The 115,343-nt window shown below is 62.0% G+C and carries 96 protein-coding genes, 1 tRNA gene and 2 pseudogenes (2 of these 99 running past the window's edge); 55 read left to right on the top strand and 44 right to left on the bottom strand.

Features of this window, described 5'->3' with window-relative positions; all coding sequences use genetic code 11:
* Window positions 1–1,673 carry the 3' portion of a MexW/MexI family multidrug efflux RND transporter permease subunit gene (locus tag QQL85_RS20500; protein ID WP_284356553.1) on the top strand. The gene continues 1,411 nt to the left of window position 1, outside the view, so the window shows 1,673 of its 3,084 coding nt (coding positions 1,412–3,084); its start codon lies off the left edge, out of view; the stop codon is at window positions 1,671–1,673.
* A gap of 16 nt (window positions 1,674–1,689) precedes the next feature.
* Here QQL85_RS20500 and QQL85_RS20495 read toward each other — a convergent pair whose 3' ends face one another.
* On the bottom strand, window positions 1,690–2,427 hold the full coding sequence (locus QQL85_RS20495) for a GntR family transcriptional regulator (RefSeq protein WP_284356552.1): 738 nt from the start codon (window positions 2,425–2,427) through the stop codon (window positions 1,690–1,692).
* Window positions 2,428–2,752: 325 nt separating this feature from the next.
* Here QQL85_RS20495 and QQL85_RS20490 point away from each other — a divergent pair, with 325 nt between their 5' ends.
* The 8 genes from QQL85_RS20490 to QQL85_RS20455 all read left to right on the top strand — a co-directional run bounded on the left by QQL85_RS20490 (window position 2,753) and on the right by QQL85_RS20455 (window position 10,222).
* Window positions 2,753–3,679 carry a LysR substrate-binding domain-containing protein gene (locus QQL85_RS20490; RefSeq protein WP_434482163.1) on the top strand — a complete coding sequence of 309 codons (927 nt, stop codon included), beginning with the start codon at window positions 2,753–2,755 and terminating at the stop codon, window positions 3,677–3,679.
* A gap of 105 nt (window positions 3,680–3,784) precedes the next feature.
* Window positions 3,785–4,852 (top strand): NAD(P)-dependent alcohol dehydrogenase, encoded by a 1,068-nt coding sequence (locus tag QQL85_RS20485; protein WP_284356550.1) that lies wholly within the window; start codon window positions 3,785–3,787, stop codon window positions 4,850–4,852.
* Window positions 4,849–5,343, top strand: a complete 495-nt coding sequence (locus tag QQL85_RS20480; RefSeq protein WP_284356549.1) for a (R)-mandelonitrile lyase — start codon at window positions 4,849–4,851, stop codon at window positions 5,341–5,343. The genes QQL85_RS20485 and QQL85_RS20480 overlap by 4 nt, the downstream gene beginning before the upstream one ends.
* On the top strand, window positions 5,312–6,094 hold the full coding sequence (locus QQL85_RS20475) for a carboxymuconolactone decarboxylase family protein (protein WP_349816509.1): 783 nt from the start codon (window positions 5,312–5,314) through the stop codon (window positions 6,092–6,094). The genes QQL85_RS20480 and QQL85_RS20475 overlap by 32 nt, the downstream gene beginning before the upstream one ends.
* A gap of 86 nt (window positions 6,095–6,180) precedes the next feature.
* A complete protein-coding gene (locus tag QQL85_RS20470) occupies window positions 6,181–6,303 on the top strand; it encodes a hypothetical protein (protein ID WP_284356548.1) in 123 nt (40 codons plus the stop codon).
* Between the two features lie 6 nt (window positions 6,304–6,309).
* Window positions 6,310–6,681, top strand: a complete 372-nt coding sequence (locus QQL85_RS20465) for an RNA polymerase sigma factor (RefSeq protein ID WP_284356547.1) — start codon at window positions 6,310–6,312, stop codon at window positions 6,679–6,681.
* A 52-nt stretch (window positions 6,682–6,733) separates the two neighbouring features.
* Complete coding sequence (locus QQL85_RS20460; RefSeq protein WP_284356546.1) at window positions 6,734–7,672, top strand: FecR family protein; 939 nt, start codon at window positions 6,734–6,736, stop codon at window positions 7,670–7,672.
* Window positions 7,673–7,786: 114 nt separating this feature from the next.
* Window positions 7,787–10,222, top strand: coding sequence for a TonB-dependent siderophore receptor (locus tag QQL85_RS20455; protein WP_284356545.1), 2,436 nt, complete (start codon window positions 7,787–7,789; stop codon window positions 10,220–10,222).
* A gap of 4 nt (window positions 10,223–10,226) precedes the next feature.
* Here QQL85_RS20455 and QQL85_RS20450 read toward each other — a convergent pair whose 3' ends face one another.
* From QQL85_RS20450 to lysA, 6 genes are all read right to left on the bottom strand, one after another.
* The gene (locus QQL85_RS20450) at window positions 10,227–10,652 is read right to left on the bottom strand and encodes an NUDIX hydrolase (protein ID WP_284356572.1); all 426 of its coding nucleotides are present in this window, start codon (window positions 10,650–10,652) and stop codon (window positions 10,227–10,229) included.
* Between the two features lie 17 nt (window positions 10,653–10,669).
* On the bottom strand, window positions 10,670–11,182 hold the full coding sequence (locus QQL85_RS20445; RefSeq protein WP_284356544.1) for an HIT family protein: 513 nt from the start codon (window positions 11,180–11,182) through the stop codon (window positions 10,670–10,672).
* Window positions 11,183–11,393: 211 nt separating this feature from the next.
* Entirely contained in the window at window positions 11,394–11,966 is a 573-nt protein-coding gene (locus tag QQL85_RS20440) for an N-acetylmuramoyl-L-alanine amidase (RefSeq protein WP_284356543.1), read from the bottom strand.
* 37 nt (window positions 11,967–12,003) lie between these two features.
* Window positions 12,004–15,195, bottom strand: coding sequence for a patatin-like phospholipase family protein (locus tag QQL85_RS20435; protein WP_284356542.1), 3,192 nt, complete (start codon window positions 15,193–15,195; stop codon window positions 12,004–12,006).
* 41 nt (window positions 15,196–15,236) lie between these two features.
* Complete coding sequence (locus QQL85_RS20430; protein WP_284356541.1) at window positions 15,237–15,728, bottom strand: hypothetical protein; 492 nt, start codon at window positions 15,726–15,728, stop codon at window positions 15,237–15,239.
* A 346-nt stretch (window positions 15,729–16,074) separates the two neighbouring features.
* Window positions 16,075–17,307: a diaminopimelate decarboxylase gene (lysA, locus tag QQL85_RS20425; RefSeq protein WP_284356540.1), complete on the bottom strand. Its 1,233-nt coding sequence runs from the start codon at window positions 17,305–17,307 to the stop codon at window positions 16,075–16,077.
* Between the two features lie 123 nt (window positions 17,308–17,430).
* Here lysA and QQL85_RS20420 point away from each other — a divergent pair, with 123 nt between their 5' ends.
* Window positions 17,431–18,336, top strand: a complete 906-nt coding sequence (locus tag QQL85_RS20420) for a LysR family transcriptional regulator (RefSeq protein ID WP_284356539.1) — start codon at window positions 17,431–17,433, stop codon at window positions 18,334–18,336.
* 8 nt (window positions 18,337–18,344) lie between these two features.
* Here QQL85_RS20420 and QQL85_RS20415 read toward each other — a convergent pair whose 3' ends face one another.
* On the bottom strand, window positions 18,345–18,698 hold the full coding sequence (locus QQL85_RS20415; protein ID WP_284356538.1) for a hypothetical protein: 354 nt from the start codon (window positions 18,696–18,698) through the stop codon (window positions 18,345–18,347).
* Between the two features lie 273 nt (window positions 18,699–18,971).
* Here QQL85_RS20415 and QQL85_RS20410 point away from each other — a divergent pair, with 273 nt between their 5' ends.
* A complete protein-coding gene (locus QQL85_RS20410; protein WP_284356537.1) occupies window positions 18,972–23,837 on the top strand; it encodes an NAD-glutamate dehydrogenase in 4,866 nt (1,621 codons plus the stop codon).
* 75 nt (window positions 23,838–23,912) lie between these two features.
* Here the strand turns inward: QQL85_RS20410 and ppsR are convergent, their stop codons facing one another.
* Window positions 23,913–24,731, bottom strand: coding sequence for a posphoenolpyruvate synthetase regulatory kinase/phosphorylase PpsR (ppsR, locus tag QQL85_RS20405; protein WP_012271263.1), 819 nt, complete (start codon window positions 24,729–24,731; stop codon window positions 23,913–23,915).
* Between the two features lie 179 nt (window positions 24,732–24,910).
* On the opposite strand from ppsR, the gene ppsA reads away from it, so the two are divergent.
* From ppsA to QQL85_RS20365, 8 genes are all read left to right on the top strand, one after another.
* A complete protein-coding gene (gene ppsA / locus QQL85_RS20400) occupies window positions 24,911–27,286 on the top strand; it encodes a phosphoenolpyruvate synthase (RefSeq protein ID WP_284356536.1) in 2,376 nt (791 codons plus the stop codon).
* Between the two features lie 66 nt (window positions 27,287–27,352).
* A complete protein-coding gene (locus tag QQL85_RS20395; RefSeq protein ID WP_284356535.1) occupies window positions 27,353–28,381 on the top strand; it encodes an alpha/beta fold hydrolase in 1,029 nt (342 codons plus the stop codon).
* A gap of 215 nt (window positions 28,382–28,596) precedes the next feature.
* Window positions 28,597–29,088, top strand: a complete 492-nt coding sequence (gene rraA, locus QQL85_RS20390; protein WP_284356534.1) for a ribonuclease E activity regulator RraA — start codon at window positions 28,597–28,599, stop codon at window positions 29,086–29,088.
* Between the two features lie 27 nt (window positions 29,089–29,115).
* Entirely contained in the window at window positions 29,116–30,111 is a 996-nt protein-coding gene (locus tag QQL85_RS20385) for a zinc transporter ZntB (RefSeq protein ID WP_284356533.1), read from the top strand.
* Between the two features lie 87 nt (window positions 30,112–30,198).
* The gene (locus QQL85_RS20380; RefSeq protein ID WP_014591816.1) at window positions 30,199–30,471 is read left to right on the top strand and encodes a hypothetical protein; all 273 of its coding nucleotides are present in this window, start codon (window positions 30,199–30,201) and stop codon (window positions 30,469–30,471) included.
* Between the two features lie 2 nt (window positions 30,472–30,473).
* Window positions 30,474–31,298 carry a mechanosensitive ion channel family protein gene (locus QQL85_RS20375; protein ID WP_284356532.1) on the top strand — a complete coding sequence of 275 codons (825 nt, stop codon included), beginning with the start codon at window positions 30,474–30,476 and terminating at the stop codon, window positions 31,296–31,298.
* A gap of 113 nt (window positions 31,299–31,411) precedes the next feature.
* A complete protein-coding gene (gene sigX / locus QQL85_RS20370; protein ID WP_003248665.1) occupies window positions 31,412–31,978 on the top strand; it encodes an RNA polymerase sigma factor SigX in 567 nt (188 codons plus the stop codon).
* 111 nt (window positions 31,979–32,089) lie between these two features.
* Entirely contained in the window at window positions 32,090–33,124 is a 1,035-nt protein-coding gene (locus tag QQL85_RS20365; protein ID WP_264362370.1) for an OmpA family protein, read from the top strand.
* A 110-nt stretch (window positions 33,125–33,234) separates the two neighbouring features.
* Here the strand turns inward: QQL85_RS20365 and cobA are convergent, their stop codons facing one another.
* The 5 genes from cobA to QQL85_RS20340 all read right to left on the bottom strand — a co-directional run bounded on the left by cobA (window position 33,235) and on the right by QQL85_RS20340 (window position 38,867).
* Window positions 33,235–33,975 carry a uroporphyrinogen-III C-methyltransferase gene (cobA, locus tag QQL85_RS20360; protein ID WP_284356531.1) on the bottom strand — a complete coding sequence of 247 codons (741 nt, stop codon included), beginning with the start codon at window positions 33,973–33,975 and terminating at the stop codon, window positions 33,235–33,237.
* 26 nt (window positions 33,976–34,001) lie between these two features.
* On the bottom strand, window positions 34,002–35,672 hold the full coding sequence (locus QQL85_RS20355; RefSeq protein ID WP_284356530.1) for a bifunctional protein-serine/threonine kinase/phosphatase: 1,671 nt from the start codon (window positions 35,670–35,672) through the stop codon (window positions 34,002–34,004).
* A 9-nt stretch (window positions 35,673–35,681) separates the two neighbouring features.
* A complete protein-coding gene (locus tag QQL85_RS20350; protein ID WP_284356529.1) occupies window positions 35,682–36,893 on the bottom strand; it encodes a nitrate/nitrite transporter in 1,212 nt (403 codons plus the stop codon).
* A 172-nt stretch (window positions 36,894–37,065) separates the two neighbouring features.
* Window positions 37,066–37,641, bottom strand: a complete 576-nt coding sequence (locus tag QQL85_RS20345) for an ANTAR domain-containing response regulator (protein ID WP_284356528.1) — start codon at window positions 37,639–37,641, stop codon at window positions 37,066–37,068.
* An 11-nt stretch (window positions 37,642–37,652) separates the two neighbouring features.
* A complete protein-coding gene (locus QQL85_RS20340) occupies window positions 37,653–38,867 on the bottom strand; it encodes a CmpA/NrtA family ABC transporter substrate-binding protein (RefSeq protein WP_284356527.1) in 1,215 nt (404 codons plus the stop codon).
* Between the two features lie 157 nt (window positions 38,868–39,024).
* Here QQL85_RS20340 and QQL85_RS20335 point away from each other — a divergent pair, with 157 nt between their 5' ends.
* Entirely contained in the window at window positions 39,025–40,050 is a 1,026-nt protein-coding gene (locus QQL85_RS20335) for a quinone-dependent dihydroorotate dehydrogenase (protein WP_284356526.1), read from the top strand.
* A gap of 97 nt (window positions 40,051–40,147) precedes the next feature.
* Here the strand turns inward: QQL85_RS20335 and rmf are convergent, their stop codons facing one another.
* Complete coding sequence (gene rmf / locus QQL85_RS20330) at window positions 40,148–40,363, bottom strand: ribosome modulation factor (RefSeq protein WP_003248687.1); 216 nt, start codon at window positions 40,361–40,363, stop codon at window positions 40,148–40,150.
* Window positions 40,364–40,924: 561 nt separating this feature from the next.
* Between rmf and rlmKL the strand changes: the two genes are divergently transcribed.
* Window positions 40,925–43,117, top strand: a complete 2,193-nt coding sequence (rlmKL, locus tag QQL85_RS20325) for a bifunctional 23S rRNA (guanine(2069)-N(7))-methyltransferase RlmK/23S rRNA (guanine(2445)-N(2))-methyltransferase RlmL (RefSeq protein ID WP_284356525.1) — start codon at window positions 40,925–40,927, stop codon at window positions 43,115–43,117.
* A 94-nt stretch (window positions 43,118–43,211) separates the two neighbouring features.
* A complete protein-coding gene (locus QQL85_RS20320) occupies window positions 43,212–45,602 on the top strand; it encodes a sensor domain-containing diguanylate cyclase (protein WP_284356524.1) in 2,391 nt (796 codons plus the stop codon).
* Window positions 45,603–45,671: 69 nt separating this feature from the next.
* Here the strand turns inward: QQL85_RS20320 and dacB are convergent, their stop codons facing one another.
* From dacB to QQL85_RS20280, 8 genes and pseudogenes are all read right to left on the bottom strand, one after another.
* Window positions 45,672–47,129 (bottom strand): D-alanyl-D-alanine carboxypeptidase/D-alanyl-D-alanine endopeptidase, encoded by a 1,458-nt coding sequence (dacB, locus tag QQL85_RS20315; protein WP_284356523.1) that lies wholly within the window; start codon window positions 47,127–47,129, stop codon window positions 45,672–45,674.
* A gap of 201 nt (window positions 47,130–47,330) precedes the next feature.
* Window positions 47,331–47,675: a YggL family protein gene (locus QQL85_RS20310; RefSeq protein WP_003248695.1), complete on the bottom strand. Its 345-nt coding sequence runs from the start codon at window positions 47,673–47,675 to the stop codon at window positions 47,331–47,333.
* A gap of 34 nt (window positions 47,676–47,709) precedes the next feature.
* Window positions 47,710–50,154 (bottom strand): TonB-dependent siderophore receptor, encoded by a 2,445-nt coding sequence (locus QQL85_RS20305; RefSeq protein ID WP_284356522.1) that lies wholly within the window; start codon window positions 50,152–50,154, stop codon window positions 47,710–47,712.
* 107 nt (window positions 50,155–50,261) lie between these two features.
* The gene (locus QQL85_RS20300; RefSeq protein ID WP_284356521.1) at window positions 50,262–51,242 is read right to left on the bottom strand and encodes a DUF4880 domain-containing protein; all 981 of its coding nucleotides are present in this window, start codon (window positions 51,240–51,242) and stop codon (window positions 50,262–50,264) included.
* A complete protein-coding gene (locus QQL85_RS20295) occupies window positions 51,239–51,736 on the bottom strand; it encodes a sigma-70 family RNA polymerase sigma factor (protein WP_284356520.1) in 498 nt (165 codons plus the stop codon). The genes QQL85_RS20300 and QQL85_RS20295 overlap by 4 nt, the downstream gene beginning before the upstream one ends.
* Window positions 51,737–51,833: 97 nt before the next feature.
* Window positions 51,834–55,448, bottom strand: a complete 3,615-nt coding sequence (locus QQL85_RS20290) for an ATP-binding protein (protein WP_284356519.1) — start codon at window positions 55,446–55,448, stop codon at window positions 51,834–51,836.
* A gap of 8 nt (window positions 55,449–55,456) precedes the next feature.
* Entirely contained in the window at window positions 55,457–56,074 is a 618-nt protein-coding gene (locus tag QQL85_RS20285) for a response regulator transcription factor (protein ID WP_284356518.1), read from the bottom strand.
* 285 nt (window positions 56,075–56,359) lie between these two features.
* Window positions 56,360–56,560 (bottom strand): annotated as a pseudogene (locus QQL85_RS20280) (deoxyguanosinetriphosphate triphosphohydrolase); the annotation flags it as partial.
* 784 nt (window positions 56,561–57,344) lie between these two features.
* Here QQL85_RS20280 and QQL85_RS20275 point away from each other — a divergent pair.
* Both QQL85_RS20275 and QQL85_RS20270 read left to right on the top strand, forming a co-directional pair.
* Window positions 57,345–58,706: a deoxyguanosinetriphosphate triphosphohydrolase gene (locus QQL85_RS20275; RefSeq protein WP_284356517.1), complete on the top strand. Its 1,362-nt coding sequence runs from the start codon at window positions 57,345–57,347 to the stop codon at window positions 58,704–58,706.
* A gap of 42 nt (window positions 58,707–58,748) precedes the next feature.
* Window positions 58,749–59,363: a hypothetical protein gene (locus QQL85_RS20270; RefSeq protein ID WP_284356516.1), complete on the top strand. Its 615-nt coding sequence runs from the start codon at window positions 58,749–58,751 to the stop codon at window positions 59,361–59,363.
* A gap of 97 nt (window positions 59,364–59,460) precedes the next feature.
* Here QQL85_RS20270 and QQL85_RS20265 read toward each other — a convergent pair whose 3' ends face one another.
* The 3 genes from QQL85_RS20265 to QQL85_RS20255 are packed head-to-tail and all read right to left on the bottom strand — an operon-like array spanning window position 59,461 to window position 60,485.
* Window positions 59,461–59,790 carry a hypothetical protein gene (locus QQL85_RS20265; protein WP_284356515.1) on the bottom strand — a complete coding sequence of 110 codons (330 nt, stop codon included), beginning with the start codon at window positions 59,788–59,790 and terminating at the stop codon, window positions 59,461–59,463.
* Complete coding sequence (locus tag QQL85_RS20260) at window positions 59,787–60,161, bottom strand: phage holin family protein (RefSeq protein ID WP_284356514.1); 375 nt, start codon at window positions 60,159–60,161, stop codon at window positions 59,787–59,789. The genes QQL85_RS20265 and QQL85_RS20260 overlap by 4 nt, the downstream gene beginning before the upstream one ends.
* 9 nt (window positions 60,162–60,170) lie before the next feature.
* A complete protein-coding gene (locus QQL85_RS20255; RefSeq protein ID WP_198750075.1) occupies window positions 60,171–60,485 on the bottom strand; it encodes a DUF883 family protein in 315 nt (104 codons plus the stop codon).
* Between the two features lie 313 nt (window positions 60,486–60,798).
* Here QQL85_RS20255 and QQL85_RS20250 point away from each other — a divergent pair, with 313 nt between their 5' ends.
* From QQL85_RS20250 to QQL85_RS20230, 5 genes are all read left to right on the top strand, one after another.
* Window positions 60,799–62,007 carry an ammonium transporter gene (locus tag QQL85_RS20250; protein WP_284356513.1) on the top strand — a complete coding sequence of 403 codons (1,209 nt, stop codon included), beginning with the start codon at window positions 60,799–60,801 and terminating at the stop codon, window positions 62,005–62,007.
* 71 nt (window positions 62,008–62,078) lie between these two features.
* Window positions 62,079–62,318: a glutaredoxin family protein gene (locus QQL85_RS20245; RefSeq protein WP_019096182.1), complete on the top strand. Its 240-nt coding sequence runs from the start codon at window positions 62,079–62,081 to the stop codon at window positions 62,316–62,318.
* Between the two features lie 88 nt (window positions 62,319–62,406).
* Complete coding sequence (locus tag QQL85_RS20240) at window positions 62,407–62,838, top strand: D-Ala-D-Ala carboxypeptidase family metallohydrolase (RefSeq protein WP_284356512.1); 432 nt, start codon at window positions 62,407–62,409, stop codon at window positions 62,836–62,838.
* A gap of 65 nt (window positions 62,839–62,903) precedes the next feature.
* Entirely contained in the window at window positions 62,904–63,212 is a 309-nt protein-coding gene (locus QQL85_RS20235) for a transcriptional regulator (RefSeq protein ID WP_284356511.1), read from the top strand.
* Between the two features lie 51 nt (window positions 63,213–63,263).
* A complete protein-coding gene (locus QQL85_RS20230) occupies window positions 63,264–64,148 on the top strand; it encodes a pseudouridine synthase (RefSeq protein ID WP_284356510.1) in 885 nt (294 codons plus the stop codon).
* A gap of 75 nt (window positions 64,149–64,223) precedes the next feature.
* Here the strand turns inward: QQL85_RS20230 and QQL85_RS20225 are convergent, their stop codons facing one another.
* Together QQL85_RS20225 and acnA are read right to left on the bottom strand one after the other, a co-directional pair.
* A complete protein-coding gene (locus QQL85_RS20225) occupies window positions 64,224–65,789 on the bottom strand; it encodes a methyl-accepting chemotaxis protein (RefSeq protein ID WP_284356509.1) in 1,566 nt (521 codons plus the stop codon).
* Between the two features lie 135 nt (window positions 65,790–65,924).
* Entirely contained in the window at window positions 65,925–68,666 is a 2,742-nt protein-coding gene (gene acnA / locus QQL85_RS20220) for an aconitate hydratase AcnA (protein ID WP_284356508.1), read from the bottom strand.
* Window positions 68,667–68,890: 224 nt separating this feature from the next.
* Here acnA and rlmM point away from each other — a divergent pair, with 224 nt between their 5' ends.
* The 3 genes from rlmM to pdxB all read left to right on the top strand — a co-directional run bounded on the left by rlmM (window position 68,891) and on the right by pdxB (window position 71,478).
* Window positions 68,891–69,955: a 23S rRNA (cytidine(2498)-2'-O)-methyltransferase RlmM gene (gene rlmM, locus QQL85_RS20215; RefSeq protein WP_284356507.1), complete on the top strand. Its 1,065-nt coding sequence runs from the start codon at window positions 68,891–68,893 to the stop codon at window positions 69,953–69,955.
* 77 nt (window positions 69,956–70,032) lie between these two features.
* Window positions 70,033–70,275 carry a sulfurtransferase TusA gene (gene tusA / locus QQL85_RS20210; protein ID WP_016500764.1) on the top strand — a complete coding sequence of 81 codons (243 nt, stop codon included), beginning with the start codon at window positions 70,033–70,035 and terminating at the stop codon, window positions 70,273–70,275.
* Window positions 70,276–70,335: 60 nt separating this feature from the next.
* On the top strand, window positions 70,336–71,478 hold the full coding sequence (gene pdxB / locus QQL85_RS20205) for a 4-phosphoerythronate dehydrogenase PdxB (protein ID WP_284356506.1): 1,143 nt from the start codon (window positions 70,336–70,338) through the stop codon (window positions 71,476–71,478).
* A 52-nt stretch (window positions 71,479–71,530) separates the two neighbouring features.
* Here the strand turns inward: pdxB and QQL85_RS20200 are convergent, their stop codons facing one another.
* Window positions 71,531–71,704 carry a PA1571 family protein gene (locus QQL85_RS20200; RefSeq protein WP_284356505.1) on the bottom strand — a complete coding sequence of 58 codons (174 nt, stop codon included), beginning with the start codon at window positions 71,702–71,704 and terminating at the stop codon, window positions 71,531–71,533.
* Window positions 71,705–71,913: 209 nt separating this feature from the next.
* Here QQL85_RS20200 and QQL85_RS20195 point away from each other — a divergent pair, with 209 nt between their 5' ends.
* From QQL85_RS20195 to QQL85_RS26825, 3 genes and pseudogenes are all read left to right on the top strand, one after another.
* Window positions 71,914–73,677: an ABC transporter transmembrane domain-containing protein gene (locus QQL85_RS20195; protein ID WP_284356571.1), complete on the top strand. Its 1,764-nt coding sequence runs from the start codon at window positions 71,914–71,916 to the stop codon at window positions 73,675–73,677.
* A gap of 174 nt (window positions 73,678–73,851) precedes the next feature.
* A pseudogene (locus tag QQL85_RS26830) lies at window positions 73,852–74,535 on the top strand (methyl-accepting chemotaxis protein); the annotation flags it as partial.
* Between the two features lie 165 nt (window positions 74,536–74,700).
* Window positions 74,701–75,468: a methyl-accepting chemotaxis protein gene (locus tag QQL85_RS26825; RefSeq protein ID WP_391132624.1), complete on the top strand. Its 768-nt coding sequence runs from the start codon at window positions 74,701–74,703 to the stop codon at window positions 75,466–75,468.
* 54 nt (window positions 75,469–75,522) lie between these two features.
* On the opposite strand, the gene QQL85_RS20185 is transcribed toward QQL85_RS26825, so the two are convergent.
* Window positions 75,523–75,599: transfer RNA gene (locus QQL85_RS20185), tRNA-Pro, on the bottom strand.
* Between the two features lie 82 nt (window positions 75,600–75,681).
* Window positions 75,682–75,903, bottom strand: a complete 222-nt coding sequence (locus QQL85_RS20180) for a YgdI/YgdR family lipoprotein (protein WP_013971697.1) — start codon at window positions 75,901–75,903, stop codon at window positions 75,682–75,684.
* Window positions 75,904–76,091: 188 nt separating this feature from the next.
* Here QQL85_RS20180 and moaB point away from each other — a divergent pair, with 188 nt between their 5' ends.
* Both moaB and QQL85_RS20170 read left to right on the top strand, forming a co-directional pair.
* Complete coding sequence (gene moaB / locus QQL85_RS20175; protein ID WP_284356503.1) at window positions 76,092–76,631, top strand: molybdenum cofactor biosynthesis protein B; 540 nt, start codon at window positions 76,092–76,094, stop codon at window positions 76,629–76,631.
* A complete protein-coding gene (locus tag QQL85_RS20170; protein ID WP_284356502.1) occupies window positions 76,615–77,841 on the top strand; it encodes a molybdopterin molybdotransferase MoeA in 1,227 nt (408 codons plus the stop codon). Before moaB ends, QQL85_RS20170 begins: the two co-directional genes overlap by 17 nt.
* On the opposite strand, the gene QQL85_RS20165 is transcribed toward QQL85_RS20170, so the two are convergent.
* Entirely contained in the window at window positions 77,830–79,077 is a 1,248-nt protein-coding gene (locus QQL85_RS20165) for a glycosyltransferase family 4 protein (protein ID WP_284356501.1), read from the bottom strand. The two genes, QQL85_RS20170 and QQL85_RS20165, sit on opposite strands and share 12 nt — an antisense overlap.
* Window positions 79,078–79,391: 314 nt before the next feature.
* On the opposite strand from QQL85_RS20165, the gene yegS reads away from it, so the two are divergent.
* Window positions 79,392–80,279, top strand: a complete 888-nt coding sequence (yegS, locus tag QQL85_RS20160) for a lipid kinase YegS (RefSeq protein ID WP_284356500.1) — start codon at window positions 79,392–79,394, stop codon at window positions 80,277–80,279.
* Here the strand turns inward: yegS and QQL85_RS20155 are convergent.
* The 3 genes from QQL85_RS20155 to QQL85_RS20145 form a co-directional block, all read right to left on the bottom strand.
* Window positions 80,263–80,922: a response regulator gene (locus tag QQL85_RS20155; protein WP_284356499.1), complete on the bottom strand. Its 660-nt coding sequence runs from the start codon at window positions 80,920–80,922 to the stop codon at window positions 80,263–80,265. The two genes, yegS and QQL85_RS20155, sit on opposite strands and share 17 nt — an antisense overlap.
* On the bottom strand, window positions 80,912–81,808 hold the full coding sequence (locus tag QQL85_RS20150; protein ID WP_284356498.1) for a sensor histidine kinase: 897 nt from the start codon (window positions 81,806–81,808) through the stop codon (window positions 80,912–80,914). Before QQL85_RS20150 ends, QQL85_RS20155 begins: the two co-directional genes overlap by 11 nt.
* Window positions 81,809–82,173: 365 nt before the next feature.
* Window positions 82,174–82,683, bottom strand: a complete 510-nt coding sequence (locus QQL85_RS20145; protein ID WP_284356497.1) for a histidine kinase — start codon at window positions 82,681–82,683, stop codon at window positions 82,174–82,176.
* Between the two features lie 351 nt (window positions 82,684–83,034).
* Here QQL85_RS20145 and QQL85_RS20140 point away from each other — a divergent pair, with 351 nt between their 5' ends.
* Both QQL85_RS20140 and QQL85_RS20135 read left to right on the top strand, forming a co-directional pair.
* Window positions 83,035–83,970, top strand: coding sequence for a chemotaxis protein CheV (locus tag QQL85_RS20140; protein WP_284356496.1), 936 nt, complete (start codon window positions 83,035–83,037; stop codon window positions 83,968–83,970).
* 56 nt (window positions 83,971–84,026) lie between these two features.
* Window positions 84,027–84,830, top strand: a complete 804-nt coding sequence (locus tag QQL85_RS20135; protein WP_284356495.1) for an MOSC domain-containing protein — start codon at window positions 84,027–84,029, stop codon at window positions 84,828–84,830.
* A gap of 67 nt (window positions 84,831–84,897) precedes the next feature.
* Here the strand turns inward: QQL85_RS20135 and QQL85_RS20130 are convergent, their stop codons facing one another.
* Window positions 84,898–86,823 carry a transglycosylase SLT domain-containing protein gene (locus QQL85_RS20130; protein WP_284356494.1) on the bottom strand — a complete coding sequence of 642 codons (1,926 nt, stop codon included), beginning with the start codon at window positions 86,821–86,823 and terminating at the stop codon, window positions 84,898–84,900.
* A gap of 221 nt (window positions 86,824–87,044) precedes the next feature.
* Between QQL85_RS20130 and QQL85_RS20125 the strand changes: the two genes are divergently transcribed.
* Entirely contained in the window at window positions 87,045–88,973 is a 1,929-nt protein-coding gene (locus tag QQL85_RS20125; protein WP_284356493.1) for an ATP-binding cassette domain-containing protein, read from the top strand.
* Window positions 88,974–89,036: 63 nt separating this feature from the next.
* On the opposite strand, the gene QQL85_RS20120 is transcribed toward QQL85_RS20125, so the two are convergent.
* Window positions 89,037–89,480 (bottom strand): universal stress protein, encoded by a 444-nt coding sequence (locus QQL85_RS20120; protein ID WP_284356492.1) that lies wholly within the window; start codon window positions 89,478–89,480, stop codon window positions 89,037–89,039.
* A 110-nt stretch (window positions 89,481–89,590) separates the two neighbouring features.
* Between QQL85_RS20120 and QQL85_RS20115 the strand changes: the two genes are divergently transcribed.
* From QQL85_RS20115 to QQL85_RS20085, 7 genes are all read left to right on the top strand, one after another.
* A complete protein-coding gene (locus QQL85_RS20115; RefSeq protein WP_284356491.1) occupies window positions 89,591–90,028 on the top strand; it encodes a hypothetical protein in 438 nt (145 codons plus the stop codon).
* 530 nt (window positions 90,029–90,558) lie between these two features.
* A complete protein-coding gene (gene fadB, locus QQL85_RS20110) occupies window positions 90,559–92,706 on the top strand; it encodes a fatty acid oxidation complex subunit alpha FadB (RefSeq protein WP_284356490.1) in 2,148 nt (715 codons plus the stop codon).
* A 31-nt stretch (window positions 92,707–92,737) separates the two neighbouring features.
* Window positions 92,738–93,913, top strand: a complete 1,176-nt coding sequence (gene fadA, locus QQL85_RS20105) for an acetyl-CoA C-acyltransferase FadA (protein WP_284356489.1) — start codon at window positions 92,738–92,740, stop codon at window positions 93,911–93,913.
* Window positions 93,914–93,989: 76 nt separating this feature from the next.
* Window positions 93,990–94,241 carry a DUF1653 domain-containing protein gene (locus tag QQL85_RS20100; protein WP_284356488.1) on the top strand — a complete coding sequence of 84 codons (252 nt, stop codon included), beginning with the start codon at window positions 93,990–93,992 and terminating at the stop codon, window positions 94,239–94,241.
* Window positions 94,242–94,341: 100 nt separating this feature from the next.
* Window positions 94,342–96,951 (top strand): type I DNA topoisomerase, encoded by a 2,610-nt coding sequence (topA, locus tag QQL85_RS20095; protein ID WP_284356487.1) that lies wholly within the window; start codon window positions 94,342–94,344, stop codon window positions 96,949–96,951.
* An 88-nt stretch (window positions 96,952–97,039) separates the two neighbouring features.
* Window positions 97,040–97,555: a DUF6586 family protein gene (locus QQL85_RS20090; RefSeq protein WP_284356486.1), complete on the top strand. Its 516-nt coding sequence runs from the start codon at window positions 97,040–97,042 to the stop codon at window positions 97,553–97,555.
* Window positions 97,556–97,605: 50 nt separating this feature from the next.
* Window positions 97,606–97,839 carry a hypothetical protein gene (locus QQL85_RS20085; protein ID WP_003248777.1) on the top strand — a complete coding sequence of 78 codons (234 nt, stop codon included), beginning with the start codon at window positions 97,606–97,608 and terminating at the stop codon, window positions 97,837–97,839.
* Between the two features lie 50 nt (window positions 97,840–97,889).
* Here QQL85_RS20085 and sulA read toward each other — a convergent pair whose 3' ends face one another.
* Together sulA and lexA are read right to left on the bottom strand one after the other, a co-directional pair.
* On the bottom strand, window positions 97,890–98,366 hold the full coding sequence (gene sulA / locus QQL85_RS20080; protein ID WP_284356485.1) for an SOS-induced cell division inhibitor SulA: 477 nt from the start codon (window positions 98,364–98,366) through the stop codon (window positions 97,890–97,892).
* A 13-nt stretch (window positions 98,367–98,379) separates the two neighbouring features.
* Entirely contained in the window at window positions 98,380–98,988 is a 609-nt protein-coding gene (gene lexA / locus QQL85_RS20075) for a transcriptional repressor LexA (RefSeq protein ID WP_284356484.1), read from the bottom strand.
* A gap of 215 nt (window positions 98,989–99,203) precedes the next feature.
* On the opposite strand from lexA, the gene QQL85_RS20070 reads away from it, so the two are divergent.
* The 3 genes from QQL85_RS20070 to nagZ are packed head-to-tail and all read left to right on the top strand — an operon-like array spanning window position 99,204 to window position 101,504.
* A complete protein-coding gene (locus QQL85_RS20070; RefSeq protein WP_284356483.1) occupies window positions 99,204–99,917 on the top strand; it encodes a TetR/AcrR family transcriptional regulator in 714 nt (237 codons plus the stop codon).
* A 40-nt stretch (window positions 99,918–99,957) separates the two neighbouring features.
* Window positions 99,958–100,497, top strand: coding sequence for a L,D-transpeptidase (locus QQL85_RS20065; RefSeq protein WP_284356482.1), 540 nt, complete (start codon window positions 99,958–99,960; stop codon window positions 100,495–100,497).
* A gap of 8 nt (window positions 100,498–100,505) precedes the next feature.
* On the top strand, window positions 100,506–101,504 hold the full coding sequence (gene nagZ, locus QQL85_RS20060) for a beta-N-acetylhexosaminidase (protein WP_284356570.1): 999 nt from the start codon (window positions 100,506–100,508) through the stop codon (window positions 101,502–101,504).
* Between the two features lie 113 nt (window positions 101,505–101,617).
* On the opposite strand, the gene QQL85_RS20055 is transcribed toward nagZ, so the two are convergent.
* Genes QQL85_RS20055 through mfd form a run of 3 tightly spaced genes read right to left on the bottom strand, consistent with a single transcriptional unit; the run spans window position 101,618 to window position 108,995 of the window.
* The gene (locus QQL85_RS20055) at window positions 101,618–104,962 is read right to left on the bottom strand and encodes a DEAD/DEAH box helicase (RefSeq protein WP_284356481.1); all 3,345 of its coding nucleotides are present in this window, start codon (window positions 104,960–104,962) and stop codon (window positions 101,618–101,620) included.
* A gap of 1 nt (window position 104,963) precedes the next feature.
* On the bottom strand, window positions 104,964–105,536 hold the full coding sequence (locus QQL85_RS20050) for a CsiV family protein (protein ID WP_284356480.1): 573 nt from the start codon (window positions 105,534–105,536) through the stop codon (window positions 104,964–104,966).
* A 9-nt stretch (window positions 105,537–105,545) separates the two neighbouring features.
* Complete coding sequence (mfd, locus tag QQL85_RS20045; protein ID WP_284356479.1) at window positions 105,546–108,995, bottom strand: transcription-repair coupling factor; 3,450 nt, start codon at window positions 108,993–108,995, stop codon at window positions 105,546–105,548.
* 167 nt (window positions 108,996–109,162) lie between these two features.
* On the opposite strand from mfd, the gene QQL85_RS20040 reads away from it, so the two are divergent.
* The 3 genes from QQL85_RS20040 (at window position 109,163) to sthA (ending at window position 113,360) form a co-directional block, all read left to right on the top strand.
* The gene (locus QQL85_RS20040; protein ID WP_284356478.1) at window positions 109,163–110,626 is read left to right on the top strand and encodes a glyceraldehyde-3-phosphate dehydrogenase; all 1,464 of its coding nucleotides are present in this window, start codon (window positions 109,163–109,165) and stop codon (window positions 110,624–110,626) included.
* Between the two features lie 136 nt (window positions 110,627–110,762).
* On the top strand, window positions 110,763–111,761 hold the full coding sequence (locus QQL85_RS20035) for an FAD:protein FMN transferase (RefSeq protein ID WP_284356477.1): 999 nt from the start codon (window positions 110,763–110,765) through the stop codon (window positions 111,759–111,761).
* A gap of 204 nt (window positions 111,762–111,965) precedes the next feature.
* Window positions 111,966–113,360: a Si-specific NAD(P)(+) transhydrogenase gene (gene sthA / locus QQL85_RS20030; protein WP_284356476.1), complete on the top strand. Its 1,395-nt coding sequence runs from the start codon at window positions 111,966–111,968 to the stop codon at window positions 113,358–113,360.
* A 48-nt stretch (window positions 113,361–113,408) separates the two neighbouring features.
* Here sthA and QQL85_RS20025 read toward each other — a convergent pair whose 3' ends face one another.
* Window positions 113,409–114,125 carry a glycerophosphodiester phosphodiesterase gene (locus tag QQL85_RS20025; protein WP_284356475.1) on the bottom strand — a complete coding sequence of 239 codons (717 nt, stop codon included), beginning with the start codon at window positions 114,123–114,125 and terminating at the stop codon, window positions 113,409–113,411.
* A 31-nt stretch (window positions 114,126–114,156) separates the two neighbouring features.
* Window positions 114,157–114,741, bottom strand: a complete 585-nt coding sequence (locus QQL85_RS20020) for a PilZ domain-containing protein (protein ID WP_284356474.1) — start codon at window positions 114,739–114,741, stop codon at window positions 114,157–114,159.
* A gap of 93 nt (window positions 114,742–114,834) precedes the next feature.
* Between QQL85_RS20020 and QQL85_RS20015 the strand changes: the two genes are divergently transcribed.
* Window positions 114,835–115,343: the beginning of a lipoprotein-releasing ABC transporter permease subunit gene (locus QQL85_RS20015; protein WP_284356473.1), read on the top strand. Its footprint extends 742 nt past the window's final position; only the first 509 of its 1,251 coding nucleotides appear in the window; the start codon lies at window positions 114,835–114,837; its stop codon lies beyond the right edge, outside the window.

The following is a 115,343-nucleotide window of genomic DNA, read 5'->3' as shown; positions in this document are numbered from 1 at the left end:
TCGTGTCTGGCATTGTCGCGCTGACCTTGTCGCCGGTGATGAGCTCGCTGCTGTTGCAGCCGGGCCAGCAGCATGGCGCGATGGCCAATTGGGCCGATCGGTTGTTTGGTGCGCTGACCGGCGTTTATGGTCGGATGCTGGCTTATACGCTTTCACATCGCTGGATCAGTGGCGGCGTGGCGCTGCTGGTATGCCTGAGCCTGCCCTGGCTGTACCTGTTGCCCCAGCGCGAGCTGGCCCCACCCGAAGACCAGGCGGCGGTGCTGACTGCCATCAAGTCGCCGCAGCATGCCAGCCTGGATTATGTGGAGCGCTTTGCCCTGAAGCTGGACCAGGTGATGAAGTCGATCGGCGAGACCACCGACACCTGGATCATCAACGGCACCGACGGCCCGGCCGCGAGTTTCGGTGGTATCAACCTCAGCGCCTGGCAAGCGCGCGAGCGTTCCGCAGCACAGGTGCAGGCGCAGTTGCAGCAGGCCGTGGCGGACATCGAAGGCAGCAGTATCTTCGCCTTCCAGGTCGCTTCGCTGCCGGGTTCCAGTGGCGGCCTGCCGGTGCAGATGGTGCTGCGCAGCGCCCAGGATTACCCCGAGCTGTACCAGACCATGGAAGCGCTCAAGCAACGCGCCCGTGACAGCGGCCTGTTCGCCGTGGTGGACAGCGACCTCGACTACAACAACCCGGTGGTCAAGGTGCGCGTCGACCGGGCCAAGGCGGCCAGCCTGGGCATCAGCATGCAGGCCATAGGCGAGTCGCTGGGTGTACTGGTGGGCGAGCAGTACCTCAACCGCTTTGCCCTGTTCGGGCGCTCTTACGACGTGATTCCACAGAGCCTGCAGGATCAACGCCTGACGCCTGCGGCGCTGAACCGCCAGTATGTGCGCGCCGAGGACGGCAGCCTGGTGCCGCTGGCCACGGTGGTGCACCTGGACATCGAGGTGGCCCCCAACCGCTTGCTGCAGTTCGATCAGCAGAACGCCAGTACCTTGCAGGCGATTCCGGCGCCGGGTGTTTCGATGGGCAACGCCGTGGCGTTCCTGGAGCAACTGGCTGGTGACTTGCCGCCTGGTTTCAGCCACGACTGGCAATCGGAATCACGCCAGTATGTGCAGGAAGGCTTTGCGTTGATGTGGGCGTTTCTTGCCGCCCTGGTGGTGATCTATCTGGTGCTGGCTGCGCAGTACGAAAGCCTTGTTGACCCGCTGATCATCCTGGTGACCGTGCCGCTGTCGATTTGCGGTGCGCTGCTGCCACTGGCGCTGGGCTGGGCCACCCTGAACATCTACACGCAGATCGGCCTGGTGACGTTGATCGGCCTGATCAGCAAGCACGGCATCCTGATGGTGGAGTTCGCCAACGAGATCCAGGTGCGCGACAACCTGGACCGCGCGGCGGCTATCGTCCGTGCTGCGCAGATACGTTTGCGGCCAGTGCTGATGACCACCGCGGCGATGACGTTCGGCGTATTGCCGCTGCTGTTCGCCAGCGGTGCCGGAGCCAATAGCCGCTTTGGGCTGGGGGTGGTGATTGTGTGCGGGATGCTGGTGGGGACGTTGTTCACATTGTTCGTGCTGCCGACGATCTACGCGTGGCTGGCGCGGGATCATCGGGTGACCACGGCGCGCATGCGGCAATTGATCGATGCCGAAAGGCAACTCGAGGCCCTGTAGGAGCGGCCTGGACGGATCAGGCAGGCGAGCGGTCCCGGCGCATCTGGGTCACCAGGGTAAAGCGGTCATCCGGGTGCACGGTCTCGCAAACTGCCATCAAATCGCCGTTTTCCTCGCGGTAATGGCGAATGATCTTCAGCCCAGGTGAACCCGCCTCGGCCTTCAGCGCACGGGCCATTTCTGCGGTCAGCAGCACTGCTCGCACCTGCTGGTCGATCACCGCGATCGACCGGCCATAGTGCTGCTCGATCAACCCTGCAATCAGTTGCTCGGGGTGCTTGCGGGCCAGTTCGATGACCTCGGCATAGTCACGCTGCGCATACACGTCGCTCCAGCACAGCGGCGCCGCATTGTGCAGGCGGTCGACGCGGATGCTGGATACGCAGAAGTAGTGCTCCCCAGGTACCAACCCCAGTCGCGCCGCCTCGTCAAGGTCGGCGACGAAGTGGTGCACGGCCTGGATGTCGCGCTGCTGGGTTTCGGTCTGCTGTGCAAGGTCGGCCACGCTGGCCAGCGACTGTGAATAGCCACCGAGCGGGCTGCTGGCCTCCACCCGAGTGCCCACGCGCTTGCGCCGCGAAACCAGCCCCTGTCCGAGCAGTTGGTCGATGGCCGCACGCACCGTGTGCCGGCTTACACCGTACAGGTCGCACAGCTCGAACTCGGTCGGCAGCAGGCTGCCCACCGGGTAGCGGCCGCTGGCGATGCCTTGCATCAAGTCCTTTGCCACGGTGGCATAGCGCGTCGGGTTCATGCTGTTGGTCTGTCGGGCCAGTGGGTGGACAGGCAGTGTACCAGCCCCCTCACGCGGCCCGCTTGGCGCGCAGCAGCAACGCCGCCACCGCACAACCCGCCAGTGCCAGGCACGCAAGGTAGAACGCATCACTGTAGGCCATCAGGTACGCCTCGCGGCGAATGGTCCCTGCCAGCCCCTCAAGCACCGGCTGTTGATGCGGCTGAGCCCGGGCTTTGATCGATATGCCGCCAGTGCATGTTCAGGTTTAGCGGTTTTGACTCGATCGGAGTTACTGTCAATGCTGGAGTTGAACCCGCACAACAAGCATGGCCCAGGAGTGCCAATGAACCGTAACGAACTGCGCAAAGCCGATATCAACCTGATGGTGGTGTTCGAAGCCCTGATGCAGGAGCGCAACCTCACCCGTGCGGCGGAAAAACTGTTCATCGCCCAACCCACGGTCAGCGCCGCGTTGGCCAGGTTGCGGGCGATGTTCAACGACCCGTTGCTGATCCGCGTGGGCAACCGGATGGAGCCGTCGGCCAGGGCCGAGGAGGTGATCAAGTACCTCACCCCGGCGCTGGATGCGATGTCCATCGCCCTCAGCCTGTCCCATGACTTTGACCCAGCGACCAGCAACATGACGTTCCGCATCGGTTTGTCCGATGACGTGGAGTCGGGGCTGCTGCCGCCACTGCTGCGGGCCCTGCGGGTGGAGGCGCCGAATGTGGTGGTGGTTGTGCAGCATGTGGATTACTGGCGCATTCCAGACTTGCTGGCAGCGGGCGATGTGACGGTTGGCATCAGCCAGACCAAAGGGCTGCCAGCCAACGCCAAGCGCAAGGTGCTGCGCACGATGCAGGGCAGGGTGGTGCGGGCCGACAAGTCAGCCACGCCACTGACGCTGGATGAGTTTTGCGCCCGCCCGCACGTTCAGGTCTCGCCCACCGCCAATACGCAGGGCGTGGTCGACGACTGGCTGAAAGAGATCGGCCGTGAACGCAAGGTGGTGTTGTCGGTGCCGCAGTTCAGTTCATTGCCGGCGATTCTGGCCGGCACCGACCTGCTGGCCTGCTGCCCGGACTTCGCCGCACAAGGCATGGAGCGTTGGGGCAACCTTCAGGCCGAAACGTTGCCATTCGAGACAGCTGCATTGGAACTGGCCATGGTCTGGTTGAGCACCACCGACAGCGACCCTGCCGAACGCTGGCTGCGCAGTCGCCTGGAGCAGTACATGGGCGGTGAGCGTGAAGTGGCTCTCGGGCGCTAGCCGCGATCATTTGCAGAATCAGGCAAGCATCGCACGGGATCACACTACTGCTCGGCGCATGTCGACCGCGAGAATGGCCCTCACCACATGCAGGAGGGTCGAATCATGCTCGTCAATGCTTACGGTGCACACGCTGGCAACCAGCCTTTGCAACCACTGCGCATTACTCGCCGCGCGCCAGGCGCTCACGATGTCCAGATTGATATCGCGTTCTGCGGCATCTGCCATTCCGACTTGCACCAGGTGCGCTCGGAGTGGGAAGGCACGCAGTACCCCTGTGTACCCGGCCATGAAATCGTCGGCCGTGTGACTGCGGTAGGGGCGCACGTTGCCACCTTCAAACCGGGTGATCTGGTCGGTATCGGTTGTATCGTCGACAGCTGCAAGCACTGCGCCGACTGCGACGAAGGCCTGGAAAACTACTGCGACGGCATGATCGGCACCTACAATTTCCCGACCGCCGATGCCCCAGGCTGGACGCAGGGTGGCTATTCGCAGGCGATCGTCGTGCATGAGCGCTATGTGCTGCGTATCCGCCACCCGGAGGCGCAACTGGCCGCTGTCGCCCCGTTGCTGTGTGCGGGCATTACCACCTATTCACCGCTGCGCCATTGGCAGGCCGGCCCGGGCAAGAAAGTGGGCGTGGTCGGCATTGGTGGCCTGGGCCACATGGGCATCAAGCTGGCCCATGCGATGGGCGCCCATGTGGTGGCGTTCACAACGTCGCCGAGCAAGCGCGAAGCGGCGTTGCAACTGGGGGCCGATGAAGTGGTGGTATCGCGCAACCCGGAGGAAATGGCTGCTCACCTTAAGGGCTTCGATTTCATCTTGAACACCGTCGCCGCACCTCACGACCTGGATGCCTTCATGGTGCTGCTCAAGCGTGATGGTGCCATGACGCTCGTCGGCGCACCGGCCACTCCGCATACAGCCCCCAACGTGTTCAACCTGATCATGAAGCGCCGCACGTTGGCCGGCTCGATGATTGGCGGCATCCCGCAAACCCAGGAGATGCTCGACTTCTGTGCCGAGCACGGCATCGTTGCCGATATCGAGCTGATACAGGCCGGGGACATCAACGAGGCCTACGAGCGCATGTTGCGGGGGGAGGTGAAGTACCGTTTCGTGATCGACAACGCCAGCCTGACGGATAGCAATGAGGTAACGGTATGAGTAAACGGGTAATCGAGACAGTGCTTTGTGTTGCAGCGCTACAGGCTGCCGGCGCTGATGCCGATCAGTCGCGTACTGCCGGGCAGCAGATTGTCCGTGCGGGCGAGCAGCATTCGGTGGCTGGCCCCGAGGCGTTCTTCACCGGCAAGGTGCGGGTCGACCCGGTGTGGCCTGCCGACGAGCACATCAATGCATCGGGTGCGCTGGTAACGTTCGAACCTGGCGCCCGCTCTGCCTGGCATACCCACCCGGCCGGGCAACGATTGGTCGTTCAGGTCGGGGTGGGACTGACCCAGGAGTGGGGCAAGCCTGCACAGGTGATCCGCCCTGGCGACGTGGTGTGGTGCCCGGCAGGTGTCAAACACTGGCACGGCGCTGCGCCGGGTACTGCGATGACGCACCTCGCAGTCACGGGCACCCTGGACGGCAAGAATGTCGACTGGCTGGAGAAAGTAACGGATGAACAGTACAGCGCCTCGCTTGTTGACTGACTCACATATTGCCATTGGAACCTTCACACTGGTGCTCGCGTTGGGCACCTTGCTGTCATCGGCCATTGCACCGGAGGCCCATGCTATGAGCCAAGCATCAGACGCGAGCAACACCAGTGAAACACTCACTGTTTGGCAGCAAGCGATCATCCCCATTGCGGCCTTCGCCGCCGCTGGCGATATCGCAGGTTTGAATCGTGCGCTCAACGATGGCCTTGATGCCGGGTTGTCCATCAGCGACGCCCGGGAGGTACTGGTGCAACTGTATGCCTACGCCGGCTTCCCTCGCAGCCTCAATGCGCTGGGCGAGTTGCTCAAGGTTGTGCAGGCACGCAAGCAGCAAGGCATCGAGGATGCCCCCGGCACAAACCCCAGCCGTGCTATCCCGCGGGGCGATGCCTTGCTGGCGGCCGGCACTGCCAACCAGACCAGGCTGGCCGGAGCAGTGGTAGAAGGGCCTCTGTTCGATTTCGCACCTGCCGCCAATGAGTACCTGCGTGCCCACCTGTTTGGGGCGATCTTCGAGCGCGACAACCTCGACTGGCAAAGTCGCGAGTTGGCGACAGTAGCGATGCTTGCTGCGCTTACAGGTGTCGAGCCACAACTGCAGGCTCATATGCGAATTGGTATGAACACTGGGCTGACTGCCGGGCAACTGCGCCAGGCTGGCCGGGTCTTGGCTGAACGGGTTGGTCCTGAAGCGGCGCAGCGTGCAGAACATGCGCTTGCCAGGCATCTCGCATCGCTCTAGCAGGGCCAGCAATGTAGTTGAGAATTGTTAGCAACAAATGCTAACGTGCCGCCAATTCCACCGCCGCTGCGCAGGATGCTTGGCGAATGCCGCAAGATCGCGACCCTCTGACATCGACATTCCTGGACAACCGCGAAGCGCTAAAGGCCTACCTGGTGCGCCACTTCGGCAGCGCCACCATCGCTGATGACCTCACACAGGAAACCTAGCTCCGCGTGGCCAGCCGCAAGGTCGGCGCGCGTATCGGCAACCCGCGAGCATACATCTTCCGCATTGCCCGCAACCTCGGCATGGACATCCGTCGCCGCGAGGCGTTGGGCATCGAGGTGCAGGCGGACCCGGTGGTGGTCGAGATGATTCCTGATGCCAAACTGGACCCAGCGCGCAAGACCGAATTGAACCGCGAGCTGCAGCAGGCGATGCAGGTGATCGCCGAACTGCCCCCACGCTGCCGCGAAGTGTTTATCCTGTGCCGTATCGATGGCCTGGACCACCAGCAGGTCGCCGAGCGCCTGGGCATTTCCAAAAGCACCGTGGTTTCGCAGATGGTCAAGGCCATGCAGCGCATCGAGAAGGCAATGTCATGAAAGGCTGGTTACACTGCGCGCGTTTTAACTGCCACCTGCCTGCACTTGCATGATGAACGAAAACGACTCGCATACCCCCCTGGACCAGGCGCTGGCATGGTGCGTGCGCCTGCAGGACGCGGGTGTGACAGCGGCCGAGCGCGAAGCATTCGCACGCTGGCTTGCTGCCGACCCCAGCCACCCGGCTGCCTGGCAGCGTGCCCGGCAGGTATGGGGGGTAGCCGGCGTGGCGGGCCATGCCCATGTTGCCGCCAGCCGCACCCCGGTTAGGCGCATACCCCGGCGCAGGTCCGTAGGCCTGGCAACCGCAGCGGCGTTACTGTTGGCCTTCACGGTGTTTGCCCTTTCGCCAGCGCGCCGGGCAGATTATCGCACCGACGTGGCCCAGGTACGCAGCTGGACCCTGGACGACGGCTCGACCGTGCAACTGGCGCCGCAGACTGCGCTGGACGTGAGCTTCAGCGCCGGTGAGCGGCGGCTGCGCCTGTACCAGGGCGAAGCCTGGTTCAAGGTAGCCCCCAACCCTGAGCGGCCCTTCATCGTTGAAGCTGCAGGTGGTGACGTGCGCGCATTGGGCACAGCGTTTGACGTGCAGGTACTGGAGGAAGGCGCGAATGTGACGGTGACCGAGCACAGTGTGCGGGTTAGCCGTGAGGGGCAGCAGACCGAAGCCGGGGAAGGCCAGGCTTTGCACTATGGTGCGAAGGGGATCGGCGCTTTGCGACGTGTCGACCCAGGCCAGCAACTGGCTTGGCGCGAGCAACGCCTGGTGTTCCGCGACGAGCCGCTGACGCAGGTGCTGCAGCGTCTGCAACCCTACTCCCGCGCGCATTTGCTACTGACCGACAGCAGCCTCGCCCAGCTTCGGGTCACGGCAGCGGTGCAGGCCCGTGAGGCCGAGGCTGCGTTGCAGAGCCTGCAAGTCATCCTGCCGATTCGCGTCACCACGGTGGGCCCGTGGCTGACCTTGGTACGCCCCGCACGACACTGATTGAAAAAAACTGAAAAACCGCGTCGTTGTGTTTGGCCGGTGGTCCGTCATTAGTCTTGATCGCAAACGAGAATGAGTTGCGAGTACTGCCATCAGGACGGACTGGAATTTCGAATGCCCACCCCTAGCACCCCCATCAAACCCTTGCTGCTGGTCAGCGCCCTGAGCTGCGTTTTCACGCTCGCCGCCTTGCCGCAAGCACAAGCGGCCAGCGCTACGCAGGCGCAAAGCCGCTCTTACAGCATTGTCGCCCAGCCGCTGGAAAGCGCGATTGCGCAATGGTCGGCCAGCAGCGGTATCCAGCTTTTTGCCGACGGTGCGCTGACCCGCGGCAAGACCAGCAGTGCCGTGAGCGGCCAATACACGGCCAGTGCCGCGCTGCAGCAACTGCTGGCCGGCACCGGCCTGGGCTTTGTCATGGCCGATGGCAACCGCGCCTACCTGCAGCAACGCAATGACAACGAAACGGCGCTGCAGTTGGGTGCAACCACCATCCAGGGGCAGGGCCTGGGCATGACCAGCGAGCACACCGGCTCGTACACCACCGGTGCCATGCAGACAGCGACCAAACTGCCGATCTCGGTGCGCGAAACCCCCCAGTCGGTTTCGGTCATTACTCGCCAGCGCATTGAAGACCAGGGCATGACGACGCTCAATGATGTGGTGAGGAACGCGCCGGGGCTGACCCTGACCCAGTGGGGTGCCGAGCGGCCACGTTTCAATTCGCGTGGCTTTGGTATCGAGAACATCATGTTCGACGGCCTGCCCGTCGCGTATGAAGAGGCTTCGTTGTCCACCGGGGCGCTGGCCATGTACGACCGTGTCGAAATCGTCCGTGGCGCGGCTGGCCTGATGGAGGGGGCCGGGTTGCCCTCTGGCTCGATCAACCTGATCCGTAAGCGCCCTACGGTTGAGCCACAGGTCATGGTTACGGGTAGCCTTGGCAGTTGGGACAATCGCCGTTTCGAGCTCGATGCAGGTTCCGCACTCAATGGCGACGGTACGCTGCGAGGCCGCACGGTGTTGAGCTACCAGAACAAGAACTCATTCACCGACGATTCGGGCAATGAACGTACCTTGCTGTATGGCATTGTTGAAGCCGACCTGAATGACGACACTACGGTCAGCCTTGGCTTGTCCTACAGCGATGAAAACAACCCCGGTGCCGACTGGAATGGCTTGGGTACATACCCTGACGGCAGCTTCCTGCCCATTTCCCGTTCCGACCGCATGAGCCCGTCCTGGTCCTACTGGAACAAGGAAAGCAAAACGGTGTTCGCCGATATCGAGCACCGTTTCGACAACGGCTGGAAGGCCAAAGGCGCGGCCACCTACATCACCAGCGACATGAACATGATGGGTACCTTCCTGGCCAACCCTACGGTTGATGCCAGCGGTAACCCGAGCATGTCGCTGCGCGGCGGCAAGTACGATTACGAGCGCAACCAGTCCAGCGTCGATGGTTACCTGACCGGCCCGTTCGAGTTTGCCGGGCGGACCCATACGCTGGTGGTCGGGGCCAGCCATCGTGAAAGCGACTGGGATGACCGTGGCGGGCCGTTCGTGACCAATGGCAATTACGAGCTGGTGCAGTTCAACCCCATCACCTGGGACCCGGGTTCGGTGGCCAAACCGGTCGGTGTCGACATGTCGCTGTACAACCGCCAGACCGAAGTTGAACAGAGTGGGGTCTACAGCACAGCACGCTTCAGCCTTGCTGAGCCATTGACACTGATCGTCGGAGGGCGTGTCGACTGGTACGAGCAAGAGATCAAGAACACCTCGCACTTCAAGGCAAACCGTGAAGTCACGCCCTATGCCGGGCTGGTGTACGACCTGAATGATACCTACTCGGTGTATGCCAGCTGGACCCGGATCTTCCAGCCGCAGAACCTGGAGACCGCAAGCGGCACCCTGCTGGAACCGATTCAAGGCACCAACTACGAGATCGGCCTGAAGGGCGAGCATCTTGGCGGCCGCCTCAATACCAGCGTGGCACTGTTCCAGATCGACCTGGAGAACCTGCCCGACCAGCTTCAGGCCAGCCAGTGCCAAGGCGGTACCACCCTGTGTTACGAGTCTGCTGGGGAGATCCGCAGCCGAGGCGTCGAGTTCGAAGTAACGGGGGCGCTGACCGAGAACTGGCAGATGTCGGCCAGTTACACATACAACACGGCCGAGCGCATCAAGGACACGACCTACAGCCCGATTGGCTCGTTCACCAAAGGCAAGCGCTACGGCACCAACCTGCCCGCCAACCTGTTCAAGCTGACCACCAGCTATCGCCTGCCGGGCGAGCTGGACCAGTGGCGAGTGGGCGGTGCGGTGCGATCCCAGAGCCAGACTTACACTCAGTACGGTGTGGAGCAAGGCGGCTACACGCTGTATGACGTGTTCACCCGCTATGACGTGACCCCCAACCTGCAGGTCAATTTCAACCTGAACAACGTGTTCGACAAGCGCTACTACACGTCGATCAGTTCCACGACCGGCAGCAACTTCTTTGGTGAGCCACGTAACTTCCTGGCGACTGCCCGCTACAGGTTCTGACGTTTCAGGTGAGTGGCGTACGCGTTTTCAAGGCTTCGCACACGAACGCCAGCGCCCGCTGAAAGACCGGATGGCAATCGCCGTAGGGCAGGTCGTCGAGGGCGGCCCAGAAGAATGTGAACAGGTGGCCGTGGTCATCCTGTGTCTGGTGGGACCAGTGCTCGGGCAGAGCACCCTCCACCTGGCACAGGTGAAACGACCACACCTGCCCGAGATGGCCGGCATCCCAGCAGCCCAGGTCTTGCGTGACCTTGGCATTGGCGATGCCAGACTCCTCGCCCAGTTCGCGCAAGGCTGCAGTGGCAGGGGTTTCGCCTTTTTCAAGAGTGCCTTTAACCAGCTGGACGCCGGCTTGAGGGTGGCGGAACAGCAGAATCCTTGGATACACCGAGGATGAAAGGACTACGGGGCAAGCCTTGTTGGGGCGCAGGGTGGCTTCCATTTCAGTCAATTCGACGCGCAGTGGTTCGAGAATGCCCTACGCAACAAGGTAATGGTTTCATCAACCGAATAACCCTGTATTGCTGGCGGTTCAGGGCGCTCACAAAACTCCCGCCAGACGTACAACGTCAGCTCGGCACCATCGGTTTGCGGATGCACGCTATCGGTCCAGCCAAATGCCTGTAGCGCCCTGTATCGCTCGTCCGCCCAGAACAGCGCTTCGACCCAAGGGTAAACAGGGATGAAATGGAAGTGGATGGCATAACCCGCCTCATGGCCATACCGGCCCATGTACAAACGTGCCGGCTGCAGCTGTGCTTCCATCACCTGCTGCGTGCGCGCCATGAGGATGCCCAGTTCGGCCTGGGCTTCCACGCGCAGGGCTGCCAGTGAATTGACGGGGGCCCGGGCGCTGAGCATCAGGTAGCCGGGCAGGGCGCTGTTCATGCGGTGGTTCAGCACCCAGTGCCGAGTTTCGTGGATGATGAAGCGGGAGGGGATGTCCAACTTCGCCTGCATTTCACGCCTTCCTGTGGTAAAGCGGGCAGGTTACAGCAGGGCTGGTAACCTGTCGCGAGGTCATCAGGCGGTTATTGATGCAAGCGGCGTCTGACTGGTTTTTCCGTTGGGTCCTTGCCTGGTTTGAGTAGCTGGCGGTCGGCATGGGCGAGCAGGCATTCTTGAATTGCTGGCGGGTAGTCGCCCAGGCTTGTTGAACAGGCACCCACTTTCAGGTATCGCTAGTGAGCTTTTTGAGATGAGCAGCAACGCGCCCCATGAAGTACTCCCAAGGAAAGTTCTTTCCGGGATCGGTATGGTCACTTTTCTTGAAAACTTCGGAAACTTGTGCGTGGCTGACCAGACCTTTGCTGACTTTGTCAGCCAGCTCTGTATTGGAGAGATGCAAGGCAGGGATCTCATATTTCAAGCAATATTGAGCGGCGACATTGGCGGCCTTTTCCAGTACCAGCGTACTGTAGGGGTCTAGCCACTCGCTCGTGGTTTGTTTTGCGTAGCCGGCCATTTCAATATGGATGCCATCGCTGTTCGCACCCGGCGCAGCCCAGGCGATATCGTTATCCAGCACACATTGCACGATCGAGTCACTGTCGACACAGATATGCGCTGATGCTTGCTTGACTGTGGTCTGGAAGTACTTCGCCACATTCTCTGCCGTGTTGCTCTTTTCCGGTGCTTCCATTGAGTGAATGACAATCAGTCTGACCCCGCGCTTGTTGGCAACCTTGGTGAAGTTCTTGGCTTTAACGAAAGGCCATTTGTCGGTTTCGAAAGGGTGCTCCATGGCGTTGGCTCCGAATCGTGAGGGGTAGAACGCGCTTTCATTGTGCTATCTGTACAGTGTCGGTTTGCTTGATCGAATCCTCTGGCGGTAGCCAGACTTCTATTATCTTTTTGTCAGGTGCTCCAGCCAGCGCTTTTTGAGACCATGTGCTGTTCCAGAACACAGGAATGTTAGAATCTCGGGTGCTGGCATCGTTCGCCAATGCCTGGCTACACCCCATACCCTCTTCGCTATAACGTAGAATTGTTGGGGCATTATAGGGGGTTGGTACTCTGCGGCCCATGCGGCGAGCAGACTGAACAACGTCTTCTATATCAGGAACATTAGCGCCTAGAGGTGTACTCCAGCGCTCGCGGAATACGCGTGCGGCGCTTCGGGAGTCTGAGTCGTAGACTTGAACGAAAACGGTGTAACCATGGCATGCCTTCTTGAAGCTGCTGATGGTGTTGTCCTTCGACTCAGTGTGCTGCTTGTCATTTATTGCGACACTTAACGGTATGCTGCAGTTATCAGTGCCTGACAGTGCCCTGTCGTAACTGCGCACCCAGTAGCGAGGTTCACAGGGTGGCCGGGGTTTTTCTGTGCCAAGTAGGTCAGCTGAAAAGTTGTGGTTTGCTCTTATTGCTTCATTGGACTGGCTGCTGCGCTGAATGATCGTGTCTATTGCCTGCCAGGCACCAAGGCCAAGTGAAGCAATGGCGCCAAAGCTCAGTGTTGCAGACACCGCGCCACTCGACACCAATCGTGAAACAATTCGACCGCTGTTTGGCTTGAGTTGTTTGTCGCCTGTCGGAGTGGTGATGATTGTTGCGCCGTCTTCTGGTGTGAAGTCGCTGAAGTGAACATCGATGGCCATGTTTTGTGCGAGCAGAAGTTTGTCACCCAATCGATAGCCAAGTTGGAAGTAACTCTCCCATTGGGCTTCGCTGAAAAACTGATCTGTAGTGGGTTCTTGAGGGAAAAGAGGGTTGTCGGACTTGTAGTTGAGAAGGTCAACGGGCATGTCATTGCAGAGATTGGGTTTGACGAGAATCAGATAGCCACTTTTCCCTGAGGAATACTGTATTTTCGCCAATGCCAGGCAGGCGTCACTGTTGTTTGAGGCAAGGTCCGCCAGTGAGCCAAAAGCACCGGAAGTGGATAGCGACCGTGGCCGCTGAAATACAATATTGATATTCAGGTCGATGCGTGCCTTGCGAATAAGGTTTTCGAGATCCTCAAAGGCATATCCTGGATCAGCGCCACAGTCGGCCAGCACAATTAGCTCACATTCTTCGCGCAGCAGTGCGTAAGCACCCGTGTTATCGAAATGGCCACCGTCGCTGAGAAACCAATCCGCACAGTCGCGCCCTTCAAAACTACCGAGCAGCTCGCTTACCAGTTGTCGATATTTACCATGGTGCACATCATTCCCCAAAACTCCGCTATCCCACCAGTAGCCGAGGCGTATACCCGCGAGTGTCATTCGTGCAGCCAAACCGGGCAGGGTGGTTGCGCCCAGGCCAGGGGCAAATGCGGCGCCGGAAATGGCTGTCCAGTTACCCAGGTTCAACGCGTGATCTGCCGCCATTTGGCGCCAGCCATCTGTTGCCAAGCGGACGATTCCACCGGGCCCTACAGTCATTGGCTCCCCTTTGCGGTCACGATTGAAAATGCCCCCACGTGGGTCACGGGTCTGGTTAATGCATATGTTGATGAGGTGAATTGGGCCTCCGTGTTCATGAGGGGAGTAGCCGGAGAAAGCGGTGTCGTCGTTCGCCTCGGGTACAGATACTGCCAAGTCGTCCATGTCTGGAATGCGAGGGCTTAGTACGTCACCCTGCGAATTTTTCATTCGTTCGTGATTACAGGCGCCCAGATAGGTTCTGATCAACCGCGCGCGGTAGAAGAAATGAAGAGACGAACGGTTTAGAAAGGCGCGATTGGAGTGGGAAAACAACATCAGAAAAACGACAGGCACTGCTACATAACACCAAGCCAGCGCGGCACGTTTGTAGAAGGCTTGGGGGCTGTCGCGGAATAACTCAAGCGTTACCAGTTCATGGACAATACTTATCCAAAACACTGTCAGCGCGGCCAGGACGAGCAGGCCAGCAATATTCAAGCACCCGAATAGTACCTTGCGCCCAATGGGCGGTAAGCTTTTGGGCACGTTAGCAGACATGGGCAAAGCTGCGCGCAGCGCGACGCTCAGTACTACCAATACGGGGCCTAGGTTGATAGCGTGCTCATGTTTTGCCAAGTACCAGGCCAGCAGGTCCGCGCAACCGAGAATCAAAACGAGCAAGATGCCACAAAGCACCTGAGTGAGTGCGCGCGTCAGAGAGTTTCGCATTATGTCTGGTGCTTGGCCCGTGCGGCTCATGACCATCGCCAAACCTGCGCCCACCGCCCAGGTGATGGTCAAAAATGTAATGACTGCCCCCCAAGTGTAGGAAACAGGTAGTGAGGACAAGTCACTGCCATCGGTTGTTAGTTTTTGAGCGATAAAGAGCAATACGGTAATAGTAACCAGGCAGACGGTGAGCGTGCTGCCAGCGCGTCGCGCTGAGCCGTGCTGTCCATCGGGCAGTAGCCAATAGGCACAACAGAGTATTGATGCGAGTAGCACCAAAACAGGTAGAAAAATGAAGGGTGTGGGTGCCGAAGTCGCGGTTTGCAGAAATGACCATAGTAACGCGGTAGACGGTCCAGCAGAGGTCGCTGCTTGCGCCCAATTATCAGCGCAGACCCACACTAGTAAGTCGAAACCTACCAGCAGGCACCCGAGCAGTAGGCCCATTAACGCCAGTTCGATATGAATGGCCAGCAGGTTTCTGCCAAAGGTTGAAAACGCGTGGAGCATATCGAGTAAGCCGCCGGGTGTCAGGTATCGGCCATTGGCTCTCAACCAGTTCAGCCACCAGGTGGAGTCCATGTCTGCCAGCTTTTTTTCCATTGTCAAGGGTGGTAGCCCTTGGCCGCTGGAGGCATTATTTTCCTGGAACAGCTTGCCTATACTTGACCCTGTATAACCCCCTCCGGAGACTGTAGACATCAGGTCGAATTGGTGGAACTGTTTCTGCTTGGCCAATGCCTTGATAAGGCCCAAGCAAAACGTAGCGCTTCGAATGCCGCCGCCGGAAAGCGCCAAGCCCCACTTGCCTCGATCATGTGGAATTGAATCACCAAGCGCCACACGCCGTTGATCCACCATCCTCTGGATCGTAGGGTCTGATTCAGTAGTCATGTTCATTGCCTCCGGTATCTGAATGGAAGCGGCTTTAGTAACTACTCAGCGCGTTTTTTCATTGTCTCGATCAGGTCGACCACATAGTTTTGATTGAAACCAGCAACGAATGACCAGAACAAAAGTTTTGCATAGGCGGGATAGCCCTCTGCGTGCTGACAGAAAATCTCGACAAATCGCTGCAAGTTTTCAGGCGCACAGTCGTTGTCCGGGCTGATTTTCGGAAATAGGGTGCCTTCGGCAATGCCTGAGATGAAGATGATGTAAAGCAGACAAGCCAGAATGCCACCGATGAACGACGGCAGGGCCATGGCGAACCATGATTGGGCAAGGTCCTGGATTTCGCTGTCGGCCAGGTTGGCCAATCGGCGATGGAAGCCCACATAGCCGCCAATGTTGCCCGTGATGAATACGATCAATGGCACTGTGTAGCTGTTGGTAAAAGAAGCAAGCGTGATGGAAATCGACAGTAGCAGCGCGAAGATAAAAAACAGTCGTTTCCACAGTGCATCCAGTGCGGTTTGACGTGTCATGGCCGCCTCGCAGGTTGTGTGGGTAGAGCACGATCTTGTCTGGGTGAGATTAGTTCATTTTTCTTTAAGTAAAGGGGTTGCTAAAAAAATGCCGACGACAGGTGTTAGATGGTGCTATCGATTACATAGATTGGTTTGAGTGCGTGCCTCTCGGGTGGTTATAGATGCAAGCGCTATTTGATATTTGTCCTTTTTAGCCGCCTTGCTCGTTTCTGCTTATTGCAATCTACTGTCAAATGCAGATGCGACGAGCTAATGGCGAGCCTTGCTTCCTTCATGCAGAGCATCGCCAGTAGCCGTGTGGAGGTCCAGGTTGCCGCGTTGTGCTGGTTGGCGCTCCTGCCGGTCAGTTATTCATTTCCAGCTGTAGCAGGTCCTGCACGGTCTGCCGCCGACGAATCATCCGTAGCGCCCCATCCTCGATCAGGAACTCCGGCAGCAACGGCCGGCTGTTGTAGTTCGACGACATCGACGCGCCATAGGCCCCGGCATCGTGAATCACCAGCAAATCGCCCACCTGTGCCTGGGGCAGGTCCTGCGGGGTCAGTTCCTGGTCATCCTGGGTAAACACATCCCCCGACTCGCACAGCGGCCCGGCCACCACGGTCGGCTGGCGCGGGCGGTCTACCGGCTGGCCATTGGCATCGAGCAGGGTCATGCCGTGATACGCACCGTACATCGCCGGGCGCATCAGGTCGTTGAAGCCGGCGTCGATCATGACGAAGGTATTGCGCCCCACCTGCTTCACGGCACGCACTTCGGCCACCAGATAGCCCGACTCCGCCACCAGGAAGCGCCCGGGCTCGATTTCCATGCGTACAGGGTGGCCGAGCATCGCTTCGATTTCCTTGCGTGCCACCGCCCAGGTCTGGGCGTAGCGCTGCAGGTCGACCGGTTTGTCGGTGCTGCGGTACGGGGTGGAAAGCCCGCCGCCGATGGAGAACGCTTCGATGTCCATGCCCAGGCGGCCAATCAGCTCGATCATCGAGCGTGCCACTTGTTCCAGGTGCTGGTAGTCCACACCGGAACCAATGTGCATGTGCACGCCCACCAGGTGCAGGCCATGTGCCTCGATGCAGCCCAATGCCTCGTCCAGCTCTTCGTGCCAGATACCGTGCTTGCTGTTCTCGCCGCCGGTGTTGGTCTTGCGGCTGTGGCCATGGCCGAAGCCTGGGTTGATGCGGATCCACACGCGGTGGCCGGGCGAGCGCTCACCCAGTTGGCGCAGCATGTCGATGGAGCCCGCGTTGACTTCGATCTTCTCTGCCACCACCCGCTCCAGAGTTGGCCGGTCCAGCGCGTCGCAGGTCAGCACCACGCCGGCAGGGTCACCGTCCACGCTCGCACCGGCGGCGAAGGCCCGCTCCATCTCTCCCAGCGACACGGCATCCAGCACCAGGCCATGGGCGCGCATCAGGCGCAGCACATGCAGGTTGGGGTTGGCTTTCTGGGCGAAGCGTACGGTGTCGAACACCTTCAGTTGCTCGACACGCTCGGCGATGGTGCTTGTGTCGTAAGCCCACAGTGGCGAGCCGTGCTGGCGGACAGCCTCGGCCAGGAGGGTGAAGGGTGCAGTCATGGTGGCGCTACTCATATGAGGAAGGTCACGAGGATGATCCAAACAGGGAATTCAGAAAAATAGCTATTTTTCTGTCAGTCATTCATATCTGATATGCCCACTGCCGACTTACCAGGTATTGCCGTGAAACTGTCCGTCCGCCATATCGAAGTGTTCCGCGCCATCATGGCCGCAGGCAGTGTCACCGGTGCAGCGCGCCTGCTGTTCACCTCGCAGCCCACGGTCAGCCGCGAGCTGGCGCGGCTGGAGCAGGTGACCGGTCTGAACCTGTTCGAGCGCGAGGGTGGGCGCCTGGTGGCGACGGCCCAGGCGTTGCTGTTGATCGAGGAAGTCGAACGTGCCTACGTCGGGCTGGAGCGGATCGACCGATTTGCCCAGGCCATCCGCAATTTCGAGCAGGGTCGGCTGGCGATCACTTGCCTGCCGCTGTTTTCCCAGACCTTGCTGCCCAAGGCCTGCCAGCGTTTCCACCAGCAGCACCGGGGCGTTAGTGTGAGTATCCTGGCGCAGGAGTCGCCGTTGCTGGAGGAGTCACTGGTTGCCCAGCAGCATGACCTGGGCCTGACCGAGGTCGAGCAGATACCGCGCGGTGCATACGGCGAGCTGCTGTTCAGCGCCAACATGGTGTGTGTGCTGCCCGAACTGCACCCGCTGCAGGCCAAGACCGAGCTGGAGCTCGGCGATTTTCACGAGGTCGATTTCATCAACCTGGCCAGCCTGGACACCTATCGCCAGCGCCTGGACCAGCACTTTCGCGCAGCAGGGGTGAACCGCCGCACGGTGATCGAGACCACCAGTGCCGCCTCGGTGTGCGCCATGGTCAGGCAAGGCCTTGGGGTGGCCATCATCAACCCGCTGAGCGGGCTGGAGGCGGCGCAGGGCGGGCTACCGATCCGCAGGTTGCGGGTGGCGGTGCCGTATCAGGTGATGCTGATACGCCCGGACCACCGGCCGGCGTCGGCTGCGGTGGAGCCGTTTTGCCAGGCGCTGCGGGCGCAGGCGCAAGAGATGCAGGCAGCGTTGAAATAGGTTCGGGCTCAGAGCTCGCAGACGAAGGTGCCAGTGCCGGCCAGGATGTTCTCCAGGGTTTCCCTCACTTCATCCATGTCGCTCAGTTCGCTGGTCAGGTTGATCTCCAGCACTTCGTCGCCCTTCAGTGCATCACGGTCGCCGACCGCCACTTCGATCAGCAGGCGCTTGGCGCTCAAGGTCACTTTCAGCCCGTCCAGGGTCGACGGTTCGTCATCCAGGGTCAGGTCGACGGTGTCTTCGTCCGGGTAGCGGGTAAGCAGGAACATCTGACCCTTGTCGCTGTGGCAGCACAGGGTCGCCATGTTGTCTTCCTCGTCATCGCAAGGGGTGGCGAAGAGCAGGGCGGTGTTGATTTGCATGAGCAGGCTCGGATCAAAGGAAACGGAAGGGAATTCTGACAGTCTTGCGTACAGGCATAAACGTAAAGTTACCGCCCCTTGACCGAAATTGTCGCAGCGCTGCAAGCGTTAATGACCGATCAGTCGTTAAGCTTCGGCGAGCCCTGGGCGTGCCTGTGCACGTTCAACGTCTGGTTTTACCGTCCGCCTTGCCACGGGTTGGCTATCGTTGATCCGTACATGGCGCACGCAGCGACGCTCCAACTATTACAAAGCCCAAGCGGAGTACCACAGATGGCGTTCTTCACCGCAGCCAGCAAAGCCGACTTCCAGCATCAACTGCAAGCGGCCCTGGCGCAGCACATCAGCGAGCAGTCCCTGCCACAAGTGGCGCTGTTCGCCGAGCAGTTCTTCGGCATCATCTCTCTGGACGAACTCACCCAGCGCAGGCTTTCCGACCTGGCCGGCTGCACCCTGTCAGCCTGGCGTATCATCGAGCGTTTCGACCCCGAATACCCGCAAGTGCGGGTGTACAACCCCGATTACGAACGCAATGGCTGGCAGTCGACCCATACCGTGGTCGAGGTGCTGCACCATGACCTGCCGTTCCTGGTCGACTCGGTACGCACCGAGCTCAACCGCCGCGGCTACAGCATCCATACCCTGCAAACCACCGTGCTCAGCGTGCGCCGTGGCGCCAAAGGCGAGCTGCTGGAGCTGCTGCCCAAGGGGACCCAGGGCGAGGGCGTGCGCCATGAGTCGCTGATGTACCTGGAGATCGACCGTTGCGCCAATGCCGCCGAACTGACCGTGCTGACCCGCGAGATCGAGCAGGTGCTGGCCGAGGTACGGGTGGCAGTGGCCGACTTCGAACCGATGAAGGCCAAGCTGCGTGAAGTGGTGGCGCAGGTGGAACAGACTGCCTTTGGCCCGGCGCAACACGAAAAAGGCGAGGTCAAGGCCTTCCTGGAATGGCTGTTGGACAACCATTTCACCTTCCTGGGCTATGAAGAATTCACCGTCAAGGGCGGCACCGACGGCGGCCAGATGGTCTACGACGAGCAGTCGTTCCTCGGCTTGCCGCGCCGCCTGCGCGTGGGCCTGACGGCCGAAGAGCTGCGTATCGAAGACTACGCCGTGGCCTACCTCAACGAGCCGCTGCTGCTGTCGTTCGCCAAGGCCGCGCTGCCCAGTCGCGTGCACCGCCCGGCCTACCCGGACTATGTGTCGATCCGCCAACTGGACGCCGACGGCAAGGTCATCAAAGAACACCGCTTCATGGGCCTGTACACCTCGTCGGTGTATGGCGAAAGCGTGCATGCCATCCCTTACATTCGCGTCAAGGTAGCCGAAGTCGAGCGTCGCTCGGGCTTCGATCCCAAGGCCCACCTGGGCAAGGAACTGGCCCAGGTGCTGGAAGTGCTGCCGCGCGACGACCTGTTCCAGACGCCGGTCGACGAGCTGTTCACTACCGTCATGGCGATCGTGCAGATTCAGGAGCGCAACAAGATCCGCGTGTTCCTGCGCAAGGACCCGTACGGCCGCTTCTGCTACTGCCTGGCCTATGTGCCGCGGGAAATCTACTCCACCGAAGTGCGGCAGAAGATCCAGCAAGTGCTGATGGAACGCCTGAAGGCCAGCGACTGCGAGTTCTGGACGTTCTTCTCCGAATCGGTGCTGGCCCGTGTGCAACTGATTCTGCGGGTAGACCCGAAAAACCGCATCGACATCGACCCGCAGCAGCTGGAACGCGAAGTGATCCAGGCCTGCCGCTCGTGGCATGACGACTACTCGGCGCTGGTGGTGGAAAACTTCGGCGAAGCCCAGGGCACCAACATCCTCGCCGACTTCCCCAAAGGTTTCCCGGCCGGCTACCGCGAGCGCTTCGCCGCGCACTCGGCAGTGGTCGACCTGCAACATGTGCTGAACCTGTCGGAAAGCAAGCCGCTGGCGATGAGCTTCTACCAGCCGCTGACCCAGGTGGGCGAGCGCATCCTGCACTGCAAGCTGTACCACGCCGATACGCCACTGGCGTTGTCCGACGTGCTGCCGATCCTGGAAAACCTTGGCCTGCGCGTGCTGGGCGAGTTCCCGTACCGCTTGCGCCATGCCAATGGCCGCGAGTACTGGATCCACGATTTCGCCTTCACCTACAGCGAAGGCCTGAGCCTGGATATCCAGCAGCTCAACGACACCCTGCAGGACGCCTTCATCCACATCGTGCGCGGCGATGCCGAGAACGATGCCTTCAACCGCCTGGTGCTCACCGCCGGCCTGCCATGGCGTGACGTGGCGCTGCTGCGTGCCTACGCCCGTTACCTCAAGCAAATCCGCCTGGGCTTCGACCTGGGTTACATCGCCAGCACCCTGAACAACCACACCGACATCGCCCGCGAGCTGACCCGGTTGTTCAAGACCCGCTTCTACCTGGCGCGCAAGCTCACCCAGGACGACCTGGATGACAAACAGCTGCGCCTGGAGCAAGCGATCCTGACCGCGCTGGACGACGTGCAGGTGCTCAACGAAGACCGCATCCTGCGCCGCTACCTTGACCTCATCAAGGCCACCCTGCGCACCAACTTCTATCAGCCGGATGCGAACGGCCAGAACAAGTCGTACTTCAGCTTCAAGTTCAACCCCAAGCTGATTCCCGAGCTGCCCAAGCCGGTGCCCAAGTTCGAAATCTTCGTCTACTCGCCGCGCGTCGAAGGCGTGCACCTGCGCTTTGGCAACGTTGCTCGTGGCGGCTTGCGCTGGTCCGACCGTGAAGAAGACTTCCGCACCGAAGTGCTGGGCCTGGTCAAAGCCCAGCAGGTGAAGAACTCGGTCATCGTGCCGGTCGGCGCCAAGGGTGGCTTCCTGCCGCGCCGCCTGCCACTGGGCGGTAGCCGGGACGAGATCGCCGCCGAAGGCGTGGCGTGCTACCGCATCTTCATTTCCGGCCTGCTCGACATCACCGACAACCTCAAGGACGGTGGCGTGGTGCCGCCGGCCAACGTGGTACGCCACGACGATGACGACCCGTACCTGGTGGTGGCGGCCGACAAGGGCACCGCAACCTTCTCCGACATCGCCAACGGCATTGCCATCGACTACGGCTTCTGGCTGGGCGACGCCTTTGCCTCGGGCGGTTCGGCCGGTTACGACCACAAGAAGATGGGCATTACCGCACGCGGCGCCTGGGTGGGTGTGCAACGCCACTTCCGTGAGCGCGGCATCAACGTGCAGGAAGACCCGATTACCGTCATCGGCGTGGGCGACATGGCCGGCGACGTATTCGGCAACGGCCTGCTGATGTCCGACAAGCTGCAACTGGTGGCCGCATTCAACCACCTGCACATCTTCATCGACCCCAACCCGGAGCCGGCGACCAGCTTTGCCGAGCGCAAGCGCCTGTTCGACCTGCCGCGTTCGGCCTGGAGCGACTACGACACCAGCATCATGTCTGAAGGCGGCGGCATCTTCCCACGCAGCGCCAAGAGCATTGCCATCAGCCCGCAGATGAAAGAGCGCTTCGCCATCGAAGCCGACCGCCTGACGCCCACCGAGCTGCTAAACGCGCTGCTCAAGGCGCCCGTAGACCTGCTGTGGAACGGCGGCATCGGCACCTATGTGAAGGCCAGCAGCGAAAGCCACGCCGATGTCGGCGACAAGGCCAACGATGCGTTGCGGGTCAACGGCAACGAACTGCGCTGCAAGGTGGTGGGCGAGGGCGGCAACCTGGGCATGACCCAGCTTGGCCGGGTGGAGTTCGGCCTGAACGGCGGCGCCACCAACACCGACTTCATCGACAACGCCGGCGGCGTGGACTGCTCCGACCACGAGGTCAACATCAAGATCCTGCTCAACGAAGTGGTGCAGGGTGGCGACATGACCGAGAAGCAGCGTAACCAGCTGCTGGGCAGCATGACCGACGAAGTCGGCAACCTGGTGTTGGGCAACAACTACAAGCAGACCCAGGCGCTGTCGCTGGCCGCCCGCCGCGCCCGCGAGCGGATTGCCGAGTACAAGCGCCTGATGGCCGACCTGGAAGCCCGTGGCAAGCTGGACCGCGCCATCGAGTTCCTGCCGTCCGAAGAGCAACTGGCCGAACGCCTGGCCGCCGGCCAAGGCTTGACCCGCGCCGAGTTGTCGGTGCTGATCTCGTACAGCAAGATCGACCTCAAGGAACAGCTGCTCAAGTCGCTGGTACCGGATGACGACTACCTGACCCGCGACATGGAAACCGCGTTCCCGCCGTCGCTGGTCAACAAGTTCGCCGACTCCATGCGCCGCCACCGCCTGAAGCGCGAAATCGTCAGCACCCAGATCGCCAACGACCTGGTCAACAACATGGGCATCACCTTCGTCCAGCGGCTGAAGGAGTCGACCGGCATGAGCCCGGCCAACGTGGCCGGGGCCTATGTGATCGTGCGCGACATCTTCCACCTGCCGCACTGGTTCCGCCAGATCGAGGCCCTGGATTACCAGGTGCCGGCGGAAGTCCAGCTCACCCTGATGGACGAGCTGATGCGCCTGGGCCGCCGTGCCACCCGGTGGTTCCTGCGTAGTCGCCGTAACGAGCAGGATGCCGGGCGCGATACCGCGCACTTCGGGCCGAAGATCGCGCAACTGGGGCTCAAGCTGGACGAGCTGCTCGAAGGCCCGACCCGCGAACGCTGGATGGTTCGCTACCAGGGCTTTGTCGAGGCCGGTGTGCCAGAGCTGCTGGCGCGCATGGTGGCTGGTACCAGCCACTTGTACACCCTGCTGCCGATTATCGAAGCCGCCGACGTCACCGGCCATGAGCCGGCGCAGGTGGCCAAGGCGTTCTTCGCCGTGGGCAGCGCGCTGGACCTGACCTGGTACCTGCAGGAAATCAGCAACCTGCCGGTGGAAAACAACTGGCAGGCCTTGGCCCGCGAAGCGTTCCGCGATGACATTGACCTGCAGCAACGGGCAATCACCATCTCGGTACTGCAGATGGCCGATGCACCGGAAGACATGGACGCCCGCGTGGCGCTGTGGGCCGAGCAGCACCGGGTGATGGTGGAACGCTGGCGCGCCATGCTGGACGACCTGCGCAATGCCACGGGCACCGACTATGCGATGTATGCGGTGGCCAACCGCGAGCTGGTCGACCTGGCCATGAGCGGGCAGGCGGCGGTGGTGCCGTCCTGAGCTTGAGCTGAAGTGAAACGCCCCGGCAGAGATGCCGGGGCTTTTTTTTATGTCTGTGCCGGCCTCTTCGCGGGCTTACTTGAACCTGCGCTCCACGCCTTTTTCCACCAGAATCTTCGCCGAAATCTCCTCCACCGAAAAATGCGTGGAATTGATGTTGGGTATGTTCTCGCGGCGGAACAGGCTCTCTACCTCGCGCACTTCGAACTCGCACTGGGCAAAGCTGGAATAGCGGCTGTTGGGCTTGCGTTCGTGGCGGATGGCGGTGAGGCGATCGGGGTCGATGGTCAGGCCGAACAGCTTGTTGTGGTGCTTTTTCAGCACTGCTGGCAGTTGCAGGCGCTCCATGTCGTCTTCGGTCAGCGGGTAGTTGGCGGCACGGATGCCGAACTGCATGGCCATGTACAGGCAGGTCGGGGTCTTGCCACAGCGTGATACACCCACCAGGATCAAGTCGGCCTTGTCGTAGTAGTGGGTGCGCGCGCCATCGTCGTTGTCGAGGGCGAAATTCACCGCTTCGATGCGTTCCATGTAGTTGGAATTGCCGCCAATCGAGTGCGACTTGCCAACGGAATACGACGAATGGGCAGTCAATTCCTGCTCGAGCGGGGATAAAAACGAGGAAAAAATGTCGATCATGAAGCCATTCGACGTCGCCAGGATCTCTCGGATGTCCTGGTTGACGATGGTGTCGAAGATGATCGGGCGCACGCCATCTCGCTCAGCGGCGGCGTTGATTTGCTGGACCATGGTCCGCGCTTTGTCTGGCGAATCGATGTACGGACGGGTGAATTTGTTGAACGGAATGCTCTCGAATTGCGCGAGCAAACTCTGGCCCAGGGTTTCGGCAGTGATACCGGTGCCGTCGGAGATGAAGAACGCGGTTCGTTTCATTTGCGATCTGGGCCTTAAGCTGATGACGATTCTTGGATATGATAAGTTCGGTTTGCCGAATGCGGCTGTCGGCATTCTCACTTATTTTCCAGGTACAGGCCACAAACGCCCGGCCAAGTCACAGATGACAGGCGGGCGCCTTTTTGAGCTTTTCCAACACAGTTAGTGGAGAGATCACCTTGGTAGAGTACGTAGTTTCCCTCGATAAGCTCGGCGTCCATGATGTGGAGCATGTGGGGGGCAAGAACGCATCCCTGGGCGAGATGATCAGCAACCTTGCAGGTGCTGGTGTATCGGTGCCGGGCGGCTTTGCCACTACGGCTCAGGCGTACCGCGACTTCCTTGAGCAAAGTGGCCTGAACGACAAGATTCATGCCGCGCTCGACGCGCTCGATGTGGATGACATCAACGCCCTGACCAAGACCGGCGCGCAGATTCGCCAGTGGGTCATGGAAGCCGAGTTCCCGGCGCGTCTTGATTCGGAAATCCGAACCGCCTTCGCCGAAATGGCCGCCGGCAACGACAACATGGCCGTTGCCGTGCGCTCGTCGGCCACCGCCGAAGACCTGCCGGACGCCTCGTTCGCCGGCCAGCAGGAAACCTTCCTCAACATCCGTGGCGTCGACAACGTGATCCGCGCGGCCAAGGAAGTGTTCGCCTCGCTGTTCAACGACCGCGCCATCGCCTACCGCGTGCACCAGGGCTTCGACCACAAGCTGGTCGCCCTGTCTGCCGGTGTGCAGCGCATGGTCCGCTCCGAAACCGGCACTGCCGGCGTGATGTTCACCCTCGACACCGAATCGGGCTTCCGCGACGTGGTGTTCATCACCGGCGCCTACGGCCTGGGCGAAACCGTGGTGCAGGGTGCGGTCAACCCTGACGAATTCTACGTCCACAAGAACACCCTGCAGGCCGGCCGCCCGGCCATCCTGCGCCGCAACCTGGGCAGCAAGGCCATCAAGATGGTCTATGGCGAAGAAGCCAAGGCCGGCCGTTCGGTCAAGACCGTGGAAGTGGACCGCGCCGAGCGCGCACGCTTCTGCCTGAGCGATGCCGAAGTCAGCGAGCTGGCCAAGCAGGCCATGATCATCGAGCAGCACTACCAGCGCCCGATGGACATCGAGTGGGCCAAAGATGGCGACGACGGTAAGCTGTACATCGTTCAGGCGCGCCCTGAAACCGTGAAGAGCCGCTCCAGCGCCAACGTCATGGAGCGCTACCTGCTCAAAGAGAAGGGCACCGTACTGGTCGAAGGCCGCGCCATCGGCCAGCGCATCGGCGCAGGCAAGGTTCGCGTGATCAACGACGTCTCGGAAATGGACAAAGTCCAGCCGGGCGACGTACTGGTTTCCGACATGACCGACCCGGACTGGGAACCGGTAATGAAGCGCGCCAGTGCCATCGTCACCAACCGTGGCGGGCGTACCTGCCACGCGGCGATCATCGCCCGCGAGCTGGGTATCCCGGCGGTGGTCGGTTGCGGCAATGCCACCCAGGTGCTGAAAGATGGCCAGGGTGTGACCGTGTCCTGCGCTGAAGGCGACACCGGCTTCATCTTCGAAGGCGAGCTGGGCTTTGACATCAAGCAGAACTCGGTCGACGCCATGCCGGAGCTGCCGTTCAAGATCATGATGAACGTCGGCAACCCGGACCGTGCTTTCGACTTCGCCCAGTTGCCCAACGCCGGTGTCGGCCTGGCGCGCCTGGAGTTCATCATCAACCGCATGATCGGCGTGCACCCCAAGGCACTGCTGAACTATGCAGGCTTGCCACCCGAGCTCAAAGACAGCGTCGACAAGCGCATTGCCGGCTACAACGACCCGGTCGGTTTCTATGTCGAGAAGCTGGTCGAGGGCATCAGCACCCTGGCCGCCGCCTTCTACCCGAAAAAAGTCATCGTGCGCCTGTCGGACTTCAAGTCCAACGAGTACGCCAACCTGATCGGCGGCAAGCTGTACGAGCCGGAAGAAGAAAACCCGATGCTGGGCTTCCGTGGCGCTTCGCGCTATATCAGCGAATCGTTCCGTGACTGCTTCGAGCTCGAATGCCGTGCGCTGAAGCGCGTGCGCAATGAAATGGGCCTGACCAACGTCGAAATCATGGTGCCGTTCGTGCGTACCTTGGGCGAGGCCAGCCAGGTCGTCGACCTGCTGGCTGAAAACGGTTTGGCGCGTGGCGACAACGGCCTGCGCGTGATCATGATGTGCGAGCTGCCGTCCAACGCCATCCTGGCCGAAGAGTTCCTCGAGTACTTCGATGGCTTCTCCATTGGTTCGAACGACCTGACCCAGCTGACCCTGGGCCTGGACCGGGACTCGGGCATCATCGCCCACCTGTTCGACGAGCGTAACCCGGCCGTGAAGAAGCTGCTGGCCAACGCCATCGCCGCGTGCAACAAGGCCGGCAAGTACATCGGCATCTGCGGTCAGGGCCCTTCGGACCACCCGGACCTGGCCAAATGGCTGATGGAGCAAGGCATCGAAAGCGTGTCGCTGAATCCGGACTCGGTACTCGAAACGTGGTTCTTCCTGGCCGAAGGCCAAGGCGCGGCCTGATGCGGTAAAACGCGGGGGGACGTCTGGCGTACCCCCGCCTGGTTTTTTCCAGGGCGAGTTCCAGCAATGGATCCCGCCCTTTTTTGTGCACCAAGCAACCTTATGCAAAGCAGCAGCACTCTATTTCCCGTGGCCCTGCTCAGTGCCGAGCGCCGCGGCGACCTCAGCGAAGACGTTTACCGGATCAAGGCAGGTAACGGCCCTGATCCCAGCGTCGAGCTGGCCATCACCCGTCTGGGGCTGGCCGATCAGGACCCGCCTCAGGGCGTGCCGGTCATTCTCCTGCACGGCAGTTTTTCCAACCGGCGTTTCTGGTATTCGCCCAAAGGGGTTGGTCTGGGCGCTTATCTCGCCCGTGCGGGTTTCGATGTGTGGATACCGGAAATGCGTGGCCACGGCCTGTCGCCGCGCAACCACGCCTGGCAGCACAACAGCGTTGCCGCCTATGCCCGTGATGACCTGCCGCTGATCAACGCGTTCGTGCAGGAGCAGTCGGGCCAGGCGCCGCACTGGGTTGGCCATTCCTTGGGCGGCACCACCCTTGTGGCAGCGCTGGGCGGTGGTTTTCTGGCTGCAGGGCAGGTGGCCAGCGTGGCGCTGTTCGGCACCCAGATCAGCCGCGTTTATTGGCCGTTGAAAGTGCCACCGCTGGCCTGGGGCGCGAAGCAGGTGCTCAAACGCTGGGGGCAGATATCCGGGCCGCGCTTCAAGCGTGGGCCTGAGGACGAGCCGATTGGCCTGGCTTTGGAAAGCATGCGCTGGCATGGCCTGTTCGGGCGCTTTGGCGACAAGCAGAACGACTGGTGGGCGGGGCTGGCAGAGGTGGATGTGCCGCTGCTGGCGGTGGCCGGCGCGGGGGACTTCCAGGACCCGGTGTGGGCCTGCCGCAAACTGTTCGAGCAGCTGGGGGGCGAGCGCAAGCAGTTCCTGCGGCTGGGGCATGAGGAAGGCTTCGACGCTTTTGGGCATGTCGACATGTTGGTGAGCAAGGCCGCGCAGGTGCAGGTGTGGCCGTTGGTGGAGCGCTGGTTGCGTGACCCGTTGCTGCCGGTGCATGAATCCACGGTGGCGGTGGAGCCTTTGCCAGTCAGTTGATCTTGCATTGCCTGTGCCGGCCCTTTCGCGGGCAAGCCCGCTCCCACAGGGATTTCACAGCACTTAAGCCTTGTGATATCCCTGTGGGAGCGGGCTTGCCCGCGAAAGGGCCGGCACAGGCAAAAGATGACCGCCTGGTCCTTGGTGACTGCGACTGCCTCCAAGGTGTAGCCTTGGCCGATATCCGCTTTCGTTGTGACTGACAGGAGCTTCCCATGCAGCATTACGTAACGCCCGACCTGTGTGACGCCTACCCTGACCTGGTGCATGTGCTGGAACCGATGTTCAGCAATTTCGGCGGCCGCGATTCGTTCGGTGGCCAGATCGTCACCATCAAGTGCTTCGAGGACAATTCGCTGGTCAAGGAGCAGGTCGAACTCGACGGCAAGGGCAAGGTCCTGGTAGTCGATGGCGGTGGCTCGCTGCGCCGTGCGCTACTGGGTGACATGCTCGCCGAAAAGGCCGCCAAAAACGGTTGGGAAGGCCTGGTGATCTACGGCTGCGTGCGTGACGTCGACGTGCTGATCCAGACCGACGTCGGCGTGCAGGCTTTGGCCAGCCACCCGATGAAAACCGACAAGCGCGGTATCGGCGACCTCAACGTGGCAGTGACCTTCGCCGGGGTAACCTTCCGCCCGGGCGAGTATGTCTATGCCGACAACAATGGCGTGCTGGTCTCGCCAAGCCCGCTGAAAATGCCGGCGTGATGCGCCGCACGCGCTGATGGAGCTTTGATGTTCGAGGAAGACAACGCGCAGTGGGGGCTGGTGCATGCCCTGGTGCTCGATGGTAAAGGCGGCGCGCGCTCGATTGCCCGTACCGAACTGGACGGCCTGCAACTGCAACCGGAGCAGAGCCTTTGGCTGCACTGGGATCGCAGCCATCCGCAAACCCGTACCTGGCTGCTGCATGACAGCGGCCTGAGCGAGTTCGCCTGCGAGCTGCTGCTGGAAGAAAACACCCGGCCACGCCTGCTGCCCATGGCTGATGAGCAGCTGTTGCTGTTTTTGCGCGGTGTCAACCTCAACCCGGGCGCAGAGCCCGAAGACATGGTCTCTGTGCGAATCTTCGCCCAGGCGCAGCGGGTCATATCGCTGCGTTTGCGGCCGTTGCGCGCCAGTGACGAGATCCTTCAGTTGCTGGAGCAGGGCAGGGGGCCGAAATCGGCGTCCGAACTGTTGCTGCTGATGGGCGAGCTGCTCACCGAAAAGGTTCAGGGTCTGGTCAGTGACCTGTCCGAACTGGTCGACCTGGAAGAAGAAAAGGTCGAAGCCGACGAACGGTATACCCCGGAGAACGGCAGCCTGCAGCAGATCCGTCGCCGTGCAGCGGGCTTGAGGCGATTCCTGGCGCCGCAGCGTGACATCTACGCCCAGCTGTCGCGCAGCAAATGGAGCTGGTTTGCCGATGCCGATGCCGATTACTGGAACGAGCTGAACAACAGCCTGATCCGCTACCTCGAAGAACTGGAACTGACCCGCGAGCGTGCCGCGCTGGTGCTGGAAAGCGAAGACCGCCGGCGCAGCGAGCGGATGAACCGCACCATGTACCGCTTTGGCATCATCACCTGCATCTTCCTGCCCATGAGCTTCATCACCGGGCTGTTGGGCATCAACGTGGGCGGTATCCCGGGGGCAGAAAACCCTTATGGCTTCCTGTTCGCCTGCATTGTCGTGCTGGGGCTGGCGGTGGGGCAGTGGTGGATGTTCCGGCGGTTGCGATGGGTCTAGGGGGTCTTTTTGAAACATTCGTCCCAATCAGATGTGTGACCCATTGCCCGGCCATCTCGTCTCTTGCTGACACTGCGCGAGGTGCCCATGCACGATCCGTTTGAAGAATCCCTGCGTGACCTGCTCAAGGCGTCACCCTCCGGCAATGACCGGGATGACCGGGATGACGCTGCCTGCCTGGGTCGCGTGCTGAAAACCGCCAACCGCCAGGTTGGCGCGGGTGATCTGTTCAGCCTGCTTGGCCGTTGGAGCCAGGCGCTGCTGATTGCCGTCAATAATGGCTCGGCGCATGTCGCGCCGGTGCGTCGACACTCTTCCCGCAACGCTGCCACCGGCAGCAAAGCAGATAAGGCCGATTGAATATGGAACTCGATCTCTGGACCCAGAGCCTGGTCGCCGCGATGACCGCCCTTTGGACCAAGGTAGCGAACTTCATCCCCAACCTGTTCGGCGCGCTGGTCGTGGTGCTGCTCGGTTTCGTGGTGGCCAAGTTGCTCGACACGCTGCTGTCCAAGCTGCTGGCCAAATTTGGCCTGGACCGCCTGATGGCCGGCACCGGCCTTACCAAAATGCTTGGCCGGGTCGGTATCCAGGTGCCGATCTCGACCCTGATCGGCAAGATCGTCTACTGGTTCGTGCTGCTCATCTTCCTCGTCTCGGCCGCTGAATCGCTTGGCCTTGAGCGGGTGTCGGCCACCCTCGACATGCTCGCCCTCTACCTGCCGAAGGTATTCGGCGCAGCCTTGGTGTTGCTGGCCGGCGTGCTGCTGGCACAGGTGGCCAACGGCCTGGTACGCGGTGCCGCCGAAGGCATTGGCCTGGAATACTCGGCGGGTCTTGGGCGTATCACCCAGGGTCTGGTGATCATCATCAGTATCTCGGTGGCCATCAGCCAGCTGGAGGTGAAAACCGACCTGCTGAACCATGTAATCGTCATCGGGCTGATTACCGTTGGTCTGGCCGTTGCCTTGGCCATGGGCCTTGGCAGCCGCGAAATCGCCGGGCAGATACTGGCCGGCATTTATGTGCGCGAGCTGTACCAGGTCGGCCAGCAGGTCCGGATTGGAGAGGTCGAAGGGCACATCGAGGAGATCGGCACGGTCAAGACAACACTGCTGACCGATGATGGCGAACTGGTGTCGTTGTCTAACCGCGAGCTGCTCGAGCAGCGTGTGAATAGCCGCTAACCGCACAAAAGCTGTTAATGTATGCCGCCGCGAAATTCGACCCACGGGGTCGCGCGGCGACATTGACCTGACTGTCGGCCAGATCCGTTTTGAATAAAGTTCATTCGCCGCCCATGCGTTATGACCCCCGCGAGCTCACCGACGAAGAGTTGGTGGCGCGTTCGCATGAGGAGCTGTACCACGTTACCCGCGCCTATGAGGAACTCATGCGGCGCTACCAGCGAACCCTGTTCAACGTCTGTGCGCGTTATCTGGGGAACGACCGTGACGCGGACGATGTCTGTCAGGAAGTGATGCTGAAAGTGCTGTACGGCCTGAAGAACTTCGAGGGCAAGTCCAAGTTCAAGACCTGGCTTTATAGCATCACCTACAACGAGTGCATTACCCAGTACCGCAAGGAGCGCCGTAAACGCCGGTTGATGGATGCCTTGAGCCTGGACCCTGTTGAAGAGGCGTCCGAAGACAAGGCCCCGAAGCCGGAAGAAAAAGGCGGGCTGGACAAATGGCTGGTGCATGTGAATCCGATTGACCGGGAAATCCTGGTGCTGCGTTTTGTCGCAGAACTGGAATTTCAGGAAATTGCTGACATCATGCACATGGGCCTGAGCGCGACGAAAATGCGTTACAAGCGCGCGCTAGACAAGCTTCGTGAGAAATTTGCGGGCCTCGATGAAACTTAGTGGCGTGCAAATATCTCTAACGGATCGGCGAGTTCTGCTAGACTTGCCGTCGAGTTGTCCCCCTTGTTTGTGGTGGGACTGCTTAACTATCACCAGATGGGGATTTAACGGATGAAATTGAAAAACACCTTGGGCTTGGCCATTGGTTCGCTCGTAGCCGCTACCTCGATTGGCGCTATGGCACAAGGCACAGGCGCTGTGGAAGTCGAAGGCTTCTACAAGAAAGAATTCTTCGACAGCCAGCGCGACTTCAAGAACGACGGCAACCTGTTCGGCGGTTCGATCGGTTACTTCCTGACCGACGACGTTGAACTGCGTCTGGGCTATGACGAAGTTCACAACGCTCGTGGCGAAGACGGCAAGAACATCAAGGGCTCGAACACTGCCCTGGACGCCGTTTACCACTTCAACAACCCGTATGACGCCATCCGTCCGTACGTTTCCGCTGGTTTCTCGCACCAGTCGCTGGGCCAGACCGGCCGTGGCGGTCGTGACCACTCCACCTTCGCCAACGTTGGCGCTGGCGCCAAGTGGTACATCACCGACATGTTCTACGCCCGTGCCGGCGTAGAAGCTCAGTACAACATCGACCAGGGCGACACCGAGTGGGCCCCGAGCGTTGGTGTTGGCCTGAACTTCGGCGGTAGCCCGAAGCAAGCCGAAGCCGCTCCAGCTCCAGTTGCTGAAGTCTGCTCCGACTCCGACAACGACGGCGTGTGCGACAACGTCGACAAGTGCCCGGACACCCCGGCCAACGTTACCGTTGACGCTGATGGCTGCCCGGCTGTTGCCGAAGTCGTTCGTGTTGAGCTGGACGTCAAGTTCGACTTCGACAAGTCGGTCGTCAAGCCAAACAGCTACGGCGACATCAAGAACCTGGCTGACTTCATGAAGCAGTACCCACAAACCACCACCGTGGTTGAAGGTCACACTGACTCCGTGGGTCCAGACGCTTACAACCAGAAGCTGTCCGAGCGTCGTGCCAACGCTGTCAAGCAAGTCCTGACCCAGCAGTACGGCGTAGAATCCAGCCGTGTTGACTCGGTTGGCTACGGCGAAACCCGTCCGGTTGCTGACAACGCCACCGAAGAAGGCCGTGCTGTCAACCGTCGCGTTGAAGCTCAGGTAGAAGCTCAGTCCAAGTAATTGGCTGATGCTTCATGAAAAACCCGGCCTCGGCCGGGTTTTTCTTTGCCTGAATTTTGTGCCGGCCTCTTCGCGGGTAAAACCGCGACGAGGCCGACACAGGCAGTAAATTATCCGGCGACTGCCACCAGGGCCTGAGCCATCTGTTCCCCCACCACGTCCCCAATCACCAGAATCGCCGGGCTACGCAAGCCAAACCCAAGCGCATCCTCCACCATCCCCCGCACATCGCTCCTGCACTCCCGCTGTTGCGGCAGCGAAGCGTTTTCGATCATCGCCACCGGCATCCCCGGCGCCATTCCCCCCTCCAGTAGCCCCTGGCGCACCTGCTCCAGCCGCGCCACTCCCATGTACACCACCAATGTCGTCCCGCCCTGGGCCAAGGCTGCCCAGTTCAGTTCACTGTCGTCCTGAGTATGCGCTGTCACCAGGGTCACCCCCCGGCTTACCCCGCGTGAGGTCAGCGAAATCCCGCACTGCGTGGCGCCGGCCAGGCCCGCCGTGATGCCATTGACCAGCTCTACCTCGATACCATGCCCCTGCAGCCACAACGCTTCTTCACCGCCGCGACCGAAAATGCACGGGTCACCACCCTTGAGCCGCACCACGCAACGCCCTTGCCGGGCATGGCGCAACATCAGGCGCTGAATGAACGCCTGTGGCGTGGAGCGGCAGCCGCCGCGTTTGCCCACGGCAATCACCCGGGCCTGCGGGCAATGCTCCAGCACAGCCGGGTTGACCAGGTCGTCGATCATCACCACGGCGGCTTGCTGTAGGGCACGTACGGCCTTGAGGGTGAGCAATTCAGGGTCGCCAGGGCCAGCACCTACCAGCCAGACTTTTGCATTCATCAGGTATTCCTCATTGGCAGGGGTGTTCAACCTTTGAGCAGGCTGAGCAGTAGCATCAGGTTGAGCAGCAGGGACAGCAGCGCCAGCGTGCGCCATACCTTCAGTGGCTCGCGCTCCAGCAAGGGCCGTGCCCTGCTGGGCAGTTCCAGGCGGTCGCCGCGCTCAAGCAGCAACAACCAGTGTTCGGCCGTTTCGAAGCGCTGCGTCGGGTCGGCGGCCACCGCTTGCTGCAGGTTGTGTTGCAGCCATTCCGGCAAGTCGGGGCGGTAGCGTGCAGCGTTGACCGGATGGCCGAAGCGCGGGCGCTGGAAGGCTTCCACCTCGCCATAGGGGTAGTGCCCGGTCAGCAAGTGATACAGCGTTACGCCCACGGCATATAGATCCTGCCGTGGGCTGGGCGGTTGGCCGTCGAACGCTTCCGGGGCGATGTACGAGGGCGTGCCGGGTACGTCGTGCAGCGGGTCTTCGGACAGGCCGGGGCAGTAGGCCAGGCCGAAATCCAGCAGGCGAAGCTGGCCATCGCTGCCCAGGTGCAGGTTGTCTGGCTTGATGTCGCGGTGCAGCAGGTTGCGCCGGTGCAGCACGCCGACCGCCTGCAGCAGCTGCCGGGCCATTTCCAGCCACTGCGGCAGGGGCAGTGGGCCGTGTTCGGCCAGCAGAGCAGCCAGGCTTTGGCCGGGGTATTCGCGCATCACGTAGTACAGGTGTTGCCGCTGGCTGGCAGCATGCAACTCGGGGAAGTGTCGGCCCGCAACCCGGCGCAGGAACCACTCTTCGAGCAACAGCCCCTGTGCAGCACCGGGCGCTTGTTCGCGTTCGGCAGGGAGGGTCTTGAGTAGCCAGGGGTGGCCTTGGCTGTCGCGCACCCGGTACAGCAAGGACTGGCGGCTGTGTGAGAGCAGGCTTTCGGCCCGCCAGTCATCGATCACTTGGCCTTCGCGCAGCGCGGCGGGTACTGGCCACTGCTGCAATTGTGCCAGGGTATCACCCAGGTTGGTCGTGCCCAGCTGTTCGACCTGCACCAGCAAGGCACTGGCGTTGTCCTGGCTGCCATTGAGGTGCGCGCTGGCAACCAGCGTGTCGACGGCCTGTTGCAGGTTGGTTTGCTCGCGCAGCACGGCCTGGATGTGTTGGTCTCCCAGGCTGGCCCAGACCCCGTCGCTGAGCAGCAGGAAGCACTCGCCTGGCTGTAGCTCGCCTTCCAGGTAATCCACCAGCAGGTGTTGGTCCAGGCCCAGCGCACGTTTCAGCACATGCTGCATGCCCGGTTGGTCCCACACATGGTCTTCGCTCAGGCACTGCAGGCGCCCGGCGTGCCAGCGGTAAACCCGGCAATCCCCTACATGCGCCAGGGTGAAGCGCCGGCCACGTAGCACCAGCGCGCTGAGTGTGGTCAGCAACGGCTGGCCGCTGCCCTGGGCGCGCAGCCAGCGGTTTTGTGCCAGCAGCAGGCGGTCCAGGGCTTGGGCCACGCCCCAGGTGGCGGGGGTGGCGTAGTAGTCCAGCGCCAGTGCCTGCAAACTGGCACGCGCTGCCAGGCCGCCATCGGCGCATTGGCTGACGCCGTCGGCGAGGGCGAACAGGTAGCCCTTGCTGGCGGCCAGCTCCGGCGCCGGGGTCACCAGGCGAAGGGCGTCCTGGTTTTCCTCGCGCGGCCCGGTGGCGCTGGCGTGGGCAAAGCTCAGTTGCAGGCTCATTGGCGTGCCTCAGACCCGCGCAGCGGTAACCGCTGCCGAGCCCCAGGTGGTGCGCCAGCGTTGTTTCACGCCATGCAAGCCGAACCAGGCCAGCAGTCCCAGGCTGGCGAACAGCCACAACCCCAGTTGGTAGTCACCCGTGTGCTGCTTGATGGTGCCAAGCCCGGCCGCCAGCAGGAAACCCCCGATTCCGCCGGCCATGCCGATCAGGCCGGTCATTACGCCGATCTCCTGGCGGAAACGTTGCGGCACCAGCTGGAACACTGCGCCATTGCCAGCGCCCAGGCCCAGCATGGCACTGACGAACAGCGCCAGTGCGGCGGCCGCGGACGGCAGGTTGAAGCCGACAGCGGCGATGCAGATGGCGGCCACGCTGTACATGCCCAGCAGCGTACGGATACCGCCAAAGCGGTCGGCCATGGCGCCGCCAAGCGGGCGCATCAGGCTGCCGGCGAACACGCAGGCGGCGGTGTAGTAGCCGGCGGTGACCGGGCTCAGGCCGTACTGATCGCTGAAGTAGCCGGGCAGGGCGCTGGCCAGGCCGATGAAGCCACCGAAGGTCACGCTGTAGAAGAACATGAACCACCAGCTGTCACGGTCGCCCAAGGCCTTGAGGTAATCGGCCATGGCTTTCGGCTTGGGCCGTTGTGGGGCATTGCGCGCCAGCAGGGCGAACACCACCAGCGCCAGCGACAACGGAATCAGCGCAAAACCGAACACATTGCTCCAGCCAAAGCCGGCGGCCAGTGCCGGGGCCAGGAGGGCGGCGAACACCGTGCCGGAGTTGCCAGCACCGGCAATGCCCATCGCCTTGCCCTGGTGTTGCGGTGGATACCACTGTGAAGCCAGAGGCAGCGACACGGCGAACGAAGCACCGGCAAAGCCGAGGAACACGCCCAGCAGCAGCGCCTGTTCGTAGCTGTGCACACCCAGGTGCCAGGCCGCCGCCAGGGCGACGATGACGATCACCTGGCCGATCAGGCCGGCGGTCTTGGGCGACAGGCGGTCGACCAGCACGCCCATGGCAAAGCGCAGGATCGCCCCGGCCAGGATTGGCATGGCCACCATCAGGCCCCGTTGTTGTGCACTCAGTTGCAGGTCGGCAGCAATCTGCACTGCCAGCGGGCCCAGCAGGTACCAGACCATGAAACTGAGGTCGAAGTACAGGAACGCGGCGAACAGCGTGGGCACATGCCCGGACTTCCAGAAGCTGGTACTCATCGAACACCTCACTCGGCAATGCAACGGAACGAAAAAGACGCCGCTACCCGCTCCACGGTCGTGGAGGGGAGAGCGACGTCTTTGTCGGGATTTAAGTGGGGCAACCGCCGTTGGCTACCAGTGATGTTTGTTCAGCAAGAGATGGGCCAACTTGGTTTATGTGGGCGCGTTGTCAGCCCAGCATCTCGTGCATGGCTATGATTTGTTCGGCCACCTGGATCAGCTTCTGCTGTCGGCTCATGGCCTGGCGGCGCATCAGGGTGTAGGCCTGTTCCTCGTTGCAATCCTTCATCTTCATCAGCAAACCCTTGGCCTGCTCGATGCGCTTGCGTTCGGCCAGTTGCTGGTCGCGCGCCAGCAGTTGCGCCTTCAGCGCCTGGTCACTTTCAAAGCGGGCCATGGCCACATCCAGAATCGGCTGTAGACGGGCGGCATGGATGCCTTCGACGATGTAGGCGCTAACGCCTGCCTGGATTGCCTGGCGCATCACCCCGGGATCGTGCTCGTCGGTGAACAGCACGATGGGGCGCGGCTGGTCGCGGCTGACCAGCACCACTTGTTCCATCACATCGCGGTCCGGTGAATCGGTATCGATCAGCACCACATCCGGGCGCACCGTTTCGACGCAGACGGGCAGGTCGATGGTCAGACCTGGGGCTTCGGTCACCTCGAAACCGGCCTCGATCAACGCCGCCTTGAGGCGACCGAGTTTGTTCTGGGTGTCGTCGATCAGCAGGATGCGCAACATGTTCGTCCCCCTCACGCGCCGACGCGGGCATCGGGCAGGTCGCCCAAGGCATGCAGGCTGAAACTGCGGGCATAGCCGTAGGGATCGCTGCCGTCCCAGCGGGTGCCGTCGATCAAAAGGCTGCTTCGCATCGGCTGCTCGGGGCACGCAACGCCCAGGCTTTGCGCCGCCTCGCTGTACAGCACCAGTTGCTGCACCTGGCGGGCCACGCCAAGGTAGTCGGGGTCGTCGCGCAGCAGGCCCCAGCGGCGGAACTGGGTCATGAACCACATGCCGTCGGACAGGTACGGCAGGTTGGCCCGGCCCTTGTCGAACAGGCGCAGGGCATGCGGATCTTGCCAGTGGTTGCCCAGGCCATCCTGGTAGTTACCGATCAGGCGTGGCTCGATGCTTTCCAGCGGCGCGTCCAGGTAGGCGCTGCCGCTGAGCAGTTGCGCGGTGCTGCGGCGGTTCTCCGGGCTTTGCTCGACGAACCGGCTGGCGGCGAGGATTGCCTTGATCAGGGCGCGGGCGCTGTTGGGGTACTGTTCGGCGAAGGCACGGGCACAGGCCAGGACCTTTTCCGGGTGGTCCGGCCAGATCGACTGGCTGGTGGCGAGGGTGAAGCCTTGGCCATTGGCCACGGCATCGGCGGCCCAGGGCTCGCCTACACAGAAACCGTCGATGCGCCCGGCCTGGACATGTGCGGCCATCTGTGCCGGCGGCACCACCACGCTGTCCACGTCGCGTAGCGGGTGGATGCCTTGGCTGGCAAGCCAGTAATACAGCCACATCGCGTGGGTGCCGGTAGGAAAGGTCTGGGCGAAGGTCAGGCGTGCGCCGTGCTGGTGCACCAACCGCGCCAATGCTTCAGGATTGGTCACGCCTTTGCGCTGCAAGGCTGGGGACAGGTTGATGGCCTGCGCGTTCTGGTTCAGACCCATGAGCACCGCCATGTCGCTGGCCGGTACGCCACCGATACCCAGATGCACGGCGTAGACCAGGCCATACAGGCAGTGCGCGGCATCCAGCTCGCCGCTGACCAGCTTGTCGCGCAGCCCGGCCCACGAGCCTTGGCGCTTGAGATTGAGGGTAAGGCCGTGTTGCTGGGCGAAGCCTTGGGTGGCGGCGACCACCACCGAGGCGCAGTCGGTCAGGGCCATGTAGCCGATGTTCAGGCTTGGCTTTTCTGGCGCGTCACTGCCATTGACCCAGGCCAGGGGGGTTGCTCGGGGTACGGTGTTCACAAGGTTCCTCGCCTGTACTGATAAGGCTGTGAGCCAAACCGGTGCAACCGATGTGCCAAGGGGGGCAGGGGGGGCGCAGCGGACCCACGATTTGCTGTCCTGCCAGCCCTAGGCTGGCTATAATCGCCCCCTCACTCACCCCGAGCCTTGCCCGCCCATGTATACCCTGGCCCGCCAGCTGCTGTTCAAGCTTTCTCCGGAAACCTCCCACGACCTGTCCCTGGACCTGATCGGTGCCGGTGGCCGCCTTGGCCTCAACGGCATGCTGTGCAAGCAGCCGGCGGCATTGCCGGTTTCGGTCATGGGCTTGAACTTCGCCAACCCGGTGGGCCTGGCCGCTGGTCTGGACAAGAACGGCGCGGCCATCGACGGCTTTGCCCAGCTGGGCTTCGGCTTTGTCGAAATCGGCACTGTCACCCCGCGTCCGCAACCCGGCAATCCCAAGCCACGGCTGTTCCGTCTGCCGGAAGCCACGGCCATCATCAACCGCATGGGCTTCAATAACCTGGGCGTTGATCACCTGCTCGGCCGCGTGCGTGCTTCGCGTTACAACGGCGTGCTGGGCATCAACATCGGAAAGAACTTCGACACCCCGGTCGAGCGTGCTGTGGATGACTACCTGATTTGCCTGGACAAGGTGTACACCGCCGCCAGCTACATCACTGTCAACGTCAGCTCGCCGAACACCCCGGGACTGCGCAGCCTGCAGTTTGGCGATTCGCTCAAGCAGTTGCTCGATGCCTTGGCCGTACGCCGTGAGCAGCTGGCTGCTACCCATGGCAAGCGCGTGCCGCTGGCCATCAAGATCGCCCCGGACATGAGTGACGAAGAAACCGCGCTGGTGGCCGCAGCGCTGATGGAATCGGGTATGGATGCGGTGATCGCCACCAACACCACGCTAGGCCGTGAAGGTGTCGAAGGGCTGCCGTATGGCGGCGAGGCGGGCGGCCTGTCGGGTGCGCCTGTGCTGGAAAAGAGTACCCATATTGTCAAGGTGCTGGCAGGTGAACTGGGCGGTAAACTGCCGATCATTGCCGCCGGTGGCATTACCGAAGGCCGTCACGCTGCCGAGAAGATTGCTGCCGGTGCGAGCCTGGTACAGATCTACTCGGGCTTCATCTACAAAGGGCCAGCGTTGATCCGTGAAGCGGTCGATGCCATTGCGGCATTGCCACGCGGGTAAACGGCAGGCATAAAAAAGGGCCCCGTCAAGGGGCCCCTGGGCCGCAGCCCGCCGCCCGGATAGGGCGCGCATGGTGACTCGAATTCAGTGTCCTCGTTCAGCCAACGGCGTGATTTTCGTTGAGTCTATGGATGCCAGCGGTGCCAGTCATTCCGTCCCAGTTATCACCGCGACCTTCACGCCAGCCGTTGATCCAGGCTTGGCGAACAGAAGGAAGATTGAAGGGGCAAAGTTCGCGGGATTTGCCGGTGACCCCGTATTGGTAGCCACGTGAATATGCTCTTTCCAACGGATCACGCTTAAGTCTTCTCATAGGGTGTTGCCCTCACTTGTTGACTGTAATGTCCCGTCGGCCTCTCCGAGGCCGGGCAGAGTCTTTCTGCCGGTTTGCGCTCGCTGCCGGCGTGGCGAGCTGAAGGTGCCGCCTCGTTGCGAAGCGGCCTGAGACCAGTTCTAACGAATGCGAGTCACGGTGTGAATGATCGATTTGTCATAAGCACGTAACGTTTCCTAAGGTGAGGGGATAAGTAAATAAATGCGACTCAACCTTATTTGGCGTTAAGCCCGCTATGATCGGGGTTTGCTGAACATTGACGTCATTTCGCCAGCGTTGCTTTCGGATGACAGAAGTAATTTGAAATGCGACGAAGGGTCACATCGGCCCGTATATCGCCAGAATTTTTCATACTGCCTGATGATCTAAGCTGTCTTTGCCACCCGGCCGAGCGCAGATCGGTCGGGCGGCCCGGCCTTTCGCAGCATGCTCATGTGCCTGGAAGGGCCACCCGCACGCCTGCTGGAAAGGCATGCGGGCAAACATCGCGGGGTGATGCGTCGCCTCGTCAGTCAAATAGCCCAAGGCTCTGGAATACACATGTCGGACCGTTTCGAACTTTACCTCACCTGCCCCAAAGGCCTTGAAGGCCTGCTTGCCGAAGAGGCCAAAGGCCTTGGCCTGGACGAAGTGCGTGAGCACACCTCGGCCATTCGCGGCACCGCCGACATGGAAACCGCCTACCGCCTGTGTGTCTGGTCACGCTTGGCCAACCGGGTGTTGCTGGTGCTCAAGCGCTTCTCCATGAAGAACGCCGACGACCTTTACGACGGCGTGCATGCAGTCGACTGGGCCGACCACCTGGCAGCCGATGGCACCCTGGCGGTGGAGTTCAGTGGCCATGGCTCGGGCATCGACAATACCCACTTCGGTGCGCTGAAGGTCAAGGATGCGATCGTCGACAAGTTGCGCAACCGCGAAGGCCTGCGCCCGTCGGTGGAAAAGATCGACCCCGACGTGCGTGTGCACCTGCGCCTGGACCGTGGCGAGGCCATTCTCTCCCTCGACCTGTCCGGCCACAGCCTGCACCAGCGTGGCTACCGCCTGCAGCAAGGCGCTGCGCCCCTGAAAGAAAACCTGGCGGCAGCCGTGCTGATCCGCTCCGGCTGGCCGCGCATCGCCGCCGAAGGTGGTGCACTGGCCGACCCGATGTGCGGTGTGGGCACCTTCCTGGTCGAAGCTGCGATGATCGCTGCCGATATCGCGCCTAACCTCAAGCGTGAGCGTTGGGGGTTCACTGCCTGGCTCGGCCATGTGCCAGCGCTGTGGCGCAAGGTGCACGACGAGGCGCAGGCGCGGGCGCAGGCCGGCCTGGCCAAGCCCCCCCTGTGGATCCGCGGCTACGAGGCCGACCCACGGCTGATCCAGCCGGGCCGCAACAACGTCGAACGTGCTGGCCTGAGCGAGTGGGTGAAGATCTACCAGGGTGAAGTCAGCACCTTCGAGCCACGCCCGGACCAGAATCAGAAAGGCCTGGTCATCAGTAACCCGCCCTATGGCGAGCGCCTGGGTGACGAAGCCAGCCTGCTGTACCTCTATCAGAACCTGGGCGAACGCCTACGTCAGGCCTGCATGGGCTGGGAGGCGGCCGTGTTCACCGGCGCGCCGCAGTTGGGCAAGCGCATGGGTATCCGCAGCCACAAACAGTACGCGTTCTGGAACGGCGCCTTGCCGTGCAAGCTGCTGCTGTTCAAGGTGCTGCCTGACCAGTTCGTCACGGGCGAGCGCCGCGAGGCTCAGGCTGAAGGCACCGAAGTCCGCCAGCAGGCGCCGCAGGCCAGCGAGCCGGCGCGGCTGTCGGAAGGAGCGCAGATGTTTGCCAACCGTTTGCAGAAGAACCTCAAACAGTTGGGCAAATGGGCCCGCCGTGAACAGGTCGACTGCTACCGCCTGTACGACGCCGACATGCCCGAGTACGCCTTGGCTGTCGACCTGTACCATGACTGGGTGCATGTGCAGGAGTATGCCGCGCCTCGTTCGATCGACCCGGACAAGGCCCAGGCGCGCCTGCTCGATGCGCTGGCGGCCATTCCGCAGGCGCTGGGCATTTCGCCGCAGCGCGTAGTGCTCAAGCGCCGCGAGCGCCAGAGCGGCACGCGTCAGTACGAGCGCCAGGCGACCGAGGGCCGCTTCCAGGAGGTGAACGAAGGTGGCGTCAAGCTGCTGGTCAACCTCACCGACTACCTCGACACCGGGCTGTTCCTCGACCATCGCCCGATGCGCATGCGCATCCAGCGCGAGGCTGCCGGCAAGCGCTTCCTCAACCTGTTCTGCTACACCGCCACGGCGACTGTGCACGCGGCCAAGGGCGGTGCGCGCAGCACCACCAGCGTCGACCTGTCGAAAACCTACCTGGACTGGGCGCGGCGCAACCTGGCGCTCAATGGCTACTCCGAGCGCAACCGCCTGGAGCAGAGCGATGTGATGGCCTGGCTGGAAGGCAACCGCGACAGCTATGACCTGATCTTCATCGACCCGCCAACCTTCTCCAACTCCAAGCGCATGGAAGGCGTGTTCGATGTGCAGCGTGACCACGTTCAACTGCTGGACCTGGCCATGGCCCGCCTGGCGCCGGGCGGCGTGCTGTACTTCTCCAACAACTTCCGCAAGTTCCAGCTGGACGAGCACCTGATGGCGCGCTACGCCGTGGAGGAAATCACTGCCCAGACGCTGGACCCGGACTTTGCCCGCAACAACCGGATCCACCGCGCCTGGCGCCTGCAATTGCGTTGAGCCGACGAGGTACATTGCGCGGCTAATGGCCAATAGCTATAAATTTGGGCAGGGCAAGATAATCCGCAGGACGCTGACGTGACGAGATGGGTGTATGTCAAAGTGTGGCGTGCGTGCACGGTTATTTGGCCTGTGCTCGGAAGCGGTGTCCGCCTGGGCGGTGGCGCTGGTGGCTTTGGTGGCGGGCGGCCTGTTGACGGTCGCCCTGGTCCTTGCCGCGCAGACGTTCTACAAGCAGCAATTGCGCCAGCGCTTCGAGTTGTTGGCCAGCGAACGCTTCAGCCGTATTGCCGAGCGGTTTGATGAACAGCAGCAGCGCCTGGACGGGCTGCGGCGCTTCTTCAGCTTTTCCAACGAAGTCACCCCACACGAATTTGACGGTTACGCCCGCCCATTGCTGCAACGCACCCTGGCCTACGCTTGGGCGCCGCGGGTCGAAGCCGCGCAACGCGCCGAGTTCGAGGAACATGCCCGTGCGCATTCAGGCCCGGGCTATGTGATCCGTGACCAGGATGCACAAGGCCAGTGGCGTCCCTCACCGCTGCGCGACCATTACTTCCCTGTGTTGTATACCCAGTCTGGTGAAATGCCCGGGCTGCCCCATGGGCTGGATCTTGCCGGGCAGGGTGAGCCCCAGGCCGCCTTGGCGCGGGCGCTCGGGCCCGGCAGCATGGCGGTTTCCGAACCCTTGGCCATGTACGATATCCCTTCGTATGCGCGTGGCTTGCTGCTGGTGGCGCCGGTGTTTTCCGATGCCAACCCGCAGGGTGCAGCAGCGGGCTATGTCGTGGCCTTGTTGAGCATGCGCGAGATGGTCAGCGATGGGCGGCCAGTGGCGCCGGATGACAACCTGGTGGTGCGTATCGTTGACCCGTCCGGGGTGCAAGGGCCGCAAGTGTTGTTCGACTCGCAGAACCAGGTCGCGCCTTTGTCGTTGAGCAGCAACCAACTGTTGCACCTGGCCGATCACCATTTCCAGCTGAGCATCCTCCCGAGCTTGGCCTTTGTACGGGCCAACCGCTCATCGGCGGTGCTGGCGGTGGGGTTGCTGGGTGGGTTATTGAGCTTGTTGCTCAGTGCCTTGCTCTACAGCCTGTTCAGCCAGCGCCAGCGTGCCTTGGCCCTGGTCGAGCAGCGCACCGCCGAGTTGCGGGTCAGCGAGCAGTCCTTGCGAGGCACCCACAACCAGCTGCGCAGCGTATTGGAGGCCGCGACCCAGGTTGCCATCATCGCCACCAACCTCAAGGGTGAGGTCAGCACCTTCAACGCCGGTGCCGAGCGTATGCTCGGTTACCCGGCCGTTGAGGCTATCGGCCAGCTGCGTCTGGAGGACTTGGTGTTGCCGGACGAATTAAGCCTGCGTGCCCATGCGCTGAGCCTGCGCTTTGGCCGGCATATCGCCGGTGGCCAGGCGCTGTTTGCAGAAACGGTGCACGAGCGAGGCGCCGAGCCGGGTGAGTGGACCTTGTTGCGTGCCGACGGCAGCCAGTTGGTGGCCAACATGCTGGTCACCGCCATGCTCGACGAACAGGGCCTGTGGGTTGGCTACCTGGCCATCTGCATCGATGTCACCGAGCGGCGTCGGGTACACGAGGCGCTGGCGGCGCGCGACCGGCTGCTGGAAAAACTCAGCGCCGAGGTGCCGGGCGGTATCTATCAGTATCGCCTGGATGCCGATGGCCACTCCTGCTTCCCGTATGCCAGCATGGGCCTGTATGACATCTACGAAGTCGACTTGCAGCAGCTGCGTGAGGATGCCACGGCAGTGTTCGAGCGTATTCACCCCGATGACCTGGAACGCGTGCGCCGTTCGGTGCGCTACTCGGCCGAACACCTGTCACCCTGGCGTGAAGAGTACCGGGTCTGCCTGCCAAGGGCCGGATTGCGCTGGGTGCGTGGCGAGGCGACGCCGGAGGTGGGCGAGCAGGGCTGTACCCTGTGGCACGGCTATCTGACGGACATTTCCGACCTCAAGGGTGTGGAGGAAGAGTTGCGTGCGCTGTCGGTAACCGATTCGCTGACCGGTATCCATAACCGCCGTTATTTCCAGGAGCGGCTCAAGGTCGAACTGGAACGGGCCCAACGCGATGGCTTGGCGCTGGCAGTGATCATGCTCGACATCGATCATTTCAAGCGTATCAACGATCACTTTGGCCATGCCGTCGGCGACCGTGTGCTGCGCAGCCTGTGCCAGCGTATCGGCCAACGTTTACGGCGTACGGATGTGTTCTGCCGGCTAGGCGGAGAGGAGTTCATGGTGCTGTGCCCGGGCAGTGATGCCGAGCAGGCGCGGCTCCTGGCGCTGGAGTTGTGGCATGGGCTGCGCAATGTACCGGTGGACGGCGTGGGCAAGGTGACGGCCAGTTTTGGTGTGGCGGGGTGGCGGCAGGGTGAGGGGGCCGATGCCTTGCTGTTGCGGGCGGATGCTGGGGTGTATGCGGCCAAACAGGCCGGGCGGGACAGGGTGGAAGGGGAGTCTGCCTGACGGCCATCGGTTGTCATCACCGGCCCTTTCACGGCTGAAGCCGCGAAAGGGCCGGGACTGCCTAACCCATCAGTTGGCTGCGGTGCTGCCAGCCAGCTTCGGCTGGCGATAGAGGTCGAGCAGCACCTGGTCGAGCACCTGCGAAGCGCCCCACGGTTTCGGGTCGTTGAGAATCGCTGCCACCGCCCAGGTATGGCCGTTGCTGTCACGGCTGAAGCCGGCAATTGCCCGCACGGTGTTCAGCGTGCCGGTCTTGATGTGCCCTTCACCCGTCATGGCGGTGCGTTTGAGGCGCTTGCGCATGGTGCCGTCCATGCCCACCAGCGGCATCGAGCTCATGAATTCGGCAGCGTAAGGGCTCTTCCAGGCAGCCTGCAGCATCTCGGCCATTTCCCGGGTGCTGACCCGCTCGGCACGCGACAGGCCAGAGCCGTTCTCCATGACCAGGTGCGGCGCGGTAATGCCCTTTTTCGCCAGCCACTGGCGCACCACACGTTGTGCGGCACGGGCGTCGTCGCCGTCGGCATCGGTGCGGAACTGTGCGCCAAGGCTCAGGAATAACTGCTGGGCCATGGTGTTGTTGCTGTACTTGTTGATGTCGCGGATCACTTCCACCAGGTCTGGCGAGAAGGCGCGGGCCAGCAGGCGTGCACCCTTGGGCACGTTCTCGATGCGGTCGCTACCCTGGATGTTGCCACCCAGCTCGTTCCAGATCGCGCGCACGGCACCGGCGGCGTAGGTCGGGTGGTCGAGCAGCGACAGGTAGGTCTGCGAGTTGCAGCCGTCACCCAGTTGGCCGCTGACGGTTACGCTGATGCCATCGGCCTGAGGCACCGGGTTGTAGCGCACATCGCCTGTGCACTGCTTGGAGGCCACAGCCTTGACCTGATTGTCGATGCGGATACTGGCAATCGGTGGCTCGACGGCGATGGTGACCTTGCCACCATCGTTGCGGGCCACGAAGCGCAGGGCCTTGAGGTTGACCAGCAGCGAGTCTGGCTTGACCAGGAATGGCTTGTTCTCATCGCCACCGTCATCGTTGAACTGCGGCAGGTTGGGCTGCACGAAGTGGCTGCGGTCCAGCACCAGGTCTCCTGTGATGGTGCGCACGCCATTGGCGCGCAGGTCACGCATCAGCAGCCAGAGCTTTTCCATATTCAGTTTCGGGTCGCCACCCCCCTTGAGGTACAGGTTGCCGTTGAGCACGCCGTTGCTCAGGGTACCGTCGGTGTAGAACTCGGTTTTCCACTGGAAGGTGGGGCCAAGCAGTTCGAGGGCGGCATAGGTAGTGACCAGTTTCATCGTCGAGGCCGGGTTTACCGAAACATCGGCATTGAACACGGTGGGTGTGCCGGGGCCGTCCAGCGGCAGCATCACCAGCGACAGTGCGGTGTCTTGCAGCTTGTTGGCCTTGAGCGCCTGCTGCACTTTGGCAGGCAGGGTGGTATTGACGGCGGCGGCGTGGCTGGGCAAGGCAAGTGGCAACAGCAGGCCGGCAAGAACGAGGGGACGAAGCGTTTTGATCATAATGAATAAATACCCTGCAGCGAGGGAAAAGGGCATTGGGGCTGTAAGAGATGATGGCCCCAGGACGAAAGAGTACGCATTATGCCCCAAGCGCAGCGATGATGTGCCACGTTCGACGGAAAAGCACAGCGGATAAAACGTACCGGCAATAAAAAAGGCCACCCCTGAGGGTGGCCTTTTCAGCGATCAAACAGGCAAGTATCACTCAGCCTTGTTGATCGGCTTTTCCGGGTACCAGGCGTCCAGCAGCGGGCTGACTTCGATTTTGGTCAGTTCGCTGCGGCCCTTGAGCCAGGCTTCTACGGCGGCGCGCTGTTCTTCGCTGACCGAACCGCGTTTGACCGAGCACACCAGGCCGAAATCGTCACCGCCTACATAGTCCAGGCCGTTGGCGTCCATGGCTTCTTCCAGGAACGCATCGAGGAAAGCATCGATTGCCTGGTCATCCAGATCTTCCTTGAATTCCAGGTTCAGCTCGAAGCCCAATTCCTGAAACTCGTCGACACACAGCTTCTTGCGCAGACGACGGGAGCGGTTTGTGGCCATGAAACAATCCTCTTAGGTAATAACGCCGCGCAGTCTACCAGTTGTAGCTCACCTCGGCCACGACAGTACGCCCCTCACCCATGTTGCAGGCCAGGGCGAAGAAGCATGATGCAACATAGTACTTGTCGGTGATGTTCTTCAGGTTCACGCTGGCCTTGACGCCTTGCAGGCTGGCATCGAGGTGCCCCAGGTCATAACGCACGGCGGCATCGTAGAGCGTGTAAGCGGGCACCTTGAAGGTATTCATGCTGTCGCCATAGCTGAACCCGGTGTAGCGCGCGCCTACGCCAATGCTCAAGCCCTGAAGTGGGTCGAACGGCACGCTGTAGTCAGCCCACACCGAGGCCAGCCGAGCGGGCACTTTGTACGGGTGCTTGCCTTCGTCGCCGGCATTGCTCTTGGTGATCTCAACGTCGCTGTAAGACAGCGAACCGGTCAGCTTGAGCTGTTGGGCGACAGTGGTAATGGCTTCCAGCTCGACACCGCGTGAACGGGTTTCGCCGGTCTGGATGCTGTAGCTGGTGTTCTGCGGGTCAGTCGTGGTCGCGTTCTGCTTGCGCAGGTCATAGACCGACAGGGTGACTTGCGTGTCGCTTCCAGGCGGCTGGTAGCGCACGCCCACTTCGTACTGCTTGGCGGTTTCCGGGTCGAACGGCTTGCTGCCCCTGGCTGGCGAGGTGCTGCCGCCGACGGGGTTGAATGACTCGGCGTAGCTGATATACGGTGCCAGGCCGTTGTCGAACAGGTAGACCAGGCCTGCCCGGCCCGTGAAGGCATCCCAGTCCTGGTCGGCGGTTTCCTGGCCTGTCCAGCGGTCGGTGGTACGGGTTCTGGCGTGGTCCTGGCGCCCGCCCAGGGTCAGCACCCATTGCTGGTACTTCAGCTGGTCCTGGAAGTAGTAACCCAACTGGGTGGTGCGTTGCCGGGTATTGACCCAGGCGGTGTAGGCCGAGGTGTCCACCGGTGCGCCATAGGCCGGGTCGAAGACATTGATCGGTGTGGCATCACCCCATTTTTCGTTGCGTGTCGACTTGCTCCAGCTGTAATCGACGCCGGCCAGTGCGGTGTGTTCGACCGGCCCTGTCGCGAAGCGGGCCTGCAGCTGGTTGTCCAGCGCCAGGTGGTCACCGTAGGCGTGGCGGAGCTGGTAATTGCGGTTGATCGAGGCGTTGGGGGCGCCATCGCTGCCAGTGACCAGGCCACTGACCCTGGCCAGGTAGTTTTCCTGGTTGTCGTAGGTGCTGTACCGGACGTTTTGGCGGAAGGTCCAGACTTCGTCGAAATCATGCCGGAACTCGTACCCCAGCGAGCTGCTTTCGACCTCTTCGAAATCGAACGACGGCTCACCAATGAAGCGCTCCATTGGCACCCGGCCATAGGGGCTGCTGCCGTTCACTGCCGCCCAAGGGATGTTGCTGGGGGCCAGTGCCTTGTTTTTCTGGTAGGCCGCCAGCAAGGTCATGCTGGTGGCATCGCTGGGCTTCCATGTCAGGCTGGGTGCGACGTAGGTGCGGTCGTCAGCGGTGTGGTCGTAGACGCCATCCGCCTCACGCCCAAGGGCAACCAGGCGGTAGCTCAGCGTTTCGCTCAACGGGCCGCTGCTGTCGAAGGTCAACTGCCGGCGGTGGTCGCTACCGAATGACACGCCAACCTCGCCGCGGGCGTAATCGGTGGGGCGCTTGGATACTGTATTGATCAGCCCGCCAGGCTCGCTTTGGCCATACAGGATCGAGGATGGGCCTTTGAGCACTTCCACGCGTTCCAGGCCGTAGGGTTCTTCGGCGAACATGCCGAAAAAGCCCAGCGGGCGCAGGCGCAGGCCATCCTTGTAGGTTAAGGACACCGCATAGCCGCGCAGGAAGATGTTATCTGCGGCGTTGCTGGCGCCGCCGGAGTCGGAGCGCACGCCGGAGGTGTAGCGCAAGGCTTCATCCAGGCGTTGCACACCCATGTCGTCCAGGCGCTCGCGGGTTACCACCGAGACGGCCTGAGGCGTTTCCAGAAAGGCGCTATCGGTTTTGGTGGCCGTGGTGCTGCGGCGTGCGATGTAGCCGTCACCGGGGCCTAAAGGGTCATCCCGATAGCTGTCAGCCTGAACGCTGGTGGCGTCGAGTTCCAGCGCGTTGGCATCACCTGCGCGTGCAACTAGCCGATAACGCCCGGCACTGGTCATCACCGCTTGTAACCCGGTGCCCTCAAGCAACAGGGCCAAGGCCTGGGCCACCTGGTAGTGACCTTGCAGGCCTGCGGTGCGCAGCCCCTGCGACAGTTGCGAGTCGACGGCAACCATCACGCCGGCCTGTTGGCCAAATTGCCCCAGCGCATTGTCCAGGGGGCCGGCCGGAATATCGAAAGCGCTGGCAGCGCTGAACTCGGCCTTGGCTTCTGCTGCCAGTAGCGACGGCGTGATGGCAGCAAGGGTGATGCCGAGCAGCAGGGGACGCATGGCAGCGACGAGCGGGGTGGGGGGGCTGTACATCGAGACAATCCTTGGCGGGTGGAGGTTGGCTTCACGCTGTGGAGTCAGCGCCTTTCCCTTGTCTTGATGCATGAGCGGGCAAAACCTGCCTGCGATTTTCAAAAAAATCACGCAGGCAGCACGTTTGCCCAGTAGCCGAAGACTGTGTGTACTCGCACAGGCAGCACCTTGGTCAGCAAGTCCAGGCTTGCCTCTGGTTGATCGATGGAAAACGCGCCACTGACCAACAAAGGCGCAATGGCTGGGTCGCAGCGCAAGAAACCAGGGCGGTAGCGGTCAAGCTCGGCCAATAGCTCGCCAAGCGGCATGCGTTCGGCAAGCAACTGCCCCTGAACCCAGGCACTGGCAGCGGCGGTTAGGGGGGTGGCAGGCCCTGCCTGGTCAATGCCGAATGCCTGCTGCCAGCCGCCACTCAATTCGAAGCGTTGCCCTTGTGCTTGCTCGACCAGCGCCTCGCCGTGCAGCAACTGCACCCGGGTACTGACGGCACCCGGCAGGCCGCGGCTGATCATCAGGCTTGATCCGGCTGCAGGTCGTATCAAGGCTTCAGGTGTGGCCACACGCACGGATGCGGATGAACTCAGCTCAATCAGCACCCGGCCACTGTTGAGGGTCAGCAGCCTGCCATTGGCCAGTACTTCGCTGTCCAAGGTGGTGCGCGTATCCAGCTTCAGGTTCAACCCGCCACCCAAGGCCCAACTGCGCCGTTCACCCGTGGCGGTTGCATAGTCGCTGAATATGCTTGGCAGCAGGCTACGTTGGCGTATGGCCTGGCCCGTGGCGAGCACGACGGCAACCCCGGCCATGCCTTTGAGTACATTGCGCCGCGAGAGCTGGGTGCGCGCGTTCAGCAGCTGCCGTGCATTGGGCGCGTCAAGTGCATGGGTGCTTTCACGCAGGCCTTGGCCAATACCGTTCAGGCGTTGCCAGGCCCGCTCGTGCTCGGCGTTTTGCTGGCGCCACTGTTGGCAGGCCATGCGTTCGTCCTGGCTGCTCAACCCGGATTGCATGCGCACCATCCACAACATGGCTTGCTCCACCACCTCGGGGTCGAGCGCCTGGGCATCGCTGCAAGGCTGCGTATTCATGAGCCGTACACGGCAGCGTAGCAATGCCGGTAGGCCTTGAGCATGGCCTTCTGCACCACGTTGGTGGTCAGCCCAAGGTGCTCGGCGATTTGCGGGTAGGTCCAGCCGTCGAGTTGCGAAAGCAGGAAGATTTCGCGCACCTTGCTGCCAAGGCCGTCCAGCACCTGGCCTACTGCATCCAGTGCCTCCAGTACCAGCAGGCGGGTCTCTTCGTCGGGTTGATGCTGCGGTTCCAGCAGAGCCAGGCTGTTCAGGTAAGCCCGCTCCAGTGCTTGCCTTCGAAAATGCTGGATGCACAACCGGTTGGCCACCGTCCCCAGGTAGGCCCGGGGCTCGCGCAGCAACGAAGGCATCTCGCTGCGTAACAGCCTGACAAAGGTGTCCTGGGCCATGTCCAGTGCCTGGTCACGGTTGCCCAGTTTGCGCCGGAGCATGCTCACCACCCAGCTATGGTGCTGGATGTAGAGCTCGCCGATGTCGTGCGGGCTTGGCATTTGCTGGGACTCTCTGGGCATGGGTTGAAAATGCCAGCATGCTAATGCTTCTCATTAGAAAATCAAACTGCTTGTCGTCTCTCCTGTGAGCGCATGCTTATGCCACAGTACCGCCACTCCCGAGGTCCCTGGCCAGAGCCCGCTCAACCCGGCGCATATGCCGCGCCAATGCCTGGCGCCGCAGGCGCAACTGGACAGTAGGCATGCCGCCGGCCTCCAGTGCTTCGCAGGCGGCCATCAGGTCGGGCGCTTCCAGCATGCGCGCGGCGCTGAGTACTTTGTGGGCCTGTTCGGCAATGGCCTCGGCGTCGTGCTCTGGGTCCAGCTCCATCAAGGTGGAAATATCGGCCCGCAGGCTTTGCTGCAAGGTCTGGAGAAAACGCTGGCGGTCGGCGGGGTCATGCCCGACTACTGCAGCCAGGCCATCCAGGTGATACAGCGTGCGTCGGCGCATTCGCTGCCGGCGCGGGTTGATGCCGGCCAAGCGCTGGCTGAGGGTGCTCAGGCTGATGGGCTTGAGCAGGCAGTCGTCCATGCCGGCGCTCAGGCACTTGCGGCGTACTTCTGGCTGTGCATTGGCGGTGTAGCCAAGAATGGTGCAGCGTAACCGGTTGCCATGGCGCTCTTCGGTACGCACGGCCGTCGCCAGTTGGTAGCCGTTCATGTGCGGCATGTTGCAGTCAAGCACCAGCACATCGAAGTTGCCCGCCCGCCAGATGGTCAGGCCTTCTCGGCCATCGCGGGCGCTGGAATGTTCCAGGCCCAGGTAAGCGAGCTGCTGCGCCATCAACTGCAGGTTGGCCGGATGGTCGTCGATCACCAGCACGTTCAACCGCGGGTCGGGCACATCAAGTTTTTCGATCAGAGGTGCTGGCTGCGCTTGCGCATCAACCTGTTGCAGCGGCATTTTCAGGCAGACTTGGGTGCCGACCCCTTCGAGGCTCTTGATGGTCAGGTCACCGCCCATCATTTCGCAGAGGTTGCGGCAGATGGTCAGGCCCAGCCCGGTACCTGCGCGTGCGCCCTGGCTATGCGGGTTGGCCTGGACGAACGGGTTGAACAGGCGCTGCAAATCGTCCGCGTGGATGCCGATGCCACTGTCACGCACCTCCAGTTGCAGTGCTGTGGGTGTGTTGGCGCCGTTGCTCCGCAGGTCGGCGCTGATACGCACCTGGCCATGCTCGGTGAACTTGATGGCGTTGCTGACCAGGTTGGACAACACCTGCTTGAAGCGCAAGGGGTCGAGCAACGCATGGCAGCGCGCGGCTGGCTCGATCGTCACCTCCAGCGCCAAGCCTTTCTGTCGCGCCTGGCCTTCGAAGATGCGTCCCACCGACTCCACCAACGCTGCCAGGTCAACGGCCTCCGGGGCCAGGGTCAGGTGCCCGGACTCGATGCGCACGATATCCAGGATATCGCCGATCAAACCCAGCAGGTCTTTGGCCGAATGGTGGGCAAGCTCCAGTGCGCCACGGTCCAGCCGACCTTGGTCGGCGCGCTTGACCGCCAGTTCGAGCATGCCGATCACTGCATTCATCGGCGTGCGTATTTCATGGCTGATGGTGGCCAGGAAAGTGCTCTTGGCGCGGTTGGCATCGTCGGCCTGTTGTTTGGCCTGGCGCAGCTCCAGCACCAGTTGGCGGCGATCGCTGATGTCGATCCAGCCGCCGATGATGCCTTGTATCTCGCCCAGCGAGTCGCGGTACGGGAGAATCCAGTGATAAATGGTCAGCTCGCGCCCCTTGATTTGCAGGGGACGGTCCACGATCAACGGTGAGCCGGCGGCCATGACTTTCAAGTAGTCGGCGTGGATCTGACGTGTTTGCTCGGTGTTGGTGAACAGGCTGTTTTCGAGCTGCTTGCCAATCACCTCATCGGACCGGGCCTGCACGGCTTCCAGGTAGCTGTAGTTGCAGCTTTTCAGGCAGCCCTCGCGGTCACGCACATACATGGGGTGGGGGGTGCCGTTGAGCAGTGCGCGCATGAATGCCAGTTGGTCGTTCAGCGCGCGTTCGGCGCGGTGGCGCTGGCGAATCTGCAGGCGCAGGCGAGCGTTCCAGAGCAAGGCCAGCAGCAAAAGTAGTGCAGTGCCCAGCACCACCTGCAGGGCGAGGCGGCTGTAGCCTTTGGCGTTGCTATCTTCGTGCCGGCCAAAGCCGCGCCAGCGGTTGTTGATAACCCCCAGTTCCTCCGGTGAGATGCTGAGCAGTGCTTTGTCGAGGATCGACAGCAGGGCCGGTGACGGGGCCGTGGTGGCCATGGCAATGCTGGCGGGTTCGCTGCCGACCGACGAACGGATCACCAGATCGGGATTGCTGGCCAAGGCGTGATTGGCATCGATCAGCGTGGTAATCACTGCATCGACGGCACCGCTGTTGAGCAATGCCATGGAGTAGAACGCGCTTTCGGTTTCAACCCAGGCAATCTGCGGATAGTACCGGGACAGCATGGCATCCATGGCGCTGTAGCGGGTAATGGCGATGCGATGCCCCTGCAGCTGTTCCAGTGAGCTCAGTGCCTGGTTGCCCTTGCGACTGACCAGCACATAGGCACTTTCCAGGTAGGGGCGGCTGATCAGCAGGTCGTCCCCTGCCGCCCCTGCGCTGGCCAATGCGGCGATGACATCTGCCCGGCCATCCTTGAGGCGGGCAATCATGTCGGCAATGCCACTGGCACGCTGTACTTCGAAGCGTAACCCGGTGCGCAGGCGAATCAGCTCCAGCAGGTCGGCGGTGATGCCGCGGAAATGCCCCGAACCATCGAAATAGGAGAGTGGTGCTGCCGAGTCATCAATCGCCACGCGCATCACCGGATGCTGCTGCAGCCATTGTTGTTCAGCCTCGCTCAATTGCAGTTGGCGGTCGCTCAGCAACTGGTCGCTGCCAGCGCTCCAGCGCTTGAAAATACTGGCGCGCAGGGCCGGGGTCTGGCTGTCGAGGATAACGTTCACCAGCGCCATCAGCAGTGTGTCTTGCTGGCGTAAGGCAAAACCGAAGCCGATGGCCTCGTGCTTGCCGAAGTTGGCCATGCGCAGGCGTGGCAGGTGGCCGCGGTTGAGCTGATAGTGCGTGGAGATGGTGTCGCCGATGAACACGTCGGCCTGGCCGAACGCCACGGCATTCAGTGCCTGGCTGGAAGAGCCGAAGGCCAGCAGCTCGGCCTCGGGGTAGGCGTTGCGTACTTCCTGTTTGGGCAGATAGTGGTAGAGCATGCCCAGGCGCATGCCGGTCAGGTCCGTGTCCATCGCCCGGTTTTCATCTTCGCGCGTTACCAGTACCGGTTGATCGACGGCATACGGGTGTGACAGCGCCAGGCCGTCGCTGGCCGCTTCGTAGCCATTGGCACTCCCCAGCAAGTCGATATCACCCTGCCTGAGCGCCTCCACCGCCGCCTGCCGGCTGGAAAAGCGCAGCACCCGGACAGGTAGCTGCAGGGCCTTGCCGATCAGGTTTGCGTACTCGGCGGTCAGGCCCTGGTAATCGCGGCCGCCACTGGTGATGTCGAACGGCGGGTAGTCGGGTGCCGACGTCCCCAGTACCAGTTCCTGACGGCCTTCGAGCCATAAGCGTTGTTCGGGCGTGAGCATGAGCTGGGCCGGCCCGGCCGATGACCGTGCCAGCAACGTGTACGACGACGCATCGTGATAGGTAGCCTGTGTCGCGCCGCTGAACAGCAGCAGGGTGAGCAGAAGGCGGGTGATAGAGCGGGCCATGACCACCTTCAGACAAGCGCGTTGCGCTTGGCCATCTCGATCAGGTCAACCAGCGTGTTGACCTGTAACTTGTGCATGAGGCGCTTTTTGTAGGTACTGACGGTTTTGCTGCTGAGGAACATGCCTTTGGCAATTTCCTTGTTGCTACGGCCTTGGGCGAAGAGTTGCAGTACCATCAGTTCGCGGTCATTCACCTGGCGGAAAAGGTGTAAATCGGTACCCGTAGCCTGGTTGTTATTGATTGCCTGGCTGGGGAAGTAGTTATAACCCGCCAGGACAGCCTTGATTGCACTGAGCAGTTCACTCAGGTCTTCTTGCTTGCACACATAGCCCGCGGCACCTGAGTGCATGCAGCGCACGGCAAACAATGCCGGGGACTGTGCGGTCAGTACCAAAACCTTCAAGGGCAGGGCCATCGACTGAAAGCGGGAAAGTACCTCCAGGCCGTCCAGCTTGGGGATGCTGATGTCGAGGATGACCAGGTCGGGGTTGCTCTCGCGGATCATCTGCATGGCGTCCACGCCGTTGTCCGACTCGCCGGCAATCCTGTAGTTCTGGTTTTCCAGCAGCATTCGGACGGCCAGGCGGATGACCGGATGGTCGTCAACAATAAATATGGAGTGCATGTTCAACTTCCCTGCGGTCGTGTGAGGGTGACAGGTGGCACCTTATCGCAGTTGGAAGCCGTCGGGCATGCGAGGAAGGGTTGTTAGCCCTATATGGGAAATGGCTTACAAGATAAAACAAAACGGGCTACGAAATGGGCGCATTCAACTCAATGTCAAAACGAATTTGGTAACTTTTCATTGATTTTTATTGGTGTTGTTTAGTTTGCCGCCGGTTTGTGTAGGAAGTTTCCCGCAATAAGTGGGGCAGCGCCGGGCCAGGCCCAGGCTACCCCCGATGCCGTTGGCCGGGCCGTGCATGTGCTCGACCGGGCCGCCCGCCAGTTGCCCGGCCAGCAAGGCGTGCTGCTGCTTGACGAAGGTGTGGGCGGCGGCGTTGGTCAGGTGCTCGATGGCCTTGCTATACAGAATCGCCAGCTTGCGCCGGCGGGAGTCGCGGGGGCCGAGCTGGCGGTAGGTTTCCGGCAGGTCATCGCCGTTCAATTTGGCAACCAAACTCATAATTTTCTATGTGATTGATTTTTATAGGGTAAATAGCTTTTTTCATCCGTAGCCCGGTTGGCTGTTTTTTCTCAAGACGCTTCGCTCGATACCTGCAGAAGTCATCCTGTTGCAATTTTTCACTTGACACCATCGGTCTGAACGGTTGCTCAGGTCGCCAAGCTTAGGGATACTGGCTAAACGCCTCCATTCGGTGTGGGGGCAAGGCATGCACGCCCGGAGACAAGGATGAATACTAGTCAGCGGTCGGTTTGGCGTACTGCATAGGAATCAGTGGTGCAATCGCCGCCCCTCTTATTAGTTGCGTTAAGCCCCTTCCTCGCTGGCCTATTACCATCAAGTTGATAAGTTTTTTGTGAGTGTGGTGGTTGTCAATCTCGATCAGGAGGTGGTTGTGAGTGGGAGTCTGCTTGATTTAAAAGTAGTAAAAAAGAATGTCGTAATGGAAAATGAGGGCTATCGGTGGCTTGGTCAGACTAAAGAAATGAATGGCGGCGTGGTCTTTGAAGCGTAGGAGAATAAGTATTTTGGTAGGTCTGACACCGCGTTGGGTGATGCCATCATGGTTAAGGCTACTTTTTATACTTACGACCGAGTGAGTAAAGAAACAATCATGATTGCCAGGCAGAGTGAAGTTACCGGCTTTGTTGAACTCTACGGGATGGAAAGCCCGGAATTGCGGTATTTTTTGGCCGCCACCGTGAGGCTTTAAATATTCAAAAAAATGGTCTATCGTTGTAGGTAAGCTAAACGCTGCGAGGAGGGGTGCATGGGATCCATGAGTTGGGATAAGTTGTTGAATACCACTCGCTTGGGTGGGCGGCCCCCGAAGTCGGAACTTGGTCGTTCCCCGTTCCACTCAGACCACGATAAAGTCATCTTCTCCGGTGCGTTCAGACGCCTTGCAAGAAAGACTCAGGTACATCCTCTGGCGACCAATGACCATGTGCATAATCGCCTGACCCATAGTTTGGAGGTGGCTTGCGTAGGCCGGACGCTCGGCGTCCGAGTTGGGCAGGCGCTTTTGAAGGAAAAGCTGATTCCCGATTACTATTCAGCCTCAGACATTGGAGATATCGTACAGACTGCATGCCTTGCTCACGATATTGGCAACCCGCCATTCGGACACACAGGTGAAGAGGCCATACGTCATTGGTTCACTTATGATGTGGGCGCGAAGATGATTGAGCACTTGCCTTTCAATGAAGCTACTGATTTTCGTAGATTTGAAGGGAATGCCCAAGGGTTCCGGGTTTTAACCACCTCAGAGTATCACCCACACGATGGGGGGATGCGTCTAACCTATGCATCATTGGGCGCTTTTATAAAGTATCCCTGGATGGCTGGTGATGCAGTCAATCAGTGGCGACCTATTCAAAGTAAATACGGTGTCTACTGCTCGGAGCTTGGTTTTTTCGATGAGGTAGCGGATGCTACGGGGTTGTTGAAGCTTGGTGACGGCTGGCGTTGCCGCCATCCGTTAGCTAACTTGATGGAGATTTCAGACGATTTTTGCTATGCCATTCTTGACTTGGAGGATGGTGTGGAGATGGGCATTCTCGAATGGGACAAGGTTTTTGATATTTTGTGCCTCGTCCTTGATGAGCAACAGCGGGGCCAGTTGGCCAAAGAAACGCAGGGCATGAAAGTTGGGCGTAGACTGTCGATGGCCCGCGGCAAAGTCATTTCGGCCTTTGTAGATGCCGGGGTGGCTGCATTTATGGGTAATTATGATCAGATTATGGCCGGGAACGCACTTGGTATATTGGAACTGTGCAGTAACAATGTGCGTGATTGCGTCAGTGCGGCCAAGGTCCTTGCCCGAGAAGAAATTTTCCAGCATCCGCGTAAGGTGGAGTTAGAGATTGGGGCGTATAGCACAATTGCCACCCTGCTGAATGTAAGCTGTACGGCTGCCTTGAACGTCGTCAGCAGCGGTGGTGTTGCCGATTCTAAGACAAAAAGGGTCGTGGACCTTTTAGGACTTGACCTTGACGCGTTGGGCAATAGCACGGGTGTTTCAAGGGATTATGCAGCTATCATGCAGGTCTTGGATTATGTCAGTGGAATGACTGATAATTACGCGATGCATCTGGCCCGTCAGTTCAATGGAATGGGTATAGAGCGGTAGCAGCATGAAATTATCAATAATGTATAGCAAGGGGTTGACAGGGTGGGTTGGCTAGATTTTTTCAAAGGAAAGAAAAAAGAAGGTGTAGTTAAAAAGGCCGTTGAATTCAAAGAGGACAAGCATGTAGAGGCGAAAGAGTCGGTTCAATCATCACAACAGCTAAGGCTGTGTGGTGTTGAGTTGGAGAGGATGCCAGCGAATGCTGATGAGCTGAATAGCATGATGGCCAGGGCGGCAATTGCTATCATTCCACACCTGCCGACTGAGCAGGATGTTTATTGGTTTGTGATTGAGCAGTATGATCGGATAATTTCATGCGGAGAAACGGTTGCATCAATAACGGCTACATACCCTTTTCACCCGTGCGAGATTGAATATTTGAACAGGAAGTCGGAAGACTCCTATGTGGGGCATAAGAACCCCGGGATCGTGTATGTGCTTAATGCTGTCTTGCCTGATTTGGTTAGGCATTATGGGATGGTTCCGGCTCAAACCATGTTGGCATTTATTTTTGGCACCTATTTGCATGGAAATACTCAGCTGATTCAAGCCTTGCGTTTGAAGTATGCAGTTCATTACCACAATAACTGTATGTCAGCCGGAAACCTGCACGCTGCGGACCAATGGGGTGAAGTGATAACGGCTTTAGATAAGTAAATAAGGCTTTTGTTTCAAACGTCTGTTTGTCGTTATGATTGATAACGGAATGCTTTGATTTTGAGCCGCCCCCGGGTGGGAGCGGGTCATTCAGGGGTCAGGGGCGGCGGCTACCTTGCAGGTACAGGCGCACCAGCGGCAGCAGGCTGGTCCCCAGCCGCACCAGGCGCGTCAGGTTACCGCTGCGCACGCCTTTGCCGGTGAGGAAGCCCAGTGCCACCACGGCGCCAATCCCCCACAAGGGCGCATGCTTGATCCCCAGCCCATCGTGCAGCGAGCTGCCCACGCCGCGCACGCGGCGCAGCGGTTCCATCAGTTGCTCCGACTCGTGACGGATTTCCTGGCGGTGCATTTCCATGCGCAGGCGCAGCAGCGCCTTGCGCAATTCACGCGGGTTACGCGTGTTTGGCAGTTCTGGCAGGCTCATGGCAACAGGCGCTCCCGGTCCTTGGCAAGTTCTTCGAGGGTGGCGCCGAACGGCGATGACTCGTCGAATACCGCTGCCTTGAGGCGTAGCCCGCAGTACAGCGCGGCAATGCCATAGAACACGCACAGGCCGATGATGCCGGCCAGGCGATAGCTGTCCCACAGCAGCACCAGCAACAGCCCGGACAGCGCCGTCAGCAGCAGCAGGGCGAATACCAGCGCCAGGCCGGCGAACAGCAGCAGGCTCAAGGTGCGCCCCTTCTGCTCCTGCAACTCGATGCCGAACAGTTCGATGTGGCTGTGCAGCAGGCCCAGTGTGGCTGCGCCCAGGCGCCTGCCCGAGGCGCCGGCGCCGTTGGCGTCATTCTCCATGGGAACCCCTTAGCGCCGGTTGGCCAGCAGGCCGATCAACAGGCCGACGCCGGCGGCGATGCCGATCGCCTGCCACGGGTTTTCCTGCACATACTGTTCGGCGCTGCCCAACGCGGCCTGGCCGCGCTCGCGCACCGAGTCCTGGGTCAGTTGCAGGGTTTCGCGGGCCTGGGCCAGGCGATCGTGAATCTGCTCACGCAATTCGTCGGCCTGGTCGCCTGCCAGGTTGGCGGTGTCGGCCAGCAGTTTCTCGGTGTCACGCACCAAGGCCTGGAAGTCAGCCATCAATATCTCTTGTGCAGTCTTTGCCGATTTGCTGGCCATGGGTCTCTCCCTGTCGATGAATGTTGGTCATTCGAGTGATAGCACGCGCGGAAGGTTCAAGTGCCGGCGCTGGTATGGGCTTTGCTAAGTGTTTGCCACGTTGCGGGGCGCCGCCGCCGTGCCTTGCGCCGATTCAGGGCGCCCGCGCAGCGAATACCGATAAACCTTAACCCAATCCACGACAAACCCAAGAAAAAACCACGCAGGCTCCGCCCGGCTCACCGAAACAGGGCAGGGGGCCGGCACCGATTCGGTGCAGGGATGCAGGTTCTTGAACTGTCCTGGTGCCTTTTTCAGCAGGTCTGCCTATTTCATGGAAAACATGCACAGCGCGATGGACTCCCTGGTCCACGGTTCCAATACCCTGTTCATTCTCATGGGTGCCATTCTGGTGCTGGCGATGCATGCCGGCTTCGCGTTCCTCGAAGTGGGCACGGTGCGCCACAAGAACCAGGTCAACGCCTTGTCGAAGATCCTCAGCGACTTTGCCATCTCGGCGCTGGTGTACTTCTTTATAGGCTACTGGATCGCTTATGGGGTCAACTTCCTCCAGCCAGCTGCGACACTGGCTGCCGACCATGGCTATGCGCTGGTCAAGTGCTTCTTCCTGCTGACGTTCGCGGCGGCGATACCGGCGATCATCTCTGGTGGCATTGCCGAGCGTGCGCGCTTTGTGCCGCAGCTGTGCGCCACGGCGTTGATCGTGGCGTTCATCTACCCGTTTTTTGAAGGTGTGGTGTGGAACGGCAACCTTGGCGTGCAGGCTTGGCTGCAGGCACGCTTCGGCGCGCCGTTCCATGACTTTGCGGGGTCTGTGGTGGTGCATGCCATGGGCGGCTGGCTGGCGCTGGCGGCGGTGCTGTTGCTGGGCCCGCGCCGCGGGCGTTACCGCGATGGCCGGCTGGTGGCGTTTGCGCCGTCGAGCATTCCCTTTCTGGCGCTGGGTTCGTGGATCCTGATCATTGGCTGGTTCGGCTTCAACGTCATGAGCGCCCAGACGTTGCAGGGCGTCAGCGGCCTGGTGGCGATCAACTCATTGATGGCCATGGTCGGTGGCACCCTGTCGGCCTTGCTGGCCGGGCGCAACGACCCGGGCTTCCTGCACAACGGGCCGTTGGCCGGCCTGGTGGCGATCTGCGCCGGATCCGACCTGATGCACCCGATTGGTGCGCTTGCCACCGGCCTGGCGGCGGGCGCACTGTTTGTCTGGACCTTCACCGCCGCGCAAAACCGCTGGAAGATCGACGACGTGCTGGGTGTGTGGCCGTTGCACGGGCTGTGCGGCGTTTGGGGGGGGATTGCCTGTGGCGTGTTCGGTCAGACGGCCCTGGGTGGCATGGGCGGTGTCAGCCTGGTCAGCCAGCTGCTGGGCAGCCTGATGGGCGTGGTTGTGGCCTTGGCCGGTGGCTTTGCCGTCTACGCGACAATCCGCGCGCTGCATGGCCTGCGTTTGAGCCACGAGCAGGAGTTCCAGGGCGCGGACCTGTCACTGCACCGCATTGGCGCCACCAGCCAGGATTGAGTCAGGTCAGGTGCACGCATGGCCGGACGGACCTAGAATAGGTTTCTCCCAGCCAAACCGGAACGTACCCCATGCTGCCTGAATGTCAACTGTTCGGCACCCTCGGCTGCCACCTGTGTGAAGTGGCCGAGGCCGTGCTGATGCCCTTCGTCGATCATGGCCTGCTGGTCGAGCTGGTCGACATCGCTGAGAACGAGGCCCTGTTCGAGCGTTATGGCCTGATCATTCCGGTGCTGCGGCGCTGTGACAACGGCGGCGAACTGCACTGGCCATTCGATGCCGAACAGGTGGTAGCGTTTCTCGCGCAGTGATGGCGCCAGGGGAGCTGCATCCCTGCTCCAAGGCGATGAATGTGAGCTGATGATCCGGTGCCTACATTCAGCCATCGGGAGCCTCGCCATGTTGATCACCCCGCATTTCACGCTTGATGAAATGATCGTTTCACAGCTGGCCGCCAGGGACGGATTCAGTAACATCCCCCCACCCGAGGCCAGGGCCAACCTGCAATTGCTGTGCTGCGCGCTGGAACAAGTGCGCGCAATGTTCGGAATGCCAGTCATCGTCAGCAGCGGTTTTCGGAGCGAGAGGGTCAATCGGCTGATCGGCGGCGCCGCGAACAGCCAGCATGTGCAGGGGCTGGCGGCAGACTTCACGGTAATCGAAGTTACCCCTCGGGAAACCGTGCGTCGAATCATGGAAAGTACCGTGCCCTTCGATCAGCTCATCCTGGAGTTCGATGACTGGGTGCATTTGTCCGTGTCACGCGGTAAGCCGCGTCGGGAGGTGTTGACCATTCATAAAGGCGGTCGCTACCTGCCGGGGCTGCAATGAAGCGCATTGACGGCGGCAAGGGGATGTTCGTATGCTGTATATAAATACAGTATCGAGGTGAACCCATGCTCAACGTCGAGCAACTCAAGTACAGCGTCAACCGCATGCCCGTCGAGCGGGTGGCCGATGCCGTGCTGGAACTGCGCCTCGAAGGCCTGGTCACCGATGACCGTACCCCGTTCGGCAAGGTCCACTTCAATACCTGTTTCGCCGAGGTCGAGGCCCTGTTCCAGCGTGCCGGTTACCACCGTGGGCTTGATGTGGTGGGCTACCAAGGGTTGCTGTATGCCCTCTACGACCCTGGCCGCTGGGAGCCGGTGCAGGTGCTGCGCTGGCTGAAGGAGCGCAGCGAGGCAATAGACCAGGCTGGTTGAGGACGCGGGCTTGGGGGATAATGCGCGGCCGTGAACGTTTCGAGCCCTGCCATGACCACGCCTTTCGACCCCGCCCGCCAGCAAGCCAGCACGGTGTGCCTGCCCCCTGGTAACTGGGCGACGGTGCTCGATTGCCTGTGTGACCATTTTCAGGCCATCGATCGCGCCCAGTGGCTCGACCGCTTCGCCCGTGGCCGGGTGCTGGATGCCGAGGGGCGAGCGGTCGCTGCCGAACTGCCTTATAAGCGCGGCATGCGTTTGCACTATTTCCGAGAAGTACCGAACGAACGGCCGATCCCGGTGCAGGAAACGGTGCTGCATGTGGATGAGCACTTGGTGGTGGCTGACAAGCCGCATTTCCTGCCGGTGACGCCGACCGGTGAATACGTCGAGCAGACTTTGCTGCGCCGCCTGATCCGTCGCCTGGATAACCCGCACCTGGTGCCGCTGCACCGCATCGACCGGCACACCGCCGGGCTTGTGCTGTTTTCTGCCAACCCGCACAGCCGCAGCGCCTACCAGCGCTTGTTCCCCGAGCGGCGTATCGACAAGCGCTACCAGGCCATTGCTGCGGCCATGCCGCAGCATGAATATCCGCTGGTACACAAAAGCCGGCTGGTGCATGGCGAGCCGTTTTTCCGCATGCATGAGGTAGAAGGGGAGGCGAACAGTGAAACCCTGGCCGAGGTGCTGGAGAAAAACGGTGAGCTGTGGCGTTATGGGTTGTCGCCGGTAACCGGCAAGACCCACCAATTGCGCGTGCACATGGCGGCATTGGGGGCGGGGATCAGCAATGACCCGTTCTATCCGCAGTTGCTCAACGAAGAAGATGACTACCAGCGGCCGCTGAAACTGCTGGCGCAGAGCCTGCGCTTCAAGGATCCGTTGAGCGGGGAAGAGCGGTATTTCGAAAGCCGGTTGCGGCTGGACTGGTAACGCAGAAAATCAGGCTTGCGCGGTCCCTGTGGGAGCGGGCATGCCCTCTCCCACAGGGATAGCCTGTACCAGGCCTTAACGGTTGAAGCGCTCCACCAGCGAGTACTGGCTCCCCGCCGTGCTGGTCAATTCTTCGCTGAGCAGTGCCGAGTGCAGGGCTTGTTCGGCAGTCTGGTCGGCCAGTTCGGCAATGGTGCTGATGTTGCGGCTGATCTCGTCAGCCACTGCGGTCTGCTCCTCGGTGGCTGCAGCAATCTGGGTGGCCATGTCGGTGATGTTGGCTACCGCTTCGCTGATTCCCACCAGCGCCTCGTCAGCCTGCATCACCCGGTCGACGCCTTCCTGCGCCTGGCGGTGGCCGGTTTCCATGGTCAGCACGGCGTTGCTGGCGGTTTGTTGCAGTTTGGCAATCAGGCCATGGATCTGACCGGTGGACTCTGCAGTGCGCTGAGCCAGCTGGCGCACTTCGTCAGCCACCACGGCAAAACCACGGCCCATTTCCCCCGCGCGTGCCGCTTCGATCGCCGCGTTAAGTGCCAACAAGTTGGTCTGGTCGGCGATGCCCTTGATCACATCGACCACGCCGCCAATTTCGTCGCTGTCCTTGGCCAGTTGGGTAACCGTCTGGCCGGTTTCACCCACCGCTGCCGACAGGCGCTCAATGGCATCGCGGGTTTCCCCGGCAATCTGCCGTCCCTGGCTGGTCAGGCGGTTGGCTTCCTGGGTGGCGTCGGCGGTGCGCTGCACATGGTTGGCCACTTCCTGAGTGGTGGCGGCCATCTGGTTGACGGCTGCGGCAACCTGCTCGGTTTCTACCCGCTGGCGCTCCAGCCCCGAGGAACTCTTGTGTGCCAAGGCGTCAGACTGGCGTGCCTGCTCGCTAAGGTGTTCGGCACTGTCCTGCAGGCGGGTCAGGCAGGTTTTCAGGCGGGCGTCCTGGCTGAGCATGGCCATTTCCAGGCGCGCCTGTACACCACGGCTATCGGTGAACATCTGTGCGATCAGCGGGTCGGAGGTGGTCTGTTCGGCCAAGCGCAGCAGGCGCTTGAGGCCGCGCTGCTGCCAGCTCAGGCCGAGCAAGCCCAATGGTATGGAAAGCCCGGCGGCCAAGGCGAAGCCCCAGGAATGACCAAGCCAGTTGCCGATCAGGAAGCCTGCCTGGCTGATCAGGATGAACGGCAGCCAGTCCTGCAACACCGGCAGCCACTTGTCACGGCGCGGTACTGGCGGCTTGCCCTGGTTGATGCGCTGGTACAGCGCCTCGGCGCGACGGATCTGCTCGGTGGTGGGCTTGACCCGCACCGACTCGAAGCCAACGACCTGGTTGTTGTCGTAGATCGGCGTGACATAGGCGTTGACCCAATAGTGGTCGCCAGACTGGCATCGGTTCTTGACGATGCCCATCCACGGCTGGCCCTGCTTGAGCGTTTGCCACATATGGGCGAACACGGCGGGCGGCACGTCGGGGTGACGCACCAGGTTGTGCGGCGCACCGGTCAGCTCTTCGCGGGTGAAACCACTGATTTCGATGAAGGCATCGTTGCAGTAGGTGATCACACCCTTGGCATTGGTGGTGGAGATCAACCGCTGCTGGGCAGGGAAAGTCCGTTCTCTCTGGGTAATCGGCTGGTTGTTACGCATGGGTTGATAGTCCGCAAGGCTTTCGACAGGTATCGGCAAGGGACTGGTTTTATTGAATGATTATTTAATGTGAACGATTGCAGGCATGCCAGCCCTGCCTGGGGCCGCTGTGCGGTGGCCCCAGGCAGGGCTGACTTAGCCGGCAATCAGCTGTCGCAGCACATAATGCAAAATCCCCCCTGCCTTGAAGTACTCCACCTCATTCAGGGTATCGATACGGCACAGCACCTCGATCTGCGCCTGCTGCCCATCCTCGCGGGTGATGCGCAAGGGCAGGCTCATGCCCGGGCGGATCTGCGCGCCATTCAAACCCAGCACATCGATTTGCTCCTTGCCGGTCAGCCCCAGTTGCTTGCGGTCGTCACCGGCCTTGAACTGCAGCGGCAGCACGCCCATGCCCACCAGGTTGGAGCGGTGAATACGCTCGAAGCTTTCCGCCAGCACGGCCTTGACCCCCAGCAGGTTGGTGCCCTTGGCTGCCCAGTCGCGGCTTGAGCCGGTGCCGTATTCCTGGCCGGCAATCACCACCAGCGGGGTGCCTTCCTGCTGGTAGCGCATGGCCGCGTCGTAGATCGACAGCTTCTCGCCGCTGGGTATGTGCAGGGTGTTGCCGCCTTCTTCACCCCCCAGCATTTCGTTGCGGATACGGATGTTGGCGAAGGTGCCGCGCATCATGACTTCATGGTTGCCACGCCGCGAGCCGTAGGAATTGAAGTCACGCGGCTCCACCCCCTGTTCACGCAAGTAGCGCCCGGCTGGGCTGTCGGCCTTGATGTTGCCAGCCGGCGATATGTGGTCGGTGGTCACCGAGTCGCCCAGCAGCGCCAGCACCCGTGCGCCCTGGATGTCGGCGATCCGTGGCGGTGGGCCGCCGATGCCGTCGAAGAACGGCGGGTGCTGGATGTAGGTAGAGTCGGGCTGCCACACATAGGTGGCGGCCTGTGGTACCTCGATGGTCTGCCATTGCGCATCGCCGGCGAACACTTCGGCATATTCCTTATGGAACATCGCCGTGTCGACTTTGGCCACGGCTCCGGCAATTTCCTGCTGGCTTGGCCAGATGTCGCGCAGGTAAACCGGCTGGCCATCGTTGCCTGTACCCAGCGGGTCACGCGTCAGGTCCAGGCGTACGCTGCCGGCAAGGGCATAGGCCACCACCAGCGGCGGCGAGGCCAGCCAGTTGGTCTTGACCAGTGGGTGCACGCGCCCTTCGAAGTTGCGGTTGCCCGACAGCACGGAGGCTACGGTGAGGTCGGCGCTGCCGATGGCTTTCTCGATCGCTTCGTCCAGCGGGCCGGAGTTGCCGATGCAGGTGGTGCAGCCATAGCCGACCAGGTCGAAGCCCAACTGGTCGAGGTAGGGGGTGAGCCCGGCGGCCTTGAAGTAATCGGTGACCACCTTGGAACCTGGCGCCAAAGAGCTTTTGACCCAGGGTTTGCGTTGCAGGCCTTTCTCCAGAGCCTTTTTCGCCACCAGCCCGGCGGCCATCATCACACTGGGGTTGGAGGTGTTGGTGCACGAGGTGATCGCGGCAATCACCACCGCGCCATCGCGCAGGGTGTGGGTCTGGCCTTCATGGCTGTAGTCGATCTCGCCCGCCAGGTCGGCATTGCCCACCGCTACGCCGCCGCCGCCCTCGCTCTCCAGGCGGCCGACTTCCTTGGCCAATGGCTTGGGTTGCAGTTCGATGAAGTGGTCGAAGGCTTGGTGCACCTCGCCCAGTGCCACACGGTCCTGTGGCCGCTTGGGCCCGGCCAGGCTGGCCTCGACCTCGTGCATGTCCAGTGCCAGGCTGTCGCTGAACAACGGCTCCTGGCCCGGCAGGCGCCACAGACCCTGCGCTTTGCAGTAGTACTCGACCAGTTGCACGGCCGCTTCGGGGCGGCCCGACAGGCGCAGGTAGTCCAGGGTTACCTGGTCGACCGGGAAGAAACCGCAGGTGGCGCCATACTCCGGCGCCATGTTGGCGATGGTCGCACGGTCAGCCAGGGGCAGTTCGGCCAGGCCGTCGCCGTAGAACTCGACGAACTTGCCCACCACGCCTTTCTTGCGCAGCATCTGCGTGACCGTCAACACCAGGTCGGTGGCAGTGATGCCTTCGCGCAGTTTGCCGGTCAGCTTGAAGCCGATCACTTCGGGGATCAGCATCGACACGGGTTGGCCAAGCATGGCCGCCTCTGCCTCAATACCTCCGACACCCCAGCCGAGCACACCTAATCCATTGATCATGGTGGTGTGCGAGTCGGTACCGACCAGGGTGTCGGGGAAGGCGTAGGTGCGGCCATCGGCTTCACGCGTCCACACCGTGCGGCCCAGGTATTCCAGGTTGACCTGGTGGCAGATGCCGGTACCCGGCGGCACTACGCGGAAGTTGTCGAAGGCGCTCTGGCCCCAGCGCAGGAAGGCATAACGCTCGCCATTGCGCTGCATTTCGATATCCACGTTCTCGCCGAAGGCCTGCGGCGTGCCGTAATGGTCGACCATTACCGAGTGGTCGATCACCAGGTCCACTGGTGACAGCGGGTTGATCCGCTGCGGGTCGCCGCCGGCCTTGGCCATGGCTGCGCGCATGGCGGCCAGGTCGACCACGGCCGGCACGCCGGTGAAGTCCTGCATCAGCACCCGCGCCGGGCGATACTGGATCTCGCGGTCAGAGCGTCGCTCGCTTAGCCACTGGGCAAGGGCGCGCAAGTCGTCGCCGGTGACGGTATGGCCGTCCTCCCAGCGCAGCAGGTTTTCCAGCAGCACCTTCAGCGACATGGGCAGGCGTTGCAGGTCACCCAGCTGGCGGGCGGCCTCGGTAAGGCTGAAATAGTGATAGGTCTGGTTGCCGACCTGGAGGGTCTTGAGGGTGTTCAGGCTGTCGAGCGAGGGCATTGCCAACTCCTTCTGCGCCGGTGCCCGGCAATTACTCGAGGTCTGCCGGTGTCACCGCTCTGTTTCGATCCGCACGGTACGGACCTGGCTGAAAGGTCAGGTTAGACCGCTTTGCGGCCCCTGACCCTTTTCTGGACCGGCGGGGCGTGTCGCAGGTTCCGATCTTCCTTTATCATCGCCGCCCTGCCGGCGCCTGTTGCGCGCCCGCCGTAGTGGAGTGAGAGATGAATACCCTGTTCATGCATTGCCGGCCCGGTTTCGAGGGCGAGGTTTGCGCCGAAATCAGCGAACATGCTGCCCGACTGGGCATTGCCGGCTATGCCAAAGGCAAGCCACACAGTGCCAGCACCGAGTTTGTCTGTACCGAAGACGGCGGTGCCGAACGGTTGATGGGGGCGCTGCGGTTCAACGAGCTGATTTTCCCGCGGCAGTGGGCCCGTGGTGGTTATGTCGAGCTGCCGGAGACCGACCGCATCAGTGTGTTGTTGGCGCAGTTGGCCGATTTGCCGGTGTTTGGCAGCCTGTGGCTGGAAGTGCTGGACAGCAACGAAGGCAAGGAATTGTCCACCTTCTGCCGCAAGTTCGAAGTGCCGCTGCGCAAGGCCCTGGAAAAGGCCGGCCGCTTGGTCGATGACACCAGCCGCCCGCGTTTGCTGCTCACCTTCATCAGCGGCCGGCGGGTGTTTGTCGGCCTTGCCCCAGGCAACAACAGCGCGCTGTGGCCCATGGGCATCCCACGGCTGAAGTTCCCCCGCGAGGCACCCAGCCGTTCGACCCTAAAGCTGGAAGAAGCCTGGCACCAGTTCATCCCGCGTGAGCAGTGGGAACAGCGCCTGGGCGATGACATGACCGGCGTCGACCTGGGCGCCTCGCCGGGTGGCTGGACCTACCAGCTGGTGCGCCGGGGCATGCTGGTGACGGCGATCGACAATGGGCCGATGGCCGAAAGCCTGATGGACACCGGCCTGGTGCAGCACCTGATGGCCGATGGTTTCACCTGGCAGCCGAAACAGCCGGTGGACTGGATGGTGTGCGACATCGTCGAGAAGCCGGCGCGCACCACCTCGCTGATCGAAACCTGGCTGGGCGAGGGGTTGTGCCGCGAGGCGGTGGTCAACCTGAAGCTGCCGATGAAACAGCGGTATGCCGAAGTACGCCGGCTGCTCGACCGCATGGAGGCGACGTTCAAGACGCGCAAGATCAGGGTATCGATTGCCTGCAAGCAGCTGTATCACGACCGTGAGGAAGTGACTTGCCACCTGCGCCGGATGGACTTGAAACCGCGTTGATTTCGGAGGGCTGCAAGTCAGCCCCTTGGTCGAAACGGCGCTATGCGCGACAATGACGATCATTTGCGGAGCCCTCCATGACCGATTTCACCCCCGACGCCATCCTCGACGCCACCGGCCTGAACTGCCCGGAGCCGGTAATGATGCTGCACCAGCATGTGCGCGACCTGGCCGCTGGCGGCCTGCTGAAAGTCATCGCCACCGACCCGTCCACCCGCCGCGACATCCCCAAGTTCTGCAACTTCCTCGGTCACGAACTGCTGCAGCAGCAAGAGGACGCCGGCACCTTCCTGTACTGGATCCGTAAAAAAGCCGACTGAAGCGCTCTGGAACACGCCCCGCGTTGCGCCTACACTGCGTTCCCCAGACAGGAGAGCGCCATGCTGATAGTTGCCGACGAGAACATCCCGCTGCTCGATGCCTTCTTCCAGGGTTTCGGTGAAATCCGCCGCTACCCGGGCCGAGGCCTCGATGCCGCCAGCGTCAAGGACGCCGATATCCTGCTGGTGCGCTCGGTAACCAAAGTCGATCGTCAACTGCTCGAAGGCAGCCGCGTACGCTTTGTCGGTACCTGCACCATCGGCACCGATCACCTGGACCTGGATTACTTTGATGAAGCCGGGATCCGCTGGAGCAGCGCACCGGGCTGCAATGCGCGCGGTGTGGTCGATTATGTGCTCGGCAGCCTGCTGACCCTGGCCGAACTGGATGGCGTGGCCTTGCCCGAGCGTGTGTATGGCGTGGTGGGCGCGGGCGAGGTGGGTGGCCGTCTGGTGCGTGTGCTGCACGGCCTGGGCTGGAAGGTGCTGGTGTGCGACCCGCTGCGCCAGGCCGCCGAAGGTGGCGACTACGTCAGCCTCGAGACAATTCTGCAGCAATGCGATGTGATCAGCCTGCATACCCCGTTGCAACGCGCTGGCGAGCACCCGACCTGGCACTTGCTGGGCCAGGCGCAGCTGGCACAGTTGCGCCCGGGGGCCTGGCTGGTCAACGCCAGCCGTGGCCCGGTGGTAGACAACGCCGCGTTACGCGAGCTGCTGCTGGACCGTGAAGACGTGCATGCGGTGCTGGATGTGTGGGAGGGCGAGCCGCAGGTCGACCTGCAACTGGCCGACCTGTGCACGTTGACTTCGCCGCACATTGCCGGCTACAGCCTCGATGGCCGCCAGCGTGGTACGGCGCAGATCTATCAGGCGTTGTGCCGCTTCCTCGGCGTGGACGAGCAAGTGCAACTGGCAGACTTGCTGCCACGGCCGCCGCTGGCTCAGATTGAGCTGGACGCCAGCACCGACCCGGCCTGGGCCTTGGCGACCCTGTGCCGTGCGGTGTACGACCCGCGTCGCGACGATGCCGATTTCCGCCGTAGCCTCAGCGACGATCCCCAGCAGCAGCGGGCGGCGTTCGACCAGTTGCGCAAGCAGTACCCGCCACGGCGCGAAATCGAAGGGTTGGCGGTGCGTTTGCGTGGCGAGTCTCCACAGTTGGCACAGCTGGTCAGTGCCTTGGGTGGGGTGTTGGCCTGATTCAGGCCAATAAAAACCCGGCGCAAGCGCCGGGTTGCAAGTCATTCGCCCATCAACCTTTGCGTACGCGCTCGACCCGGCTTTCTTCCAGGGCCTTGCAGGCCTGCTGGATCATCTGCTCGGTGATTGGCACTTCGCGCCCCTGAGCGTCGATGATCGAACCGCATACCTGCGATTGCGGGGTGTTCTTGGGCTTCTGGTTGTCACTGCTGGGCTGCAAGCTCATGCACGGTCTCCTCATCAGGTTCAAGCGCAGGGTAGTCCTGCGCCGTGACTGGCCTGTGACAGTTCCTGTATCACGTTGGAAACAGTCCACCAGAAACGGGGTGAAACCACCATAGCCTGGTTAGATCGATGGGCTATAGCAACCTGCACGCGTTCCCCTGGCCTGCAGGAGTGGTAGTCTGCGGCTTCCCCGCCATTGTGGTCGCCGCCATGCCCGAATCGGTTTCCCCAGGCCAACGCCGTGCTTTGCGCCTGGCCTGGCAGTTCGTTCGCCCCTATCGCCGGCAGGTACTGCTGGCCTTGCTGGCGCTGGTGGTCACCGCCGCCATCACCTTGTCGATGGGCCAGGGTATCCGCCTGCTGGTGGATCAGGGCTTCATGACTCGCTCCGCGCACCAGCTCAACCAGACCATCGGGTTGTTCCTGCTGCTGGTGCTGGCCCTTGCAGTGGGCACGTTCAGCCGTTTCTATCTGGTGTCGTGGATTGGCGAGCGCTGTGTGGCCGATATCCGTCGCGCGGTTTTCGATCACCTGATAGGCCTGCACCCAGGCTTTTTCGAAGACAACCGCAGCTCCGAGATCCAGTCGCGGCTGACGGCGGACACTACCTTGCTGCAGTCGGTCATCGGCTCGTCGTTGTCGATGTTCTTGCGCAACGCGTTGATGGTCATTGGCGGCGTGGTGTTGCTGTTCATCACCAACCCCAAGCTCACCAGTATCGTGGTGGTGGCCCTGCCGTTGGTGCTGGCACCGATCCTGCTGTTCGGCCGCCGGGTGCGTAGCCTGTCGCGGCAGAGCCAGGACCGGGTGGCCGATGTGGGCAGCTATGTGGCCGAGACGCTGGGTCAGATCAAGACGGTGCAGGCCTACAACCACCAGGCGCACGACCGCGAACTGTTCGCCGGCACGGTCGAAGCGGCATTTACCGTGGCCCGCAAGCGGATTGCCCAGCGTGCCTGGCTGATCACCCTGGTGATCGTGCTGGTGCTGGGGGCGGTTGGGGTGATGTTGTGGGTTGGCGGCATGGACGTGATTGCCGGGCGTATCTCCGCAGGCGAGTTGGCTGCATTCGTGTTCTACAGCCTGATCGTCGGTAGCGCCTTCGGCACCCTCAGTGAGGTGATCGGCGAGCTGCAGCGTGCCGCCGGTGCCGCCGAGCGGATTGCCGAGCTGTTGGCCGCGCGCAGTGCAATCCTGCCGCCCGGCGTGGCGCAGGCGCTACCACAGCAGCGGTCCAGCGGGCACATCGAATTGCAGCAGGTGGTGTTCGCCTACCCGTCACGCCCGACGGTGGCGGCTGTCGATGGCCTGAGCCTGGTCATCGAACCTGGGCAGACCGTCGCCTTGGTTGGCCCCTCGGGGGCGGGCAAGTCGACCCTGTTTGATTTGTTGCTGCGCTTTTACGACCCCCAACAAGGGCGCATCCTGCTCGATGGCCAGGCAATTACCGAGCTCGACCCCGATCAGCTGCGCCGACAGTTCGCCCTGGTGGCGCAGAATCCCTCGTTGTTCCGTGGCACGGTGGAGGCCAATATCCGTTATGGCCGGCCCGAGGCGACCCTGGCAGAAGTCGAAGCAGCGGCCCGCGGTGCCCATGCCGACGAATTCATCCGGCAATTGCCTCAGGGCTATCAGACGTTGCTCGGGGAGGGTGGCATTGGCCTTTCCGGCGGCCAGCGCCAACGCCTGGCGATTGCCCGGGCCTTGCTGGTGGATGCGCCGATCCTGCTGCTGGACGAAGCCACGAGTGCCCTCGACGCGCAGAGCGAGCACCTGATCCAGCAGGCACTGCCCAGCCTGATGGCCGGGCGAACCACGTTGGTGATCGCCCATCGTCTGGCCACGGTGCAGCATGCCGAGCGCATCGCAGTCGTCGACAAGGGGCGGCTGGTGGCGGTGGGCACTCACCGTCAGTTGATCGAGGAAAGCCCGCTGTATGCACGGCTGGCAGCCTTGCAGTTCACCACGCAGTAGGTTGTCGTGGCTTTGTAACATTTCTGTAGCAATTGCCTGAGAGTATCTGGCTCAACTGTTGCGTAAGTGCTCGACCTGGCTGCCATTGCTTGATGGCAGCTTTTTTTTGGCCCGCCAGTAATGGGGGCTGCACAGCGGCCCCAGCCCTCTCTCTCTCTGGTTCCGAGACCCTAGATGTTGCGTAAATCCCTCAGAGTGCAAATTCTCTCGTTGCTCGGCGGCAGCCTGGCGGCGATGTTGCTGATCGCCCTGGTGTGTTTCCAGTTTCTGTCGTCCAGCGTGCGCGGTTATGCCGAGCTGGTCGACGGGCCGTTGCGGGCCTCGCAATTGATCGACGAGGCCAACCTGCAGTTCAAGATCCAGGTGCAGGAATGGAAGAACGTGTTGCTGCGTGGGCGCCAACCAGCAGACATGGACAAGTACTGGCAGCAGTTCCAGGCCCGTGAACAACAGGTTCAAGACTTGCTCGGGCAACTGATCGACAGCAGCGACGTCAGGCTCAAGGCGCCGTTGCAGCAGCTGCGTGACAGTCACCGGCAGTTGGGTCAGGCCTATGCCCAAGGCCGCCAGGCCTTCCTTGCCGCAGGTGGTGACCCGGTAGCCGGCGACCAGGCGGTCAAAGGTGTGGATCGCGCCGCCAGCGAGCAGATGAGCGAGCTGGTCGAGCAACTGCGTGCCGATGCCCGCCAGCGTGCGGCCAGCATCAGCGCCAGCGCCGAGCGCACGGTATGGCTGGGCCTGTTGGTGATGCTGGCCTCGGCGGTGCTGGTGGGGTTGCTCAGCCTGTGGCTGGTCAACCGCAGCCTGATCGAGCCGATTCGCCAGCTGATCGAGTATGTCGCACAACTGAGCCAGGGCCGCTTTGCCGCCCGGGTGGATAGCCGCCGCGAAGATGAACTGGGGCGCCTGGCACGGGCTGCCAACACGCTGCGCGACTTCCTTGCCGATACTGTTGGCAGGTTGCAGGACAATGCGCAGGAGCTGGAAGGCGCCAGTGGCCAGTTGCGTAGCATCGCCGGCGACATGGCCCGTGGTACCCACGACCAGTTCCAGCGTACCGACCAGGTGGCCACGGCCATGCACGAGATGTCCGCCACCGCCCAAGAGGTCGCCCGCCATGCCGCCGAGGCCGCTCGTGCGGCGGATGACGCCGACCACAGTGCCCAGGCTGGCGAGCAGGTGATGCAGCAGACCATCGACATCATCGGTGTGGTCAACCGCGAAATCGCCGGCACGGCGGCGGTGATCCGCGACCTGGAGCACGACAGCACGCGCATTGGCAAAGTGCTGGAGGTGATCCGTGGCATCGCTGAGCAGACCAACCTGCTGGCGCTCAACGCAGCCATCGAGGCGGCCCGCGCCGGTGAGGCCGGGCGTGGATTTGCGGTGGTGGCTGATGAGGTACGCAGCCTGGCCCAGCGCACGGCAGCGTCGATTGCCGAGATCCACCAGATCATCGAAGCCGTGCAGTCGGGCGCGGTTGAGGCGGTCAAGGCCATCGAGAGCGGCCAGCAACGCAGTGAAGAGGGGGCCGAACAAGTGCAGCAGGCCGGGCAGATGCTGCAGCGCATCACCCTGGCGGTGGAAGCGATCCGCGACATGAACCGGCAGATCGCCACTGCGGCCGAAGAGCAGACCAGCGTGGCCGAAGACATTTCGCGCAACCTGATCGAAATCACCCGCATTGCCACAGCCAACCAGGAGGCCGTGCAGCATACCGAGCAAGCGGGGCAGCGCCTGCATGGCTTGTCGGGGCAGCTGGGCGAAGTGACCTCCCGCCTGAGCGCCTGATAGGTTTCAGGCACAACAAAAAGCCCGCGCAAGGCGGGCTTCTTGATGAGGATCTGGTCGGAGAGACAGGATTCGAACCTGCGGCCTTCTCGTCCCGAACGAGACGCGCTACCTGGCTGCGCTACACTCCGATGAACAAAATCCTACTGCATCCCGTTTTGGGCAGCAAGCCCTTGTTGTTTAAAGGGCCTTTGCCTGAAATGGCGGGCTGTTTCAGAGCTCTTTGACGGTGCGGATCTGGTCTTTGTTCAGGCGGGTGCGCTTGCCATCCAGTTGCTCGAATTCGTAGAAGCCGGAGTCTTCATCGTACTTCGGTGTGTCTGTGGCCTGGATTTCGCGGCCATCGTTCAGGGTAATGACGGTCGGCGAAGCGCAGCCGGCAAGGGCGCCCAGGCCTAGGGCGAGCAGGAAGGCGGGTAGGGTCCGTTGAATCATCGTGTTTCTCCAGTGCGATGGTGCTAGATGTCAGTTAAGACGCAGGGTGTCCATGCAAGTTCCTTCTTTTAGTGCAGCATAGCGGCAAACCCGGCCTTTTGACCGAGGGCAATAGCCGTGGGCGCAACGCCGGGAAAGGTGCGCTGTGATATAACTGCGGCCATCTCATCCTGTTGTGACGGACACCCATGAAAGCCAAGGCAGATACCCCCTTCGTGGCGCTGAACATCGCCGTGCTCACGGTCAGCGACACCCGTACTTTCGACACCGACACCTCCGGACAGCTGTTCGTCGACCGCCTGAGTGCGGCCGGCCACCGTTTGGCCGAGCGCGTGCTGCTCAAGGATGACCTGTACAAGATCCGCGCCCAGGTCGCGACCTGGATCGCCGATGACAGCGTGCAAGTGGTGTTGATTACAGGGGGGACCGGTTTTACCGGCCGCGACAGCACGCCAGAAGCGGTGGCCTGCCTGCTGGACAAACAGGTGGAAGGGTTTGGAGAACTGTTCCGGCAGATCTCCGTGGCCGACATTGGCACCTCCACCGTGCAGTCGCGTGCCTTGGCCGGGCTGGCCAATGGTACCTTGGTGTGCTGCCTGCCGGGCTCGACCAATGCTGTGCGCACCGGCTGGGATGGCATCCTTGCCGAGCAGCTAGATGCCCGTCATCGCCCGTGCAACTTCGTTGCGCACCTGAAGCAGGCACCGGCCTGTGACAGCCGTGGCTGAAGCCAGCCAGGCCCGGCCGCTGATGCCGGTGGAACAGGCCCTGGCACAACTGCTGGCGCTGGCCGAGGCGGCGCCGATCCGCGAGACCGAGAACCTGCCACTGGCCGAGGCCGAAGGCCGTGTGCTGGCCACCGACCTGGTGGCCTCGCTCGACCTGCCGCCCTGGCCGAACAGCGCCATGGACGGTTATGCCTTGCGCAAAGCCGACTGGCAGGGCCAGCCGTTGCCGGTCAGCCAGCGCATTTTTGCCGGCCATGCGCCACAGCCGCTGCAACCGGGCACCTGCGCGCGGATCTTCACGGGGGCGCCTGTGCCGGAAGGGGCCGACTGCGTCGAGATGCAGGAAAACACCAAGGTGCTCGACGATGGCCGGGTGCGCTTTCTCGAAGCGTTGCAAACCGGACAGAACATACGCCCCCAGGGTCAGGAGACCCGCAAGGGCGAGCAGGTAATGAGCGCCGGCACCCGCCTTGGGCCGATCGAGCTGGGCCTGGCGGCGACCCTGGGCCATGGTCGGCTGGACGTGGTGCGCAAGGTGCGGGTGGCGGTGCTGTCGACGGGTGACGAACTGGTCGAGCCCGGCCTGCCGCTGGGCCCTGGGCAGATCTACAACAGCAACCGTCGGCTGCTGGTCAGCTGGTTGCAGCGGCTGGGCTGCGACGTGGTCGATGCGGGCATCCTGCCGGATGACCTTGCACATACCCGTGCCTGCTTGGCCTCGCTGGGCGACGTTGACCTTATCTTGTCTACCGGCGGTGTCTCGGTGGGTGAGGCCGACTACCTCGGTGCTGCCCTGCGCGAAGCTGGCGAGCTGGTGTTATGGAAACTGGCGATCAAGCCGGGCAAGCCGTTGACCTTCGGCCACTTCCAGGGCGTGCCGGTGATCGGCCTGCCGGGCAACCCAGCCTCTACCTTGGTCACTTTTGGCCTCCTGACCCGGCCCTACTTGCTCCGTCGTCAGGGGGTGGCCGATGTCACACCGCTGCGTTTCGACATGCCAGCCGGCTTCGACTGGCCCAAGCCTGGCACACGCCGCGAATACCTGCGTGCGCGCATCGAACAGGGCCAGGTGTGCATCTACAAGAACCAAAGCTCGGGGGTGCTGCGCAGTGCAGCCTGGGCCGAGGGCTTGGTAGAAGTGCGTGAAGGCAGTACACCTAAACAGGGCGATAGCGTGCCGTTCATTCCCTTCAGCGAGCTACTTGGTTGAGCGGCCCAGCCAGGCACTGCCCAGCGGCGCGGCCTCGGCAGGCGCTGCCTGGGCCAGGCGCATGTGCACGTTCTCCAGTTGCTGGGCCGCCACGCTCCAGTCGTGGCGTTGGCGGGCGAACTGCCGCCCGGCATCGCTCAGCTGGTTCATGCGCCAAGGCTGGTTGAGCAGTTGGGTGATCAGCAGGGCGAGCTGGTCACCGTCATCACTGCCCAGGTAGTGCTCACCGTTGTTCGCGGCCAGGCCCGATACACCTTTACCAGTAGTGATCACCGGCAGGCCTGCGGCCATGGCTTCGAGTATTTTTACTTTGGAGCCGCCGGCATAACGCAGCGGCGCGAAGAACAATGCCGAACGCTTTTGCAACTCACGCAGGTCAGGGCGGTAGCCAAACCATTCGATGCGCGGGTCGTTCCAGTGCAGTTTCCAGCTGATCGGCAGGGCGTGCCCGGCTATCGCCAGGCGCACCGCCGGGTTGCTCATCCACACTTGCGGCATGATGTCTTCCAGTGCCCACTCGATGGCTTCCAGGTTGGCGCCATACTCAAAGTTGCCCACGAACAACAAGCGCTGGCTGTGCAGCGCCGGTTGCACATGCTGGTAGAAATCACAATCCACACCGTTGACCACCACGTTCACCGGGCGCCCGCTGATCTGCGCGATCAGCTCGGCATCGTGAGCGCTGACCGCCACCAGCTCGGTGGGTTGGCGTAGCACCCGTTTTTCCCAGCGCCGGTAGCGCCAGCGGTCAAAGGCATTGAGCGGGCGCAACCAGAGCGGCAGGCGGTCGTGGCAGGCACCGCCCATCACTGACTCCAGCGTGTGCTCGCTGAGCATGTAGGGCAGCCCGCGGGCCTGCAGAGCCTTTTCGAACGGCTGGAAGCTGTAGCTGTGCTCGATCTGGATCACGTCCCAGGGTTCGTCCAGCAATTGCTCGAAGCGGTGCCGCAGGCAAGGGGACAGGCCATTGATGATTGCCCGCATGGGGTAGTCGATGATCGGCGAAGCCAGCAGGTTCAGTGGGCTGTGCAGTGGCCGACGGGGTAGCACGATCAGCCGTTCGAGTAGCGGCTCCAGGGCTTCGCGGGCCGCATCGCTGAGCGGGATTTTCGACTGCACCAGCAGGGTAATGCGGTGGCCCTGCTGTGCCAGTGCGCGCATCAGGTGGTATTGCCGGGTCTTGCTGCCGCTGGTAGTTGGCCAGGGCAGGTACGGCAGTGTCCAGAGAATGCGCATGACCCGGAATCCTCGCTGAAAGCTGCGGATGAAAAGACGCGCCCGTCGGCAGTGTTGTGCATACCACTGCCGGGGGCGCGTCCATGGCCAGGATTGAGATTGGCCCAGCAAACAGAAGTCAAAAGGCTGACCTCCCTGGAAAAAATGTTGGCCTGGGTCAAAAACTTGTCAAAAGTGTATTTTCTGAGCATAGCCGCGCATTGCCGGGTGTGGGAAAAAGACCGCGCCGGCTGCGGTATTTTTTTACACACATGCAACGATCCGAGGCTGTGCATGGTCGAGATCTGGGTTGGTCAATTTCACGGAGATGCGCTATGCAAGGGCGCAAGGCAATGCTGATCCTGCACGGTAAGCAGGCGATGAACGAAGAGCTGCGCAGCGCCGTGCACGACCTGCGCGAGAGCGGCTGGCCGCTGGATGTGCGAGTGACCTGGGAGGGCGGGGACGCCCAGCGACTGGTTGGCGAAGCGCTGGCTGCCGGCTACACCCATATTGTCGCTGGTGGTGGGGATGGCACGTTGCGCGATGTGGCTGAAGCCATGGGCCAGGCCAGCGCCCAGGCCAGCCTGGCCTTGTTGCCGCTGGGCACGGCCAACGATTTTGCCAAGGCTGCCGGCGTTCCTCTCGCGCCTGCAGCGGCACTGGCGCTGCTCAATACGCCAGCGCAGGCCATCGATCTGGGGCAGGCCGGCGACCAGTTGTTCCTCAACATGGCCACGGGTGGGTTCGGCAGCCAGGTCACGGCCAATACCTCCGAAGACTTGAAAAAAGTGCTGGGTGCCGCCGCCTATCTGTTCACTGGATTGTCGCGCTTCAGCGAATTGCAGGCGGCCTCGGTAGAGCTGCAGGGGCCGGGCTTCCATTGGCAGGGGGACTTGCTGGCGCTGGGCATCGGCAATGGCCGCCAGGCCGGGGGCGGGCAGGTGTTATGCCCTGAGGCTGTGGTGAACGACGGCTTGCTGGAGATTGCCATCCTGCCTGCGCCGCAGGAGGTGGTCGGGGCCCTGCGCGATCTGCTGGCCGGCGATGGCCTGTTCGTTCGGGCCCGGCTGCCTTGGGTCGAGATCAAGAGTGCGCAAGGGCTGGATATCAACCTCGATGGCGAACCGTTGCAGGCCGGCAACCTGCGCTTCCAGGCCAGGCCTGCCGCGCTACGTTTGCACCTGCCGGCCGGGTCGCCATTGCTCAGTCGTCCAGGCTGATGATCTTCTCGCGCACGGCAAACAGCACCAGGCCAGCCACGTCATGAATCTGCAGGCGCTTCATGATTTGCGAACGGTGGGTTTCGACTGTCTTGATAGACAGGCCCAGGCCCGTAGCGATCTCCCGGGTGGACTTGCCACGCACGATCAGGCGCAGGATTTCCAGTTGCCGGGCAGTGAGGTTATGCCGCTCGCCAGCGGCCTGCTTGCCCTGTTTGGTGTGCCGTAGCGCCTGATTGATGACGGTGTGGGCGATGGCCGGGCTGAGGTAGCGCTCGCCGTTACGCACCGCGCTCAGGGCCTGTTCCAGCTCGGTGGCGCTGGTGTCCTTGAGCAGATAGCCGTGGGCGCCGCTTTCCAGCGCCCGCATGATCAGGTCGGGGTCGGTGTGCATCGACAGAATCAGCACTTTGCAGGTGTTGCCGCTGGCCCGCAGTTGAGTCAGGGCATCCAGGCCGCTGGTGGAGCGCATCGAAATGTCCAGCAAGACGATATCAGGCGCCAGTGTGCGCACCTGTTCGAGCAGTTGGCCGCCATCGTCAGCTTCGCCGATGACGTCATAGCCGGGGATGTCGCAGACCAGCGCGCGCACCCCGGCGCGTATCAGCGAATGGTCGTCAACCAGCAGCAGTCTACAGGTCATGGGGGGCATTACTCCGGGCGCGTTGCTGGGTGCGCGGCGGCCAAGGGAACATCGCCTCGATCTGCGTGCCCAGGCCAAGCTGGCTGGTGATATCGAGGCTGCCCTGCAATGCGGTTACCCGCTCCTGCATGCCGGCCAGGCCGCGCTGGCCTGCCTCGGCCGGATGCCGGGCAGGGATGAAACCATGACCATCGTCGTGGATCGACAGCGCCAGACCTTCAGGGGTGCGCTGCAGGCGGATGACCAGGTTGTGTGCCTGGGCGTGGCGCAGCATGTTGGTCACCGCCTCTTGGGTAATGCGGAACACTGCCATGGCCACGGCTTCGTCGATGCCGCCCAGGCGCTGGTTGCACGCCAGGCTCCAGTGCACGCTGCTGCTGGCCAGGGTACGTACCAGGTGCGCGCGCAGGCTGGCTTCCAGGCCAAGGCTGGCCAGCTGCCGGGGGTTGAGCAGGGCGGACACATCGCGCACATTGCCCAGGGTGTCATCCAGCGTGCTGCGCAGCGCATCGCAGTGGCCCTGCAGCTCTTCGGGCATACGCCGCTGCAGCCACTGCAGTTGCAGCTTCGCCGCAGTGAGCAATTGGCCGATGTCGTCGTGGAGTTCCCGGCTCAGATGCTGACGCTCGTCTTCCTGCACCTTGAGCATGCGCTCGGCCAGTTCGGCCGGGCGCAGGCTGATCGACCTTGCGCCCAGACCCAGTTGCATGGCGGCGCCCAGCGTGGCGGCCAACTGCAGCACCAGCAGGCTGGCCGGGATTGCATGATCGGTCAGGTACAGCGCCAGGTTCGCAACCAGCGAGGCCACGCACAGCCCGACCGTTGCCCAGCGCAGCAGGGCAGCGCGGGAGCAGCAACGCAGAGAAGTCTTCAAGCGTGGGGACATAGATAGGGAAGCCACTGAAGTATTGCTGATGGAGGCCTTGCACAATGCTGCTCAGAGGCTTTGGCGCAGTACTTTCGATGTTTTTTCGAGTATGTGATCGTGCAACCTTGCTTCAGGTTGCAAGCCTTTGTGGGGGCGCATATTACCACTTCGCACTGCATCGGTCGCGGCTGGGAAACGCTTTGAAACGCCTGCTGGTCTGGCATTTTCGGGTAGCAAAGTGCCACCCTTTTATCGCGTGGGTCATACTTGTGCTGCAACTAGCGCGGCCAGGGTTCAAGGTGGTCCACCGAAAACCTGTAGAACTTTCCAAGTTTGACCATGGTGGGGCTTGAATACAGGTGCTTAGTTGCACTTTATACAAGTTAACGCGCCGGGTTAGACCGGTCAGGGCGCTCGCCGGCTGCCACTTTACCCTGCGGGTGAATGCACACGCTGCCTTGCTCATCGCATGACGTACAGGCTGATGCAAAAGGTTGTTGCACGACCTTCGCCAATTCACCCAGCAGCACCAACTGTTCGCCGATGTCCAGGTTCAACCGTCCAGTCCGGGTATCGACCAGCTCCAGCTGCCAGGCCAGCAGGGTAAGGCAGGCCCCTATCGCGGGCAGGGCTGCACGTTGCAGGCAGCCATCGTGGCAGGCCGGGGCGAGCAATTGTTGCAGTGCGGTGGTGTAGTGGGCGACTTCACGCAGGCCCAGGCGTGTGGCTTGACGGGCGAGGCTGTCGAGGGCGTTGTCCATGCAGCGGCAGGCATCCAGATCATTGTCGATCAGTTCCAGATGCTGCAGGCATTCCTGGGCCTGGGTCAGCAGTACCTGGGCATCCAGCAGGAAGCCTTGCAGGGCGTCATCGAACGATAAGGCAGTGTCCATTGTCAGGTCCCCGCGCGTGGGGTAGGCGCAGGGGACGGGCACGCCGAAACGATAGCTAACAAAAGCCTGACTCCATTCATGCAGTGAGAATGGCGTCACATTAATGGCTAAAGGATATCGCGAACATCAGGTTGCACCCGATTGCTGCTAAGGGTTTCCCTGATGCTGGGCTAGGGTGGGGAACTTTTGCAGTGCCCTTGGGTTTACCCCGCGTGTCCGCAGTAAAGCATGATGGTAAAGTGATATCAATTGCCTTCGCGGCATTTTCCCGCAAGGGTCAAGGTGCGCGTGAAGCCGCCGATACAGGGTGGATGATTTCACCTTTTCCGACTCAAGCCTGGGGGTTTTCCAATGGCTGGCATTCTCGACACAGTAGACCAACGCACGCAACTGGTGGGTGAGAACCGCCTGGAAATTCTGATGTTTCGCCTGGCCGGCCGCCAGCTGTTCGCGATCAACGTGTTCAAGGTGCAGGAAGTGCTGCAGTTGCCCAAGCTGACCCTGATGCCGCAACGCCACGCCTTCGTCTGCGGTGTGGTCAACTTGCGCGGGCAGACCCTGCCGGTGATCGACCTGTCCCAGGCGATCGGCATGCGTCCGCTGCTGCCTGGGCCAGACAGCACCATCATCGTCACTGAGTACAATCGCTCGGTGCAGGCCTTCCTGGTGGGCGGCGTGGACCGCATCGTCAACATGAACTGGGAGTCGATCATGCCGCCGCCTTCCAGCGCCGGGCGCCAACACTACCTGACCGCCATCACCAAGGTCGATGACAAGCTGGTGGAGGTGATCGACGTGGAGAAGGTGCTGGCCGAGATCGTGCCGTACAACGCTCGGGTCTCTGGCGATAAACTTGCCGACCCGGTGCTGGCCCGGGCCCGTGGCCGTGAGGTGCTGCTGGTGGACGACTCCAGCGTGGCTCTGGCGCAATTGCGCGACACCTTGTCCCAGTTGGGCGTCAAACTGCATGTGGCCAGTGATGGCCTGAAGGCGCTACGCATGCTCAAGGGTTGGGCCGATGCCGGGGAAGACGTGTGCGAGAAGCTGCTGATGGTATTTACCGATGCCGAAATGCCGGAAATGGACGGTTACCGGCTGACCACCGAGATCCGCAGTGATGCACGCCTGCGCCAACTCTATGTGGTGCTGCATACCTCACTCTCGGGCAGTTTCAACGAGTCCATGGTGAAGAAGGTGGGTTGTGACAACTTCCTGTCCAAGTTCCAGCCTGATCGCTTGGTCGACGTGGTCAAGCAGCGCCTGCTACTGGATGCCACCACTGCGTGAATCCGGGGGCGGCCAGGTATAAGCTTGGCTTTTTGGTAGGGTGCGAGGCAGCAGGGATGTTTCTCAGTGAGTTGTATCGATACCTGGTGAAGTCGGGGCAGGCGCAAAGCCTGCAGGCCTCACCGGTGGGGGTGCTGGGGTTGCAAGGTGACCGGCGCTGGATGGTGGTCGAGGAAGAAAATGGACGCTTCCTGACCCAGCGCGCATGGCCACAACTTGGCCAGCTTCAGGCGAGCGATGACGACAGTGGCCAGTTGCTGTTGCAGGCGCCCGGAAAGGCGCCATTGCAGGTGGCGGTACCGCCTGCCGATGACGCCCTGCGAGGTGTGACCATCTGGCGAGACACGTTGCGTGTGCCGGACGCTGGCGATGCAGCGGCGGCCTGGCTGAGCGAGTTGCTGGGCAAGGCCGTGCGCTTGGTGCATTGCCCGGAGCAGCGCGCGCGTTACCTGCCCAATGGTTATGGCTTCAACAGTGACCGCGCGGCGTTTCCGGATGGTTTTCCGTTGTTGCTGATTGGGCAGGGCTCGCTTGACGAGCTCAGTCGGCGCATTGGCCGGCCTATGGGGATGCTGCGCTTTCGGCCCAATTTGGTGGTGCAGGGGACTGAGCCCTTCGCTGAAGATGGCTGGAAGCGGGTTCGCATAGGCAGCCTGGAGTTTCGTGTGCTCAAGCCGAGTGTGCGCTGCATCTTTACCACGATTGACCCGGCCACTGGGGAGCGTACTCCCGACCGTGAGCCGATGGCCACGCTCAAGACCTTCCGCGAGAAAGAGGGGGATGTGCTGTTTGGGCAGAACCTGGCAGTGGATGGGGAGGGGTGGCTTGAGGTGGGGATGAAGGTGGAAGTCCTGGAGTAACTGCGTTTGCTGCACCGGCCTCTTCGCGGGTTTACCCGCGAAGAGGCCGGCTCAGGCTCAGCGAACCTTACATGTCATCGAAATACCGTTCATGCCAATCCACCAGCGGCTGCGGCGAATTCAGCTTCTGCCCGTAGATCACCGAATACGACAGCACGTTCTGCACATACTGGCGTGTTTCGTCGAACGGGATCGACTCTACCCACACATCGAAGCTCAGGTGCTTGGCGCCCTTCAGCCATTGGCGAACGCGCCCGGGCCCTGCGTTGTAGGCCGCTGAAGCCAGCACACGGTTGCCGTTGAACTGGCTGTGCACCTGGCTCAGATAGGCCGCGCCCAGCTGGATGTTCTTGTCCGGGTTCAGCACCTGCGCCGGTGACGCCAATGGAATGCTGAACTTGCGCGCGGTTTCCTTGGCTGTGGCTGGCATCAGCTGCATCAGGCCGCTGGCCCCCACCGGTGAGCGCGCATCTTCCATGAATGCACTTTCCTGGCGAGTGATGGCAAATACCCAGCTCGAATGCAGGCCGCGGACCTTGGCTTCGCGCACCAGCGTGTCGCGGTGGGCCATCGGGAAGCGGATGTCCAGGTCGTCCCAGTATTGCGCCTGGCTGATGGTGCGGATGGCCGGGAAGTACCAGCGCAGCTCATAGCCCAAGCGTGCCTGGGCAACCATTTCGTCGCGGGTGAAGTGGCGGCTGACGTGGTACCACTCGCGGCGGCCTTCGACGATCTGGCCGCGGGCGTGGAATTCCAGTGCACGCTGGATACCGGGCGTGTTGCGTACCTTCTTGACCAGTTGCGGGCTCAGCAGCAGCGGCTTGTTGTTCAACTGGTACGGCGTTTGTGCCCGGTCGGCAGCGAGGAAGCCATAGAAATCACGCTCACGCGCCACGGTCTTGTACAGAAGCGGGATCTGCGGATTGTTCGGCTGTGCCAGTTCCAGGCTGCGCGCCTGCCAGTACTTCCAGCGGCTGCTGCTGGCCAAGTCTTGGGGCAGGCGTTTGGTCAGCTCGTAAGCGTCTTCCCAGCGGGCCAGGCGCAACAGCAGGCGCAGGCGCCACTCGCTGACAGTGTTGTCGCGCAGCTCTGGGTCGTAGCGGGTCATCAGGTCGAGGGCGCGCGGGTCGTAGCGGCGCGCCAGGGTCAGGCCGATTTCGCGGGCGATCGCCACCTTCTCGTCGCGGGAAAAGTGCATGCGCTGGGCGTAGTCGTCGAGCAGCGCCATGGCCCGTTCCGGATCCTGTCGGGCCAGGCGGCGCAGGCCGAGGCTGACCACGTCGGACATGGCCTCGTTGACCGGGGTGAAGCGCGACGGCTGGTTGAGCAGCTCAGGCTTTTGCGCCACGTCGACCAACAGGCGCCCCTGCGGGCCGAGGGTGGTCAACGTCTTGACCAGGTTGTTGGCCAAAGCGTAGTTGCGCGCCTGGGCCGCCAGCTTGGTGCGTTCCCAGCGCTTGGCCTCGGTCAACTGGCCTTCGGCCGCCCACATGCCGAACAGCGTGTCGCAGGCCGCTGGCTGCGACTTGCCGACGTTCCACAGTTTGTCTGCCGTGGCGTAGCCCTCGGCGCGCAAGCCATGGCTGAGTTGGTATTGGCCGTTGAGGCAGTCCAGTTCGGTGAAGTTGAGCTTGGGGTCGTAGTACTTGACGAAGGTATTCCATTCGCCGCGTTCAGCCAGCCAGCGCAACCAGCGCAGCTTCATCCAGTTGGCCTGGGGCAGGTCGCCATGCTTGGCGAGGAAACCTTCGATTTCCTGGTTGCTGGCGGTTTTCAGGCGGGCGGTGAGCTCGTCGTAGGCCAGGTAGGGTGTCAGCGGGTAGTCGCTCAGGGCCTGGGCATAACGCTGGTACGGGCCTTTGTCGCCCTTGGCCAGCGCACGCTTGGCCTCGTCATAGTACTGGCGCTGCTGGGTGAGGTCGGTGGCCTGCGCCGCGCAGGTGGCAGCGGTGAGCAGCAGGCAGGATGCAATATGTAACAGGCGGCTGCGCATGATACGTCCGGGCAGTTGAACCATGGGGAAGTGACGGCAGAGCCAGCACTGTTGGAAGCAATTGCCTTAGCTTAGCCGTTTGCCGGCGGCGGGTGAAAGCACTGTGCTTGTATCGGGATATTAAGTTCGACCAGATGTCGCCAGGTACTCGCCGGTTGGCTTGGCGGATGCTGTCGAGGGCCAAGTCGGGTAGAATGCGCGCCCGATTTATGGAGACCAACATGACCCTGCTCAAATTCAGCGATGTGTCCCTCGCATTCGGCGCCATGCCGCTGCTGGACAAAGTGTCCTGGCAGATCGCTCGTGGTGAGCGGGTGTGCATCATCGGCCGCAACGGCACCGGCAAGTCAAGCATGCTGCGCCTGGTCAAGGGCGAGCAGAAGGGCGACGACGGCGAAGTCTGGCGTGCCCCGGGCCTGAAGATCGGCGAGCTGCCGCAAGAACTGCCGGTGGCCGACGAGCGCACGGTGTTCGATGTGGTGGCCGCTGGCCTGGACGGCGTAGGCGAGTTGCTGGCGCAGTTCCATCACCTGAGCATGAATATCCAGGGCGACGAAGACCTGGAAAAACTCATGCACGTCCAGCACGAGCTGGAAGTGCGTGATGGCTGGCGCCTGCAGCAAGTGGTAGAGAGCACCCTGAGCCGCTTGCAGTTGCCGGCCGACAAGACCCTGGCCGAACTGTCTGGTGGCTGGCGTCGCCGTGTACTGCTGGCCCAGGCGCTGGTGTCCGAGCCCGACCTGCTGCTGCTCGACGAACCGACCAACCACCTGGATATCGGTGCCATCGCCTGGCTGGAAGAGGCCCTGCGCGGTTTCAACGGCGCTGTGCTGTTCATCACCCACGACCGTTCCTTCCTGCAGAACCTGGCCACCCGCATCCTGGAACTGGACCGCGGCGGTCTGATCGACTGGAACGGCGACTACGCCAGCTTCCTGGTGCACAAGGAGGCCGCACTGGCCGCCGAAGAAACCGCCAACGCCTTGTTCGACAAGCGGCTGGCCCAGGAAGAAGTGTGGATTCGCCAAGGCATCAAAGCCCGCCGCACGCGTAACGAAGGCCGCGTACGTGCGCTGAAAGCCTTGCGCGTGGAACGTGGCGAGCGCCGCGAACGCCAGGGTAAGGCCAACATCCAGATCGAGTCGGCGGAAAAGTCCGGCAAACAGGTGATGGTGCTGGAAAACGTCAGCTTCCATCACGCTGACGGACCGATGCTGGTCAAGGATTTCTCCATGGTCCTGCAGCGCGAGGACCGTATCGGCCTGCTGGGCGCCAACGGTACCGGCAAGACCACTTTGCTCAAGTTGATGCTCGGCGACCTGGAGCCGACTTCGGGCAAGGTCGAGCGCGGCACCAAGCTGGAAGTGGCCTACTTCGACCAGATGCGTCACCAGCTCGAGCTGGAAAAAACCGTAATCGACAACTTGGCCGAAGGTCGTGACTTCATCGAGATCGACGGTCAGAACCGCCATGTGCTGAGCTACCTGGGCGACTTCCTGTTCAGCCCCCAGCGTGCGCGCACGCCGGTCAAGGCGCTGTCGGGTGGCGAGCGTGCGCGCCTGCTGCTGGCCAAGCTGTTCAGCAAACCGGCCAACCTGCTGGTGCTCGACGAGCCGACCAACGACCTGGATGTGGAAACCCTCGAGCTGCTCGAGGAGGTACTGTCCAACTACAAGGGCACCGTGCTGATGGTCAGCCACGACCGGGCCTTCCTCGACAACGTCGTCACCAGCACCCTGGTGTTCGAAGGCGAGGGCAAGGTGCGTGAGTATGTGGGTGGCTACGAGGACTGGATCCGCCAGGGCGGCTCGCCGAAGCTGCTGGGTGTCACCGAAAGCAAGGGCGGCAAGTCGGCGCTCAACAGCGCGGTGGTGGAGAAGGTCGAGGCCAAGCCTGCGCCAGTGGCTGCGCCGGTGGTGGAAGAAGCGCCGAAGAAGAAGCTCAGCTACAAGCTGCAGCGCGAGCTTGAGATGCTGCCAGGGCAGATCGACGAAGTTGAACAGCGTATGGCTGAGGCACAGGAAGAGGTGAATGCGGCGGGCTTCTACCAGCGGTCGATTGCTGAAACATCCGCAGTGCTGGCCAAGATCGAGAAGCTGCAGGGTGAGCTTGATGCGCTGGTAGAGCGCTGGGCAGAGCTGGAAGGCTGATCGGAGCTGGCCTGTTCCGGCCCTATCGCTGGCTTGCCGGCGATAGGGCCGGGACTGGTCAAATCATCCTTCCTTCTTCTGCAACCGCACTGCCAGCACATCACACGGCGCACCATGCAGCACGTCATTGGCCGTGGAGCCCAGCAGCAACGCCAGGCCATGGCGGCCATGGCTGCCGACCACGATCAGGTCGCACTTCTGGTCCTTGGCCAGCTGGTGGATTTCCTGGCGCGGTTGGCCGTAGGTCAGGTGCGAGTCGCCGCGATTGATGTCCGGGTACTTGTTGAACAGCCGGTCCATGCGCTCCTTGGCCTGGTCGAACTGTTGCTGTTGCAGTTGCGACAGGTCCATCGGCACATCACCGCCAAATGCCATGGCCATCGGCTCGACGATGTGCACCAGGGATACCTTGGCGCCTGACGGTTCGGCGAGCTTCATGGCACGCTTGATCACCGGGTCGCATTCTTCGGTCAGGTCGACGGCGACCAACAAATGTTCGTATTGCATGAGCGGTACTCCTGACAATCGCGATAGAAGAAGTATGGTCGCTTTCGGGCGGGTCTACCGTGAAAAATGGCTAACCAGCTCATTTGCAACGCTTTATGGGAACTACTGATATGACGGTATTGCTGGTGGTGTCAATCCTTGCGCTGATTCTCAGCCCGCTTTCCTGGCTGCGCAGCTCGCGCAAACAGAGCGAGCAGATGAAGCTGCGCCTGGAGGCGCGGCGCATGGGCCTGGCCATGCAGCTGGCGCCGCAGCAATGGCCGCACTGGCTGGAAAAGGAGCCCCCAAGCCCTTGCCCGCAGTACCACCGCGCCCGGCGGCGTGGGCATGTGGACAGCTTCAGCTTCTGGCAGGTCAGCCCGGGGGTGTGGTGGAACCAGTGGCGTGAGCCCTGTGAAGATCCACGCTTCATGGATGCCCTGGCGCGCTTGCCGGTGAGCGTCTACAAGGTCGAGGCCGATGCTCGGATGATCGCGCTGTACTGGACTGAGCGGGGCGATGCGGCTGTGTTGCAGGATGTTGCCTTCGTCCTCGAAACCCTGGCCTGAAATCTGCCCAGGCACACGCCCGTGGGTTGCGTGACGGTTGTAATGGCATTGAACGACAAAGCGGCGGCTTGGCAGAACCCTGAAGGGGTGGGGTGCCAAGTCGCCGCTTTGCGTTCTGCTGCGCAGAAAAGGCCAGGCAGGCCGGGTATTCACTCAAGCAAGTGCCAGTGTAGTCGCCTTGGGTTACCGCGCAAGCCAAAAGTCGCAGCATTATTTCATCGCGGGTAGTCAATCGCTGACATGAATGGGCGGCGATCACTGTCATCATGTTTTGTACCCGGACGATACAAAATGACTGGAAAGTCGCGTTTTCGCCGTGCTCGTGAGCATTTGACAACGTCGATCTTTTCGGAGAATGTGTGCACACCCAAATCAAACGGGCGTATGAATTGAGCGTTTGTATGTCATGACGCCAAGCCATACTTCCGACTCGCGCGCTGACGGGTGTGCCTGGGGCAGGGCAGCAAGGCCTGCTTCTGCTGCAGCGATCGGCGTGTACAGTTCAGCTTCCATATCGTGGAGATCAGTTGATGATTTACGAAGGTAAAGCCATCACGGTTAAGGCTCTTGAAAGTGGCATCGTCGAGCTCAAGTTCGACCTCAAGGGTGAGTCCGTCAACAAGTTCAACCGCCTGACCCTGAACGAGCTTCGCCAGGCCGTCGACGCCATCCAGGCCGACGCCTCGGTGAAGGGCGTGATCGTCAGCAGTGGCAAGGACGTGTTCATCGTCGGCGCCGACATCACCGAGTTCGTCGACAACTTCAAGCTGCCCGAGGCCGAACTGGTCGCCGGCAACCTGGAAGCCAACCGCATCTTCAACGCCTTCGAAGACCTCGACGTGCCGACCGTTGCCGCCATCAACGGCATCGCTCTGGGCGGTGGCCTGGAAATGTGCCTGGCCGCCGACTACCGGGTCATGTCCGCCAGCGCCAAGATCGGCCTGCCGGAGGTCAAACTGGGTATCTACCCGGGCTTCGGCGGCACCGTGCGCCTGCCGCGCCTGATCGGTTCGGACAACGCCATCGAGTGGATCGCCTCCGGCAAGGAAAACCGTGCCGAAGACGCCCTGAAAGTGGGTGCCGTCGACGCCGTGGTCGCGCCTGAGCTGCTGCTGGCCGGTGCCTTGGACCTGATCAAGCGCGCCATCAGCGGCGAGCTGGACTACAAGGCCAAGCGTCAGCCTAAGCTGGAAAAACTCAAGCTCAATGCCATCGAGCAGATGATGGCCTTCGAGACTGCCAAGGGCTTCGTTGCCGGCCAGGCCGGCCCGAACTACCCGGCCCCGGTCGAAGCCATCAAGAGCATCCAGAAAGCCGCCAACTTCGGCCGCGACAAGGCTCTGGAAGTCGAAGCCGCAGGCTTTGCCAAGCTGGCCAAGACCTCGGTTGCCGAAAGCCTCATCGGCTTGTTCCTGAACGATCAGGAACTCAAGCGCAAAGCCAAGGCGCATGACGAGATCGCCCACGACGTGAAGCAGGCTGCCGTGCTCGGCGCTGGCATCATGGGTGGCGGGATCGCTTACCAGTCGGCGGTCAAGGGCACCCCGATCCTGATGAAGGACATCCGCGAGGAAGCCATTCAGCTGGGCCTCAACGAGGCGTCCAAGTTGCTCGGCAACCGCGTCGACAAGGGCCGCCTGACCCCGGCCAAGATGGCCGAGGCACTCAACGCCATTCGCCCGACCCTGTCCTATGGCGATTTCGCCAATGTCGACATCGTCGTCGAAGCCGTGGTCGAAAACCCGAAAGTGAAGCAGGCCGTGCTGGCTGAAGTGGAAGGCCAGGTGAAGGACGATGCGATCCTCGCCTCCAACACCTCGACCATCTCTATCAACCTGCTGGCCAAGGCGCTCAAGCGCCCGGAAAACTTCGTCGGCATGCACTTCTTCAACCCGGTGCACATGATGCCGCTGGTGGAAGTGATCCGTGGTGAAAAGTCCAGTGAAGTGGCGGTCGCCACCACCGTGGCCTACGCCAAGAAGATGGGCAAGAACCCTATCGTGGTCAACGATTGCCCGGGCTTCCTGGTCAACCGTGTGCTGTTCCCGTACTTCGGCGGCTTCGCCAAGCTGGTCAGCGCCGGTGTCGACTTCGTGCGCATCGACAAGGTGATGGAGAAGTTCGGCTGGCCGATGGGCCCGGCGTACTTGATGGATGTGGTCGGCATCGATACCGGCCACCACGGCCGCGACGTGATGGCCGAAGGCTTCCCGGACCGCATGAAGGACGAGCGCCGCTCGGCCGTCGACGCGCTGTACGAGGCCAATCGCCTGGGCCAGAAGAACGGCAAGGGCTTTTATGCCTACGAAACCGACAAGCGTGGCAAGCCGAAGAAGGTTTTCGACGCCACCGTGCTGGACGTGCTCAAGCCTATCGTCTTCGAGCAGCGTGAAGTCACTGACGAAGACATCATCAACTGGATGATGGTGCCGCTGTGCCTGGAGACCGTGCGTTGCCTGGAAGACGGCATCGTCGAAACCGCCGCTGAAGCCGACATGGGCCTGGTCTACGGTATCGGTTTCCCTCCCTTCCGCGGTGGTGCGCTGCGCTACATCGACTCGATCGGTGTGGCCGAATTCGTTGCCCTGGCCGATCGGTACGCCGATCTGGGGCCGCTGTACCACCCGACTGCGAAGCTGCGTGAAATGGCCAAGAACGGCCAGCGCTTCTTCAACTGAGCGGTCAACGAGCTAGAGCGAGAGATTTGATATGAGCCTGAATCCAAGAGACGTGGTGATTGTCGACTTCGGTCGCACACCAATGGGCCGCTCCAAGGGTGGCATGCACCGCAATACCCGCGCCGAAGACATGTCGGCGCACCTGATCAGCAAGCTGCTGGAACGCAACAGCAAGGTCGACCCGAAAGAAGTCGAGGACGTGATCTGGGGCTGCGTCAACCAGACCCTGGAGCAGGGCTGGAACATCGCCCGCATGGCCTCGCTGATGACCCCGATCCCGCACACTTCTGCGGCACAGACTGTCAGCCGCCTGTGTGGCTCGTCGATGAGCGCGCTGCACACTGCCGCCCAGGCGATCATGACCGGCAACGGTGATGTGTTCGTGGTCGGCGGTGTGGAGCACATGGGTCACGTCAGCATGATGCACGGCGTCGACCCTAACCCGCACCTGTCCTTGCATGCCGCCAAGGCTTCCGGGATGATGGGCCTGACTGCGGAAATGCTCGGCAAGATGCACGGCATCACCCGTGAGCAGCAGGACCTGTTCGGCCTGCGTTCGCACCAGTTGGCTCACAAGGCCACGGTCGAAGGCAAGTTCAAGGACGAGATCATCCCGATGCAGGGCTATGACGAGAACGGCTTCCTGAAGGTGTTCGATTTCGACGAAACCATTCGCCCGGAAACCACCCTCGAAGGCCTGGCGTCGCTGAAGCCAGCGTTCAATCCGAAAGGCGGTACGGTCACGGCCGGTACCTCGTCGCAGATTACCGATGGCGCTTCGTGCATGATCGTCATGTCCGGCCAGCGCGCCATGGACCTGGGTATCCAGCCATTGGCGGTGATCCGCTCGATGGCGGTGGCCGGTGTCGACCCGGCGATCATGGGCTATGGTCCGGTGCCGTCGACCCAGAAAGCCCTCAAGCGTGCCGGTCTGACCATGGCCGACATCGACTTCATCGAGCTCAATGAAGCCTTTGCTGCGCAGGCCTTGCCAGTGCTTAAAGATTTGAAAGTGCTCGACAAGATGGATGAGAAGGTTAACCTGCACGGCGGCGCCATTGCCTTGGGCCACCCGTTCGGTTGCTCCGGGGCACGTATTTCCGGCACCCTGCTCAACGTCATGAAGCAGAATGGCGGTACCCTGGGGGTGGCGACCATGTGCGTCGGCCTCGGCCAAGGTATCACGACTGTCTTCGAACGCGTCTGATCGCGTAGCGGGACAGCAGCCGGGGCCTTGTGCCCCGGTTTTTGTTTTTCAGGTTTTATTCAAGAGGGTGGGCAACATGCAGATACAACCAGGCGTATACCGGCATTACAAAGGGCCTGAGTACCGTGTCTTCAGCGTTGCGCGGCACTCCGAGAGCGAAGAGTGGATGGTGTTCTACCAGTGCCTGTATGGTGATTACAGCTTCTGGGTGCGGCCTCTTTCGATGTTCCAGGAGTCTGTCGAGGTTGACGGCGAGCAAGTGCCACGCTTTGCTTTGGTCAAGGCCGAAGAGGGGCTGCCTGGGTTGCTGGGCAAGTCGCCCGCGTGATCGTTCGAACTTGACCTCACACTTTTGCCACTATATATAGCGGTGCCGCGTCTGGCACCTGACGCGTTTTTTATCTTCAGATTCAGGAATACTCCGATCCATGGGCAAATCGCTGGTCATTGTGGAATCCCCGGCCAAGGCCAAGACCATCAACAAGTACCTGGGCAACCAGTACGTGGTGAAGTCGAGTATCGGCCATATCCGAGACCTCCCCACCAGCGGTTCGGCCAGCGCAAGCAAAGAGCCGGCCGCCAAGCGTGGCAAGGCCGCGGGTGAGGCACCTGCCCTTTCGCCGAAAGAAAAGGCTCGCCGCCAACTGGTGGCACGCATGGGCGTCGACCCGGATCACGGCTGGAAGGCCAAGTACGAGATCCTGCCTGGCAAGGAAAAGGTGATCGAAGAGCTGCGCCGCCTGGCCAAGGATGCCGACACCATCTACCTCGCAACCGACTTGGACCGCGAAGGGGAAGCCATTGCCTGGCACCTGCGCGAAGCCATCGGTGGTGACGACACCCGCTACAAGCGCGTGGTGTTCAACGAAATTACCAAGAAGGCCATCCAGGAGGCCTTCTCGCAGCCGGGCGAGCTGGATATCGACCGGGTAAACGCCCAGCAGGCGCGACGTTTCCTCGACCGTGTGGTGGGCTACATGGTTTCGCCGCTGCTGTGGGCCAAGATTGCGCGTGGCCTGTCTGCCGGCCGTGTTCAGTCGGTGGCGGTAAAGCTGGTGGTGGAGCGCGAGCGCGAAATCCGGGCATTCATCCCGGAAGAATACTGGGAGATCCACGCCGACCTCGGTACCGCCAAGAACGCCAAGGTGCGTTTCGAGGTGGCGCGTGAGAAGGGCGAGGCCTTCAAGCCGCTGAACGAGGCCCAGGCGATGGCTGCGCTGGAGAAGCTCAAAGCTTCCAGCTACAGCGTGGTCAAACGCGAAGACCGCCCGACCAGCAGCAAACCGTCGGCACCGTTCATTACCTCCACCCTGCAGCAGGCGGCCAGTAACCGCCTGGGCTTCGGGGTGAAGAAAACCATGATGATGGCCCAGCGCTTGTACGAAGCCGGCTACATCACCTACATGCGTACCGACTCGACCAACCTGTCGGCCGACGCCCTGGACATGGCGCGCAGCTACATCGAGCGCGAGTTCGGCAAGCAGTACCTGCCGGATGCGCCGCTGGTGTACGGCAGCAAGGAAGGCGCCCAGGAAGCGCACGAAGCGATTCGTCCTTCCGACGTGAATACCCACCCGACCAAGCTCAGCGGTATGGAGCGTGACGCCGAGCGCCTGTACGAGCTGATCTGGCGCCAGTTCCTGGCCTGCCAGATGCCGCCGGCGCAGTACCTGTCCACCAGCGTCACCGTGGCTGCAGGCGACTTCGAGCTGCGTGCCAAAGGCCGTATCCTCAAGTTCGACGGTTATACCCGCGTACTGCCGCAACAGAGCAAGCCGGGCGAAGACGATGTACTGCCGGAAATGGTCCAGGGCGAAGCGCTGAAGCTGATCCAGATCGACCCGAGCCAGCACTTCACCAAGCCACCGGCGCGCTTCACCGAAGCCAGCCTGGTCAAGGAAATGGAAAAGCGCGGCATTGGTCGCCCGTCGACCTATGCGGCGATCATCTCGACCATCCAGGACCGTGGTTATGTGACCTTGCATAACCGCCGCTTCTATTCCGAGAAGATGGGCGACATCGTTACCGAGCGCCTGTCGGAAAGCTTCTCCAACCTGATGGACTACGGCTTTACCGCCGACATGGAAGAGAACCTCGACGACGTAGCTCAGGGCGAGCGTGACTGGAAGAACGTGCTCGACGAGTTCTACGGCGACTTCAGCAAGAAGCTGCAGACTGCCGAGTCCAGCGAAGACGGCATGCGCGCCAACCAGCCGACCATGACCAACATTCCGTGCAAGGAATGTGGCCGGCCGATGATGATCCGCACCGCTTCCACGGGTGTTTTCCTGGGTTGCTCGGGTTACAGCCTGCCGCCAAAAGAGCGCTGCAAGGCCACCGTCAACCTGGTGCCGGGTGACGAGATTGCCGCTGATGACGAGGGTGAATCGGAATCCCGCGTGCTGCTGGGTAAACACCGCTGCCCGATCTGTGCCACGGCGATGGACGCCTACCTGCTGGATGAGAAGCACAAGCTGCACATCTGCGGTAACAACCCCGATTGCGTTGGCTACGAGATCGAGGAGGGCAGCTACCGCATCAAGGGTTACGAAGGGCCGAGCCTGGAGTGCGACAAGTGCGGCAGCGAGATGCAGTTGAAGACCGGCCGTTTCGGCAAGTTCTTCGGTTGCACCAACGCAACGTGCAAGAACACCCGCAAGCTGCTCAAGAGTGGCGAGGCGGCGCCACCGAAGATGGACAAGGTGGACATGCCAGAGCTCAAGTGCGAGAAGGTCGACGACACTTATGTACTGCGTGACGGCGCTTCGGGGTTGTTCCTGGCTGCCAGTCAGTTCCCGAAAAATCGCGAAACCCGTGCGCCGTTGGTGCTGGAAATCGTGCCGCACAAGCATGAGATCGACCCGAAGTATCACTTCCTGTGCGAAGCGCCGCAGAAAGACCCGGAAGGCCGGCCGGCGGTAATCCGTTACAGCCGCAAGACCAAGGAGCAGTATGTGCAGTCCGAGGTTGACGGCAAGCCGACTGGTTGGAAGGCGTTCTACGACGGGAATGCGTGGAAGGTTGAAGACAAGCGCTGATTCTTCAGTGCAGTAATTGGGGCCGCTTTGCGGCCCCAATCATTTATGATGCATTTACTCGCCTTGCAGCCTTAGGGAGGCCACTGAAATGGCCCAGGAACTGTATACCCGCACCAATCAGAAACTGTTCTTTGCCGGCCTCGCGCTGGAGTCCATGGCCAAGGCTGAACAAAGCCAGGCCATGAACGCTCAGGGTCTTGTGCAGGCCGAGCGCGAGTCGGCGCTGTTCCACCTGTACGGCGCGCTGCTGGGCTTGTGCCATGAAATCGGTGGTTTCTATCGCTTGCCGGTTGTGGCAACGGTTGAGCTAGCGCTGGCCGACGACGCGCTGAATGGTATCGCCATTCCGGAAGTGGCTGAGCTGTTGGAAATCGCCCGTCAGCGCGAAACCTGGCTGGCGCAAATGCTCGGTGCTTATGCCGATTTGTTCCGACCACCGGTCGCCAGGAAAGCGCCAAAAACCGACGTCACCCAGCCTTTGATCCAGGCCGTCAATCTCGATGAGCCCGAGCATCCTGCGCTGTCCCGCGCCGAGCTGGAAAGCTGGCGCAACAACCTCAAGGGCTTGGTGAGACGTTTCCGCGACGCGTTGAGTGAGTGCTGATAACCGCTACGGCTGATACAATGTTGGCCTTTCGCGGAGAACTGCCATTTATGTCTACGTCGTTTCTGGAAATTGTCGAGTTGCCTGATGGCCGCATCGAACTGCGTCGCGCCGAGGATGAGGGCTCTCTGGTAACCTTGGATTTCTCGGAAGACGCCAAGGTGTTCCTGCAGGGCCAGCATGTGGAAGTGGCCAAGGCCATGCTCAGTGTGGGCGTGCAAATGGCCGGTCGCCTGATGGATGGCGAGCTCGAGCGTGATGAAGGGCCACGCGTGCTGCACTGAGGGCGCAGCAGCGTATCAGGCTTTTTGAAGTGACAGGCAAAGCCTGAACATCAGCCGAGGCGGATGTTCAGGCTTTGTGCGTTTCCGGCACTGGCCGCGCGTAGCAATTGTTGGCGTGCAGTGGCATTGACGCTACCCAGCCAGCTCACCACGGTGTGGCTGAGGCCCAGGCGCAATGCTTCGCAGGCCAGTTGCAGCGGGCTTTGATTGCCGCGAGGTTGCAGCAGCAGAATGCGTTCACGGTTGAGCCCGGCATCGCGCAACCAGGCTTGGGTCAGGCTGGAAGGTGGGGCGATCAGGGTCAGCCAGCGGGCCTCGTCCTCTTCGCTCAGCTCGCGCAGTACTGGTGCCAGCAGGCTTTGGCAGTGCCCAGGGGCACCGCGCAGCGACAGTTCGCTGAACAGCTCGGGTTGGCTGCTCTTGCGCGCCAGCTCACTGGCTTTCAGGCCTGGCAGTACGGGCTGGGCGAGGAATGCTTCGAACAGGGGCAACTGGGCTTGCTCGGGTGCGTGAATGAACTGCTGCATGACGCCTCCTGGATCAGCGGCGAATGACGCCGACGCTCAAGCCCTCGATCACCAGTTCCTGTTCTTTCAGGTCGACTTCGATGGGGGCGAATTCGGGGTTTTCGGCAAGCAACCAGACCTTGTTGCCTTCACGCTTGAAGCGTTTGACGGTCACTTCATCGCCGATGCGGGCCACCACGATCTGACCGTTACGGGCTTCGCGGCAAGTGTGCACGGCCAGCAGGTCGCCGTCGAAAATGCCGACGTCCTTCATGCTCATGCCGTGTACGCGCAGCAAATAGTCGGCCTGGGGGTGGAAGAAAGCAGGGCTGATGTTGCAGGATTGCTCGATGTGCTGTTCGGCGAGGATCGGAGCACCGGCAGCAACCCGGCCGATGATCGGCAGGCCGCTTTCTTCGACCTTGGCTTCCAGGCCGGGGATGCGGATACCGCGGGAGGCGCCCGGAGTCATTTCGATCGCGCCCTTGCGGGCGAGGGCCTTGAGGTGCTCCTCGGCGGCGTTGGGCGATTTGAAGCCCAGCTCCTGAGCGATCTCGGCGCGCGTCGGCGGGAAGCCGTTGTCTTCCAGGCAGCGTTTGATGAACGCGAGAATTTCGGCTTGGCGTGGCGTCAGTTTCAACATGGTGAGCGCTCTGTCTTTTTGTACAGTGACTGGGATTATATACAGTACTGGATGCGCTGCAAGCCAAAAGGCGCAATAAACAGCAGAGGTGGCGCTTGCAGCTGGCCGTCTGGCGCTTTTAAATGGCGACCGCCCGGTCACCGAGCCTTGACAGAAGCAGGTCTGAAACGTATGTTTCAAACACCTGTTTGTCTGGCGGAGTACCCGGAGTAGTCATGGCCCAATCGGAAACCGTTGAACGCATTCTCGATGCTGCCGAGCAGCTGTTCGCGGAAAGGGGGTTCGCTGAAACCTCGTTGCGGCTGATTACCAGCAAGGCCGGGGTCAACCTGGCGGCCGTCAACTATCACTTCGGCTCCAAGAAGGCACTGATCCAGGCGGTGTTCTCGCGCTTCCTCGGCCCGTTTTGCGCCAGCCTCGAGCGTGAACTGGAGCGGCGTCAGGCCAAGCCTGAACAAAAGCCCAGCCTTGAAGAGCTGCTGGAAATGCTGGTGGAGCAGGCGCTGGCTGTGCAGCCACGCAGCAACAATGACCTGTCGATCTTCATGCGCCTGCTGGGCCTGGCTTTCAGCCAGAGCCAGGGCCACCTGAGGCGCTATCTGGAGGACATGTACGGCAAGGTGTTCCGCCGCTACATGCTGCTGGTCAACGAGGCCGCGCCACGTATTCCGCCGCTGGAGCTGTTCTGGCGCGTGCACTTCATGCTTGGCGCCGCTGCCTTCAGCATGTCCGGTATCAAGGCCCTGCGCGCGATTGCCGAGACCGACTTTGGTATCAATACCTCGATCGAGCAGGTGATGCGGCTGATGGTGCCGTTCCTGGCCGCTGGCATGCGTGCCGACAGTGGTGTCACCGACGACGCCATGGCCGCCGCCCAGCTGCGCCCGCGTAGCAAGACCAGCGCCAGCGCTACCACCGCGAAAGCCTGAAGGCTGGGCGGGGCAGGGCGCTTCGGCTAAGCTAGCGCCCATGCCCGACCTCGATCTGTTGCACATTTCCCTTGCCGATCAATACCTGTACGGTTTCGCCCGTGGCCAGTTGCGTGTGCGCCTGCCAATATCCACGGCGCGCAACGGTGCCGGCGAGCGCAAGGGCTCGGGGTGCACACCGTGTGGCTTGCATCAGGTGCGGGCAAAGATTGGTGCAGGCCTGCCGCTGAATGCGGTATTGGTCGGGCGGCGCTGGACGGGCGAGGTGTGGTCGCCGGAACTGCACGCGCAACACCCAGAGCGCGACTGGATCCTCACCCGCCTCCTCTGGCTCAGCGGCTGCGAACCTGGCGTCAACCGCCTGGGCGCGGTCGACACGTTCCGCCGCTTTATCTACCTGCACGGCACTCCGGATACGGAACCCATGGGCGTAGCGTTGTCCCATGGCTGCATACGCCTGCGTAATACCGACTTGCTAAGCCTGTTCGAGCGGGTGCCGGCCCATTGCCCGGTGCGCATCGAACAAGCCGCCTGCCCCCAGTGGGCCTCTATTCAGTCTTCAATGAAGGATTACCCATGACCGTCAGCCTGCAAGGCTCCCTGATGGTGGATATCGCCGGTAAATGGCTGACCGCCGAAGACCGTCACTTGCTGCGCCAGCCCGAAGTGGCCGGCCTGATCATCTTTGCCCGCAACATCGATAGCCCGCGCCAGGTGCGTGAGTTGTGCGCGTCGATCCGCGCCATACGCCCCGACCTGATCCTGGCGGTGGACCAGGAGGGCGGCCGCGTGCAGCGCTTGCGCCAGGGCTTTGTGCGCCTGCCGGCCATGCGCGCGCTGGCCGACAATGACAATGCCGAGTACCTGGCCGAGCAGTGCGGTTGGCTGATGGCGACCGAGGTGCTGGCGGTTGGGCTGGACCTCAGCTTTGCTCCGGTACTCGATCTGGACCACCAGCGTAGCGCTGTGGTTGGCAGCCGCGCTTTCGAGGGTGACCCGCTGCGCGCCACGCAATTGGCCGGGGCATTCATTCGTGGCATGAATGCGGCGGGTATGGCCGCCTGCGGCAAGCACTTCCCAGGGCATGGCTGGGCCGAGGCCGACTCCCATGTGGCCATTCCTACCGATGAGCGCAGCCTTGAGCAACTGCGCCAGGCCGACCTGGTGCCGTTCTCGCGCCTGAGTGGGCAATTGGCGGCGGTGATGCCGGCGCATGTCATCTACCCGCAGGTCGACAACCAGCCAGCCGGTTTCTCACGGCGCTGGCTGCAGGACATCCTGCGCGGCGAGCTGGGCTTTGACGGGGTGATCTTCAGTGATGACCTGTCGATGGCCGGTGCGCATGTGGTGGGTGATGCGGCCAGCCGTATCGAGGCGGCGTTGAGCGCCGGCTGTGACATGGGCCTGGTGTGCAATGACCGGGCGGCGGCGGAGTTGGCACTGAGTGCGGCGCAACGCATGAAGGTCAAGCCATCGCCGCGGATTGCGCGGATGCGCGGGCAAGGGTTTGCGCGGACCGATTACCGCCAGCAGCCGCGCTGGCTGGAGGCGTTGGGGGCGTTGCGCGAGGCGCAGTTGATCGATTGACTGTGCCGGCCTCTTCGCGGGACAAGCCCGCTCCCACAGGACTGCACCGCTCTTGAGGGCTGTACATTTTCTGTGGGAGCGGGCTCGTCCCGCGAAGCGGTCAGAACTGGCTGTCAGCGGCCGCGCTTCCCGGGCAAGGGGGCAAACAGTGCCTCGATTTCTTCATCTCCCATACGCCATTGCCCGGCCTGCCCGCCATCCAGCAGGCTTGCCGCCAGCGCCGCCTTCTCTTGTTGCAGCAACTGGATCTTCTCTTCCACCGTGCCGCGGGTGATCAGCTTGAACACGAACACCGGCTTGTCCTGGCCAATGCGGTAGGCGCGGTCGGTGGCTTGGTTTTCGCTGGCCGGGTTCCACCAGGGGTCGAAGTGGATCACGGTGTCCGCAGCTGTCAGGTTCAGCCCGACACCCCCTGCCTTGAGGCTGATCAGGAACACTTCGCTGTCACCCTGCTGGAATTGCTGCACGGGCGTGCGCCGGTCGCGGGTGTCACCGGTCAGCAGGCTGTAACGGATCTTGCGCTTTTCCAGCTCCTGCTCGATCAACGCCAGCATCGAAGTGAATTGCGAGAACAACAGTACCCGCCGCCCTTCGCTGAGCAGTTCTTCGAGCATTTCCAGCAGCGCACCCAGCTTGCCCTTGTCGGCCTGGTTGCCCTTGCTCTCCACGCCCTTGACCAGGCGCAGGTCGCAGCACACCTGGCGCAGCTTGAGCAGGGCGTCGAGGATGACGATCTGGCTGCGGGCGGCGCCATTGCGGGCGATTTCGTCGCGGACTTTCTTGTCCATCGCCACCCGCACGGCCTCGTAGGTGTCGCGCTGGGCGTCGCTCAGCTCCACCCAGTGCACCATCTCGGTCTTGGCCGGCAACTCGGTGGCCACCTGCTCCTTGGTGCGGCGCAGCAGGAACGGGCGGATACGCGTGACCAAATGGCCCAGGCGCTCGGCGTCGCCGTGGCGTTCTATCGGGGTGCGGTAGTCCTGATTGAAGCGTTTGAGGTCACCCAGCCAGCCGGGCATCAGGAAGTGGAAGATCGACCACAGCTCGCCGAGGTTGTTTTCCATTGGCGTACCGGTGAGGCACAGGCGCTGGCCGGCCTGTAGTTCGCAGGCGGCGAGGGCGGCCTTGCTGCTGCTGCTCTTGATGTTCTGCGCTTCGTCCAGCACCAGTACATGCCAGGCCTGGGCGCGTAGGTGTTCGAGGTCGCGCGGCATCAGGGCGTAAGTGGTCAGGACCAGGTCGTACTCATGCAGCTTGGCAAAATGCTTGCTGCGTCCTGGTCCATGCAGTGCCAGCACGCGCAGGTCGGGGGCAAAGCGCTGGGCTTCGTCCAGCCAGTTGGGTATCAGGCTGGTGGGCATGACTGCCAGGGCCGGTGCATCAAGGCGCCCGGACTCTTTTTCCAGCAGCAGGTGTGCCAGGGCTTGCAGGGTCTTGCCCAAGCCCATGTCGTCACCAAGGATGCCGCCTGTGCCCATCTCTCGCAGTGCCTGCAGCCAGTTCAGGCCCTGTTGCTGATAGGGACGCAAGCTGGCCTGCAGCCCGGCGGGCGGTGCCACTTGCAGGTCGCGGGCATCGCGCAGGCGGCGGCCCAGATCGCGTACATGCTCGCCACCTTCCCAGTGCAGGGGCAGGCCTTCTATTTCGTTCAGGCGCGCGGCGTCGGCGCGCTCCATGCGCAGGGCCGGGCCCGCGGTGTCTTCGTGCAGGTACAACTCGCCCAGGGTGCCCATCACGGCCTTGATGCGGCCGTAGGGCAGGGCGACGCGCAAAGCCGGGGCATCCTGGCGACCGCGGTTCAGGTCGATCAGCAGGTGTTCATCGTCACTGCGCCGGGCCAGTTCGTTTGGGCGCAGCAGCTCTGGGCTGCTGCGCAGCAGTTGCAACACGATCGGCAACAAGCTGTGACGCTGGCCGTCGACCACGATGCCCAGTTCCAGGTCGAACCATTCATGGCCTGGGGCTTCGTCGATGGTGGCGTACCAGTCGTCCACCTCTTGCAGGTTGAAGGCGAAATCGCGGTGGATGTCGATGTCCCACCCGGCCTCGCGCAGGCGCGGCAGGCCTTCGCGGGCAAAGCGCAGCCAGGCTTCGTCGTCTGGCAGCTGAAACATTTCGCCGGCGCTGTCGGGCAGGGCCTTGCTTTGTCGGGTGGCGGCCTTGAAGCCCAGGTCGCGCAGCACCTTGCGCAGCGCCTGCTCGGCCTGCGGCTGGCGGTGGATGCGCTGGCTGGTGTTGTCGACCAGGCGGGTCAGCGGTTTTTCGTCGCTGCCGCTGGCGCGTAAACCGTCATAGTCGAACGCCAGTGCGGCCCGATGCTGCATCTGCCGCTGCATGCGGCCGGTCTTGGGCATGTAGGCGCTGAATTCGAGGCTGCCCAGCGTCAGGTGCGGCCTGGGTTGAAAACTGTCGATCTCTTCACTGCGTACGCTTGTAGGCGTTGGAACCTGGCGATTCAGCGCATTCAACCGGTGGCTCAGGGGGATGATCAAGTGTTCGGGCACCGTAGGTGCGCTTGCCAGTTGGCTGGCAATGAACGGGTCAAGACCATGCTCAAGCTTGCCAGTCATGCCCGTTTGAGTATCGATGTAGTAGAGCGGGTCGAGCGGCAGTGCCACGTCATGCATCCGCTCGTCATTGTGCCACGAACCGCGATAGCTGCCGTTCTCAAGCCTCATCCAGCGGAACTCGGCTTGCAGGGTCGGCCCAGGGATTAATGGCAACTGTTTCTCGGCATGCATCAAGCGCCCACTGGCAAGTGCGAATTCATACAGCTCTGCACCTTGTTTACCTTCCAGTCTTGCGATGGGCATGCTGGAATTATTGGCAAGGGCGTCAATCAACCTGAGGATGCGCAGATCTTCATCTGTGACATAACGCGGCGTGTAATAGAGCATTTCAGGCAGCGAGCTGGCACGCCCCAGCTTCAGCTGGCCATCGGCTTCGCGGGTGCCTTTGGATACGCTGAGCGTGCAAAGGCCATGGTCGTTAACGACCCTGTAGTAGAGCGAGGGGCCTTTGCGCTTGACGGGTTCAGCGGACTTGGTCGGGACTTCCAGGGTTTCGACCCAGTGGGCGAGCTCAGGGGGGAGGTCGAGCGAGTGCTGGGTCGTTTCGGCAGGTGGGGGCAGGGTGTCCTGATCGCCTTCGCCGCAATCCGGGCCCTGTTCCAGCAGGTAAAGTGCAGCGGCGCAATGCTTGCAGTTCTCACCTACGGGGCATGTGCAGCTGCCCTCGCATTCCAGGCCATCTTCAGTCATGTCCAGGGTTATGCGCTGGTAGTAGGTGCGGCCCGCGGAGCCTGAACACTCAGCGCGGATCGTCATGCCCAGGATCGATACGATCGCGCTTCTGCCTTCATCGGCATAGTCCCGACCGCGCCGCAGGGTCTTGCGATCAAACGAAATAGTCCAGCCGTTGTGCGCCCGCACAAAGAACTGCGCATCGCTCTCGCTCACGTCACTGCTCCATCATCTCCGGGTCCATCACCGGCATTTTCGGCGTACCGGGTGGCGTCACCTTCAGCAGCACGGCCAGGTGGCCGCCGTCGAGGAAGGTCAGCTGGCCGCCCTTGACGTTGCTGTTGCTCTGCTTGAACTGCTCGCTTTGCAGCACGCTGCCGTTGCCGTCCAGCTGGTTGACCCAGAAGTTGGCGTCGACGGTGATGAAGCGGCCTTCGGCGATGCTCAGGTTACCTTCGATGGGGAAGTGGCCGAACTGCTCGGCGCCTTCGCCCAGGGCAATGCGGCTGGGCTCGCTGCTCACCTGCTGCTGCCAGGCCTTGTGCATCAATACGGTGTAGTCGGCAGTGGCTTCCAGGCGGGTGGCTTCGTCTTCCAGCGCCAGGCGGCGCTCGGCGTCCTTTTCCAGGCGTGGGGCGCCGGCGCTCCAGTTTTCCGGGGCGAACGGGCTGGTGAAGGCGGGCACGCTGTTCTGCCGCACCAGGATCATTTCAACCTGATACAGGCCTTCGGCGAAGGCGGCTGGCGCGAACAGCGCCAGCAGCAGGGTCAGGCTACGGATGGCACGCATGGATCTTCCTTAGGCAGGCTGTGGGGTCAGGCGCTCGAACAGCGCCTCCAGGGTATTGAAGCGTTCGTCGGGGCGTTCCATTGGCACCAGGAAACGGAACTGGGTCGCGCCTTCGAACTTGTAGCGTTTGGGCTGGCCCTGGATCAGCTTGATCAGGGTCAGTGGGTCGACCGGGGTTTCGGCCTCGAACTCGAGCTTGCCGCCATTGGGGCCAGCGTCGACTTTCTTGATGCCGAGCTTTTCCGCGTGCAGCTTGAGCGAGGTCAGGCGCATCAGGTTCTTGGTCGGCTCCGGCAGCAGGCCGAAGCGGTCGATCATTTCCACCTGCAGGTCCTTGAGGCCTTCTTCGTCGGCGGCCGAAGCAATGCGCTTGTACAGGATCAGCCGCGCATGCACGTCGGGCAGGTAGTCCTCGGGGATGAGTGCCGGCAGGCGCAGGTTGATCTCCGGGCCGCCGCCCAACGGCTGCTCAAGGTTCGGTTGGGTGCCCTTGCGGATCGCCTTGACCGCGCGTTCGAGCATTTCCATGTACAGGGTGAAGCCCACCGCCTGGATCTGGCCACTCTGGCCTTCGCCCAGCAGCTCGCCGGCACCTCGGATTTCCAGGTCGTTGGTGGCCAGCACGAAACCAGCGCCCAGGTCCTGGGTGTTGGCGATGGCCTCCAGGCGTTTTTCGGCGTCGCCGCTGACTTTTTGCCGGGTGGGCGTAAGCAGGTAGGCGTAGGCCTGGTGGTGGCTGCGGCCGACCCGGCCACGCAGCTGGTGCAACTGGGCCAGGCCGAACTTGTCGGCGCGCTCGATGACGATGGTGTTGGCGCTGGGCACGTCGATGCCGGTTTCGATGATGGTCGAGGCCACCAGCACGTTGAAGCGCTTGTGGTAGAAGTCGCTCATCACCTGTTCCAGCTCGCGCTCGCGCATTTGCCCGTGGCCGATGCCGATGCGTGCCTCGGGCACCAGTTCGGCGAGGTCGGCGGCGCATTTCTCGATGGTTTTCACATCGTTGTGCAGGTAGTACACCTGGCCACCGCGCAGCAGTTCGCGCAGCAGCGCTTCCTTGACCGTACTTTTGTTCTCCTCCATGACAAAGGTGCGCACCGACAGGCGGCGCGCGGGCGGCGTGGCGATGATCGACAGGTCGCGCATGCCCGCCACCGCCATGTTCAGCGTGCGTGGGATGGGCGTGGCGGTCAGGGTGAGAATGTCCACCTCGCTGCGCAGGGCCTTGAGCTGCTCCTTCTGGCGCACGCCAAAACGGTGCTCTTCGTCGATGATGGCCAGGCCCAGGTCCTTGAAGCGCACATCGTCCTGCAGCAACTTGTGGGTGCCGATGAGAATGTCGATCTTGCCTTCAGCCAGGTCGGCGGCGGCGGCGGCCACTTCCTTGGCCGATTTGAAGCGGCTCATCACTTCCACGGTCACCGGCCAGTCGGCGAAGCGGTCGCGGAAACTGTTGTAGTGCTGCTGGGCAAGCAGGGTGGTGGGCACCAGCACGGCTACCTGACGGCCACTGTGCACGGCGATGAACGCGGCGCGCATGGCCACTTCGGTCTTGCCGAAGCCCACGTCGCCGCACACCAGGCGGTCCATTGGTTTGGGCGCCAGCATGTCGGCGCGCACGGCCTCGATGGCGGCCTGCTGGTCCGGGGTTTCTTCGAACGGGAAGCCGGCACTGAAAGTGGCGTAGTCGGCGGACGGGTCGGCGAAGGCATAACCTTTGCGCGCGGCACGGCGGGCATAGATGTCGAGCAGCTCGGCGGCCACGTCGCGCACCTGTTCGGCGGCCTTGCGCTTGGCCTTCTGCCAGGCTTCCGAGCCCAGCCGGTGCAGCGGTGCCAGGGCATCGTCGCTGCCGGTGTAGCGGGCGATCAGGTGCAGGTTGGCAACCGGCACATACAGCTTGGCGTTCTCGGCGTATTCCAAGGTAAGGAACTCGGCGGCCTGACCGTCGATTTCCAGGGTGGCCAGGCCCAGGTAGCGGCCCACACCATGGTCGATGTGCACCACCGGTGCGCCTTCGCGCAGCTCGGTGAGGTTCTTGATGACGGCGTCGTTGGCCGTTTCACCACGCTTGTCGCGGCGGCGGCGCTGCATCACCCGCTGGCCGAACAACGGGCTTTCGGCAATCAGGGCCAGGCCTGGGTCGTCCAGCAGCAGGCCGTCGTCCAGTGGAGCGATGGTGATTGCCAGGCGCTCGCTACCGGTAATGAAGTCGGCCCAGCCGTCGACGGTGTGTGGGCGTAGTTTCAGGCGCTCCAGCAGCTCCAGCAGTACTTCGCGGCGGCCTGCCGATTCGGCGGTGAACAGCACGCGGCCTGGGAACTGGTCAAGGAAGTTGGCCAGTTCGGCCAGCGGCTGGTTGGCCTTGGCCTCGATGGCCAGGTTGGGCAAGGCGCGCGCCGGGAAGCGCTCGCGGCCTACGCCTGGGTCGAGGTCTTCGCTGCTGACCACCACACGCGGCCATTGCTTGAGCTGGGCGAAGCAGTCCTCGACCGGCAGGAACAGCTCGGCCGGCGGCAGCAGTGGGCGGCTGAGGTCGCCACGACGGTCTTCGTAACGCCCGCGCACGTCGTTCCAGAAGTGTTCGGCAGCCTGTTCCACACCGGGCAGCGAGAACACCTGGGTGTCGGCCGGCAGGTAGTCGAACAGGGTCGAGGTCTCTTCGAAGAACAGCGGCAGGTAGTACTCGATGCCGGCGGGGATGATGTCGCTGGCCAGGTCCTGGAAGATGGCGCTGCGGCGGAAGTCGACGTCGAAGCGCTCGCGGAAGCGTGCCTTGAAGCGGGTCACTTCCTCTTTCTGCATCGGGAACTCGCGCGCGGGCAGCAGGCGTACCGAATCCACCTTGTCGATCGAGCGCTGGGTTTCGGGGTCGAAGGTGCGCAGCGTCTCGATCTCGTCATCGAACAGGTCGATGCGGTAGGGCAGCTTGCTGCCCATCGGGTACAGGTCGATCAGCGCGCCACGCACGGCAAACTCACCATGCTCGTAGACGGTATCGACGCAACGATAGCCACTGGCTTCCAGGCGCGTGCGCATCTGCTCCACGTCGATGGTCTGACCAACATCCAGCACCAGGCTGCTGCCCAGCAGAAAGCGCGTGGGCGCCAGGCGGTGCAGGGCGGTGGTGACCGGCACTACGAGGATGCCGTGGCTCAGTTCCGGCAGGCGGTACAGACTGGCGATGCGCTGGGAAATGATGTCCTGGTGCGGTGAGAACAGGTCGTAGGGCAGGGTTTCCCAATCGGGGAACGGCAGCACCGGCAGGTCTGGAGCAAAGAAGCGCAGCTCCTGTTCCAGACGGTCGGCGGCCTGGCTGTCGGCCGTCAGCAGCAGGGTGAAGCGGCCAGCGCTGCTGGCGGCCTCGGCGATGGCAAGGCTGAGGGCGGCACCGGGCAGATTGCCCCAGGTTTGTTTGCCGGCCGTGGCCGACATGTGCGGTAGGCGCAGAACTGACACGGGAGATTGCACTCCAAGCGTTGCGGCAAAGAGACCGATTGTACCGGTGACGGTGCCGGCTGTCAGGCTCGAAAGGGCGTGAATGCTGGCTTGCGTCACTACGACAGGCGCTCATTGCCGGTTCCGCGTCGGGGCGTCATAATGTAGCCCCTTTTTTCTGTCCCTACATGTGGAAGGTTCCCGTGACTCAGAAGCCCGACCAGTGTCTTGGTGAGTGGATTGATCGTGAAGCCCTGGCTGAAGCGATGATCCCGCTTATCGGTCAGCTCTACCGCAACAACAACGTGGTGAGCTCGATTTATGGCCGTAGCCTGATCAACCGTTCGGTTATCTCGATCCTCAAGGCGCACCGCTTTGCGCGTCATCGTCAAACCGACGAAACCGAACTGTCCGTCCACGAGACATTCCCCCTGCTCAAGGCCATGAGCGAGCTGAAACTGGGCGCCGCTTCGGTTGACCTGGGCAAGCTGGCCAACAAGTTCAAGCAGGAAGGCAATGGCCGCACTGCCGAGCAGTTCGTCCGTGAAGAGCTGGCTGAGGTGGTTGGCCAACAGAACGCTTCGGCGCGCAAAGGCACCGACGTTGTCCTGTACGGCTTCGGCCGCATCGGCCGCCTGCTGGCGCGCATCCTGATCGAGAAGACGGGTGGTGGCGACGGCCTGCGCCTGCGTGCCATCGTCGTGCGCAAAGGCGCCGAGAACGACCTGGTCAAGCGTGCCAGCCTGCTGCGCCGTGACTCGGTGCACGGCCCATTCGATGGCACCATCACCATCGACGAAGCCAACAACACCATCACCGCCAACGGCAACCTGATCCAGGTTATCTACGCCAAGAGCCCGAGCGAAGTCGACTACACCCAGTACGGTATCGACAACGCGCTGATCGTCGACAACACCGGCGTATGGCGTGATGCCGACGGCCTGGGCCAGCACCTGGCTTGCCCGGGCGCTGCCCGCGTGATCCTCACCGCACCTGGCAAGGGCGCGCTGAAGAACATCGTGCACGGCATCAACCACGGTGACATCGCTGCCGATGACAAGATCATCTCGGCGGCTTCCTGCACCACCAACGCCATCGTGCCGGTGCTCAAGGCTGTCAACGACAAGTACGGCATCATCAATGGCCACGTCGAAACCGTTCACTCGTTCACCAACGACCAGAACCTGATCGACAACTTCCACAAAGGCAGCCGCCGTGGCCGTGCCGCGCCGCTGAACATGGTCATCACCGAAACCGGCGCCGCCACTGCTGCTGCCAAGGCACTGCCAGTGCTGAAGGGCAAGCTGACCGGCAACGCCATTCGTGTGCCGACGCCGAACGTTTCGATGGCCATCCTGAACCTGAACCTGGAAAAGGCCACCAACCGCGACGAAATCAACGAGTACCTGCGCCAGACCGCCATGCACTCGGAACTGCACAAGCAGATCGACTACGTCAGCTCGCAGGAAGTGGTTTCGACCGACTTCGTGGGCTCGCGCCACGCCGGTGTGGTTGACGCCGAAGCCACCATCGCCAACGATAACCGCGTTGTGTTGTACGTCTGGTACGACAACGAATTCGGTTACAGCTGCCAGGTGGTTCGCGTGATGGAAGACATGGCCGGTGTGAACCCGCCAGCGTTTCCACGCTGATTCGCTTGTAAGGCAATGAAAAAACGGGAACCTTCGGGTTCCCGTTTTTTTTGCCTGAAGAACTGATCGGGCATTTACTGTGTCTGTACTGGCCTCATCGCCGGCAAGCCAGTGCAGGCAACCGAGAACCTGAACCTTGCGCACAGCTCTATTGCTCACCCTCATGCTGCTCGCCGGCTGCAACCAAGGCCCCACGCTGGAGCGCCTGGGCGGCCCGACCATGGGCAGCAGCTACAGCATCCAGTACGTCCGCGAGCCCGATGGCCCGGCGCCGGCCCAGGTACAGGCAGCGGTCGAAAGCATCCTGGGCGACATCGACCACCAGTACTCGACCTACCGCGGCGATTCCATCGTCAGCCAGTTCAACCAGTTGCCGGCCGACCAGTGCCTGGCCCTGCCATCCGACATGCTCGAACTGGTCAAGCTCGGCCAGCACCTTGCCGAGCAGAGCGACGGTGCCTTCGACCTCACCGTCGAGCCCTTGCTCGACCTGTGGGGCTTCGGCCCCCAGGCCCGCCACGAGCAGGTGCCGGACCCGCAAGCGTTGGCTCAGGTTCGTCAGCGCGTGGGCTATCGCCACTTGCGTATCGAAGGCCAGGCCCTGTGCAAGGACGCCCCGGTGCAGCTCGACTTCAACAGCATCGCCGCCGGCCATGCCGTCGACCTGATCGCTGCACGCCTGCAAGCCATGGGCGTAACCAGCTTTGTCGCCGAGGCCACTGGCGAGCTGAAGGCGGTTGGCCGCAAACCCGATGGCAGCCCTTGGCACATTGCCCTGGAGCTGCCCCGCGAAGACCGCCAGATTGCACGCCAGATCATCCCGGTCAATGGCCTTTCAGTATCAACCTCGGGTGACTATCGGCACTATTTCGAGCAGAATGGCCGGCGCTATTCACACACCTTCGATGCCCGCCTCGGGCGCCCGGTGCAACACGACCTGGCTGCCGTCACCGTGCTCGACGCCTCAGCGCTGCAGGCAGACGGTTATTCGACGCTACTGCTGATCCTTGGCCCTGAACGTGGCTGGGACTTTGCCGTGGCGCATGACCTGGCTGCGGTATTGGTGACTCGGGCCGAGGGTGGCTTCGTCTCCCGAGCTACGCCCGCATTCGAATGGGCAGTGAAAGGCGATTGAAAGCGCAGGCAGGGATGATTGCCGCCAGGGAATGGGTGAACCATATGTAGTGCGGGCGAAATTGGCCTACGACGCGACCAAGGGTTAATGTGCGCGGCGTTCACGCTTGATTAGACTGCACCCGAATTTTCTCATGACGCCCCGGCGGCATGATCGCGCCCCGCGAGCGACCGTGGCTTGCGGGCCAGTTCTGAAGGAGTACGCATGGCTGTCTACAACTACGACGTAGTGGTGCTGGGTTCCGGCCCGGCCGGTGAAGGCGCGGCAATGAACGCCGCCAAAGCAGGGCGCAAGGTAGCGATGGTCGATGACCGTCGCCAGGTCGGTGGCAACTGCACCCACTTGGGTACCATCCCGTCCAAGGCACTGCGTCACTCGGTGCGGCAGATCATGCAGTTCAACACCAACCCGATGTTCCGTGCCATCGGTGAGCCGCGCTGGTTCTCGTTCCCGGATGTGCTGAAAAGCGCCGAGAAGGTCATTTCCAAGCAGGTTGCCTCGCGCACCGGCTACTACGCCCGCAACCGCGTTGACGTGTTCTTCGGCACTGGCAGCTTCGCCGACGAGCAAACCGTCGAAGTGGTGTGCCCGAACGGTGTGGTGGAAAAACTCAACGCCAAGCACATCATCATTGCCACCGGCTCGCGCCCTTACCGCCCGGCCGACATCGACTTCCACCACCCACGCGTCTACGACAGCGACACCATCCTCAGCCTCAGCCACACCCCGCGCAAGCTGATCGTGTACGGTGCCGGCGTGATCGGTTGCGAATACGCTTCGATCTTCAGCGGCCTGGGCGTGCTGGTAGAACTGGTGGACAACCGCGGCCAGCTGCTGAGCTTCCTGGATTCGGAAATCTCCCAGGCACTGAGCTACCACTTCAGCAACAACAACATCACCGTGCGTCACAACGAAGAGTACGAGCGCGTCGAAGGCTTGGACAACGGGGTGATCCTGCACCTGAAGTCGGGCAAGAAGATCAAGGCCGACGCCCTGCTGTGGTGCAACGGCCGTACCGGCAACACCGACAAGCTGGGCCTGGAGAACATTGGTATCAAGGTCAACAGCCGTGGTCAGATCGAGGTCGACCAGGCCTACCGTACCAGCGTGCCGAACATCTACGGTGCCGGCGACGTGATCGGCTGGCCGAGCCTGGCCAGTGCCGCCCATGACCAGGGCCGCTCGGCCGCTGGCAGCATCGTCGACAATGGCAGCTGGCGCTTCGTCAACGACGTACCGACCGGCATCTACACCATTCCGGAAATCAGCTCGATCGGCAAGAACGAGCAGGAACTGACCCAGGCCAAGGTGCCGTACGAAGTGGGCAAGGCCTTCTTCAAGGGCATGGCGCGTGCGCAGATCGCCGGCGAGCCGCAGGGCATGCTGAAGATCCTGTTCCACCGTGAAACCCTGGAAATCCTCGGCGTGCACTGCTTCGGCTACCAGGCTTCGGAAATCGTCCACATCGGCCAGGCGATCATGAACCAGCCGGGTGAGCAGAACAACCTGAAGTACTTCGTCAACACCACGTTCAACTACCCGACCATGGCCGAAGCCTACCGGGTAGCTGCCTACGACGGCCTGAACCGGCTTTTTTGAGCGGCTCCGACCGGTGGCCTGAGCCGGTCGGAGAGACCGAATTCAACCCTACCCGAGGGTGGTCTTGGCCAAACCGGGAAAGTCTGTAATCAGGCTGTCCACGCCAAAGTCCGCGAGCCGGCGCATCAGTGCCGGTTCGTTGACCGTCCACACCGACACATGCAAACCCTGGCCCTGTGCTTTGAGCAGGCGTTCAGGGGTGCACAGTGTCCAGTTCAATGCCAGCATCTCGCAGCCATAGTTCTGTGCCACCTTCAATGGGTCGAGCCAGGCGTACTCGGCGACCAGTCCGCGTTTCACGTCCGGCACCAGCTCCAGGGCCGCACCTAGCACTTCGCGTGAGCTGGAAGTGATGGTGACCTTGTCCAGCAGGCCGTACTGCTGGGCCAGTTCGCGAATCGCCAGCACGGTAGTGGCAGCGCGGGTGCGCGAAGCGCTTTTCACCTCCAGCTGCCAGTGCTCGAACGGGCATTTCTCGAACAGCTCTTCCAGTTTCGGGATAGGGCAGGGTTGCACATGGCCCGGGCCGCCGTTGCGTGCATCGATCTTCACCAGGTCGGCGGCCGGGTGCTCGACCACCTTGCCGCGCCTGCCAGTGGTGCGCTTGAGGGTGGGGTCGTGGATGACCATCAGCTCGTTGTCGGCTGACAGGTGCAGGTCCAGCTCACAGCGGGTAACGCCGTGGGACAGACACTGGCGGAAGCTGGTCAGGGTGTTTTCGGGCGCTTCGCCCTTGGCGCCGCGATGGCCGTAGATCAGGGTCACGTTCGTTCCTTCAAATCGGGGAAAAATGGCCTCAGGAGGCGGGATCGTTCTGTCCCAGCTGCTGGCGCCGTTGTTGTTGCTGGCGCTGCAGGATATAGCGGGCCAGCAGTTGACGCTGGGCGTCGGTCATGTCGATGAATTCGGTGCCAACCTCGAAGCCACCTTCGGGGCGTGGGTCGCAGTGGGTGATCTTGCCGCGCAGCAGCAAGCCATGGGCGCGCGGCATCAGCACCATCTTCACTTTCACCCGGGTGCCTGGGGCAATCTGCGTGGCCTGCGCGAATTCGACACCGCCCTCGGAAAGCACCACCGGCAGAGGCTGGCCTACTTCGCCGAGCAGGGTCTGGGCCATGACTGCGCTGAGCAGGTCGAGGCGTTTGTTCTGCGCCCGCAGGAAGGCCGCGAGGGTGCGGTCCTTGTCGCTCAACTGACGCAGCAGGTGCTGCGACTCGAAGTCGGACAGGTGCAGCTCGCTGAGCAGGTTGAACAGCGGGGAATCATCTTGCAATACATCTGGGTCAAGGGCTTCGACCGCGCTGAGGGGGCTGATTTGAAGTGCGATCCGATCTTCGATGCGGTAGTATTCGCGGCGATCTTCTTCGTCTAATGTCGTCATGGCGAACCCAAGGTAGCGGCGGTGGTCCGAGTGTAAAGCCGCCGTAGGCGCCTCGCCACAAGGACGTTCCCTTTCATCCGAACAAGCCCCGACATGTTCAGACCTCTTTTCGCATTCATCGGCACGCGTTATACCCGTGCCAAACGCCGTAATCACTTCGTCTCGTTCATTTCCCTGACCTCGATGATCGGCCTCGCCCTGGGCGTGGTGGTGATGATCGTGGTGCTGTCGGTGATGAACGGCTTCGACCACGAGATGCGCACCCGCGTGCTGGGCATGATTCCCCATGCCACGCTGGAGAGCGGCCAGCCGATTGCCAACTGGCCGGCCCTTGCCCAACAAGTAAAGCAGAATCCGCAGGTGGTGGCGGTAGCGCCCTTCACCCAGATGCAGGGCCTGCTGACCCATGACGGCAAGGTGCAGAAGGTGCTGCTCAACGGCATCGACCCGGCCCGCGAGCGCGAGGTGTCGATTATCGACAACTTCATTCTGCAAGGCCGCCTCGACCAGCTGGCGCCGGGCGAGTGGGGCATCATGATCGGCGACAAGGCCGCCGCCAAGCTGGGTGTGGCCATCGGCGACAAACTCACCTTCGTCGCCCC

It is taken from the genome of Pseudomonas putida (assembly GCF_030159595.1).
In the GTDB taxonomy this organism is placed as follows: Bacteria; Pseudomonadota; Gammaproteobacteria; order Pseudomonadales; family Pseudomonadaceae; genus Aquipseudomonas; species Aquipseudomonas putida_AC.
Note: the sequence above shows the minus strand (reverse complement) of the source record. Positions and strands in the feature narration are given on the sequence as shown.

Bases quoted from the DNA above. Each gene is read 5' to 3' on its own strand.
- QQL85_RS20365 (WP_264362370.1), top strand. From the start codon at position 32,090: ATGAAATTGAAAAACACCTTGGGCTTGGCCATTGGTTCGCTCGTAGCC.
- QQL85_RS20090 (WP_284356486.1), top strand. From the start codon at position 97,040: ATGGCCCAGGAACTGTATACCCGCACCAATCAGAAACTGTTCTTTGCC.
- yegS (WP_284356500.1), top strand. From the start codon at position 79,392: ATGCAAGGGCGCAAGGCAATGCTGATCCTGCACGGTAAGCAGGCGATG.
- QQL85_RS20310 (WP_003248695.1), bottom strand. From the start codon at position 47,675: ATGGCCACAAACCGCTCCCGTCGTCTGCGCAAGAAGCTGTGTGTCGAC.
- acnA (WP_284356508.1), bottom strand. From the start codon at position 68,666: ATGCCCTCGCTCGACAGCCTGAACACCCTCAAGACCCTCCAGGTCGGC.
- QQL85_RS20430 (WP_284356541.1), bottom strand. From the start codon at position 15,728: ATGACACGTCAAACCGCACTGGATGCACTGTGGAAACGACTGTTTTTT.
- QQL85_RS20320 (WP_284356524.1), top strand. From the start codon at position 43,212: ATGTCAAAGTGTGGCGTGCGTGCACGGTTATTTGGCCTGTGCTCGGAA.
- sulA (WP_284356485.1), bottom strand. From the start codon at position 98,366: ATGCAGCAGTTCATTCACGCACCCGAGCAAGCCCAGTTGCCCCTGTTC.
- fadB (WP_284356490.1), top strand. From the start codon at position 90,559: ATGATTTACGAAGGTAAAGCCATCACGGTTAAGGCTCTTGAAAGTGGC.
- lexA (WP_284356484.1), bottom strand. From the start codon at position 98,988: ATGTTGAAACTGACGCCACGCCAAGCCGAAATTCTCGCGTTCATCAAA.
- QQL85_RS20135 (WP_284356495.1), top strand. From the start codon at position 84,027: ATGTTTCTCAGTGAGTTGTATCGATACCTGGTGAAGTCGGGGCAGGCG.
- QQL85_RS20140 (WP_284356496.1), top strand. From the start codon at position 83,035: ATGGCTGGCATTCTCGACACAGTAGACCAACGCACGCAACTGGTGGGT.
- QQL85_RS20165 (WP_284356501.1), bottom strand. From the start codon at position 79,077: ATGCGCATTCTCTGGACACTGCCGTACCTGCCCTGGCCAACTACCAGC.
- QQL85_RS20020 (WP_284356474.1), bottom strand. From the start codon at position 114,741: ATGACGACATTAGACGAAGAAGATCGCCGCGAATACTACCGCATCGAA.
- QQL85_RS20130 (WP_284356494.1), bottom strand. From the start codon at position 86,823: ATGCGCAGCCGCCTGTTACATATTGCATCCTGCCTGCTGCTCACCGCT.
- QQL85_RS20290 (WP_284356519.1), bottom strand. From the start codon at position 55,448: ATGGCCCGCTCTATCACCCGCCTTCTGCTCACCCTGCTGCTGTTCAGC.
- QQL85_RS20230 (WP_284356510.1), top strand. From the start codon at position 63,264: ATGACCACGCCTTTCGACCCCGCCCGCCAGCAAGCCAGCACGGTGTGC.
- rlmM (WP_284356507.1), top strand. From the start codon at position 68,891: ATGAATACCCTGTTCATGCATTGCCGGCCCGGTTTCGAGGGCGAGGTT.
- QQL85_RS20085 (WP_003248777.1), top strand. From the start codon at position 97,606: ATGTCTACGTCGTTTCTGGAAATTGTCGAGTTGCCTGATGGCCGCATC.
- tusA (WP_016500764.1), top strand. From the start codon at position 70,033: ATGACCGATTTCACCCCCGACGCCATCCTCGACGCCACCGGCCTGAAC.
- QQL85_RS20415 (WP_284356538.1), bottom strand. From the start codon at position 18,698: ATGCAAATCAACACCGCCCTGCTCTTCGCCACCCCTTGCGATGACGAG.
- QQL85_RS20490 (WP_434482163.1), top strand. From the start codon at position 2,753: ATGAACCGTAACGAACTGCGCAAAGCCGATATCAACCTGATGGTGGTG.
- rraA (WP_284356534.1), top strand. From the start codon at position 28,597: ATGCAGCATTACGTAACGCCCGACCTGTGTGACGCCTACCCTGACCTG.
- QQL85_RS20155 (WP_284356499.1), bottom strand. From the start codon at position 80,922: ATGACCTGTAGACTGCTGCTGGTTGACGACCATTCGCTGATACGCGCC.
- rmf (WP_003248687.1), bottom strand. From the start codon at position 40,363: ATGAGAAGACTTAAGCGTGATCCGTTGGAAAGAGCATATTCACGTGGC.
- QQL85_RS20475 (WP_349816509.1), top strand. From the start codon at position 5,312: ATGAACAGTACAGCGCCTCGCTTGTTGACTGACTCACATATTGCCATT.
- QQL85_RS20255 (WP_198750075.1), bottom strand. From the start codon at position 60,485: ATGGCCAGCAAATCGGCAAAGACTGCACAAGAGATATTGATGGCTGAC.
- ppsR (WP_012271263.1), bottom strand. From the start codon at position 24,731: ATGAAACGAACCGCGTTCTTCATCTCCGACGGCACCGGTATCACTGCC.
- QQL85_RS20265 (WP_284356515.1), bottom strand. From the start codon at position 59,790: ATGAGCCTGCCAGAACTGCCAAACACGCGTAACCCGCGTGAATTGCGC.
- QQL85_RS20050 (WP_284356480.1), bottom strand. From the start codon at position 105,536: ATGCGTGCCATCCGTAGCCTGACCCTGCTGCTGGCGCTGTTCGCGCCA.
- QQL85_RS20120 (WP_284356492.1), bottom strand. From the start codon at position 89,480: ATGCAATACGAACATTTGTTGGTCGCCGTCGACCTGACCGAAGAATGC.
- QQL85_RS20195 (WP_284356571.1), top strand. From the start codon at position 71,914: ATGCCCGAATCGGTTTCCCCAGGCCAACGCCGTGCTTTGCGCCTGGCC.
- QQL85_RS20250 (WP_284356513.1), top strand. From the start codon at position 60,799: ATGGAAAACATGCACAGCGCGATGGACTCCCTGGTCCACGGTTCCAAT.
- QQL85_RS26825 (WP_391132624.1), top strand. From the start codon at position 74,701: ATGGCCCGTGGTACCCACGACCAGTTCCAGCGTACCGACCAGGTGGCC.
- QQL85_RS20225 (WP_284356509.1), bottom strand. From the start codon at position 65,789: ATGCGTAACAACCAGCCGATTACCCAGAGAGAACGGACTTTCCCTGCC.
- sthA (WP_284356476.1), top strand. From the start codon at position 111,966: ATGGCTGTCTACAACTACGACGTAGTGGTGCTGGGTTCCGGCCCGGCC.
- QQL85_RS20260 (WP_284356514.1), bottom strand. From the start codon at position 60,161: ATGGAGAATGACGCCAACGGCGCCGGCGCCTCGGGCAGGCGCCTGGGC.
- QQL85_RS20395 (WP_284356535.1), top strand. From the start codon at position 27,353: ATGGATCCCGCCCTTTTTTGTGCACCAAGCAACCTTATGCAAAGCAGC.
- QQL85_RS20455 (WP_284356545.1), top strand. From the start codon at position 7,787: ATGCCCACCCCTAGCACCCCCATCAAACCCTTGCTGCTGGTCAGCGCC.
- QQL85_RS20410 (WP_284356537.1), top strand. From the start codon at position 18,972: ATGGCGTTCTTCACCGCAGCCAGCAAAGCCGACTTCCAGCATCAACTG.
- QQL85_RS20345 (WP_284356528.1), bottom strand. From the start codon at position 37,641: ATGTTGCGCATCCTGCTGATCGACGACACCCAGAACAAACTCGGTCGC.
- dacB (WP_284356523.1), bottom strand. From the start codon at position 47,129: ATGATCAAAACGCTTCGTCCCCTCGTTCTTGCCGGCCTGCTGTTGCCA.
- QQL85_RS20200 (WP_284356505.1), bottom strand. From the start codon at position 71,704: ATGAGCTTGCAGCCCAGCAGTGACAACCAGAAGCCCAAGAACACCCCG.
- QQL85_RS20285 (WP_284356518.1), bottom strand. From the start codon at position 56,074: ATGCACTCCATATTTATTGTTGACGACCATCCGGTCATCCGCCTGGCC.
- QQL85_RS20445 (WP_284356544.1), bottom strand. From the start codon at position 11,182: ATGCAGGCGAAGTTGGACATCCCCTCCCGCTTCATCATCCACGAAACT.
- QQL85_RS20495 (WP_284356552.1), bottom strand. From the start codon at position 2,427: ATGAACCCGACGCGCTATGCCACCGTGGCAAAGGACTTGATGCAAGGC.
- QQL85_RS20480 (WP_284356549.1), top strand. From the start codon at position 4,849: ATGAGTAAACGGGTAATCGAGACAGTGCTTTGTGTTGCAGCGCTACAG.
- pdxB (WP_284356506.1), top strand. From the start codon at position 70,336: ATGCTGATAGTTGCCGACGAGAACATCCCGCTGCTCGATGCCTTCTTC.
- QQL85_RS20245 (WP_019096182.1), top strand. From the start codon at position 62,079: ATGCTGCCTGAATGTCAACTGTTCGGCACCCTCGGCTGCCACCTGTGT.
- QQL85_RS20335 (WP_284356526.1), top strand. From the start codon at position 39,025: ATGTATACCCTGGCCCGCCAGCTGCTGTTCAAGCTTTCTCCGGAAACC.
- moaB (WP_284356503.1), top strand. From the start codon at position 76,092: ATGAAAGCCAAGGCAGATACCCCCTTCGTGGCGCTGAACATCGCCGTG.
- QQL85_RS20235 (WP_284356511.1), top strand. From the start codon at position 62,904: ATGCTCAACGTCGAGCAACTCAAGTACAGCGTCAACCGCATGCCCGTC.
- QQL85_RS20485 (WP_284356550.1), top strand. From the start codon at position 3,785: ATGCTCGTCAATGCTTACGGTGCACACGCTGGCAACCAGCCTTTGCAA.
- QQL85_RS20295 (WP_284356520.1), bottom strand. From the start codon at position 51,736: ATGCCAAGCCCGCACGACATCGGCGAGCTCTACATCCAGCACCATAGC.
- QQL85_RS20115 (WP_284356491.1), top strand. From the start codon at position 89,591: ATGACGGTATTGCTGGTGGTGTCAATCCTTGCGCTGATTCTCAGCCCG.
- rlmKL (WP_284356525.1), top strand. From the start codon at position 40,925: ATGTCGGACCGTTTCGAACTTTACCTCACCTGCCCCAAAGGCCTTGAA.
- QQL85_RS20065 (WP_284356482.1), top strand. From the start codon at position 99,958: ATGCCCGACCTCGATCTGTTGCACATTTCCCTTGCCGATCAATACCTG.
- QQL85_RS20240 (WP_284356512.1), top strand. From the start codon at position 62,407: ATGTTGATCACCCCGCATTTCACGCTTGATGAAATGATCGTTTCACAG.
- QQL85_RS20355 (WP_284356530.1), bottom strand. From the start codon at position 35,672: ATGAGCCTGCAACTGAGCTTTGCCCACGCCAGCGCCACCGGGCCGCGC.
- topA (WP_284356487.1), top strand. From the start codon at position 94,342: ATGGGCAAATCGCTGGTCATTGTGGAATCCCCGGCCAAGGCCAAGACC.
- cobA (WP_284356531.1), bottom strand. From the start codon at position 33,975: ATGAATGCAAAAGTCTGGCTGGTAGGTGCTGGCCCTGGCGACCCTGAA.
- QQL85_RS20300 (WP_284356521.1), bottom strand. From the start codon at position 51,242: ATGAATACGCAGCCTTGCAGCGATGCCCAGGCGCTCGACCCCGAGGTG.
- QQL85_RS20470 (WP_284356548.1), top strand. From the start codon at position 6,181: ATGCCGCAAGATCGCGACCCTCTGACATCGACATTCCTGGACAACCGC.
- QQL85_RS20145 (WP_284356497.1), bottom strand. From the start codon at position 82,683: ATGGACACTGCCTTATCGTTCGATGACGCCCTGCAAGGCTTCCTGCTG.
- QQL85_RS20040 (WP_284356478.1), top strand. From the start codon at position 109,163: ATGTGGAAGGTTCCCGTGACTCAGAAGCCCGACCAGTGTCTTGGTGAG.
- lysA (WP_284356540.1), bottom strand. From the start codon at position 17,307: ATGACTGCACCCTTCACCCTCCTGGCCGAGGCTGTCCGCCAGCACGGC.
- QQL85_RS20435 (WP_284356542.1), bottom strand. From the start codon at position 15,195: ATGACTACTGAATCAGACCCTACGATCCAGAGGATGGTGGATCAACGG.
- QQL85_RS20125 (WP_284356493.1), top strand. From the start codon at position 87,045: ATGACCCTGCTCAAATTCAGCGATGTGTCCCTCGCATTCGGCGCCATG.
- QQL85_RS20305 (WP_284356522.1), bottom strand. From the start codon at position 50,154: ATGTACAGCCCCCCCACCCCGCTCGTCGCTGCCATGCGTCCCCTGCTG.
- QQL85_RS20150 (WP_284356498.1), bottom strand. From the start codon at position 81,808: ATGTCCCCACGCTTGAAGACTTCTCTGCGTTGCTGCTCCCGCGCTGCC.
- QQL85_RS20460 (WP_284356546.1), top strand. From the start codon at position 6,734: ATGAACGAAAACGACTCGCATACCCCCCTGGACCAGGCGCTGGCATGG.
- QQL85_RS20375 (WP_284356532.1), top strand. From the start codon at position 30,474: ATGGAACTCGATCTCTGGACCCAGAGCCTGGTCGCCGCGATGACCGCC.
- QQL85_RS20275 (WP_284356517.1), top strand. From the start codon at position 57,345: ATGGGATCCATGAGTTGGGATAAGTTGTTGAATACCACTCGCTTGGGT.
- QQL85_RS20385 (WP_284356533.1), top strand. From the start codon at position 29,116: ATGTTCGAGGAAGACAACGCGCAGTGGGGGCTGGTGCATGCCCTGGTG.
- QQL85_RS20380 (WP_014591816.1), top strand. From the start codon at position 30,199: ATGCACGATCCGTTTGAAGAATCCCTGCGTGACCTGCTCAAGGCGTCA.
- QQL85_RS20180 (WP_013971697.1), bottom strand. From the start codon at position 75,903: ATGATTCAACGGACCCTACCCGCCTTCCTGCTCGCCCTAGGCCTGGGC.
- QQL85_RS20440 (WP_284356543.1), bottom strand. From the start codon at position 11,966: ATGGAGCACCCTTTCGAAACCGACAAATGGCCTTTCGTTAAAGCCAAG.
- QQL85_RS20350 (WP_284356529.1), bottom strand. From the start codon at position 36,893: ATGAGTACCAGCTTCTGGAAGTCCGGGCATGTGCCCACGCTGTTCGCC.
- QQL85_RS20070 (WP_284356483.1), top strand. From the start codon at position 99,204: ATGGCCCAATCGGAAACCGTTGAACGCATTCTCGATGCTGCCGAGCAG.
- QQL85_RS20100 (WP_284356488.1), top strand. From the start codon at position 93,990: ATGCAGATACAACCAGGCGTATACCGGCATTACAAAGGGCCTGAGTAC.
- fadA (WP_284356489.1), top strand. From the start codon at position 92,738: ATGAGCCTGAATCCAAGAGACGTGGTGATTGTCGACTTCGGTCGCACA.
- sigX (WP_003248665.1), top strand. From the start codon at position 31,412: ATGCGTTATGACCCCCGCGAGCTCACCGACGAAGAGTTGGTGGCGCGT.